This is a genomic window from Pseudomonas sp. GCM10022186 (assembly GCF_042656385.1).
GTDB lineage: Bacteria > Pseudomonadota > Gammaproteobacteria > Pseudomonadales > Pseudomonadaceae > Metapseudomonas.
The window spans coordinates 56,463-153,567 of sequence record NZ_JBHSOU010000009.1 but is presented as its reverse complement, the minus strand read 5'-3'; the positions used below and the strand labels follow the sequence as shown (position 1 = coordinate 153,567).

The 97,105-nt window shown below is 66.3% G+C and carries 87 protein-coding genes and 1 pseudogene; 45 read left to right on the top strand and 43 right to left on the bottom strand.

Annotated features, from left to right (window positions below; translation table 11 throughout):
• Positions 1-126 precede the first annotated feature (126 nt).
• From peaD to peaA, 4 genes are all read right to left on the bottom strand, one after another.
• On the bottom strand, positions 127-1,251 hold the full coding sequence (peaD, locus tag ACFPU0_RS06525; RefSeq protein ID WP_377692003.1) for a quinohemoprotein amine dehydrogenase subunit beta: 1,125 nt from the start codon (positions 1,249-1,251) through the stop codon (positions 127-129).
• Between the two features lie 29 nt (positions 1,252-1,280).
• The gene (gene qhpC / locus ACFPU0_RS06520; protein ID WP_377692002.1) at positions 1,281-1,604 is read right to left on the bottom strand and encodes a quinohemoprotein amine dehydrogenase subunit gamma; all 324 of its coding nucleotides are present in this window, start codon (positions 1,602-1,604) and stop codon (positions 1,281-1,283) included.
• Position 1,605: 1 nt separating this feature from the next.
• Complete coding sequence (gene peaB, locus ACFPU0_RS06515; RefSeq protein ID WP_377692001.1) at positions 1,606-3,036, bottom strand: quinohemoprotein amine dehydrogenase maturation protein; 1,431 nt, start codon at positions 3,034-3,036, stop codon at positions 1,606-1,608.
• 75 nt (positions 3,037-3,111) lie between these two features.
• A complete protein-coding gene (gene peaA, locus ACFPU0_RS06510) occupies positions 3,112-4,629 on the bottom strand; it encodes a quinohemoprotein amine dehydrogenase subunit alpha (protein WP_377692007.1) in 1,518 nt (505 codons plus the stop codon).
• A 454-nt stretch (positions 4,630-5,083) separates the two neighbouring features.
• On the opposite strand from peaA, the gene ACFPU0_RS06505 reads away from it, so the two are divergent.
• A complete protein-coding gene (locus tag ACFPU0_RS06505) occupies positions 5,084-6,577 on the top strand; it encodes an aldehyde dehydrogenase family protein (RefSeq protein ID WP_377692000.1) in 1,494 nt (497 codons plus the stop codon).
• Between the two features lie 496 nt (positions 6,578-7,073).
• Positions 7,074-7,421 (top strand): hypothetical protein, encoded by a 348-nt coding sequence (locus ACFPU0_RS06500; protein ID WP_377691999.1) that lies wholly within the window; start codon positions 7,074-7,076, stop codon positions 7,419-7,421.
• A 38-nt stretch (positions 7,422-7,459) separates the two neighbouring features.
• Here the strand turns inward: ACFPU0_RS06500 and ACFPU0_RS06495 are convergent, their stop codons facing one another.
• The 6 genes from ACFPU0_RS06495 to paaN all read right to left on the bottom strand — a co-directional run bounded on the left by ACFPU0_RS06495 (position 7,460) and on the right by paaN (position 15,267).
• Positions 7,460-8,830 (bottom strand): glutamine synthetase family protein, encoded by a 1,371-nt coding sequence (locus ACFPU0_RS06495; RefSeq protein WP_377691998.1) that lies wholly within the window; start codon positions 8,828-8,830, stop codon positions 7,460-7,462.
• Positions 8,831-9,160: 330 nt separating this feature from the next.
• Positions 9,161-10,651: an aldehyde dehydrogenase family protein gene (locus ACFPU0_RS06490; protein WP_377691997.1), complete on the bottom strand. Its 1,491-nt coding sequence runs from the start codon at positions 10,649-10,651 to the stop codon at positions 9,161-9,163.
• 276 nt (positions 10,652-10,927) lie between these two features.
• On the bottom strand, positions 10,928-11,848 hold the full coding sequence (feaR, locus tag ACFPU0_RS06485; RefSeq protein ID WP_377691996.1) for a transcriptional regulator FeaR: 921 nt from the start codon (positions 11,846-11,848) through the stop codon (positions 10,928-10,930).
• A gap of 93 nt (positions 11,849-11,941) precedes the next feature.
• Positions 11,942-12,865, bottom strand: a complete 924-nt coding sequence (paaX, locus tag ACFPU0_RS06480) for a phenylacetic acid degradation operon negative regulatory protein PaaX (RefSeq protein ID WP_377691995.1) — start codon at positions 12,863-12,865, stop codon at positions 11,942-11,944.
• A 91-nt stretch (positions 12,866-12,956) separates the two neighbouring features.
• Complete coding sequence (gene paaY / locus ACFPU0_RS06475) at positions 12,957-13,556, bottom strand: phenylacetic acid degradation protein PaaY (protein WP_377691994.1); 600 nt, start codon at positions 13,554-13,556, stop codon at positions 12,957-12,959.
• A gap of 25 nt (positions 13,557-13,581) precedes the next feature.
• Complete coding sequence (gene paaN, locus ACFPU0_RS06470) at positions 13,582-15,267, bottom strand: phenylacetic acid degradation protein PaaN (protein ID WP_377691993.1); 1,686 nt, start codon at positions 15,265-15,267, stop codon at positions 13,582-13,584.
• Positions 15,268-15,675: 408 nt separating this feature from the next.
• Between paaN and paaF the strand changes: the two genes are divergently transcribed.
• The 6 genes from paaF to paaK all read left to right on the top strand — a co-directional run bounded on the left by paaF (position 15,676) and on the right by paaK (position 21,860).
• The gene (paaF, locus tag ACFPU0_RS06465) at positions 15,676-16,449 is read left to right on the top strand and encodes a 2,3-dehydroadipyl-CoA hydratase PaaF (RefSeq protein WP_377691992.1); all 774 of its coding nucleotides are present in this window, start codon (positions 15,676-15,678) and stop codon (positions 16,447-16,449) included.
• A gap of 44 nt (positions 16,450-16,493) precedes the next feature.
• Positions 16,494-17,285 (top strand): 2-(1,2-epoxy-1,2-dihydrophenyl)acetyl-CoA isomerase PaaG, encoded by a 792-nt coding sequence (gene paaG, locus ACFPU0_RS06460; protein WP_377691991.1) that lies wholly within the window; start codon positions 16,494-16,496, stop codon positions 17,283-17,285.
• 4 nt (positions 17,286-17,289) lie between these two features.
• Positions 17,290-18,807 (top strand): 3-hydroxyacyl-CoA dehydrogenase PaaH, encoded by a 1,518-nt coding sequence (gene paaH, locus ACFPU0_RS06455; RefSeq protein ID WP_377691990.1) that lies wholly within the window; start codon positions 17,290-17,292, stop codon positions 18,805-18,807.
• Complete coding sequence (gene paaI / locus ACFPU0_RS06450; RefSeq protein WP_377691989.1) at positions 18,800-19,249, top strand: hydroxyphenylacetyl-CoA thioesterase PaaI; 450 nt, start codon at positions 18,800-18,802, stop codon at positions 19,247-19,249. Before paaH ends, paaI begins: the two co-directional genes overlap by 8 nt.
• The gene (gene pcaF / locus ACFPU0_RS06445; protein WP_377691988.1) at positions 19,242-20,447 is read left to right on the top strand and encodes a 3-oxoadipyl-CoA thiolase; all 1,206 of its coding nucleotides are present in this window, start codon (positions 19,242-19,244) and stop codon (positions 20,445-20,447) included. The genes paaI and pcaF overlap by 8 nt, the downstream gene beginning before the upstream one ends.
• Positions 20,448-20,546: 99 nt before the next feature.
• The gene (paaK, locus tag ACFPU0_RS06440; protein WP_377691987.1) at positions 20,547-21,860 is read left to right on the top strand and encodes a phenylacetate--CoA ligase PaaK; all 1,314 of its coding nucleotides are present in this window, start codon (positions 20,547-20,549) and stop codon (positions 21,858-21,860) included.
• Positions 21,861-21,916: 56 nt separating this feature from the next.
• Here paaK and ACFPU0_RS06435 read toward each other — a convergent pair whose 3' ends face one another.
• On the bottom strand, positions 21,917-22,288 hold the full coding sequence (locus ACFPU0_RS06435; RefSeq protein WP_377691986.1) for a helix-turn-helix domain-containing protein: 372 nt from the start codon (positions 22,286-22,288) through the stop codon (positions 21,917-21,919).
• Positions 22,289-22,293: 5 nt separating this feature from the next.
• Positions 22,294-22,596 carry a type II toxin-antitoxin system HigB family toxin gene (locus tag ACFPU0_RS06430; protein WP_377691985.1) on the bottom strand — a complete coding sequence of 101 codons (303 nt, stop codon included), beginning with the start codon at positions 22,594-22,596 and terminating at the stop codon, positions 22,294-22,296.
• A 247-nt stretch (positions 22,597-22,843) separates the two neighbouring features.
• Between ACFPU0_RS06430 and ACFPU0_RS06425 the strand changes: the two genes are divergently transcribed.
• A complete protein-coding gene (locus tag ACFPU0_RS06425; RefSeq protein WP_377691984.1) occupies positions 22,844-23,197 on the top strand; it encodes a DUF1428 domain-containing protein in 354 nt (117 codons plus the stop codon).
• Positions 23,198-23,322: 125 nt separating this feature from the next.
• Here ACFPU0_RS06425 and ACFPU0_RS06420 read toward each other — a convergent pair whose 3' ends face one another.
• The gene (locus ACFPU0_RS06420; RefSeq protein ID WP_377691983.1) at positions 23,323-23,670 is read right to left on the bottom strand and encodes an MTH938/NDUFAF3 family protein; all 348 of its coding nucleotides are present in this window, start codon (positions 23,668-23,670) and stop codon (positions 23,323-23,325) included.
• Between the two features lie 192 nt (positions 23,671-23,862).
• Here ACFPU0_RS06420 and ACFPU0_RS06415 point away from each other — a divergent pair, with 192 nt between their 5' ends.
• The 10 genes from ACFPU0_RS06415 (at position 23,863) to paaZ (ending at position 33,898) form a co-directional block, all read left to right on the top strand.
• Positions 23,863-24,252 carry a hypothetical protein gene (locus ACFPU0_RS06415; RefSeq protein ID WP_377691982.1) on the top strand — a complete coding sequence of 130 codons (390 nt, stop codon included), beginning with the start codon at positions 23,863-23,865 and terminating at the stop codon, positions 24,250-24,252.
• Between the two features lie 419 nt (positions 24,253-24,671).
• Positions 24,672-25,664 carry a 1,2-phenylacetyl-CoA epoxidase subunit PaaA gene (paaA, locus tag ACFPU0_RS06410; RefSeq protein WP_377691981.1) on the top strand — a complete coding sequence of 331 codons (993 nt, stop codon included), beginning with the start codon at positions 24,672-24,674 and terminating at the stop codon, positions 25,662-25,664.
• Between the two features lie 27 nt (positions 25,665-25,691).
• The gene (gene paaB, locus ACFPU0_RS06405; protein ID WP_016493150.1) at positions 25,692-25,973 is read left to right on the top strand and encodes a 1,2-phenylacetyl-CoA epoxidase subunit PaaB; all 282 of its coding nucleotides are present in this window, start codon (positions 25,692-25,694) and stop codon (positions 25,971-25,973) included.
• 10 nt (positions 25,974-25,983) lie between these two features.
• Positions 25,984-26,745, top strand: a complete 762-nt coding sequence (gene paaC / locus ACFPU0_RS06400; protein WP_377691980.1) for a 1,2-phenylacetyl-CoA epoxidase subunit PaaC — start codon at positions 25,984-25,986, stop codon at positions 26,743-26,745.
• Entirely contained in the window at positions 26,732-27,265 is a 534-nt protein-coding gene (gene paaD, locus ACFPU0_RS06395; protein ID WP_377691979.1) for a 1,2-phenylacetyl-CoA epoxidase subunit PaaD, read from the top strand. Before paaC ends, paaD begins: the two co-directional genes overlap by 14 nt.
• Positions 27,266-27,291: 26 nt before the next feature.
• A complete protein-coding gene (gene paaE, locus ACFPU0_RS06390) occupies positions 27,292-28,368 on the top strand; it encodes a 1,2-phenylacetyl-CoA epoxidase subunit PaaE (RefSeq protein ID WP_377691978.1) in 1,077 nt (358 codons plus the stop codon).
• Between the two features lie 111 nt (positions 28,369-28,479).
• Positions 28,480-28,788 (top strand): DUF485 domain-containing protein, encoded by a 309-nt coding sequence (locus ACFPU0_RS06385; protein WP_377691977.1) that lies wholly within the window; start codon positions 28,480-28,482, stop codon positions 28,786-28,788.
• Positions 28,785-30,431, top strand: coding sequence for a cation acetate symporter (locus ACFPU0_RS06380; RefSeq protein WP_377691975.1), 1,647 nt, complete (start codon positions 28,785-28,787; stop codon positions 30,429-30,431). Before ACFPU0_RS06385 ends, ACFPU0_RS06380 begins: the two co-directional genes overlap by 4 nt.
• Positions 30,432-30,464: 33 nt before the next feature.
• Entirely contained in the window at positions 30,465-31,700 is a 1,236-nt protein-coding gene (locus ACFPU0_RS06375) for an OprD family porin (protein WP_377691974.1), read from the top strand.
• A 146-nt stretch (positions 31,701-31,846) separates the two neighbouring features.
• Positions 31,847-33,898, top strand: a complete 2,052-nt coding sequence (gene paaZ, locus ACFPU0_RS06370) for a phenylacetic acid degradation bifunctional protein PaaZ (protein ID WP_377691973.1) — start codon at positions 31,847-31,849, stop codon at positions 33,896-33,898.
• Positions 33,899-34,362: 464 nt separating this feature from the next.
• On the opposite strand, the gene ACFPU0_RS06365 is transcribed toward paaZ, so the two are convergent.
• Complete coding sequence (locus ACFPU0_RS06365) at positions 34,363-35,313, bottom strand: LysR family transcriptional regulator (RefSeq protein WP_377691972.1); 951 nt, start codon at positions 35,311-35,313, stop codon at positions 34,363-34,365.
• A gap of 119 nt (positions 35,314-35,432) precedes the next feature.
• Between ACFPU0_RS06365 and ACFPU0_RS06360 the strand changes: the two genes are divergently transcribed.
• From ACFPU0_RS06360 to ACFPU0_RS06340, 5 genes and pseudogenes are all read left to right on the top strand, one after another.
• Positions 35,433-36,605, top strand: a complete 1,173-nt coding sequence (locus ACFPU0_RS06360) for a M20 aminoacylase family protein (protein WP_377691971.1) — start codon at positions 35,433-35,435, stop codon at positions 36,603-36,605.
• A gap of 26 nt (positions 36,606-36,631) precedes the next feature.
• Positions 36,632-37,945, top strand: a complete 1,314-nt coding sequence (locus ACFPU0_RS06355) for an MFS transporter (RefSeq protein ID WP_377691970.1) — start codon at positions 36,632-36,634, stop codon at positions 37,943-37,945.
• A gap of 260 nt (positions 37,946-38,205) precedes the next feature.
• A complete protein-coding gene (locus ACFPU0_RS06350) occupies positions 38,206-39,531 on the top strand; it encodes a hypothetical protein (RefSeq protein ID WP_377691969.1) in 1,326 nt (441 codons plus the stop codon).
• 2 nt (positions 39,532-39,533) lie between these two features.
• Positions 39,534-39,725 (top strand): annotated as a pseudogene (locus ACFPU0_RS06345) (hypothetical protein); the annotation flags it as partial.
• A 180-nt stretch (positions 39,726-39,905) separates the two neighbouring features.
• Positions 39,906-41,135 (top strand): DUF3422 domain-containing protein, encoded by a 1,230-nt coding sequence (locus ACFPU0_RS06340; protein WP_377691968.1) that lies wholly within the window; start codon positions 39,906-39,908, stop codon positions 41,133-41,135.
• A 488-nt stretch (positions 41,136-41,623) separates the two neighbouring features.
• Here the strand turns inward: ACFPU0_RS06340 and ACFPU0_RS06335 are convergent, their stop codons facing one another.
• From ACFPU0_RS06335 to ACFPU0_RS06295, 9 genes are all read right to left on the bottom strand, one after another.
• Positions 41,624-42,334 (bottom strand): lipoyl protein ligase domain-containing protein, encoded by a 711-nt coding sequence (locus tag ACFPU0_RS06335; RefSeq protein ID WP_377691967.1) that lies wholly within the window; start codon positions 42,332-42,334, stop codon positions 41,624-41,626.
• A 79-nt stretch (positions 42,335-42,413) separates the two neighbouring features.
• Positions 42,414-43,163, bottom strand: a complete 750-nt coding sequence (locus ACFPU0_RS06330) for a class I SAM-dependent methyltransferase (RefSeq protein WP_377691966.1) — start codon at positions 43,161-43,163, stop codon at positions 42,414-42,416.
• A gap of 181 nt (positions 43,164-43,344) precedes the next feature.
• Entirely contained in the window at positions 43,345-44,499 is a 1,155-nt protein-coding gene (locus tag ACFPU0_RS06325; RefSeq protein WP_377691965.1) for a MalM family protein, read from the bottom strand.
• Positions 44,499-46,085 (bottom strand): outer membrane protein transport protein, encoded by a 1,587-nt coding sequence (locus tag ACFPU0_RS06320; RefSeq protein ID WP_377692006.1) that lies wholly within the window; start codon positions 46,083-46,085, stop codon positions 44,499-44,501. The genes ACFPU0_RS06325 and ACFPU0_RS06320 overlap by 1 nt, the downstream gene beginning before the upstream one ends.
• A 24-nt stretch (positions 46,086-46,109) precedes the next feature.
• Complete coding sequence (locus ACFPU0_RS06315; RefSeq protein WP_377691964.1) at positions 46,110-47,114, bottom strand: transporter; 1,005 nt, start codon at positions 47,112-47,114, stop codon at positions 46,110-46,112.
• A gap of 37 nt (positions 47,115-47,151) precedes the next feature.
• Positions 47,152-47,913, bottom strand: a complete 762-nt coding sequence (locus tag ACFPU0_RS06310) for a C39 family peptidase (RefSeq protein ID WP_377691963.1) — start codon at positions 47,911-47,913, stop codon at positions 47,152-47,154.
• A gap of 86 nt (positions 47,914-47,999) precedes the next feature.
• Positions 48,000-48,452, bottom strand: coding sequence for a DUF6160 family protein (locus ACFPU0_RS06305; RefSeq protein ID WP_377691962.1), 453 nt, complete (start codon positions 48,450-48,452; stop codon positions 48,000-48,002).
• Positions 48,453-48,681: 229 nt separating this feature from the next.
• Complete coding sequence (locus ACFPU0_RS06300; protein WP_377691961.1) at positions 48,682-51,393, bottom strand: helix-turn-helix transcriptional regulator; 2,712 nt, start codon at positions 51,391-51,393, stop codon at positions 48,682-48,684.
• Entirely contained in the window at positions 51,390-54,104 is a 2,715-nt protein-coding gene (locus ACFPU0_RS06295) for a LuxR C-terminal-related transcriptional regulator (RefSeq protein ID WP_377691960.1), read from the bottom strand. Before ACFPU0_RS06295 ends, ACFPU0_RS06300 begins: the two co-directional genes overlap by 4 nt.
• A gap of 167 nt (positions 54,105-54,271) precedes the next feature.
• On the opposite strand from ACFPU0_RS06295, the gene pabB reads away from it, so the two are divergent.
• Positions 54,272-55,624, top strand: a complete 1,353-nt coding sequence (gene pabB / locus ACFPU0_RS06290) for an aminodeoxychorismate synthase component I (protein WP_377691959.1) — start codon at positions 54,272-54,274, stop codon at positions 55,622-55,624.
• 205 nt (positions 55,625-55,829) lie between these two features.
• On the opposite strand, the gene thrH is transcribed toward pabB, so the two are convergent.
• Complete coding sequence (gene thrH, locus ACFPU0_RS06285) at positions 55,830-56,447, bottom strand: bifunctional phosphoserine phosphatase/homoserine phosphotransferase ThrH (protein WP_377691958.1); 618 nt, start codon at positions 56,445-56,447, stop codon at positions 55,830-55,832.
• 194 nt (positions 56,448-56,641) lie between these two features.
• On the opposite strand from thrH, the gene ACFPU0_RS06280 reads away from it, so the two are divergent.
• A complete protein-coding gene (locus ACFPU0_RS06280) occupies positions 56,642-57,376 on the top strand; it encodes a phosphoadenylyl-sulfate reductase (protein WP_377691957.1) in 735 nt (244 codons plus the stop codon).
• Positions 57,377-57,380: 4 nt separating this feature from the next.
• Positions 57,381-57,683 carry a hypothetical protein gene (locus ACFPU0_RS06275; protein WP_377691956.1) on the top strand — a complete coding sequence of 101 codons (303 nt, stop codon included), beginning with the start codon at positions 57,381-57,383 and terminating at the stop codon, positions 57,681-57,683.
• A gap of 222 nt (positions 57,684-57,905) precedes the next feature.
• On the opposite strand, the gene cysB is transcribed toward ACFPU0_RS06275, so the two are convergent.
• The 5 genes from cysB to ACFPU0_RS06250 all read right to left on the bottom strand — a co-directional run bounded on the left by cysB (position 57,906) and on the right by ACFPU0_RS06250 (position 61,804).
• Positions 57,906-58,880: an HTH-type transcriptional regulator CysB gene (gene cysB / locus ACFPU0_RS06270; protein WP_377691955.1), complete on the bottom strand. Its 975-nt coding sequence runs from the start codon at positions 58,878-58,880 to the stop codon at positions 57,906-57,908.
• 119 nt (positions 58,881-58,999) lie between these two features.
• Positions 59,000-59,500 carry a universal stress protein gene (locus ACFPU0_RS06265; RefSeq protein WP_377691953.1) on the bottom strand — a complete coding sequence of 167 codons (501 nt, stop codon included), beginning with the start codon at positions 59,498-59,500 and terminating at the stop codon, positions 59,000-59,002.
• Between the two features lie 44 nt (positions 59,501-59,544).
• Positions 59,545-60,450, bottom strand: coding sequence for a 5'-nucleotidase (locus ACFPU0_RS06260; protein WP_377691952.1), 906 nt, complete (start codon positions 60,448-60,450; stop codon positions 59,545-59,547).
• Positions 60,451-60,463: 13 nt separating this feature from the next.
• Positions 60,464-61,417, bottom strand: coding sequence for a putative 2-dehydropantoate 2-reductase (locus ACFPU0_RS06255; RefSeq protein ID WP_377691950.1), 954 nt, complete (start codon positions 61,415-61,417; stop codon positions 60,464-60,466).
• Positions 61,418-61,804 carry a thioredoxin family protein gene (locus tag ACFPU0_RS06250; protein WP_377691949.1) on the bottom strand — a complete coding sequence of 129 codons (387 nt, stop codon included), beginning with the start codon at positions 61,802-61,804 and terminating at the stop codon, positions 61,418-61,420.
• Here ACFPU0_RS06250 and ACFPU0_RS06245 point away from each other — a divergent pair.
• Both ACFPU0_RS06245 and ACFPU0_RS06240 read left to right on the top strand, forming a co-directional pair.
• Positions 61,803-62,213, top strand: a complete 411-nt coding sequence (locus tag ACFPU0_RS06245; RefSeq protein ID WP_377691947.1) for a PilZ domain-containing protein — start codon at positions 61,803-61,805, stop codon at positions 62,211-62,213. The two genes, ACFPU0_RS06250 and ACFPU0_RS06245, sit on opposite strands and share 2 nt — an antisense overlap.
• Positions 62,214-62,380: 167 nt before the next feature.
• Positions 62,381-63,457 carry a 3-deoxy-7-phosphoheptulonate synthase gene (locus ACFPU0_RS06240; RefSeq protein ID WP_377691946.1) on the top strand — a complete coding sequence of 359 codons (1,077 nt, stop codon included), beginning with the start codon at positions 62,381-62,383 and terminating at the stop codon, positions 63,455-63,457.
• Positions 63,458-63,515: 58 nt separating this feature from the next.
• Here the strand turns inward: ACFPU0_RS06240 and ACFPU0_RS06235 are convergent, their stop codons facing one another.
• Positions 63,516-63,800: a GNAT family N-acetyltransferase gene (locus tag ACFPU0_RS06235; protein WP_377691945.1), complete on the bottom strand. Its 285-nt coding sequence runs from the start codon at positions 63,798-63,800 to the stop codon at positions 63,516-63,518.
• 19 nt (positions 63,801-63,819) lie between these two features.
• Positions 63,820-65,091: a hypothetical protein gene (locus ACFPU0_RS06230; protein WP_377691944.1), complete on the bottom strand. Its 1,272-nt coding sequence runs from the start codon at positions 65,089-65,091 to the stop codon at positions 63,820-63,822.
• Positions 65,092-65,548: 457 nt separating this feature from the next.
• Between ACFPU0_RS06230 and oprI the strand changes: the two genes are divergently transcribed.
• Complete coding sequence (gene oprI / locus ACFPU0_RS06225) at positions 65,549-65,800, top strand: outer membrane lipoprotei OprI (RefSeq protein ID WP_011335311.1); 252 nt, start codon at positions 65,549-65,551, stop codon at positions 65,798-65,800.
• 198 nt (positions 65,801-65,998) lie between these two features.
• Here oprI and ACFPU0_RS06220 read toward each other — a convergent pair whose 3' ends face one another.
• From ACFPU0_RS06220 to ACFPU0_RS06210, 3 genes are all read right to left on the bottom strand, one after another.
• Entirely contained in the window at positions 65,999-66,961 is a 963-nt protein-coding gene (locus ACFPU0_RS06220; protein ID WP_377691942.1) for a L,D-transpeptidase family protein, read from the bottom strand.
• A gap of 73 nt (positions 66,962-67,034) precedes the next feature.
• A complete protein-coding gene (locus tag ACFPU0_RS06215; protein WP_377691941.1) occupies positions 67,035-67,316 on the bottom strand; it encodes a hypothetical protein in 282 nt (93 codons plus the stop codon).
• Between the two features lie 56 nt (positions 67,317-67,372).
• The gene (locus ACFPU0_RS06210; protein WP_377691940.1) at positions 67,373-67,978 is read right to left on the bottom strand and encodes an arylesterase; all 606 of its coding nucleotides are present in this window, start codon (positions 67,976-67,978) and stop codon (positions 67,373-67,375) included.
• 10 nt (positions 67,979-67,988) lie between these two features.
• On the opposite strand from ACFPU0_RS06210, the gene ACFPU0_RS06205 reads away from it, so the two are divergent.
• The 3 genes from ACFPU0_RS06205 to greB are packed head-to-tail and all read left to right on the top strand — an operon-like array spanning position 67,989 to position 71,708.
• The gene (locus ACFPU0_RS06205) at positions 67,989-68,672 is read left to right on the top strand and encodes an ABC transporter ATP-binding protein (RefSeq protein ID WP_377691939.1); all 684 of its coding nucleotides are present in this window, start codon (positions 67,989-67,991) and stop codon (positions 68,670-68,672) included.
• The gene (locus ACFPU0_RS06200) at positions 68,672-71,176 is read left to right on the top strand and encodes an ABC transporter permease (RefSeq protein WP_377691938.1); all 2,505 of its coding nucleotides are present in this window, start codon (positions 68,672-68,674) and stop codon (positions 71,174-71,176) included. Before ACFPU0_RS06205 ends, ACFPU0_RS06200 begins: the two co-directional genes overlap by 1 nt.
• A gap of 34 nt (positions 71,177-71,210) precedes the next feature.
• Positions 71,211-71,708: a transcription elongation factor GreB gene (gene greB / locus ACFPU0_RS06195; protein WP_377691937.1), complete on the top strand. Its 498-nt coding sequence runs from the start codon at positions 71,211-71,213 to the stop codon at positions 71,706-71,708.
• A 54-nt stretch (positions 71,709-71,762) separates the two neighbouring features.
• Here greB and ACFPU0_RS06190 read toward each other — a convergent pair whose 3' ends face one another.
• The gene (locus tag ACFPU0_RS06190) at positions 71,763-72,071 is read right to left on the bottom strand and encodes a class I SAM-dependent methyltransferase (protein ID WP_377691936.1); all 309 of its coding nucleotides are present in this window, start codon (positions 72,069-72,071) and stop codon (positions 71,763-71,765) included.
• 197 nt (positions 72,072-72,268) lie between these two features.
• Here ACFPU0_RS06190 and thpR point away from each other — a divergent pair, with 197 nt between their 5' ends.
• From thpR to ACFPU0_RS06175, 3 genes are all read left to right on the top strand, one after another.
• Entirely contained in the window at positions 72,269-72,799 is a 531-nt protein-coding gene (thpR, locus tag ACFPU0_RS06185) for an RNA 2',3'-cyclic phosphodiesterase (protein WP_377691935.1), read from the top strand.
• A gap of 201 nt (positions 72,800-73,000) precedes the next feature.
• Positions 73,001-73,945, top strand: a complete 945-nt coding sequence (locus ACFPU0_RS06180; RefSeq protein ID WP_377691934.1) for a triacylglycerol lipase — start codon at positions 73,001-73,003, stop codon at positions 73,943-73,945.
• Positions 73,946-73,999: 54 nt separating this feature from the next.
• Positions 74,000-75,031 carry a lipase secretion chaperone gene (locus ACFPU0_RS06175; protein ID WP_377691933.1) on the top strand — a complete coding sequence of 344 codons (1,032 nt, stop codon included), beginning with the start codon at positions 74,000-74,002 and terminating at the stop codon, positions 75,029-75,031.
• A gap of 45 nt (positions 75,032-75,076) precedes the next feature.
• On the opposite strand, the gene ACFPU0_RS06170 is transcribed toward ACFPU0_RS06175, so the two are convergent.
• Positions 75,077-75,511, bottom strand: coding sequence for a DoxX family protein (locus tag ACFPU0_RS06170; protein WP_377691932.1), 435 nt, complete (start codon positions 75,509-75,511; stop codon positions 75,077-75,079).
• A 101-nt stretch (positions 75,512-75,612) separates the two neighbouring features.
• Positions 75,613-77,034 carry a transglycosylase SLT domain-containing protein gene (locus ACFPU0_RS06165; protein ID WP_377691930.1) on the bottom strand — a complete coding sequence of 474 codons (1,422 nt, stop codon included), beginning with the start codon at positions 77,032-77,034 and terminating at the stop codon, positions 75,613-75,615.
• A gap of 234 nt (positions 77,035-77,268) precedes the next feature.
• Between ACFPU0_RS06165 and ACFPU0_RS06160 the strand changes: the two genes are divergently transcribed.
• From ACFPU0_RS06160 to ACFPU0_RS06150, 3 genes are all read left to right on the top strand, one after another.
• On the top strand, positions 77,269-78,075 hold the full coding sequence (locus ACFPU0_RS06160) for a TatD family hydrolase (RefSeq protein ID WP_377691929.1): 807 nt from the start codon (positions 77,269-77,271) through the stop codon (positions 78,073-78,075).
• A 103-nt stretch (positions 78,076-78,178) separates the two neighbouring features.
• Positions 78,179-79,660 (top strand): methyl-accepting chemotaxis protein, encoded by a 1,482-nt coding sequence (locus tag ACFPU0_RS06155; protein WP_377691927.1) that lies wholly within the window; start codon positions 78,179-78,181, stop codon positions 79,658-79,660.
• A gap of 88 nt (positions 79,661-79,748) precedes the next feature.
• Positions 79,749-80,105: a terminase gene (locus ACFPU0_RS06150; protein WP_377691925.1), complete on the top strand. Its 357-nt coding sequence runs from the start codon at positions 79,749-79,751 to the stop codon at positions 80,103-80,105.
• A gap of 28 nt (positions 80,106-80,133) precedes the next feature.
• Here the strand turns inward: ACFPU0_RS06150 and ACFPU0_RS06145 are convergent, their stop codons facing one another.
• From ACFPU0_RS06145 to ACFPU0_RS06130, 4 genes are all read right to left on the bottom strand, one after another.
• Positions 80,134-81,423 (bottom strand): NAD(P)/FAD-dependent oxidoreductase, encoded by a 1,290-nt coding sequence (locus tag ACFPU0_RS06145; RefSeq protein WP_377691924.1) that lies wholly within the window; start codon positions 81,421-81,423, stop codon positions 80,134-80,136.
• A complete protein-coding gene (locus ACFPU0_RS06140) occupies positions 81,416-82,090 on the bottom strand; it encodes a peptidase S8 and S53 subtilisin kexin sedolisin (RefSeq protein ID WP_377691923.1) in 675 nt (224 codons plus the stop codon). Before ACFPU0_RS06140 ends, ACFPU0_RS06145 begins: the two co-directional genes overlap by 8 nt.
• Positions 82,080-83,813 carry an ABC transporter ATP-binding protein gene (locus ACFPU0_RS06135; RefSeq protein WP_377691922.1) on the bottom strand — a complete coding sequence of 578 codons (1,734 nt, stop codon included), beginning with the start codon at positions 83,811-83,813 and terminating at the stop codon, positions 82,080-82,082. Before ACFPU0_RS06135 ends, ACFPU0_RS06140 begins: the two co-directional genes overlap by 11 nt.
• 144 nt (positions 83,814-83,957) lie before the next feature.
• Complete coding sequence (locus tag ACFPU0_RS06130) at positions 83,958-85,865, bottom strand: sigma-54-dependent Fis family transcriptional regulator (RefSeq protein ID WP_377691921.1); 1,908 nt, start codon at positions 85,863-85,865, stop codon at positions 83,958-83,960.
• A gap of 222 nt (positions 85,866-86,087) precedes the next feature.
• Here ACFPU0_RS06130 and ACFPU0_RS06125 point away from each other — a divergent pair, with 222 nt between their 5' ends.
• The 6 genes from ACFPU0_RS06125 (at position 86,088) to ACFPU0_RS06100 (ending at position 93,297) form a co-directional block, all read left to right on the top strand.
• Complete coding sequence (locus ACFPU0_RS06125; protein WP_377691919.1) at positions 86,088-86,486, top strand: MerR family transcriptional regulator; 399 nt, start codon at positions 86,088-86,090, stop codon at positions 86,484-86,486.
• Between the two features lie 36 nt (positions 86,487-86,522).
• On the top strand, positions 86,523-87,686 hold the full coding sequence (locus tag ACFPU0_RS06120) for an isovaleryl-CoA dehydrogenase (protein WP_377691918.1): 1,164 nt from the start codon (positions 86,523-86,525) through the stop codon (positions 87,684-87,686).
• 91 nt (positions 87,687-87,777) lie between these two features.
• Positions 87,778-89,385, top strand: coding sequence for a carboxyl transferase domain-containing protein (locus ACFPU0_RS06115; protein WP_377691917.1), 1,608 nt, complete (start codon positions 87,778-87,780; stop codon positions 89,383-89,385).
• A 96-nt stretch (positions 89,386-89,481) separates the two neighbouring features.
• Complete coding sequence (locus tag ACFPU0_RS06110; RefSeq protein ID WP_377691916.1) at positions 89,482-90,282, top strand: gamma-carboxygeranoyl-CoA hydratase; 801 nt, start codon at positions 89,482-89,484, stop codon at positions 90,280-90,282.
• Positions 90,283-90,284: 2 nt separating this feature from the next.
• The gene (locus tag ACFPU0_RS06105) at positions 90,285-92,228 is read left to right on the top strand and encodes an acetyl/propionyl/methylcrotonyl-CoA carboxylase subunit alpha (protein WP_377691915.1); all 1,944 of its coding nucleotides are present in this window, start codon (positions 90,285-90,287) and stop codon (positions 92,226-92,228) included.
• Between the two features lie 163 nt (positions 92,229-92,391).
• Positions 92,392-93,297, top strand: a complete 906-nt coding sequence (locus ACFPU0_RS06100; protein WP_377691914.1) for a hydroxymethylglutaryl-CoA lyase — start codon at positions 92,392-92,394, stop codon at positions 93,295-93,297.
• A 145-nt stretch (positions 93,298-93,442) separates the two neighbouring features.
• Here the strand turns inward: ACFPU0_RS06100 and ACFPU0_RS06095 are convergent, their stop codons facing one another.
• Positions 93,443-94,810, bottom strand: a complete 1,368-nt coding sequence (locus ACFPU0_RS06095) for a DUF1329 domain-containing protein (RefSeq protein WP_377691913.1) — start codon at positions 94,808-94,810, stop codon at positions 93,443-93,445.
• Positions 94,811-94,873: 63 nt separating this feature from the next.
• Positions 94,874-96,943 carry a DUF1302 domain-containing protein gene (locus tag ACFPU0_RS06090; protein WP_377691912.1) on the bottom strand — a complete coding sequence of 690 codons (2,070 nt, stop codon included), beginning with the start codon at positions 96,941-96,943 and terminating at the stop codon, positions 94,874-94,876.
• Positions 96,944-97,105: the final 162 nt, after the last annotated feature.

The window sequence follows — 97,105 nt, the reverse complement described above, 5'->3', positions numbered from 1 at the left end:
GGGGCGAATTCATTCGCCAAGCAGGCCGCAGGTCTGCCCTGCGGCCTTGACAGGGGGCGGCTTCGCCGCCCTTGGCGAATGAATTCGCCCCTACAACAGAGCATTCGCCCCTGCAGATCCCTGCCCCTACCGCACGAACACCTGCGTGGTGGTGATCGCCATGTCACCGCCCGGCAGCTTGATGTTCTTGATCTTCTCCAGGCTGTCCGGATCGAACACCGCGATGTCGTTGAAGGTGCCGGCCAGGTACAGCTTGCTGCCCTTGGCGTTGAAGGCGACGCAATAGTAGGAGTGCTCCAGATTGGCCGCCTTGATCAGCTTCTGCTCCTTGATGTCGTACTTGGCCAGGCGGTTGAGCACGCCGAACATCTGGTTCGGGTCCTTTGGCGAGCGCAGGCCGGTGAAGTACAGCTCGGTGAGCGGGGCGAAGTCCTGCACGGTGGCCTTGCCGGTCTTCAGGTCGATGCTGACGTAGCCATAGATGAAGTCGGCGGTGGCCAGGTCCTGTTTCTCATCCTTGAACCTGGCCGTGGTGTAGAGCATGGAGAACTCGTGGTACGGCGTCTGGTGCGGCCAGAAGTAGAGCACGTCCGGCGCGCTGTAGTTCGGCCGCTGCCAGTTGCGGCCGGGCACCGCAACCTCGTACTTGCCGGTCTTCACGTCCATCTTGTAGATGTCCGGCCCGGCGACGAAGAGGCTGCCATCGTCGGCGGCACGCATCAGGTAGACCTGCCGCGGCATCGGGAAGCTGCGCACCGGCTTGGCGTCGAGGCCGGCGCTGGTGTCATAGACCTCCAGGCGCGGCTGCTTGACCACGTAGTGGTCGCTGCGCATCTCGGTGGGGTTGACCGTGGTGTAGAGCTCCTTGCCATCGGGGCTCAGGGCGAAGGAGAACATCGAGCGCACCTTCTCCCCCGGCTTGTGCGACAGCTTGGCGTGGAACACCGTCTTGCAGTCGTCCAGGTCGACGCCGTAGAGATCGCCGAAGTGGTTGTTGAGGATGAAGGCGGTCTTGTTGTCCGGCGCCATCATCGCCGTGCCGGGGCCGAAGGCGTCGGGCAGGCGGCAGGTCTTGTACAGGCTGTCGGTGGCCAGATCCACCACGTGCAGGTTGTTCGGGTAGTTGGTGGCGATCAGGTATTCATGGCCGGTCTTCAGGGCCGGCCCGGCTTCGCTGACAGCCCAGGCATTGGCGCCCAGGGCGAGGCCGGCGACGGCGGTCGCCAGGCTGGCGATGGCTTTGAGTTTCATGCGGTTATCCCTCTTGTTCTGGTCGCCGGTCATTTGTCTTTCGGGAATACGGTGCCGAGGTTGCGCCAGTCGTCCATGGAGTTGGTCGCCTGGGCGTTCCAGTCCTGGTAGGTGCTCATCATGTCGGGCACCTGGGCCGGCCACCAGCAGGGGTCGGAGCATCCGTAGAGGTCGGCTTCCATCGGCTGGCAGAGGGAGGCCACGCCACCGAAGGCATCCACTTCCCAGCCCGGGTCGGTGGTGGCGGTACAGCCGGCCACCGCGCTCATGGCCATGACGTCCTCGATGCGATCTTCGGCTGCGGCTTTTTCGAGCATTTGCGCTTTGTTGTTGAGCGGCTTCAGATGTTTCATGTCAGTGCGCCTTCCGCGGGGAGATGTAGCTGCTGATGAAGGCCGGGTTGACGGCCATGATGCGGCTGTAGACCTCGATGCCGAAGTCCACCCAGTCGCGCATCAGCTCGCAGTAGTGATAGGTCGGGTGAGTGGGGTCGCCGTAGCGGGCGTAGCTCTCGTGGTAGCAGCCGCCGGAGCACAGGTTGCGGATGCGGCAGCTGTCGCAGCCGGTGCCGGAGCGGTCCAGGCGCTGGGAGAGGAAGTCGTTGAGCTCGACCTGCTTCACCCCGCTGTGCACGTTGCCGAAGGTCGGCAGGCTGGAGCCGGTGAAGCGATGGCAGAGGTTCAGCTCGCCCTTGTGGTCCACCGCCAGCATCTTCAGGCCGGCACCACAGGGCAGCGCCTTCTTGTGGCCCTCGTGGATGTCGGTGATCAGCTGGTGCAGGTTGGAGAAACCGATGTTGCGGTGCTCCAGGGCCGCCGCAAGGTAGCGCCGACCCAGGGCCTTCATGTTGGTGAAGACCTCCACCAGCTCTTCGCTGGTGAGGTTGAAGTCGGCCATGTCGCCGGAGGTGACCGGGGCGAAGCCGACTTCGGCGAAACCCAGTTCGTTGAACAGGTGGTTCCAGATGGTCTCGATATCGGTGATGCCGCGGGTCAGGGTCACCCGTGCGCCCACCGGGCGGCTGCGATAGCGCGACAGCAGCAGGTCGACCTTGCGCCGCACCACGTCGTAGGTGCCCTGCCCGCCCACGGTGATGCGGTTGCGGTCGTGCACCGTCTTCGGCCCGTCGATGCTCACCGACAGCCCGAAGCGATGGGCGTTGAGGTAGTCGATGATCTCTTCGGTGAGCAGCGTGGCGTTGGTGGTCATGATGAACTCCACCTGCTTGCCCTCTTCCGCGAAGCGACGCTCGCAGTAGTCCACCATATGCTCGATCAGCGGCCGGTTGGACAGCGGCTCGCCACCGAAGAACACCACGCTGTAGCGCTCCTCGTCGGGGGACTCGCGCAGCAGCATCTCCACCGAGGCCTCGGCGGTTTCCGCGCCCATCTTCTTGCCGGCGGAAGGCTTGTCCAGGTCTTCCTTGTAGCAGTAGGTGCAGCTCAGGTTGCAGCCGGTGTTGACGTTCAGCACCACGGTGTTGAGCGCGGTGCGCTCCACCTTGGCGATGCCGATTTCCGGCGTCAGCGGCGAGCCGTCGCTGACCACTTCCAGCGCGATCAGCTCGCGCAGGGTCTCATCGATGTCCTGGCCGGCGAAACGCCCGGCCAGGCGCTGCACCAGATCCTCGGACGAGCAGCTCTGCTCACGCAGGGCGTCGATGATGCCGCCGGTGACTTCGTCGGCGGCGAACAGCGAGCTGCTCGGGATATGGAACAGCATGCGGTCGGCATCCACCCGCACTTCATGCAGGTTGCGTTCGACCAGATTCAAGATTGCGCCCATGGCGACCTCCCGGAATTTTTCCCAATCGTCGTTGCGAATCCGGGCGGAGCCCTGCTCCGCCCGAGCCACAGCCGGTTAGGGCAGCGGCGGGTTGTTCCAGCGTTGCACGGTGACGATCAGGTGGCCTTCGCCTTTCTGGCCGCCCTCTTCCAGCTGGGCGATCACCTTCAGGTTGCCGGCGTTGTTGGTCATCATCTTGCGTTCCGGGTTCGGACCGGCGCCGCCGGGCACGAAGATGCCGTCCTTCTGCATCACGCCTGCGAACTTCACGTCCTCGTCTTCCTTGGCGCGCTCGTCGAAGGGCTCCACCGACCACTTCGCCGGCAGGTAGCCGATGCGGTAGGGCTGGCCGTCGGCGCCCTTGCCCCAGGCCTCGGCCTCGAAGCGGCCCTGCACCTTGGGCGTGGAGCCGCCGTTCTCACCGACACGGGCGATGGAAAATTCGGGCACCACCTTCACCTCGGCGATGTCCTTGTACACCGCCAGATCGACACCCTTGAGCGAACCGAGGGACACGGCGCGGATACCGGAGGTGGCTTCGGTGGCGGCCTTGACCTTGACGCGCACCTGCTTGGGCGTGACTTCCAGCACCTTCACCACTTCGACGCCCGGGCCGAAGTCGGGAGTGCCGGACAGGCCGCTGCCCACCAGGGTCAACTCGGCCTCGCTGCCAGCCTTGAGGTAGGCCGGCTGCACGGCCAGCAACTTGGCGTTGCCCTCTTTCGCGGCGCTGAAGTCCAGGCCGCGTTCGTCATGCTCGGCCTCGAACATGCGGCCCTTCATCTCGCCGTTCAGGGCGGCGAAGACCTGGCGCATGTTCTGCTCGCCGATCTTCAGATTGCCGCGCCACTCGTAGCCGTTGTAGAGGACGGCCGAGCCTTCGCCGTTGAAGGGCGTGCCGTCGGCGTACCGGCCCTTGACGCTGACCTTGAAGGTGTCGCCGGCATCGGCAGTCACGCTCATCACACCACGGACGTCTCCCTTGGTGAGCATATGGCCGCTGAAACTCCACTGGCCCGGCAGGCTGTCGGCCTTGGGCTTGGCCTTCTGCCAGTCGGCCCAGGCCTGGTCTTCCAGCGGGAAGCGCTTGGCCAGTTCCGGCACCATTTCCTTGAGGGCGAGATCCAGCCAGTCGCGGTCGCGGGACTGGGCCTGGTACTCGAGGGACGGCCACTGGCCGAGGTGGAAGTTGACCAGGTGCTCCCACTCCTTGGCGGGACGGCGCTGCAGGGCGACACGGGCGCCCGAGTGGCAACGGCCGCACATCTGGCTCAGCTGGTCGTCGAACTTCTCGACCGTATTCAGGCGGCGCTCCATGGCATAGCGCACGCCTTCAGTCTCGCTGGGCGCCAGGCCTTGCTTGTCGGCCAGGTACTTGACCAGGGTACGGCGGTCGGCGTCGCTGATCTGGAGGCCGTGCATCACCTGCATGCGCCCGATGCTCATCAGCCAGCCCTCGGGGGTCTTGCGCTGGTGGCTGATGCGGCTATAGGAATCGTTGCCCTCGGGGATGTGACAACCCATGCACTTGGACTTGAGGAGGGCCGGCCCCTCCTCCGCTGCATGAGCCTGGGCGAACATCAGGGACGCCATGGCCAGTGCCAGGGTGCCCGCATGCTGCCGGAGTCGAGTCGTCTTCAAGGTCAGACCTCCACGGTGTTGTTCTTATGGTTTGCACCCCTTGGCGGAGCGGGTGCAGCTGTCACGGCAAATACATAATGTGTGCCATTCCGATGAAAGTCCTTTTATAACAACGACTTGTCCTTGAAAATCAGGCTTGGCGGGGGTGCTGGCGAAGGGGCCGGGCGTCTAATTTCGCGACGGACTGTTCCAACCTGAGACTCGGCTGCCCGGCAGGCTATAAGGTAGACGCCCCGACTGTTCCAGGCCCGTCTCAGGCAGTCTCAATCTGCAACAGGGGAAAATTCGGCGAGCGTTGGAATCACCAGTGAATTCTTTTGAAAATCAGCCAGTTACTCATCATTCGCAGCCTTGGCATGGGGGTTGCGAAAGCGCCGTACAACTTCAATGAACAGAGGCTTCTCCCATGCTCGTCGACCTGCCCGTCCTGCCCCAGACCAACGCCTTCCTCAACCGCAAGCTGAAGATGCTGATCGGCGCGCAATGGCAGGACGCCGCCAGCGGCAGCACCATGAACTTCCGCAACCCGGCCACGGGGGAGGTCCTCGGTGAAGTCCCCTCGGCCACCGCTGAAGACGTCGACCGCGCCGTGCAGGCCGCCCGCCAGGCCTTCGACGATTCGCCCTGGAGCCGCATGCGCCCGCGCGAGCGGCAGAACCTGCTGTGGCGCCTGGCCGACCTGATGGAGCGCGACGCCCAGGAGCTGGCCGAGCTGGAGTGCCTGAACAACGGCAAGAGCGCCGCCGTGGCCCAGGTCATGGACGTGCAGCTGGCCATCGACTTCCTCCGCTACATGGCCGGCTGGGCCACCAAGATCGAGGGCACCACGGTCGACCCGTCCCTGCCGCTGATGCCGGGCGACCAGTTCCACGGCTACATCCGCCGCGAAGCGGTGGGCGTGGTGGGCGCCATCGTCGCCTGGAACTTCCCCCTGCTGCTGGCCTGCTGGAAGCTCGGCCCGGCGCTGGCCACCGGCTGCACCGTGGTGCTGAAGCCCGCCGACGAAACCCCACTGACCGCCCTCAAGCTGGCCGAGCTGGTGCTGGAAGCCGGCTACCCGGCCGGGGTGTTCAACGTGGTCACCGGCACAGGCCTCAACGCCGGGGCGGCGCTGACCCGCCACCCGGGCGTGGACAAGCTGACCTTCACCGGCTCCACCGAGGTGGGCAAGCAGATCGGCAAGGCGGCCATGGACAACATGACCCGCGTGACCCTGGAACTGGGCGGCAAGTCACCCACCATCGTCATGGCCGACGCCAACCTGCAGGAAGCCGCGGCCGGCGCCGCCAGCGCGATCTTCTTCAACCAGGGCCAGGTGTGCTGCGCCGGCTCGCGCCTCTATGTCCACCGCAAGCACTTCGACAAGGTGATCGCCGACATTGCCGGCATCGCCAACGGCATGAAGCTGGGCAACGGCCTGGACCCGAGCGTGCAGATGGGCCCGCTGATCTCCGCCAAGCAGCAGGACCGCGTCACCGGCTACATCGAACTCGGCCGCGAACTGGGCGCCACCATCGCCTGCGGCGGTGAAGGCTTCGGCCCCGGCTACTTCGTCAAGCCGACGGTGATAGTCGACGTCGACCAGAAGCACCGCCTGGTGCAGGAAGAAATCTTCGGCCCGGTGCTGGTGGCCATGCCCTTCGACGACATAGACGAGGCGGTGCGGCTGGCCAACGACAACCCCTATGGCCTCGGCGCCAGCATCTGGTCCAACGACCTCTCGGCGGTACACCGCATGGTGCCGCGCATCAAGTCCGGGTCGGTCTGGGTCAACTGCCACAGTGCCCTCGACCCGGCCCTGCCCTTCGGCGGCTACAAGCTCTCCGGCGTCGGCCGCGAGATGGGCGCGGCGGCCATCGAGCATTACACCGAGCTGAAGTCGGTGCTGATCAAGCTCTGATCGGCAAGTTAACGACCTGGGTGGACCACGCTGCATCGGCCCACCAGTCGAGGCTCGGCATGGCGACCTTGGTGGATGAAAAAAGCGTCATCCACCCTACGAAACCGGCCGCCTTTGTAGGGTGAACCACGCTTCACCGGTCCACCATTCGGAGCCCCGCCCAACACCGTTGGTGGATGAAAAAAGCGTCATCCACCCTACGAAACCGGCCGCCTCTGTAGGGTGGACCACGCTTCACCGGTCCACCATGCCCCACGCCACAAGATACGAACAAAGGCCCGGCCATCGCTGGCCGGGCCTTTGTCAGACATGGATGGCTCAGGTATCAGCGCTGCGGCTCGTGGGTCCGCTTTACAGGTCAGGATGACTGCAGGCGCGTCATTCGCACCCCGGTCAAAATGACTCCATAACTTCCAACCTACTGATTTCCAAGACTTCCTGCATGGCACGAAAAATGCCCCGTTCCCTTGGCTATACACCTGTCGAGGGATCCGCCATGAAAGTCCCCAGCATCACCCTGTGCCTTGCCCTGCTCTGCTCCCCCGCCGCCTTCGCCGCGGAAGTCCTCTCCGAAACCCCCGACACCACCGTCGGCAAAGCCACCGGCGGCATGACCGGCCTCATGTTCGGCGCCATCGGCGGTCCTGTGGGTGCCGTCGCCGGTGCGGCGATGGGTTACTTCGGCGGTAGTTTCGTGCAGGAATCCACGGGGCTCGGCGAACCCGCCTACCTGGTCAGGACCGACGACGGTTCGGTGCAGCGCTTCCGCTCCCCCGGCAAGCGTTTCAAGCCGGGCGACCAGGTGGAGGTGGACGGCATCCGCCTGCGCCGTCACGAGAATTGAGGGCCCTGGCCGGCCCTCGCCGGGCCGGCCACCCTCAGTCAGTAGCGCTCGAACCCCCGCTGCAGTTCCCAGTCGGTGATGCGCCGGTCGTACTCCTTCTGCTCCCATTCGGCGGTGTGCACGTAGTGGTTCACCACCTCGTCGCCGAAGGCCTTGCGCAGCATCGCCGAGCCCTTGAGGGCGGCGGTGGCGTCGCGCAGGGTCTTGTCCACCTCCGGCAGCTGGTCGTTCAGGTAGGCGTCGCCTTCGAAGGGGGCGCCCAGCTGGAGCTTCTCATCGATGCCCGCCAGGCCAGCGGCGATCAGCGCGGCGAAGGCGAGGTAGGGGTTCAGGTCGGCGCCGCCGATGCGGCATTCGATGCGCACCGACTTGCCGCCCTCGGCGCACAGGCGGAAACCCGCGGTGCGGTTGTCGCGGCTCCACACTGCGCGGGTCGGGGCGAAGGTGCCGGCCTGGAAGCGCTTGTAGGAGTTGATGTAGGGCGCGAGGAAGTAGGTGATCTCGCTGGCGTACTTGAGCTGCCCGGCCACCCAGGCGCGCATCAACTTCGACATGCCGAACTCGTCCTTGGCGTCGAAGAACAGCGGCTTCTTGCCCTTCCTGTCCCAGAGGGAGCTGTGCACGTGGCAACTGGAGCCGGCCAGGTCGTAGCGCCACTTGGCCATGAAGGTGATGGACTTGCCCTGCTGGTGGGCGATCTCCTTGCAGGCGTGCTTGATGATGGCATGGCGGTCGGCCATGGTCAGGGCGTCGGCGTAGCGGACGTTGATCTCCTCCTGTCCCGGCCCCCACTCCCCTTTCGAATTCTCCACCGGCACGCCGCAGGCCTGCAGGTGCTTGCGGATGGCGCGCAGCACCGGTTCCTCGCGGGTGGTCTGGAGGATGCTGTAGTCCTCGATGTAGTTCGAGGCGGTCTTCGGGTGGCTGTAGTTGCGCTTGTGGATGGCCTCGTAGCTCTCGTCGAAGAGGTAGAACTCCAGCTCCGAGGCGAACATGCCGACGTAGCCGCGCTCGGTCAGCCGCGCCACCTGCTTCCTGAGGATGGCCCGCGGGCTGTGGGGCAGGTCTTCGTGGTGATGGTCGAGCACGTCGCACAGCACCAGGGCCGTGCATTCCAGCCAGGGCACCCGGCGCAGGGTGCTCATGTCGGGCTTGAGCACGAAGTCGCCGTAGCCCTTGCTCCAGCTGGCGGCGGCGTAGCCCGGCACCGGCTCCATGTCGATGTCGTCGGCCAGCAGGTAGTTGCAGCAGTGGGTTTCCTCATGGGCGCTGTCGACGAAGAACTCGGCCTGGAAGCGCTTGCCCACCAATCGCCCCTGCATGTCCACCATGCAGGCCAGCACCGTATCGATCTCGCCGCTGGCAACAGCTTGCGTGAGTTCGTCGAAGCTGAGGAGGGGTTCGCTCATGGGGCGGTCCTTCGGTCGGGAACTGCCGAAAGCTTAGCCCAGCAATGGATTCTGCAAGTTTCCCCGCACCGGGATGGGGCGAAGGGTGTGGATGGGGGAATTTGTGGGGTTTTGCAGATTGCTGGGGTTCTGTCGGGGCGCAACCTTTGTAGGGGCGAATTCATTCGCCAAGGGCGGCGCAGCTGCCCCGTTCAAGACCGATGGGCAGGCCTTCGGCCTGCATGGCGAATGAATTCGCCCCTACAGGTTCGTCGATTCACCCCGGATTCTTCCGCCCCACAAAAAAACCGGCAGGCGCAAGGGCACCTGCCGGAAATCGAGGGTTCTGACTCAGTGGGCGATGCACACCGACTTCAGCTCGGTGTAGGCCTCGATCACCGCGCGGCCGAACTCGCGGCCCATGCCGGACTGCTTGACGCCGCCGAAGGGCATGTTCGGGTCCAGCAGCACGTGGGCGTTGACCCAGACGGTGCCGGCCTCGATGCGCGGCACCAGGTTCATCGCCTTGGACAGGTCGTTGGTCCACAGGCTCGCCGCCAGGCCGTAGGGGCTGTCGTTGGCCAGTTCGATCATGGCGTCTTCGTCGGTGAAGGGGATCACCGACAGCACCGGGCCGAACACCTCTTCGCGGGCCACGGTCATCTCGTGGTTCACGTCGGCCAGCACGGTGGGCTGGACGAAGAAGCCGTCGCCTTCCAGGCGCTCGCCGCCGGCCACCACGCGGGCGCCTTCCTCGCGGGCCAGGTCGATGTGCTTCTGCACGTTCTGCTGCTGCTTGCGCGACACCAGCGGGTTGATCGCCGCCTCCTGGTCCATGCCCGGACCGATGGACAGGCCCTTCACCGCCGCGGCCAGGCCCTGCACGAAATCTTCGTAGAGGGACTGGTGCACGTAGAAGCGCGAAGCCGCGGCGCAGACCTGGCCATTGTTCAGCAGGCCGCCGAGCAGCGCGCCCTGGATGGCCTTCTCCACGTCGGCGTCTGCCAGCAGGATCATCGGGTTCTTGCCGCCCAGCTCCAGGGCGAAGCGGGTCATGTTCTCCATGCAGGCCACGCCGACGCTCTTGCCCACGGCGGTGGAGCCGGTGAAGGACACCTTGCTGACCAGCGGGTGCGAGGCCAGGGCGTTGCCCACGGTGCTGCCGCCGCCGGTGATGACGTTGAACACGCCGGCCGGGATGCCCGCCTCGAAGGCCAGCTCGGCCAGGCGCAGGGCGGTCAGCGGGGTCTCGCTGGCGGGCTTGATGACCACGGTGCAGCCGCAGGCCAGCGCCGGCATCAGCTTCCAGGTGGTGATCATCAGCGGGAAGTTCCACGGCACGATGCCGGCCACCACGCCCACCGGCTCACGCCGGGCGAAGGCGGTGAAGCGCGAGCCCGGCGGGATCGGGATGGACAGGTCGAGGGTCTGGCCTTCGATCTTGGTCGCCCAGCCGGACATGTAGCGCATGAACTCGACGGTGGCGCCGACGTCCAGCATGCGCGAGATGTTGATCGACTTGCCCTGGCTGAGGGTTTCCAGCTGGGCCAGCTCCTCGGCGTGCTCCTCCACCAGGGCAGTGAAGCGCAGCAGGATGCGCTCGCGGTCGGCCGGACGCAGGCCGGACCAGACGCGGGATCTGAAGGCCTTGTGGGCGGACTGCACGGCCTGCTCCAGGTACTCCAGCGACACATCCGGCACGGCGGCGATGGCTTCGCCGGTGGCCGGGTTCAAGACCTGCGTGGTCGGGCCTTCCGGCAGCACCCACTGGCCGTCGATGAAGCAGCCGTGGCGACGCTCCAGGAATGCCGCGACCTGCGGCAGGATTTCAACCTTGCTCATGTTCGATCCTCTTCATGGGTGGGCCCGATTCCGCGGCCGCGACGGCGCACGTGGAACCTGGGTCGATGTCCGGATTCTCGGCGCTGATGGGGATCGAAGTTTTTTTGTCCGTGCCAGACGTGTTGGTTGGGCTGCCAGACAACGCGGCCTGGGGAGCGAGGAACACTTGTAGGGGCGAATTCATTCGCCAAGGGCAGCACAGCTGCCCCCTGGAGGTTACCGGGCAGAACTGCGTTCTGCTTGGCGAATGAATTCGCCCCCACAGAAGAGCGTGGCTCAACCCCGGCTGTGCTGCCTGCGGTACTCGCTGGGGGACACGCCGAAGCGCGCCTTGAAGGCGGTGGAGAAGTAGCTGGAGTCGGTGAAGCCCCAGGCGTAGCCGAGGGCCGAGAGCTTCAGCTCGGCGCTGGCGTGGCGCAGGCTTTCGGCGCAGAAGTCGAGGCGGCGGTTCTTGATGTACTGGGCCACCACCAGGCCTTTGCGGGCGAACATGCGATAGAGGCCACGCACCGACACCCCCACCTCGCGGGCGATGGTCTCGGGGCAGAGTTCCTCGGCGCGGATGTGCTCGTCGATGAAGCGCAGGGTCTTGCGGAACATCCGCTCGTGGGCGTCCTGCTCGACCTCGGCGGCACTCAGGGCCGGACGCAGCAGGCTGACCACCGCTTCCAGGGTCGCCTCGCTCTCGGGCAGGCTGAGGCTGTCCTGGCGGGTGGATTCGAGGATCAGCCGGTTGGCCAGCATCGCCACCGGCGAACTGGCCGGGATGCGCTGGGCGCAGCGTACGCCAGAGAAGCGCAGCCCCTGCTCCACCACGTGGCGCGGGAGGATCAGCGACAGCTGGCGGGAGTTCTCGCGGTAGACGAACTCGCTGGGCTGGGTGGAGTCGATCAGGGTGATGTCGCCGGGAGACATCTCGATACTGTTGCCGGCCTGCTCCATGCCCGCATGGCCATTGAGCTGGAGTGCCAGGTAGAAGTGCTTGCCGTCGCTCTGCGCCACCTCCTTCGAGGTGCGGAACAGGCGCGCCTGGGCCACGTCCACGAAGCTCAGCTTGATGGCGCCGGCCTTGTACTCGCGGATGGCACCGGAAAACTCCGAGCCCAGCAGCTTGGCGCCAAAGCGCCCGCAGACCTGGTTGATGCCCTGCAGCCACTCGTCGAAGTGGTCTGCCCTCAGTGCTTGTGCAGTCGTCATGGCTTTCTCAGCCTCACGCTAGGCGTTGTTCTTGTCGTTATCCGGTCAAGCCGGGTTCACCTCGTCCGTGATAACCGCCACCAGGCGGCTTCGTTACCTCAGTCCGCCGAAACGCTGATAGAAACTCTCGCCGGCATCGGGCAGAGGACCATCCGCGGTTTCCAGCGCCGCGTTCAGCCATTCCTCCGCCCTGGCATAGATGAGCCGGTAGATGTTGCGGCACAGCTGGCGCGCCGCGCGCCCCTCCCAATCGCCAGGAAGCAGCTCGTCGGGCAGTTGCGGGTCACGCAGCAGCAGTTTGCGGTATTCGTGGATCAGCAAGGTCCGGGCCAGGAAGCAGTCGGCCGGCTGCAGGTTCTCCTGCTCGCGCAGCGCCTGCCAGAGCGGGCGGAACAGCTGGATGAACTCGCTGTAGTGCGCGCCCAGTTCGTCGATGTTCCAGCTCTCGCGGACCTGCATGCGCAGGGCCTTGGAGGCCAGCACATCCTGGGAGCGGGTCTCGAACAGGATGCTGTCTTCCAGGGCGTCCAGTTCCTGCAGGGTGGCGGTCAGGTCCACCCGGTCGCAGCGCGGATTGGCCAGCACGGTGGGCGAGATCGCACCAAAACCTTGCCACTCCAGCTCTTCGCGCACCTGTTTGCGCTTGTCCTGGGGCAACTGGGAGAGCAGTACCAGGGACCAGGCGCCATCCCAGGCCGGCACGCTGGAGCTGTAGACCCGCTTGAAGGCCTTTTCGAAGCGCCGCCGGCCGGTGCCGGTCAGGCTGTAGTAACTGCGCCGCCCGACCTTCTCGGCACTCAGCCAGCCTTCCTTGGTCAGGCGGAAGATAGAGGTGCGGATCAGCCGCTCGTTGATGCCCATGGGCTCCAGCAACTGGATCAGGCTGCCCAGCCAGACGGTGCCGCCATGGGGTTCGATGGCGTCGCCATAGAGGGTGATGATCAGCGAACTGGCGCGGATCGGCGTCTGCTGCTGGAAGCGGGTGACGAGTTGGTCCAAGGGCACGAGCGAAGTCATGGGCATACTGGAAGCGGAAAAGATGCCGAATATACCCGCAGGCTCCTCGGCATGACTATTGGGGAAAACCCCCGGGTGACGCGGACCCTGCTCATGAAGCAGCATTCCCCTTCGGGCGCAGGCCGCGGTCCTTGATGCGCGGGCGCGTGGCCTCCACCTCGGCCAGCGGCTCGCAGGCCACCATGTTCTGCAGGCAGCGCTGGGCCAGTGCCTGGTACTCGCGGGTGCCGGCCTGCTTCCAGGCCACTTCATCAACGCTGAGGCGGCGCTTGACCTGGGCCGGCGCGCCCATCACCAGGGACTGCTCCTCGCAGCTGAAGCCGGCCTTGACGAAGGCGGTGGCGGAAACGAAGGAGCGCGCGCCGATGCGGGCGTTGTCCATCACCACCGCGTTCATCCCTACCAGGGCGTCCTCGCCGATGCGGCAGCCGTGCAGCACCGCGCCGTGGCCGATATGGCCATTGCGCTCGACCACCGTGTCGCTGTCGGGGAAGCCGTGCATCACGCAGGTGTCCTGGATATTGGCACCCTCCTCCAGGATGATCCGCCCGAAGTCGCCACGCAGGCTGGCCAGGGGGCCGACATAGCAGCCCGGACCGATGATCACATCGCCGATCAGTACGGCGGTCGGGTGCACGAATGCGGTGGGATGCACCACCGGGGTCAGGCCATCGAGGCTGTAGCAGGTCATCGCAGGCTTCCTTCTTCTTATGGGTTCATGCCGCGCCGTGACGGCGGCTCTGCACGGTGACGAAGCGGCGGGCGACGAAGGCACCATCGGTGATCGAAGCGTTGGCCGCCGGGTTGCCGCCGCTGGCATGGAAGTCGCTGAAGGCGGCGGACTGGTTGACGAAGACGCCGCCATCGAAGTTGATCGACAGGGCCACGGCCACCTCCTGGGACAGTTGCTCGGCGCGGTCCAGCACGGCATCAATGGTGGAATACACGCCCAGGGTCAGGGCGCCCTTTTCGGCGATCACCTCGCCCGCCAGGCGCAGGCTGTGCTCGGTGTCGTCGGTGGCGATGACGAAGGCGATGGGGCCGAAGCGTTCTTCGGAATAGGCCGCGCGGTCGGCGGCATCCACCTTCAGCAGCAGCGGCGTATGGATGCGAGCGCCGGGGAACTGCGGATGCTCGCGGGCTTCGCTGTCCAGCAATACCTCGCCCAGGCCGCGGCAGGCCTGGATGCGCTGGGCGGTGGCTTCCGACTGGATGGCGCCGATCACCGCGCAGGCGCGCTCGTTGTCGGCGAGGAAGCTCTTGATGGCGCCCGCCAGGGTCTGGGCGACTTCATCGAAGGACAGTTGCCCGTCGCCGTTGCGGATGCCGCCGCGTGGTACGTAGATGGCCTGGGTGGTGGTGCACATCTGCCCGGAATAGAGGCTGAGGGAGAACGCCAGGTTGCGCGCCACGGCCTTGATGTCACGCACGCTGTCGATGATCACGCTGTTGATGCCGGCCTTCTCGGTGAACACCTGGGCCTGGCGGGCGTTGTCTTCCAGCCAGTTGCCGAAGGCGTTGGAGCCGGTGAAGTCCACCAGCTTCACCCGCGGGTCCAGGGCCAGGCGCTGGCTCACCGGCGCTTCCGGGGTGTCCACCACCAGGCTCACCAGCGCTGGGTCGAAGCCCAGCTCGGCGAGGACCTCCTGGGCCACCTTCACGCTCATGGCCACCGGCAGGATCGCGCCGGGGTGTGCCTTGACCAGCACCGGATTGCCAGTGGCCAGGCTGGCGAACAGGCCCGGGTAGGTGTTCCAGGTGGGGAAGGTGGAGCAGGCGATCACCAGCGACAGGCCGCGCGGCACGATGTGCCAGCGCTTGTCCAGCACCAGCGGGTCCTGCTTGCCCTGGGGCTTGGTCCAGCGCGCCGCCTCCGGCACTTCATTCATGGCGCGCCAGGCGTAGGCCAGCACTTCCAGGCCACGGTCCTGGGCATGGGGGCCGCCGGCCTGGAAGGCCATCATCCAGGCCTGGCCGCTGGTGTGCATCACCGCATGGGCGAGGGTCGGGCTCAGGGCATTGAGGCGCTGGAGGATCTCCAGGCAGGCGCCTACCCGCGCCTGCGGGCCGGCATCGCGCCAGGCCGGCAGCGCGGCCTGCAGGCACGACAGCAGTTGCTCCGCATCGTACTGGTCGTAGCTCACATTCAGATCGAAACCGTAAGGCGAGCGCTCGGCACCGGCGCGGCCCACGGGTTGCGGGCCGGCCAGGGCAAAGTGCTGGCCGAGCAGCGCCTCGAAGGCCGCCTGGGCGCCCTTCACCGCTTCTTCCGGGTACTGCTTGAGGCTTTCCGGGAAGGGCGACCAGTAGCCGCGCTCGCTGATGGCCTGGACGGCGCGTTCGAGGGTGCCTCGATGGTGCTCGAACAGCTCGAGGGCGGCGGCGCGGGCGGTGGTCGACATGGGAAAACTCCTCAGCAAGGCAGGTGGAGCCACAAGGTGGCGCAAAGCGATTCGCTCGATGACGAATTTTGTATCACATCGATCTGGAACATAAAAGCGCCTTCAGCTGTATCGGATGACGACCGGTCATCGGCGTACATGCCAAGCACTACTTGGCGACAAACACCCGATAACCATGGGCCGCAGGCACTACAAGCAGCCGTCAGCCACCTGTCCTCCGGTAGTAAAGAGGCAAAATATGAGACACATAAATCATATATTTAATTCTTGTTTTGTATCGCTTTGTGGGTATACTCCGGCCAAAGTCGCCCCGCACCTCAGCGCGGGCGACACAGGAAGGGGCCCACCCCGAACCAACCAATAAGAGCGGCCGACACGAGGCCGCGCGTGCACCTGAGGACCGTCGACATGCCTCGTACCCTTGCCGTCCTGCCGCCCGAGCAGGGTGTCCGCCTGATCACCCTGCAGCGTCCGGAAGCGCTCAATGCCCTCAACACCGAGTTGCTGGGCGAGCTGGCCGCCGAACTGGATGCCGCCGAACAGGACGCCGAGACCCGCGCCGTGGTCATCACCGGCAGCCGCAAGGCCTTCGCCGCCGGCGCCGACATCAAGGAAATGGCCGAGCGCGACCTGGTGGGCATCCTCAATGACCCGCGCCTGGCCCACTGGCAGCGCATCGCCCGCTTCGGCAAGCCGCTGATCGCCGCCATCAACGGCTTCTGCCTGGGCGGCGGCTGCGAGCTGGCCATGCACGCCGACATCCTCGTCGCCGGCGAAGACGCCCGCTTCGGCCAGCCGGAGATCAACCTCGGGATCATGCCCGGCGCCGGCGGCACCCAGCGCCTGCTGCGCGCCGTGGGCAAGTCCATGGCCATGCAGATGGTGCTCACCGGCGAGGCCATCGACGCCCGCCACGCCCAGCGCGCCGGCCTGGTCAGCGAAGTCACCCAGCCGGAATTCACCGTCGAGCGCGCCATGGCCATCGCCCGCGTCATTGCCCAGAAGGCGCCGCTGGCGGTGCGCCTGGCCAAGGAAGCGCTGCTCAAGGCCGAGGACACCGATCTCGCCAGCGGCCTGCGCTTCGAGCGCCACGCCTTCACCCTGCTGGCCGGCACCCGCGACCGCGAGGAAGGCATCCGCGCCTTCCAGGAAAAGCGCCGCCCCGAATTCACCGGCCAGTGAACGCTGGCCGCCCGCCCCTTCGCACTCCACAGAGCGCCAATGCCATGAACTTCGAGCACATCCTGTTTTCCATCGAGGAAGGCGTCGCCACCCTCAGCCTCAACCGCCCGGAGCAACTGAACAGCTTCAACGCCAAGATGCACGGCGAGGTCCGCGAAGCCCTCAAGCAGGTGCGGCAGGACCCCGAGGTGCGCGTGCTGCTGCTGACCGCCGAAGGCCGCGGCTTCTGCGCGGGCCAGGACCTGGGCGACCGCAACGTCGCTCCGGGCAGCGCCGCCCCTGACCTGGGCGAATCCATCGAGAAGTTCTACAACCCGCTGATCCGCACCCTGCGCGACCTGCCGCTGCCGGTCATCTGCGCGGTGAACGGCGTGGCCGCCGGCGCCGGCGCCAACATCCCGCTGGCCTGCGACCTGGTCCTGGCCGCGCGTTCCGCCAGCTTCATCCAGGCCTTCTGCAAGATCGGCCTGATCCCGGACTCCGGCGGCACCTGGACCCTCCCGCGCCTGGTCGGCATGGCTCGCGCCAAGGCCCTGGCCCTGCTGGGCGAGCGCCTGACCGCCGAGCAGGCCGAGCAGTGGGGCCTGATCTACCGCGTGGTGGACGATGCCGCCCTGCGCGAAGAGGCGCTCAAGCTCGCCCGCCACCTGGCCACCCAGCCCACCTACGGCCTGGCCCTGATCAAGCGCAGCCTCAACGCCAGCCTGAACAACAGCTTCGACGAGCAGTTGGACCTCGAACGCGACCTGCAGCGCCTGGCCGGCCGCAGCGAGGACTACTGCGAAGGCGTCAGCGCCTTCATGGAAAAGCGCACCCCGGCCTTCAAAGGACGCTGAGCCCATGCCCGCACTGAACACTTCCGCCACGGTCGCCGTGATCGGCGCCGGCGCCATGGGCGCCGGCATCGCCCAGGTCGCGGCCCAGGCCGGCCATCCGGTCAAGCTCCATGACAACCGCCCCGGCGCCGCCGCCCAGGCCATCGACGGCATCGACCGCCAACTCGGCCGCCTGGTGGAAAAAGGCAAGCTCGGCGCCGATGAGCGCGCCGCCATCGTCGCCCGCCTGCAACCGGCGGAGGCCATCGAGGCCCTGGCCGATGCCAGCCTGGTGATCGAGGCCATAGTCGAGAACCTGGAGGTCAAGCGCGGCCTGCTGCGCCAGCTGGAAAGCCTGTGCGGTGCCGACTGCATCCTCGCCAGCAACACCTCGTCGCTGTCCATCACCAGCCTGGCCGCCGGCCTCCAGCACCCGGGCCGGATGATCGGCATGCACTTCTTCAACCCGGCGCCGCTGATGGCCCTGGTGGAAATCGTCTCGGGCCTGGCCAGCGACCCGGCCCTGGCCGCAAGCCTGTACGAAACCGCCAAGGCCTGGGGCAAGCAGCCGGTGCATACCCGCTCCACCCCCGGCTTCATCGTCAACCGCGTGGCGCGTCCCTTCTATGCCGAAAGCCTGCGCCTGCTGCAGGAAGGCGCCGCCGATTGCGCCACCCTCGATGCGCTGATGCGCGACGCCGGCGGCTTCCGCATGGGCGCCTTCGAGCTCACCGACCTGATCGGCCATGACGTCAACTACGCCGTCACCTGCTCGGTGTTCGACGCCTACTACGGCGACTTCCGCTTCCAGCCCTCGCTGATCCAGAAGGAACTGGTGGACGCCGGCCGCCTGGGCCGCAAGAGCGGCCATGGCTTCTACAGCTACGCCGAGGGCGCCGAGCGCCCGCAGGTGGCGGAGCTGAGCAGCGCCGCAGCCGTGGAAACCTGCGTGGTGGAAGGCAGCCTGGGCGTGGCCGAGCCGCTGGTGCAGCGCCTGCGTGACGCCGGCGTGAATGTGGTGCGTCGCGACGGCAACGGCCTGCTGCGGGTAGGTGATGCGGTACTCGCCCTCTCCGACGGCCGCCTGGCCAGCCAGCGCGCCCGCGAGGATGGCCTGGCCAACCTGGTGCTGATCGACCTGGCCCTGGATTACGCCAAGGCCACGCGCCTCGGCATCAGTTGCGCCGCCGCCACCAGCGCGGATGCCCGCGACCAGGCCGTGGCCCTGCTGCAGCGGGCCGGCCTCAAGGTCAGCCAACTCGCCGACATTCCCGGCCTCGCCGTGCTGCGCACCGTGGCCATGCTGGCCAACGAAGGCGCCGATGCGGTGCTGCAGGGCGTGGGCAGCGCCGCCGACATCGACCTGGCCATGCGCGCAGGCGTGAATTACCCGCAAGGCCCGCTAGCCTGGGCCGACGCCATCGGCCTGCCGGCGGCACTGCGCACCCTGGACAACCTCCAGGCCGCCTATGGCGAAGAGCGCTACCGCCCTTCCCTGCTGCTACGCCGCCACGTCGCCGAAGGGAGGAACTTCCATGACTAACCACGAAGCCCTGAGTCTCGCCGAAGCCTGCGGCTCCGCCCTGTTCGAGCGCGACGCCGCCAGCCAGGCCATGGGCATGCGCCTGCTCTCCGTGGCGCCCGGCCAGGCCCGCGTCGGCATGACCGTGCGCCAAGACATGGTCCAGGGCCATGGCACCTGCCACGGCGGCTACCTGTTCGCCCTGGCCGACTCGGCCTTCGCCTTCGCCTGCAACAGCTACAACGAAGCCACCGTGGCCATCGGCTGCAGCATCGATTACGTGGCGCCGGCGCGCCTCGGCGACACCCTCACCGCCCAGGCCAGCGAACAGAGCCGCAGCGGCCGCACCGGCAACTACGACGTGCGCATCGAGAACCAGAACGGGCAACTGATCGCCCTCTTCCACGGCAAGTCCTACAAAGTGCGCGGCCCGGTACTCGCGCAGGAGAACCCCGATGAATGACGCCTTGATAATCGACGCCGTGCGCACGCCCATCGGCCGCTACGCCGGGGCCCTGTCCGGCGTGCGTGCCGACGACCTCGGCGCCGTGCCGATCCGCGCCCTGATGGCCCGCCATCCGGAGCTGGACTGGAGCGCCGTCGACGACGTGATCTATGGCTGCGCCAACCAGGCCGGCGAAGACAACCGCAACGTCGCGCGCATGTCTTCCCTGCTCGCCGGCCTGCCGCTGAGCGTCCCCGGCACCACCTTGAACCGCCTCTGCGGCTCCGGCCTGGACGCCGTGGGCAGCGCCGCCCGCGCCCTGCGCTGCGGCGAGGCCGGGCTGATGATCGCCGGCGGCGTGGAATCCATGTCCCGCGCGCCCTTCGTCATGGGCAAGGCGGAAAGTGCCTTCTCCCGCCAGGCGGAAATCTTCGACACCACCATCGGCTGGCGCTTCGTCAACCCGCTGATGAAGGCCGGGCTCGGCATCGACTCCATGCCGGAGACCGCCGAGAACGTCGCCGAGCAGTTCAATATTTCCCGCGAGGATCAGGACGCCTTCGCCCTGCGCAGCCAGCAGCGCGCCGCCGCCGCCCAGGCCAGTGGCCGCCTGGCCAGGGAAATCGTTCCGGTGGAAATTCCCCAGCGCAAGGGCCCGCCGAAACTCGTCGAACAGGATGAACACCCGCGCGGCGACACCACCCTGGAACAGCTGGCCAAGCTCGGCACGCCGTTCCGCCAGGGTGGCAGCGTCACCGCCGGCAACGCCTCGGGTGTCAACGACGGCGCCTGCGCCCTGCTCCTGGCCAGCCCCGAAGCGGCCAAGCGCCACGGCCTCAAGGCCCGCGGCCGGGTGGTCGGCATGGCCACCGCCGGCGTCGAGCCGCGCCTCATGGGCATCGGCCCGGTCCCGGCGACCCGCAAGGTGCTGGAACTGACCGGCCTGTCGCTGGCCGACATGGACGTGATCGAACTCAACGAAGCCTTCGCCGCCCAGGGCCTTGCCGTGCTGCGCGAGCTGGATCTCGCCGACGACGACGCCCGGGTCAACCCCAATGGCGGCGCCATCGCCCTCGGCCACCCGCTGGGCATGAGCGGCGCGCGGCTGGTCACCACCGCCCTGCACGAACTGGAAGAACGCCAGGGCCGCTATGCCCTCTGCACCATGTGCATCGGCGTCGGCCAGGGCATCGCCCTAATCATCGAAAGGCTCTGAAACGCAAGAACCAAGATCGGAAAAACGGGTGAGGAGTATCCTCTTCCTCAGCACTCAGGGGCCTACAGGCCCCCGCACAAAAATAATTTGAGTGAAACCATGAACATGATTGCCAATACCGCCTTGCTTGACCCGATGGAAACCGCCAGCGTCGACCAACTGCGCCAGCACCAGCTGGAACGCCTGCGCTGGAGCCTGAAGCACGCCTACGAGAACGTCCCGCTGTACCGCCAGCGCTTCGATGAGCGAGGCGTGCATCCGGATGACCTGAAGTCCCTGGAAGACCTGGCCAGGTTCCCCTTCACCGGCAAGAACGACCTGCGCGACAACTACCCCTTCGGCATGTTCGCAGTGCCGCAGAGCGAGATCGTGCGCATCCACGCCTCCAGCGGCACCACCGGCAAGCCCACGGTGGTCGGCTACACCCAGAACGACATCGACACCTGGGCCAACGTGGTGGCGCGCTCGATCCGCGCCGCCGGCGGCCGCAAGGGCGACAAGGTGCATGTGTCCTACGGCTACGGCCTGTTCACCGGCGGCCTGGGCGCCCACTACGGCGCCGAGCGCCTGGGCTGCACCGTGATCCCCATGTCCGGCGGCCAGACCGAGAAGCAGGTCCAGCTGATCCGCGACTTCCAGCCGGACATCATCATGGTCACCCCCTCCTACATGCTGAACCTGGCCGACGAGATCGAGCGCCAGGGCATCGACCCGCACAAGCTGGCCCTGCGCCTGGGCATCTTCGGCGCCGAGCCCTGGACCGCCGAACTGCGCCGCGCCATCGAGGAGCGCATGGGCATCACCGCCCTGGACATCTACGGCCTGTCGGAAATCATGGGCCCTGGCGTGGCCATGGAATGCGCCGAGACCAAGGATGGCCCGACCATCTGGGAAGACCACTTCTACCCCGAGATCATCGACCCGGTGACCGGCGAAGTGCTGCCGGACGGCGAAATGGGCGAGTTGGTGTTCACCTCGCTGTCCAAGGAAGCCCTGCCGATGATCCGCTACCGCACCCGCGACCTGACCCGCCTGCTGCCGGGGACCGCGCGGCCGATGCGGCGCATGGACAAGATCACCGGCCGCAGCGACGACATGCTGATCATCCGTGGCGTCAACGTGTTCCCGACGCAGATCGAGGAGCAGGTGCTGAAGGTCAAGCAGTTGTCGGAGAACTACGAGATCCACCTGTTCCGCAACGGCAACCTGGACAGCATCGAAGTCCATGTCGAGCTCAAGCACGAACACGACGGCCTGGGCGAGCAGCAGCAACAGGCGCTGTGCAACGAGCTCTCCAAGTACATCAAGACCTATATCGGCATCAGCTCGCGCATCGTCCTGCGCCCCTGCTTCTCGCTGAAGCGCTCCGAGGGCAAGGCCTGCCACGTTTACGACAACCGCAACAAGGGCTGAGTCCGGCCCAATGAGAAAGCCCCGATCTGGCGGGGCTTTCTTGTGTTCCTGCCGAATCAGGCATGGCTGGAAGGCTTGATGAGGCTCTCTGCCGGAATACCGAACATCTCGTGGAGTTTCCAGATCATCGGCAAGGTCAGCGAACGTTTGCCATTGAGCACCTCATAGACGCGATTCGGACGGCCGATGGCCGGAACCAGATCCGCCACGGTCAAACCCGATTGCTCCATGCGGAACTTGATGGCATCGACCGGATTGGGCAGATCGACGGGAAACTGACGCGCCTCATAGGCCTCGATCAGCGTCAGCATCACCTCGAAGTAATCCCCCTCGGGGCTGCCCGGTTCCGGCTCGTTGTCGAACAGGGCGGACACCTGCTTGAGCGCGGCGCGATAGTCTTCGTCCGTACGAATCGGGTGAATGTTCATGATCTTTACTCCATCTCCACGCTGTCGGCGTCGATCGCGTCGTACTGCTCATGTGTGCCGACGAACTTGATGTAGAGCGCGCCGAAGCGATAGGCGACAGCGACCACCAGACGAAAGTCGTTGCCCTTGATGTTGAATACGACCCGGCGACTCTTGAGGATGCTCGCATTGCGGTACTGGGCCTTGATGTCGGCAGGACTCGCCCAATTCGCCTTCCTGGCCTCATCTATCCACGCCAGCAGCGGCTGCTCCGAATCCGGATACCGTTCCCAGAACGCCTTCAGGTGACTGAGCGCGATGATTCTCATGGCGATGGATACTAGTCCCATAGTGGGACCAGGGCAACCAGCCCCCTCCAGAACCAATGGATCACCAGCCATTGGCGAAAACCCTGCTCAAACGGGGCTCTCTTCCGGGCGCCGGGCCACGACCACCCGTCGGACCGGCCACGACCTTCCCGGAAAACTGTCGAACCGACAGGAATTGCATCGACTCATTGGCATATCGGCATGGAAACGACTGACCGCTCCAACCCACCCACGCAGGAGATCGATCATGACCTATGTAGATGGCTTCGTTGTCCCCGTCCCCACCGCCAACCGCGAGGCCTACCGCAAGGTGGCCGAGATGGCCGCGGGAGTCTTCAAGGAATGCGGCGCCCTGAGCGTCGTCGAGTGCTGGGGTGACGATGTGCCCGAAGGCAAGGTGACGTCTTTCCCGATGGCGGTGAAACGCAAGGAAGATGAGACCGTCGTGTTTTCCTGGATCACCTGGCCCTCGAAGCAGGTGCGGGATGCAGGCATGAAGAAGGCGATGGAAGACCCGCGGATGCAACCCAGTCCGAGCACCATGCCCTTCGATGGCCAGCGGATGATCTATGGCGGGTTCGAGGTGCTGGTAACTGCCTGAGCAGATCCTGCTGGGGCAGCTTCGCCCTCCGGCCTTTCAGGGGCGGCTACGCCACCCTTCGCGAATAAATTCGCCCCCACAGAAAAACCAGCGCCCGGCCGAAGCCATTTCCCGGATTGGACCATCTAGCAGGTGAGATGCAGGATCGCATTGGTGTGCTTCTGCCCCTCCTGCAGCACCACGATGGCCTCCGCGGTCGGCCTCACGATCAGCTCGATGCCGCGGCGCTCGGCCTCGCGCCTGACTTCCGGCATGACCGGCAAGGCCCCGGTGCCGGTACCGACGACAAGCCGCCGGCAATCCCAGGGAATCTCTTCCTCGATCGACAGCGGGGTGTGACCGAAGGCGTCGCGGAACTTCTTCGAGGGCTTCTTCTTGCGTTTGCGGACCTGGCCGTGGGCGATCACCACATCATGGGGATAGGTGACCCCATCGATGGTGATGGAGCCGAAGGAGAATGCATCGAATCGCATATCCACCTCCCCCGCTTGCTGCAGCCGGCGGCGGATCGGTAAGGGAGCGGGTGCTCGACCCGCTAAGTATGGTCCCCGCCGGAGGCGACGCAGGCCTGGAACCATCCCGCCCAAGGCATGATTGGTCAAAAACTATACTGCTTGGTATGGGGGCAATATCCGCGGGGAGGATTTGATTCAGGAGGGTTCGCCATGCGTATCCTCAAGCTTCTACTGGTGCTCTTCGCCTGCCTCGGCGGGGGCCAGGTGATGGCCGAAACACCCTGGACCAGCATTGACACCAGCGGCGCCATGACGCTGGCCGGGGGCGGCCACTTCAAGGGCCACCACCGGCACGGCCACGGCTTCATGAAGCATCACCATGGCTTCAAGAAGTTTCATTCCCATGGGTTCAAGCGCGGCTTCGTCGGCCATTCCCATCGCTTCCATCACAAGCATCACGGGATCTTCGTGGTGAAGGATCCGCGTTTCGTTCGGCATCACCACTTCCATGGCATTCACGAGCGTAGCAACGGGATCGTGATCCGCTTCCATGAGCCGCGCTCGCGGATGTTCATGGGTTCCGATTTCCATAATCACTGAACTCGGCTGCCGAGCAGCGCCAGCTTCGAGTCCGGTCCAGGACGGAGGACCCATTCAGCCTTGGGCGACAGGGAGGTCACTCCCCGTGCCATCCATCAGGTCTGCGACCACAAACAGAACACCAATCAGACAACAAATCACAATACGAGTATCGCTTTACGAACCACCACAAAACACACTCATCAGCCAGCCGCCCCGCCCCTCCGAACATCTCGGCCATCCCCGGCAAAGCCCCTAGGCACAATGGCCTTTGCACGAATTGCCCGTGCCTTGTGACCGGATCCCCTCCCTGCCACTCGTCAATCCGATACAAAAACTCTTACGACACACGTTTTAGTGTTTGATATTTGTTTTTGTATCATTTAAAAATAGCGCCATGGCCAAGCCACCCCACGAACCCTGCATGGCTGGAGAACGGCATGTACGCACAATTGGTTGAGACCGGCGTGAAGCGCGTGAAGGCGCTGGAGGAGATGTCCTCCGAAGAACGCGCCTTCCAGGAAAAGATCGACGCGGAAATCAAGATCGAGGCGAAGAACTGGATGCCGGACGCCTACCGGCAGACGCTGATTCGCCAGATCTCCCAGCACGCCCACTCCGAGATCGTCGGCATGCTGCCGGAAGGCAACTGGGTGACCCGTGCCCCGACCCTCAAGCGCAAGCTGCAGCTGATGGCCAAGATCCAGGACGAGGCCGGCCACGGCCTCTACCTCTACAGCGCCATGGAAACCCTCGGCGCCGACCGCGACGCCGAGATCGCCAAGCTGCACTCCGGCCGCGCCAAGTACTCGAGCATCTTCAACTACCCGACCCTGAACTGGGCCGACATGGGCGCGGTGGGCTGGCTGGTGGATGGCGCCGCCATCGTCAACCAGGTGGTGCTGCAGCGCACCTCCTACGGCCCCTACTCCCGCGCCATGATCCGCATCTGCAAGGAAGAGTCCTTCCACCAGCGCCAGGGCTACGAAATCCTCCTGCACATGATGCGTCACGGTAACCAGGCCCAGAAGGACATGGTCCAGGACGCCATCAACCGCCTCTGGTGGCCGGCGCTGATGATGTTCGGCCCGAGCGACGCCGACTCCCCCAACAGCGCCCAGTCCATGGCCTGGAAGATCAAGCGCCAGAGCAACGACGAGCTGCGCCAGCGCTTCATCGACCAGACCGTGCCGCAACTGGAGCTGCTCGGCTGCACCGCGCCGGACCCGGACCTGAAGTGGAACGAGGCGCGCGGCCACTACGACTTCGGCGAAATCCAGTGGGAAGAGTTCTACGAAGTGCTCAAGGGCAACGGCCCGTGCAATCACGAACGCATCGCCACCCGCCGCAAGGCCATCGAAGACGGTGCCTGGGTCCGCGAAGCCGCGGTGGCCCACGCCCGCAAACAACAACGCAAAGCGGACGCCGCTTGACCTGCCCCTGATCTGGAGATTCCCGCCATGTCCGAATGGACCCTTTTCGAAGTCTTCGTGCGCAGCAAGCACGGCCTCAATCACAAGCACGTCGGCAGCGTGCATGCCGCCGACGCGCGCATGGCCATCGAGAACGCCCGCGAGCTGTACACCCGCCGCAACGAAGGCGTGAGCCTGTGGGTGGTGCCCTCCGCGCTGATCACCGCCTCCTCCCCGGACGAGAAGGAACCGCTGTTCGACCCGTCCCAGGACAAGGTCTACCGCCACGCCAGCTTCTACGAGCTGCCGGCCGAAGTCGGCCACATGTGAGGCGCCTGCCATGAGCCAACGCGAAGACCTCATCCAATACCTGCTGCGCCTGGGCGACAGCGCCCTGATCCAGGGCCAGCGCCTGTGCGAATGGTGCGGCCGCGCCCCGGCGCTGGAAGAAGAACTGGCGCTGATGAACGTCGGCCTCGACCTGGTGGGCCAGGCCCGCAACTGGCTGGACTACGCCGCCGAACTGCTGGGCGACGGCCGTGACGCCGACCACCTGGCCTTCCGCCGCGACGAGCGCGCCTACCGCAACCTGCTGCTGGTGGAGCAGCCCAACGGCGACTATGCCGTGACCATCACCAAGCAGTTCCTCTACGACGCCTGGCACTTCCAGGTGCTGCACGGCCTGACCGCCTCCAGCGACGAGCGCGTGGCCGGCATCGCCGCCAAGGCCCTGAAGGAAGTCACCTACCACCTGCGCCGCTCCGGCGAGTGGGTCGAGCGCCTGGGCGACGGCACCGGGGAAAGCCACGAGCGCATGCTGGCGGCCATCCGCGAGGTCTGGCGCTTCACCGTCGAACTGGTCAACGGCGACGAGGTGGAGCAGCGCCTGGCCGAGGCCGGCATCGCGCCGAACCCGGCGGAAGTCGCCGCGGCCTGGAAGTCCAAGGTGGCCGACATCTTCGCCAGCGCCACCCTGCCGCTGCCGGAACCGGCCAGCCACTTCTACCTGTCCGGCCGCAAGGGCCTGCACACCGAGCACCTCGGTCTGCTGCTGGCCGAAATGCAGTACCTGCAGCGGGCCTACCCCGATGCGTCCTGGTGAGCTGATCGCCAGCGACCGCGGCGCCAGGCCCGGCGCGCCAGAGGACCTGGCGCGCGCCTGGTCGGTGCTGGGCGCGGTGATGGACCCGGAAGTGCCGGTGGTCAGCGTGGTCGACCTCGGCATCGTCCGTGGCCTCGACTGGCAGGACGGCCACCTGCACGTGGTGGTCACCCCGACCTACTCCGGCTGCCCGGCCACCGAGGTGATCGAGCACGACATCGAGCAGGCCCTGGAAGGCGCCGGCTTCGCCGCGCCGAAGCTGGAGCGCCGCCTGACCCCGGCCTGGACCACCGACTGGATCAGCGAGGACGGCCGTGAACGCCTGCGCACCTACGGCATCGCCCCGCCGGCCGGCAGTACCAGCAAGCGCAGCCTGCTGGGCGAGGCCCCGGAAGTGTGCTGCCCGCAGTGCGGCAGCGCCCATACCGAGCGCCTCAGCGAGTTCGGCTCCACCGCCTGCAAGGCCTTGTACCGCTGCCAGGAATGCCTGGAACCGTTCGACTACTTCAAATGCATCTGAGTGGCGCGCCACCGGAGACGACGACAATGAGCAAATTCCATAGCCTGACGATCAAGGAAGTGCGCCCGGAAACCCGCGACGCGGTGTCCATCGCCTTCGACATTCCCGAAGGCCTCGCCGAGACCTTCCGCTTCACCCAGGGCCAGCACCTGGTGATGCGCACCCGGATGGACGGCGAGGAAGTGCGCCGCTCCTACTCCATCTGCACCGGCGTCAACGATGGCGAGCTGCGCGTGGCGATCAAGCGCGTGGCCGGCGGCCGCTTCTCCGCCTACGCCAACGAGAGCCTGAAGGCCGGCCAGAGCCTGGAAGTGATGCCGCCGTCCGGCCACTTCCATGTGGAACTGGACGCCGCGCGCCACGGCAACTACCTGGCGGTGGCCGCCGGCAGCGGCATCACGCCGATCCTGTCGATCATCAAGACCACCCTGGAAACCGAGCCCCACAGCCGCATCACCCTGATCTACGGCAACCGCTCCAGCGCCTCGGCACTGTTCCGCGAGCAGCTGGAAGACCTGAAGAACCGCTACCTGCAGCGCCTCAACCTGATCTTCGTGTTCAGCCGCGAACAGCAGGACGTGGACCTCTACAACGGCCGTATCGACGCCGACAAGTGCGGCCAGCTGTTCGGCCGCTGGATCGACGTCAAGGCCCTGGACGCCGCCTTCATCTGCGGCCCGCAGGCCATGACCGAGACCGTGCGCGACCAGCTCAAGGCCAACGGCATGCCCGCCGAGCGCATCCACTTCGAACTGTTCGCCGCCGCCGGCAGTGGCGCCAAGCGTGAAGCCCGCGAAGCCGCCCGCGCCACCGACGGCGCCACCAGCCAGGTCACCGTGATCAGCGACGGCCGCGAACTCACCTTCGAACTGCCGCGCAACAGCCAGAGCGTGCTCGACGCCGGCAACGCCCAGGGCATGGAGCTGCCCTACTCCTGCAAGGCCGGCGTGTGCTCCACCTGCAAGTGCAAGGTGATCGAAGGCGAGGTGGAGATGGACAGCAACTTCGCCCTGGAGGACTACGAAGTGGCCGCCGGCTACGTGCTGTCCTGCCAGACCTTCCCCATCAGCGAAAAGGTGGTCCTCGACTTCGACCAGCTCTAAGCGACACCCGTAGGAGCAGGGCGATACCCGCAGTACCCCGTTCGACATTCGCAGCCTTGCCGTCGGCCGCCGGACGGGTCGTCTCGACAATCACAAAAAGAGAGAGCAACCATGACCCCGCAAGACCTCGATCGCATCCGGGAGAACCCGGACTTCATCCAGCTGGTCCGTCACAAGCAGCGCCTGACCTGGTCCCTGACCGCCGCCATGCTGGTGATCTACTACGGCTTCGTGCTGCTGGTGGCCTTCGCCCCCGGCGTGCTCGGCCAGTCCCTCAACGGCGGCGTCACCAGCGTCGGCATGCTGGTGGGCGTGGTCATCATCCTGTTCTCCTTCGCCCTCACCGGCATCTACGTCAAGCGCACCAACAGCGTGCTCGACCCGCTGAACGACAAGCTGAAGCAGGAGTGCGGCCAATGAAAGCCATCGCCTCCCTGCTGCTGGCCGCCGGCCTGTTCGCCTCCCAGGGCGCCTTCGCCGCCGACGCCGCCGCGCGTCCGCTGAACTGGAACGCCATCTACATGTTCCTGGCGTTCGTCGTCTTCACCCTCGGCATCACCCGCTGGGCCGCCCTGCGCACCCGCTCGGCCGCCGACTTCTATACCGCCGGCGGCGGCCTCACCGGCTTCCAGAACGGCCTGGCGATCGCCGGCGACATGATCAGCGCGGCGTCCTTCCTCGGCATCTCCGCGATGATGTTCATGAACGGCTACGACGGCCTGCTCTACGCCCTGGGCGTGCTCGCCGGCTGGCCGATCATCCTGTTCCTGATCGCCGAGCGCCTGCGCAACCTCGGCAAGTACACCTTCGCCGACGTGGTCTCCTACCGCCTGCAGCAGAGCCCGATCCGCATCACCGCCGCCTTCGGCACCCTGACCGTGGCGCTGATGTACCTGGTGGCGCAGATGGTCGGCGCCGGCAAGCTGATCGAGCTGCTGTTCGGCCTGTCCTACCTGCAGGCCGTGCTGCTGGTGGGCGTGCTGATGGTCTGCTACGTGACCTTCGGCGGCATGCTGGCCACCACCTGGGTGCAGATCATCAAGGCGATCCTGCTGCTGTCGGGCACCAGCTTCATGGCCTTCATGGTGCTCAAGCACTTCGGTTTCAGCACCGAAGCCATGTTCGCCGCCGCCACCTCGGTGCACGCCAAGGGCACCGCGATCATGGCGCCGGGCGGCCTGCTGTCGAACCCCATCGATGCCATCTCCCTGGGGCTCGGCATGATGTTCGGCACCGCCGGCCTGCCGCATATCCTGATGCGCTTCTTCACCGTCAGCGACGCCAAGGAAGCCCGCAAGTCGGTGTTCTACGCCACCGGTTTCATCGGCTACTTCTACCTGCTGCTGATCGTGGTGGGCTTCGGCTCCATCGTGATGGTCGGCACCAATCCGGAGTTCCGCGACGCGGCCGGCGCCATCATCGGCGGCGGCAACATGGTGGCGGTGCACCTGTCCCATGCGGTGGGCGGCAGCCTGTTCCTCGGCTTCATCTCCGCCGTGGCCTTCGCCACCATCCTCGCGGTGGTCGCCGGCCTGGCGCTGTCCGGGGCTTCGGCGGTATCCCACGACCTCTACGCCTGCGTGGTCCGCAAGGGCAAGGCCAGCGAGCGCGAGGAAATGCGCGTGTCGCGCATCGCCACCCTGTGCATCGGCGTGCTGGCGGTGATCCTCGGCATCCTCTTCGAGTCGCAGAACATCGCCTTCCTCTCCGGCCTGGTGCTGGCCATCGCCGCCTCGGTCAACTTCCCGGTGCTGTTCCTCTCCATGTTCTGGAAGGGCCTGACCACCCGTGGCGCGGTATCCGGCAGCGTGATGGGCCTGCTCTCCGCCATCGTCCTGCTGGTGCTGAGCCCGGCGGTGTGGGTCAACGTGCTGCACCACGACAAGGCACTGTTCCCCTACTCCAACCCGGCGCTGTTCTCCATGGGCCTGGCCTTCTTCAGTGCCTGGCTGTTCTCGGTGACCGACGGTTCCGAGCGCGCCAAGGCTGAACGCGGCCGCTACCTGGCCCAGTTCATCCGCTCCATGACCGGCATCGGCGCCGCCGCTGCCAGCCGCCACTGAGCCCTTACGAACCGGATGATGGATACAAGAACAATGAACCACAGCCGTACCCTTGCGCCGCTCGTCGCGGCGCTCGCCCTGCCCTTCGCCACTTCGGCGCTGGCGGGCTTCATCGAAGACAGCAAGGGCAGCCTGGAGCTGCGCAACCACTACCTCAACCGCGACTTCCGCCAGGATGGCGCGCCCCAGTCCAAGGCCGAGGAATGGGGCCAGGGCTTCACCGCGCGCCTCGAATCGGGCTTCACCGAGGGCAGCGTCGGCGTCGGCCTGGACGCCATCGGCGAGCTCGGCGTGAAGCTGGATTCCAGCCGCGACCGCCGCGGTACCGGCCTGCTGCCCTTCGGCCCCACCAGCAAGGAACCGGTGGACGACTACAGCGAGCTGGGCCTGACCGCCAAGCTGCGCGCTTCGAAGAGCGTGCTGCGCCTGGGCACCCTGCAGCCGTTGCTGCCGGTGGCCACCTACAACGACACCCGGTTGCTCTCCTCCACCTTCCAGGGCGGCATGCTGACCAGCCAGGAGCTGGGCGGCCTGACCTTCAACGGCGGCCGCCTGACCCGGACCAACCTGCGCGACTCCTCCGGCCGCGACGATATCGGCTTCGGCGCCGCCACCAGCGATGCCTTCGACTTCGCCGGCGGCACCTATGCGATCAACCCGCAACTGGCGCTGAGCTACTACTACGGCCTGCTGGACGACATCTACCGCCAGCAGTTCGTCGGCCTGGTGCACACGCAACCACTGCCCGGCGGCTTCAGCCTGAAGAGCGACATCCGCTACTTCGACAGCCGCGGCGATGGCGTCGAGCGTGCCGGGGAAATCGACAACCGCAACTTCAACGGCATGTTCAGCCTGACCAAGGGACCGCACCGCGTCAGCGCGGCCTGGCAGCAGCTGTCGGGCGACAGCGCCTTCCCCTTCCTCAATGGCGGTGACCCTTATGTGGTCAACCTGGTGACCTTCAACACCTTCACCCGCGCCGAGGAAGATTCCTGGCAGCTGCGCTACGACTACGACTTCGCCGCCCTCGGCATCCCGGGCCTGACCTTCATGACCCGCTATGTCGACGGCCGCAACGTCAAAACCGCGACCGGCGACGACGGCGAGGAATGGGAACGCGACAGCGACCTGGCCTACGTGATCCAGAGCGGTGCCCTCAAGGGCCTGAGCCTGCGCTGGCGCAATGTCACCTTCCGTTCCGGCAATGGCCTGACCACCGATCTCGACGAAAACCGCCTGATCCTCGGCTACACCCTGGCCCTCTGGTAAGGCGGGAGAACAACACACCCTGTAGGAGCGAGCTCTGCTCGCGAAACATCGCGCTTCGCGAGCAAGAACTTGGCGTCCCCCTCGCTCCTACGAAACAGAAATCACGCCCGTGCCCATGCACGGGCCCCCTTCACGGAGAATCCCCCATGAGTCACGCCACCACGCTGCAAAGCTTCATCGGCGGCCGCTGGATCGGCCAGCAAGGCGCCCAGGCACTGCGCAGCGCCATCGACGGCAGCACAATCGCCCGCGCCCACGAGGAAGCCCTGGACTTCTCCGAAGCCGTCGAGTTCGGCCGCCAGCGCGGCATCGCCAGCCTCATGGCCCTGGATTTCCAGCAGCGCGCGGCGCGTCTCAAGGCCCTGGCGCTGTACCTCACCGAACACAAGGAACAGCTCTACACCCTGTCCCGCCACAGCGGCGCCACCCGCGCCGACAGCTGGATCGACATCGAGGGTGGCGCCAGCACCCTGTTCAGCTACGCCGGCGTCGGCGCCCGCGAACTGCCGTCGGGCAACATCGTCCATGAAGGCCCGGCCATGCCCCTGGGCAAGCAGGGCACCTTCGCCGGCACCCACATCCTGGTGCCGCGCGGCGGCCTCGCCGTGCATATCAACGCCTTCAACTTCCCGATCTGGGGGATGCTGGAGAAGTTCGCCCCGAGCTTCCTCGCCGGCATGCCCTGCATCGTCAAACCGGCCACCGCCACCAGCTACCTGACCGAAGCCGCCGTGCGCCTGATGCACGCCTCCGGCCTGCTCCCGGAAGGCAGCCTGCAGCTGATCATCGGTGGCACCGGCGACCTGCTGGACCGCCTGCAGGGCCAGGACGTGGTGACCTTCACCGGTTCCGCCGACACCGCCGCCAAGCTGCGGGTGAACGCCAACCTGGTGCGCAACTCCGTCCCCTTCAACGCCGAGGCGGACTCGCTGAACTGCGCCATCCTCGCCCCGGAAATCACCCCGGACGATCCGGAGTTCGACCTCTTCGTCAAGGAAGTGGCCCGCGAGATGACCGTCAAGGCCGGGCAGAAGTGCACCGCCATCCGCCGCGCCATAGTCCCCGCCAAGCACATCGACGCCGTGGCCGAACGCCTGCGCGAGCGCCTGTCCAAGGTGGTCATCGGCGACCCGGCCGTGGAAGGCGTGAAGATGGGCGCCCTCGCCTCCCACGCCCAGCAGGCCGACGTGGCCGAGCGCCTGGACGCCCTGCTGCAGAGCAGCGAACTGCTGTTCGGCGCCCGCGACGGCTTCGCCCCGCGCGGTGAAGGCGTGAACGAGGGCGCCTTCTTCGCCCCCACCCTGCTGCGTTCCCGCGACCCGCACGCCGAGGGCGGCGCCCACGACATCGAGGCGTTCGGCCCGGTGAGCACCCTGATGGCCTACGACGACCTCGACGAGGCCATCGCCCTGGCCGCCCGTGGCAAGGGCAGCCTGGTGGCCAGCCTGGTCACCAAGGACCCGCAGGTAGCCGCCCGCGTGGTGCCGCAAGCCGCCGCCCTGCACGGCCGCCTGCACATCCTCGACCGCGAATCCGCCGCCGAATCCACCGGCCACGGCTCGCCGCTGCCGGTGCTCAAGCACGGCGGCCCCGGCCGCGCCGGTGGTGGCGAAGAGCTGGGCGGCCTGCGCGCCGTCAAGCACTACCTGCAACGCGCCGCCGTCCAGGGCTCGCCCACCATGCTGGCCGCCGTGACCCGAGAGCACGTACGCGGCGCCCAGGTGATCGAAACCGAGGTGCACCCGTTCCGCCGCTACTTCGACGAGCTGCAGATCGGCGAATCCCTGCTGACCCACCGCCGCACCGTCACCGAGGCCGACATCGTCAACTTCGGCTGCCTGTCGGGGGACCACTTCTACATGCACTTCGACGAGCTGGCGGCCAAGGAATCCCAGTTCGGCAAGCGCATCGCCCACGGCTACTTCGTGCTCTCCGCCGCCGCCGGCCTGTTCGTTTCCCCCGGCGTCGGCCCGGTGCTGGCCAACTACGGCCTGGACACCCTGCGCTTCATCACCCCGGTGGGCATCGGCGACACCATCCAGGCGCGCCTGACCTGCAAACGCAAAATCGACCAGGGCAAGAAGAGCCCGAAGGGCGAGCCCCAGGGCGTGGTGGCCTGGGACGTGGAAGTCACCAACCAGAACGGCGAACTGGTGGCCAGCTACGACATCCTCACCCTGGTGCTGAAACGCCCTTGAGCCGTGTGAACCGAGTCGCTGCGTGAGTTTACGACCGGCCTTCGGGCCGGTCTTTTTTTTGCCTTCAGCCCGTGCGCGGAAACGAATTCGGGCGGTTGTCGTGAGGGGTAGCTGTGCTGCCCATTCGCAAGTAAACATCCACCCGGGAGCGGCAGTGGGATTTCCCCGGACTTCATCCGGCTACTGATCACTGGCTGCCGCATAGCCCCTGTAGGATGGGTGGAGCGGAGCGATACCCATGCGGACAAAGCTGATGGGTATCGCAGGCTCCACCCATCCTACAGAAGCTCCGACTTCATCCTGCCAATCGGAGCATTTCGATCGTCACCGGCAGCGCCGATGACTCATGACCACGCCCTGAGGACTGGTTTCCCGAGTTCGAATGAATTCGCTCCCACAGGAATCCCTCGCCTGTAGGAGCGATTTCAATCGCGAAGCAAATCGAAGATTTGCCCTCCACCGCCCTAGAACAGCAGCTCCAGCATGTCCGCCAGGCGCCGGTCGTCGGCGTTGCGCGAGCGTGCGCAGGCTTTCAATGCCTGCTGCAGGCACTGGATGAAGCAGCGCGCCGCCGGGTCCAGGGCCTGGTCGCGCAGGCGGATCAGGCTGATATCGCTATCGGCCAGCGTCTCTTCCAGCTCCAGTGCCCGCACCCGGCCGCGCATGGGCTCGCAGAGGAGCATCGGCTCGGGTGAATAGCCGAGCAGCCCCGCATTGACGATCAGGCTGGTGAGCATGGCGCTGGACTGGGCGCAGACAATGCGCCCCGGGCAAACCTGGTGGCCATGGCGGCCGAAGACTTCCTGCACCACCTGGTCGTAGCCGGCCTGGGTGAAGTTCATCACCCAGTCCTGCTCCAGCAACTCCGCCAGCGACCGGGCCGCCTGCGAGGGGTGGCCTTCGCAGGCGACCACCTTCATGCGGTAGCGGGCCAGGGGCTCGTGGATGAACTCCTGGGCAGGCAGCACGCCCGCCGGCCCCAGGGCGAAATGCATCACCCCGCTGCGCAACAGCGGCAGGCTCACCGCCTGCAGGCCTTCATAGAGTTCCAGGCGCACCGCCGGCATCTCCCGGCGGAAGGCCTGCACGGCCGCCGCCAGCAGGGTCTGCCCGAACCAGGGGGTGACGCCCACGCACAGGCGCGCCGCCACCTCGCCGCGCAGGCTCGCCAGGTCGCGCTGGGCGCTTTCCAGCTGGCTGGCGATCTGCCTGGCGTGGGGCAACAGCACCAGTCCGGCCTCGCTGAGCCGCGCCCCGCCGGCATGGCGCATCAGCAGCGGCAGGCCCTGCTCTTCTTCCAGCTCGCGCAGCGCACGGGTGATGGCGGACTGGGACAGGCCCAGTCCCCGGGCGGCCGCGCGAATGCCGCCGCCATCGGCGACCGCGATCAGGGCCTGTAGCTGGTGCAACTTCATGGAGACCTCCTGCCTGAACACCAAAGCGGGTCACGACAACATTTTTGCGGCTTATGCCGGCCAGACGCGGGCGCTAGGTTAGGCCACCAGATCGACCCAGCCAACCGGACAAGAACGACATGCACACGCACCGCATCCATCCCGGCATCGCCGCCATCACGCCCGCCATGACCGAACTCCGCCGCGCCATACACGCCGAGCCGGAGCTGGGCTTCGAGGAGTTCGCCACCCGCGAGAAGGTCATCCGCCACCTGCGCGACTGGGGCTACGAACTGTACGACCTGGCCGGCACCGCCGTGGTCGCCACCTTGCGCAATGGCGAGGGCCCGACGCTCGGCCTGCGCGCGGAGCTGGACGCCCTGCCCATCCAGGAACAGAGCGGCCGTCCCTGGAGCAGCCAAGTCCCCGGCAAAATGCACGCCTGCGGCCACGACGGGCATACCGCGATGCTGCTGGCGGCGGCCTGCGAACTGGCCCGCGAACGCAACTGGCGCGGCACCCTGCACCTGTTCTTCCAGCCCGCCGAGGAAGGCCATGGCGGCTCCGGCGCCAAGCGCATGCTGGACGAAGGGCTGTTCCGCCTGTTCCCCTGCGACGCCCTGTTCGCCCTGCACAACTTCCCCGGCATGCCGGTCGGCCGCTTCGGCGTCCTCGCCGGCCCCTTCATGGCCTCCTCCGACAGCGCCAGCATCGTCATCCACGCCAGCGGCGGCCATGGCGCCATGCCGGACAAGGCGGTGGACCCGGTGGTGATCGGCGCCTCCCTGGTGATGGCGCTGCAGACCGTGGTGTCGCGCAACGTGCCGCCCAGCGAGACGGCGATCGTCACCACCGGCGCCTTCCTCGCCGGCGACGCGCCCAATGTGATCCCGCAAAGCGCCGAGCTGCGCCTGAGCATCCGCGCACTGAACCCGCAGATCCGCCAGTTGCTCAGGCAGCGCGTCCAGGCCCTGGCGGAAGGCCACGCGGCCAGCTTCGGCGCCAGCGCCGAAGTCAGCTTCGACAACGGCTACCCGGTGCTGATCAACGACCAGGCGGCCAGCCGGTTGGCCACCGAGGTGATCCGCGACTGGCTGGGGGACGAGGGCCTGGCGGCGGACGTGAAGCCCATCTGCGCCAGCGACGACTTCGCCTTCTGGCTGGAGAAGGTGCCCGGCTGCTACCTGCTGATCGGCAACGGCGAGGGCCACGGCAGCTGCGAGGTGCACAACCCCGGTTACGACTTCAACGACCAGGCCCTGCCACTGGGGGCCACCTTCTGGGTCAGGCTGGCGCAACGCTTCCTGGCCTGACACGGACCTTCCCGAGGAACCACACGATGACAACAAGAACAACATCCTTCGACCTCAGCCAGGACCGCCCCCGACCGGCCAACCACAAGGCCATCGCGGCGATCTGCCTGGGCAACGCCCTGGAGTTCTACGACTTCCTGGTCTACAGCATGCTGGCGACGCTCATGGCCCGGCTGTTCTTCCCCTTCGGCGACCACCCGCTGATCCCGCTGCTGCTGTCCCTGGCGGTGTTCGGCACCGGCTTCGTCATGCGCCCGCTGGGCGCGCTGGTCATCGGCCTGTACGCCGACCGCGCCGGGCGCCGTTCCGCCATGCGCCTGACCCTCTGGCTGATGGCGATCGGCTCGCTGCTGTTCGCCGTCGCCCCCACCTACGCCCAAGCGGGCCTGCTCGGCCCGGCGGTGGTGATCCTCGCCCGCCTGCTGCAGGGCTTCGCCCTGGGCGGCCAGATCGGCACCTCCACCACCATGCTGATGGAGTACGCCGACAAGGACACGCGCGGCTACTACTGCAGCTGGCAGGTCTTCAGCCAGAGCCTGGGTATCTTCTTCGGCGGCCTGCTGGTCACGGCGCTGAGCAACCTGCTGACGCCCGAGGCCATGGACAGCTGGGGCTGGCGGCTGATCTTCGCGGTGGGCATCCTCGCCATCCCGGTCAGCGAGTACATCCGCCACCGCCTGGACGAGACCCAAGCGCACCGAGCGGCCAGCACCAAACCGCGGCCGGTGGAGGTCAACCGCCTCGCGCTGCTGCTCGCCCACCCACGCCAGCTGTGCGCCGGCATCCTGCTCGTGATCGGTGCCACCGTGCCCGTCTACATGATCCAGTTCTACCTGGCCAACCACGCCATCGGCGTGCTGGGCATGCCCCTGGGCACCGGCACCTGGGCGGCCATAGTCGCCTGCCTGCCCCAGCTGCTGCTGTCCGCCCACGCTGGCCGCCTGAGCGACCGCATCGGCCGGCGCAAGGCGATCTTCTGGCCCATGCCGATCCTCCTGCTGGCGATCTACCCGGCCTTCCTGGTGATCAACCAGAATCCGGACATCAGCGTGCTGCTGGCGGTGGTGTTCCTGCTCAGCATCCCGCTGACCTACACCATAGTGCCGAACCTGGCGATCCTGCCGGAGCTGTTCCCGGTGGAAATCCGCGCCAGCGGCATGTCCCTCGCCTACTGCATCGGCGTGGCCCTGTTCGGCGGCTTCGCGCAGTTCTTCGCCGCTGGCCTGGTGAGCCTCACCGGCAGCCCCAACGCGCCGGCCTGGTACATCTTCGGCGCCATCCTGCTGGCGCTGGTCGGGCTGAAGCTCGCCCCGGAAACCGCCGGCAAGGAACTCGACTGAGCCTGGGCATCCTCACCCTGTAGGAGCGATTTCAATCGCGAAGCAGGGCGCAGACCTGCCATGCCCTCGCAAGGGCCGGCTGCGCCGTCCAATCGCGAATGAATTCGCTCCTACAGCGCTCTTGCCAATACGGCATCCCGAATCTGGCACGCAGCATCAAGCCCTTGGCAAGCAGGCTCAAGGCCAGCCCCGGGCAACTCCTTAGTATCCGGACGCAGAAACGCAGCCCTGCCAATACCTACAAAAAAGGAAGCCTTGCGATGAAGCGGTCCGCCCTGTTCCGACTGTCCACCCTCGCCCTCCTGGTGAGCAGCGCCACCCAGGTTGGTGCCTACGAACTCTACGCCGACCAGGACACCCACCTGAATGCCGACCTGGAAGCCGTATTCGGCTTCTTCCACAGCCAGGAGAACTACGCCACCACCGGCTCCAGGAGCGAAGGATCGTCGTCCTGGCGCGAGGGCTATGCCAAGTACGGCATCAGCTTCGATCAGGGCCTGGCCGGCGCCGGCACCAGCTATGGCGCCTTCAACCTGCTCAGCTCCGGCACCTGGGGCGATGGCGATGCGGCGGGTTTCACCGACGGTTCCGAGCGCACCACCAAGATCGAGGACGCCTACCTCGGCTGGCGCTCAGGCAGCCTGTTCGAGGCCCTGGGCGAGGATGGCGTGGACTTTTCCTTCGGCCGGCAGAACCTCATGATCGGCGATGGCTTCCTCATCAACGGCGACGCCCTGAACCTCGGCAAGGGCTTCGCCGACGGCGAGTTCAACCGTGGCGGCGCCTACTGGCTGGCCGCGCGCAAGGCCTTCGACCAGACCGCCGTGCTGCGTCTCGGCGGCAAGGACGGCCTGCGTGGCGACCTGATGTGGCTGAAGTCCGACAACCGCGCCCAGGCCAAGCCCGAGCTGCTGGTGGGCAACCTGGAGCATGTCTCCGAAGCCGGTACCCTGGGCCTCACCGCCATCGACATCCGCGACATCGACGAAGAGTTCGCTTCGCCCTTCCAGGCCGAGCGCGATGGCATGAAGACCTGGAGCGTACGCGGCCAAGGCAATGCCGGCGTTCAGAACCTGTTCCTTTCCGGCGAATACGCCTGGCAGGACAAGAAGGAGGTCGACGACGAAAACGCCTGGTACCTGGAGGCCGGCTGGACCTTCGCCGATGTGGCCTGGAGCCCGAACCTCAGCTACCGCTACAGCCGCTTCTCCGAAGGCTTCGATCCGCTGTTCACCGGTTTCAGCCGTGGCTATGGCACCTGGTTCCAGGGCGAGGTGGCGGCCAACTACGCCGGCCCCTTCAACACCAACACCCAGGTCCACCACGTCGCCTTCAAGGTCTCGCCGCTGGAGAACCTCAGCGTCGGCGCGCTCTGGTTCGACTTCGACACCCTGGACCAGGACCTCGGCAACTTCGACGGTCGCGAGCTGGACCTCTATGCCGAATGGGCGGCGACGGACAACCTGATCGTCATGCCCGTGGTCGGCCTCTACAAACCGGAGAAGAGCGCCGCCGAAGGTGGTACCCAGATCGGCGGAGACGACAGCAACCTCTACAGCCAACTGGTGTTCGTCACCACCTTCTGAAAATGAATTTGCAAATTGCCAGTGCCGCCGAGGAGCAAAGCAGCGTCGCAGAAGAGATCAATCGAAATGACGAGGCCATCGGCGACGTCACCGAGTCGCTTTCCGGCCAGGCCGAGCAGTCGGCCCGGGTCAGTCGTCAACTCAATGAACTGGCCAACCATCAGCAAGGGCTGATGCAGCAGTTTCGCGCCTGAGACCCACAAGGTCTCTTCGTGTCCAAGGGCAGCCTTGCTGCCACTCCCCGTCGCCACCGATCTGAAGGGTTACCCGCCCCGACTGGTCGGTGGCACCCCAGCCTTCCCCCACAAAGGTGTGACCGACGCCCGGGCAGGCCGCGTCATCGAAGAAAAACCTCCCTGCTCGCAGAAGTCTCCATGCACACACTCCGCAAAGCCCTGCACAACGAGTTGCACTCGCGCCCATCGATCTATTTCCGTGACCCGGCCCACGTCTACCACCTCGCCTTTGCCGATACGGAGGAGGTTTGCGACGTGCTGGTGGACCGCCTCAACCAGGCCGCCGATGCGCCACTGGCCAGCAACGGTTCCCAGGGCCTGCTGCGCATGGGCGAGAACACCCTGAAATGGGAGCGCCACACCGAATTCTTCACCCTCACCCTGGTGGTACCGCGCACGCCGGGCGGGGAGTACTGGCCGCCCCTGCCCGAGGAGCTGGAGAGCCTGGTGGCCGAGCATCGGCATCTGCTGATCAATGCCGACCAGGTGCTGGTGGAGTCGGAGGCGGACTGGGCCGGCGACACGGCGGCCTATGGATTCAAGGACCCGGCGGGCTCCAACCTGGGTGGAGGAGACGCCGTCGCCTGGTCGGACTTCCGCCTCAGCGAGGAAGGCGTGAACCGCATCCTCCTGGTCAATCGCCGACTCAATGCCTATCGCCTCGGCCGGATGATCCGCCGCCTGCTGGAGATCGAGACCTACCGCATGATGGCCTCCCTCACGCTGCCGGTGGCCCAGGCGGTGAGCCTGCAGTTGCGGGAATACGACAAGGAACTGACCGGCCTTTCCGACCGCAACGCCGAGGGCAAGAGCAGTGCCAAGGCGCTGTCGGCGGATATCGCCTCCCTCTCAGCACGCATCGTGCGCAGCACCGCGCGTACCCGGCAGCGCTTCAGCGCCACCGAGGCCTATGCGCAGATCGTCTTCGAACGGATCAACGAACTGCGCGAGACCCATGTCGGCGACTGCCAGCGCCTGGGCGTGTTCATCGAGCGGCGTTTCCGCCCCACCGTGCGCTACTGCGCCGCCACCGACCAGCGCCTGGTACGCCTGGGCCAGAGCGTGGCCAACCTCGGCGACCTGCTGCAGGCGCGGGTCCAGGTGGAAGTGGAGGAGCAGAACTCCGAGATCCTGCGCAGCCTGAGCGCCCGCGCCGAAACCCAGATCAAGATTCAGAAGGCGGTGGAAGGCCTGTCCATCATCGCCATCAGCTACTACCTGCTGAGCCTGTTCAAGCTGTTCTACGGCGGCCTCCATACCCTCGGGCTGGATGTCTCGGCAAAGACCTCGATCCTGGTGATGACGCCGGTGGCGACGCTCATCCTCGGCGGGATCTTCCTGCGGATCAGGAAGGCGAAGGGGCATTGATCCCCGTGACCCAGCCATGGGGGGATGTCGCTTTTCACATCCACCAACGCGGCCACGCCCGCCACCGATGGTGGATCGGTGAAGCGTGATCCACCCTACAAGGCTGCTGCCCCGCGCGGGCGCCACGTCATGTAGGGGGATGTCGCTTTTCACATCCACCGACGCGGCCAAGCCCGGCACCGATGGTGGATCGGTGAAGCGTGATCCACCCTTGGGCTTGCCAGGTGTGTCGGGGACTTTCACCCCTGAGTGGGCGCGCCCTGCCGGGCGCACAAAAAAAAGACCCGGCAAAGTGCCGGGTCAATAACCGTGATTAGCCTGATGAGGAGATAATCTGATGAGTCCGAATCCGGGCCTGTCAGCTTATCCGGCTGGCCGCGAGGCCAGTGATTGGAATAATAATGATTCTCATTTTATGGTCAAGCGTTTTCTGCTTCCGGATGTGAATCGGTTCCATTCATCAGCCGGCGGCCCATCGCCCTCCCCCTTCACTCCAGCGCCAGTCCGGCTTCCGAAAGGGTGCGCCGATAGCTGTCGCGCAATGCCTCGAGACGGGTCCAGACCTGACCCACGCATTCGTCCAGGGCGATATGGCTGCTGGCCCGCACGCGATCATCGAGGCCGCAGCCCGCGTAGAAGGCGTTGACCACCTCGACCATGGGATCGCGCTGGTTCTCCATCAGCACGGCGCCGTGGGCCAGCACCACATGGCGGCTGTCCTCGCGGCGGCGGCGCCAGCGCTGGGCGGTGCCGACCAGCTTGCGCGCCTTGAGGGTGACGTTGTAGCGACCATCGCAGAAGGCGCCGTCCACCTCCCCCAGCCCGCCGGCCAGGCCCATGCCGGCCAGCCAATCGAGCATCGGCTGGCAAAGGCGCAGGTAGGCGTTCTCGATACGGGTCAGCTCGCTTTCCTTTGCAGGCAAGGCATAGACCAGGGCCACATTCAGGACTGCCGGGGACTGCGGCACCGGCTCGCCACCACTGTCGCGCAGGGCGATGGGCCAGCCCATGCCGGCACAGCTGGCCTCAGCCGTGGCGAAGCCCGCCAGGCGACTCATCCGCTGCGGCATCACCAGCGCCGCCTCGCTCGGGCGCCAGAACAGCAGCCCGCATTCCCGCTCGCCATGCTGGACGCTGTCCAGCAACTGGCGTTCCGCATCCAGGCCCTCGACGACTGCGAAGCGCGATATCTGATGCATGAGTCTTCCTGCACAATGTCAATTTTCCAGCAACTCGGCAGCGCCAGGGCGATTGCCGCGCCAAGTCGTTAAATTTCCTTCAGCTCACCCGCCCCAGGTTCACCGTCAGGGGCCAGCTCACCCGGCGGGTGCTCGCCGGGTCGCCCCAGGCCTGCTGGAACTCATCCCGCAGGGGATCGAGAGGGTCGTTCCCGTGGGCGGCCTTGTAGGTTCCCAGGGCCGACCAGCTTTCCAGGTAACCTAGCAACCGTGCCAGGTCCCACTGGGCGTCCAGGGTGAAGGGCGGCACCTCGATGCGCTCGAAAGGAAATGGCAGGGTGCGGTAGCCCTGCTCCACATGCTTACGCTCTTCGGCCCAGTAGGGGCCGAGGATGTCCTGGTAGAGGTGGTTCACCAGCGCATCGACCTCAGGCGTTATCTGCGAGCAGTTGTAGGAGATCACCGCCAGCAGCGCACCCGGCCGGCTGACCCGGCGCACCTCGGCGTAGAAGCGCTCCAGGTCGAACCAGTGCAGCGCTTGCGCCACCAGGGTCAGGGAGACGCTGCCATCGGCCAGGGAGGTCTGCTCCGCCGGCTCGCAGCGGTAGTCGATGTTGGGCCCGGCTTCGGCCTTGGCCAGTTGCTGGGCGCTCACATCGGTACCCACCACCCGCTGGAAATGCCGAGCGAGGTCCAGGGTGGCCTGGCCGGTACCGCAGCCGCAGTCCCAGGCCAGGGACAGATCCGGCGCCTGATTGCTGAGCCAGGCGATCAGGGCGGGGTCGTAGGTGGGACGGTTGGCGCTATAGGCGTCGGAGTTGCGGGTGAAGAGCTGGCTGGTGTCGGACATGGCGAGGGATCCGCTTCTGCTCGCTGGGGCTGCCAGCATAGCGCGGCCTGGAACTGTAGGGCTGACCTTGTAGGGGCGAATTCATTCGCCAAGGAGGCCGAAGGTCTCCCCTGACACCCTGCATTTCCCACCCGCCCTCACCCCAGCCCTCTCCCAAAGGGAGAGGGAGCAGTCCGTGCCGTTATTTCACGATCGCCAGTTCGAAGGAGCCCTGGTCGCTGTGCTCGTGCACCTGCATCCCCGACTCGCCGAGGGCCAGATCCTGCAGGGGGCGCTTGAAGGGTTTGTTGTCCAGGGTCTGCAGGCTGCGGTCTTCGTTGGTGGTCAGCAGCAGCACATAACGTTCGCCCTGGTTGGCGCGGACCTGCACCGTGCCTTCGATGAAGGCGTAGCGGTACCAGGTTTCGCCGTGCAACTGGTAGACGGCGTCACTGACCAGCCGTGTCGGGCGCTTGGCTTCGTCGAGGAACAGCAGCGAGGGGTAGACCACCTGGCGGTTGGCGAAGCTGCGGATGCGCAGGCCATAGCCGTGTCGGGAACGCGGCAGCCTGAGGGCGCTGTAGTAGCTCCGGCCCATGGGGAAATCGAAGCTGGGCGAGAGCTCGTTCAGCTCCTCGTAGCGCGGCTCTTCGACCGACACCTCGGTGAAGGCGTCATCCGGCAACTGCCCGCAGCACCGGTCCACCAGGCTCTGGTAGAGCGCCTCGCCCTGTTCTTCGCTGCCCTCCAGCAGCGCCTTCATGGCCGCCGTGGGCTGGCCGTCGAGGGACGGCAGCCGTGCGGCCTTGCGCCTGAACTCCAGCTCGCGGGCCTCGGTGTAGGCGACGGGGCCTGGCGCTTCCTCGCCGCGCTCGTCCCTGCCCCGGGCCGGCACCGGCGAGTTGTGGGTACGGCCCTGTTCGTCCACCCAGGTGAAGTAGGCAGGCCCCTGTTCCGGACGGGAGTAGCCGCGTCCTTCGAGCACCTCGGAATCGATGTACTCCGCCGAACGCTGGCCATTGGGCAGGACGAAGTCGCGCTGCCCCGCCCCCGCCTGCCCCGCCGCGTAGAAGCTGTTCTGCAGGTTGCCGCTGGCATCCACCCAGGTGAAATAGCGCCGCTTGCTCTCGCCACTCTTGCCGTTGCCGGGCCAGCGGCTGTCGTCGCTGTCCTTGAGGCGCGCCTGGTCGCTCTGGGCGATGCGCCTGGCCGCCTGGCGCTGCTGCTCGCTGTAGCGGGTGTCGACGAAGGTGTTGTGCACCCGGCCCTGGTCGTCGATCCAGGTCAGGTAGCGGCCGTTGCTCGCCTGGGCAGCGCCGGCGAAGGTCAGGGCGATGAAGAGGATGTTCGCTTTCATCAGAAGGTCGTCTGGTAGGTCAGGGCGAGGATGTAGGCCTTCACCGAGGTCTCGACGTTCTGGCCCGCGTAGGGGTTGTAGACCAGGTTGTCGATGCCGGTGCAGTTGAGGTTGCAGCTGGTATTGGCCTTGGTGCTCTGCTTGCTGGTGAAGTAGTTGAAGCCGATGTCGATGTTGGTGTCCTTGTCCCAGCGGTAGCCCAGGCCCAGGCCGTAGAGGTGGGCGTCGCCGATGGGCGCGAGCACGTCGGCCTTGTCGTCGGGGATGGCCGACGGGCGCCATTCGTAGCCGGCGCGCAGGGCCAGGCGGTCGGTCCACTGGTATTGAACGCCCAGGGCCCAGCTCCAGGTATCGCGGTAGCCGCGGTCGAGGATGATGCTGGTGTCGGTGGCCTTGCCGCCGCCGAAGTTCTTGGCGATGCGCAAGAGGTCCAGCTCACGGTCGAACTCGATCTCGAATTCGTTCCAGTCGCTGTAGCCGCTCCACTTGAGATCCAGGTTGAACTGCCAGCGCTCGAAGGGCTTGAGCTTGATGCCGGTGGAGAAGTTGTCCGGGTAGGTCATGTCGAGGGAGGCGTTGCCCGACTCCTCGTCGATGTTGCCCAGGGGGAACAGCGGGCTCAGCACCTGGCCGAACAGCGAGGACTGCAGGCCGGACCAGAAGCCCTGCCAGTCCTTGCTGTAGTCCACCCGGTACTTGCCCTGCAGGTGCATGCGCGCCTCGCTCTGGTAGGTGGCGCCCCAGGCGAACCAGTCGGTGGGCTCCCAGAGCACGCCGATGTTCCAGGTGGGCGACAGCGACTGCTGCAGGTCCAGGTCCAGGTTGGCCAGGGTGTCGAAGGGGCCGAGCTTGCCGCCGCAGACGTTGATCAGCCCGGAGACCACCTCCCCCATCCCCGGCAGGCAGAGGAACTCGTTGAACAGCCGGGTCAGGCCGGTGAGGAAGCCCGGGTTGCGGAAGTCCTGGTTCAGCGCCATGGCCTGGTGGGAGAAGCCGATCGACAGGCCCACCGCCAGCTCGTCGTTGACCTGGTAGCCCAGCGAGGGCGAGAAGTAGGTGATGCGCTGCAGCGCCACCTCGCGGCCCTGGTAGCGCGCCGGGTCGCTGTCCGAATCCCGCGAGTAGCCCAGCGCCATGGGGGCGTAGACGTTGGTGGCGAAGGTGAACTTGGAACCCGGCGGATTGATCGAGAGCCCGGCCAGCGGCGCGAAGAGCACCGGCACCTCGGTCATGCCCCCCATGCCCGGCAGGTACATGGCCGGGGTCAGGGTGCGGCTGCTGGAGTTCTTCACCGGATCGTCGTCGAAGCCGAGGAAGCCGTAGTCCGGCGGCGCCTCGAACTCGGCGCGGATGTCCATCACCCCGGTGAGGAATTTCACCGTGCTCTGGCGGCCCTTGAGCTTGGTCAGGGCGGCCGGGTTGTAGTGCACGGCATCGATCCCGGAGGAATCGGCGGTGATGGCGTTGGCCATGGCCATGGCCTTGGGGTTGCCGATGGTCAGGTCGTTGGCCAGTTGCGCCTGGGCCAGGCCCGCCCAGCACAGGCCGACCCCCGCGATCGCCCGCGCAAGCGGCGACAGTTGCATGCTCATGAGGTCCTCGCTCGGCGGTTACTGGGCCTTCAGGCCCTTGATGTCGAGGGGGACGGAAAGCCCCAGGAGCACGTCCGGCGAATCCTCGGTCATGCCGAAGCCGGCGTTGACGTTGACGATGTAGTCGGGCGAGGTCCGCAGGCCGAGGGAGAAGTTCATGATCGAACTGGTCTGCTCGCTGCCTTCCAGGTTGACGTCCTGGAACTTGTAGGTGGGCGCCAGGCTGTAGGCCATCTGGTAGGAAGTTGCCAGGGATACGTCGTAGGACAGCGCATAGGCGAAGCCCATGCTGAAGTTGAGGGTGTCGCCCGGCTCCACGTCTTCCAGGAGGCGCCCGCCGCGCACCTGGTGGATGTCGTGCACCGGCAGGTTGTAGGTGTAGCCGACGGAGCCGAACAGCACGACCGGGTCGATCACGTAGGACAGGTTGGCGCCCACGCCCAGGCTGTAGTAGCCGTTGCCGGTGGACAGGTCGTTCTCGGTATTGATGTCGTAGGGGCTGTCGCCGGTGGGCAGGCCGAGGGTGGCGAAGAGCGTGGTGACCGGCCGCCCACGGGTGGAGGACCAGGGCTGCCAGCGCAGGGAGGCGGAGATGTCGCCGAGGCTGTAGACGTTCAGGTCGCGCTCGGTGTCGTACTTGGCGACGAAGGGCAGGCGTACGCTGAAGGTCAGGTTGTCCCACACCCCGTAGTCGAAGGTGAAGGAGTTGGTGAAGGTGTGCTGCGCTTCGCTCTGGCCGACCACGCTGAAGACGTTGTTGCCGGTGCGGATGGTCTCGATCTGGACGTCGCGCACCAGGGAATAGTCGAAGCCGTAGGTGAGCGTGCGCTCGCCCTTCTTCAGCAGCGTGTAGCTCTTCTCGGACGCCTGGAAGACCTCTTCCAGCGCCTTGGCGCTGTCGGCATCGTCTTCCTTCTTGCTCAGTGCATCACGCGCCTCGTCCACCGAGGCTTGCTCGGCGTGCAGCGGCAGACTGGTACAGAGCACCAGCATGGCCAGCCATGCGTATTTCCTTGGTCCCATGGTGCTATCCCCAGGTCTTTCTTGTTATGTGCGGGTGTCACTTGCGGCGGATGTAGCGGATATCGCCCCCCGAGCCGAGCTCATTGATTTCGTTCTCGGTGAACTTGGTGATCTGCGGAAACTGCTGGAACGCCAGCAGGCTGACGATGCGGTCGTCCACCAGGCGCAGGTCGCGCTCGGTCAGGGCCATGGCGTTCCGGGGTTCGTTGCCCGAGGGGAAGATCACGAAGAGGACGTTCTGGTCCCAGATTTCCTCGAAACGGGCGCGGGTGAAGCTGATGTTGCCGAGGGCGGGATCGGCGACGAACACATGCTCGTCGTAGACATCGCGCACCACCACGAAATGCTTGAAGCCGCCATAGTGGATCGGGACGATGGCCGGGTGTTCCAGGGCGTCGAGGTCGGCGAACTCGGCACGGAAACCGCCGCTCTTGTAGCCCAGGGCGCCGACGAAGCGCTTCATGTCCAGCAGCGAGAAGCCGCGCCGCTCGACGATCTTGTCGGCCTCGCCGTAGCGCAGCAGGCCCTCCATCACCTGGCGTTCCTCCAGGTTGCGGCCCAGGTAGTAGTCCAGCATCGTGGTCAGCGCGGCGGAGCCACAGCTGTAGTCATAGGCCTGGCGGATGACGTTGCGGAACTGCAGCTGGCTCATCGGCTCCACCACCGCCGTCTCGCGGTAGGGCCCGTTGGGGGTGAGCGGCTGGCTGATGTTCACCGCGCCTTGCGGTTGCGGCCTGGTATCCACCGCCTGGGTGAAGCCGAACAGACCCAGCAAACTGCCAATCAGGATTTCGATCATTGCCGTTCCGACTACGGGGCTCGCGGGGAAAGGCCCCGCCGGCGCGAACCGGCGGGACTTTCCGGTTTACAGGACGTGCGTGGCTATCAGTGGCCCCAGACCTTGATGGTGGAGCCGGACATGTTCATGTTGTTGACGGCCAGGGAGCCGATGCTGGCGGAACTGGCGTCGCCCACGCGGATGGCGCCGACCGAGAGCTGGCCGGTCATGGAGGGCAGGCTGATCTGCAGCTTGTCGGTGCCGCCCGCACCACCGTCGATGACATCGATCTTCAGCGGGTCGGAATCGAGGATGTCGAAGCCGGTGAAGGAGATGGTCTCCAGGCGCAGGGTGCCGTTGGTGGTGGTGCCCCCGCTGGTTTCGGAGTCGGTGTAGACCACGCTGCCGATGCTGCCGTTGAAGCTGCCGGAGATGCTGATGCCGTCCTGGCCGGTCACGCCGGACAGTGCGGTGTCATCCATGGCCTTGAGGTCGGCCTGGGCCATGAAGGGTGCAGCGAGTACGGCAGCTGCCAGAGCCAGTCGTTTGAAGCTTTTCATTCTTTTTATCTCCAAAGTTCACAGGTGGGTTGCCCCAGGGCCTGCCGCCGACTCCTGTCAACGACAGTCGGACCGGCTCACGCCGATCTCCAGGCCGGCCACTGCTTCCCTAGGCGCATCCGGCGAGGATTCGTGAAGCAGCTTGCTTCCCGACCTGGGAACAAAACTACTGGCCCCCTCCCCCGCTGCCAGCCCATCCAACGGATGGAGGGCAACGGGCCATCCCACCTCAAGCCCCGCTCAAGAGGCCCAGGCTCTTGCCTTTGAGTACCGCCTGGGTGCGGCTGCGCACTCCGAGCTTGGCGAACAGGTTGTGCAGGTGCCACTTGATGGTGGCTTCCGACAGGTGCACGGCCTGGGCGATATCGCGGTTGGACAGCCCGGCGGCCACATAGCGCAGGATTTCCCGCTCGCGATGGCTAACGTCTTGATTTTCATCGAAAGTATCCGGATCCACCGCGAGCCGGCGGCACTGCTCGCGCAGGCTTTCGGCCACCCCCTGCCAGGCACCGGCGCGCTTGGGTTCGGCGGCGCGCCAGGCGTCCCAGAGCGGCAGCAGCCAGAGGGCGTCGTCCTGGAACAGCCGACGGTAGCCGCGGTTCCAGGCTTCTTCCAGGGTGTTCTGGAACAGGGCGAAGGCCTTTTCGCTGTTACCCCTGCGCCAATACGCCACAGAAAGTAACAGGGACAGGCGCAGCCGCCGGTCGCGCTGATGCTCGTCCTGCTGCCGTGCCAGGCAATTCTCCAGGCTGGCCTGGGCGCGCTCGGGGCGCCGCTCGGTCAGCGCCAGGCGTGCCTCGGTCAGGGCCAGCACCGTATGGGCGTCGGCGTAGCGCGCCAGCGGCAGCACGGCCAGGTGCTGCTGCAGTTGCAGGCAGATGCGTTCAGCCTCGTTGGGGCGGCGCAGCCAGAGCAGGAACTGCACCTTGCAGGCCATGCCATGGGCGAACACCCGTTCATAGCCCGCCCCCTGCAGCCCGGCCAACCATTCGTCGAGCTGGACCAGGGCCTGTTCCGGTTCGCCGGCGAAGAAGCGCGCCCGCGCCATCACCAGCTGGCCGCGGCTGATCAGCTCCACCGGCGTCGCCACGTCGCGCCAGGTGGTGGCCAGTGGCAGCTCGGCGAGAACCGCCGCGTGGCGATCCTGTTCGTACAACAGGTCGGCATAGGCCAGGGCCAGGGGCCCGCCCACCCGGCTGCGCCGGCCGAATACCCGTTCGACCCGCGCCCGCGCGGCCTCGGCAATGGCCCGCCCACGCTCCAGGTCGCCGCTTTCCTTGCAGATCAGGGATTCGATCAGGCTGGTCATCACGTGCAGGTATTCGCTGTCCACCAGCTTGAGGTTGTCGCGGGCGACGGCGATGGCCCTGGCCGACTCGCCGAATTCGCCCATCAGCGAATAGGCCGCGGCCTGCACGCAGGCCAAGCTGGCGCGGAACACCGGCTGGCTGTCCGGCACCATGGCGAGCCACTGGCGGGCGACCTTGAGGCAGGCCTCCAGCTTGTCCTGGTAGAGCATCACCAGTGCCTTGAGCACCTGGGAGGCGGCCAGCAGTTCACCGAGACCGAAGTGCATCAGCTTGCCGCGCCCCTGCAACAGGCGCGCGCTGACCTCCTCGATCAGCGCCTCGGCCTCGGCGAAACGCTGCTCGAAGGCCAGTTGCCAGGCATAGAAGATCTGGAACACCGGATGTTCGCGGATCACCTCGGCCGGCACCTCCTTGAGCATGGAGAGGATGCCGTAGACCCGGTTGCCGGCGATCAGCCGCGCCCCCTGGCGCTCCAGCAGCTCGGCGGCGAAGGCGAAGTCACGGCCGCGCAGGGCGTACTTGATGGCGCGGTCCGGCAGGTCATGGCCTTCGCACCAGCGCGCGGCGGCATGCAGCAAGGTCGCCGGGTCGGTCCGGCGCGCGAGGCGTCCCAGGAGGAACTCGGCGAACAGGTGATGGTAGCGGAACCACTCGCCCTGTTCGTCCAGCGGGATCACGAAGAGCTGCTCGCGCTGCAGGCGCATCAGCATGTCGAGGCCGTCACGGCGGCCGGTCAGGGCGTTGCACAGGTCGGCGCAGAATTCATCCAGCACCGAGGTCTGGTCGAGGAACTGCTGCAGCGCCTGCGGCAGGCTGTCGAGCACATCCTCGGTGAGGTAGTCGGCGATGTTGCGCTCGGTGCCGCTCAGGCTGGCGAGAAAGGCGGCGCGGTCGGGGTGCCGCGCCAGGGCCAGCCCTGCCAGGTGCAGGGCGGTGATCCAGCCCTCGGTGCGCCCATGGAGCTGGCGCACCTCGGCATCGGACAACGGCAGCTGGCGCACTTCGCGGAAATAGGCCGCGGTCTCTTCCAGGGTCAGGCGCAGGTCCTCGGCCTTGAGCAACAAGGACTCGGCTTCGCTGAACAGCAGGCGCGGGGTGAAGCGGGTGCTGCTGATCAGGTGCACATTGGCCGGCAGGTTCTCGATCAGGTAACGCGCCCCCTGGTCCAGGGCGACATGGCGGATGTTGTGGAAGTCGTCGAGCATCAGGTAGAGCTCGCCCTCGACGCGCTTGAGGTCGCCGACGAAAGCATCGATCACCGCCTCGATGGGCCAGTTCACGTCGCCCTGCAGCAAACCCACGGTGTTGCCGCCGAAACCCGGGATGGCCGCCTCCACGGCGGCGACCAGGTACTGCAACAGGCGCTTGGGCTCGCTGTCGGCCTCGTCGCAGGACAGCCAGGCGACGTGGGCGCCTTCGCCCTGCAGGCGCTGGCGGAACAGGCTGAGCACCGTGCTCTTGCCGAAGCCGGCCGGGGCACTGAGGACCAGCACCCGACGCCCGCGGGCGCCATGCAGGCGCTCGATCAGGGCGCGGCGCGGCAGCAGGGGACGGCCGCCGGCATCGGCCGGAAACAGCTTGGTGCGCAGCAAGGGGATCTGTTGCGGGAGGGACAGGCAGAGGTCGGTCATGGTTCGAGCAGCCCCAGCTCGCGGGCACGCCGGATCGCCTGGGTCCGGTTACGCACCTTGAGCTTTTCGTAGATGTTGTGCAGGTGCCATTTGACGGTCCCCAGCGCCAGGGCGAGCTGCTGACCTATCTCTTCGTTGGACAGGCCCTTGGCGGCCAGGCAGATCACCTCGCGCTCGCGGTCGGTGAGGCCTTCCTCCGGCGCCTCCAGGGATTTGCGCGCAGCCTGCCCCGGCCAGGCCGCCAGCAGGTCGCGGATGAACCCCTGCAACGCCGGTTGGCGCTCCGCGGACTCCAGCTGCTGGAGCAACTGGCGGATGGCCTCGCCCTCCTCGATGAACAGGCTGCGCACACCTTCGCGCTCGGCACTGAGCAGGCATTGCACCAGCAGGCTCTGGGCCCGCTCCTGGTAACCCAGGCGCTGGTAGCTCAAGGCCGCCAGCAGGTCCAGGCGCAGTCGCTGCAGGCCATGCCAGTTGGGCTGCAGCTTGCCGCGCAGCTGGGTGATCTCGTGCAGGGCTTCGCTGAAGTGACCGCGGGCCTGTTGCAGCCGCACGCGGATCAGCCCCTGCACCCAGAGCGCCGAGTTGGCGCCGTGCTGGCTGCCGCCGCTGGCCAGCTTGTTCCAGTCCACCCCCTTGAAGCGCTGCTCGGCGCGCTTGATGCGGTCGGTACCCGGCTCCTGGAGGATCAGCGAGATCTCGTCGGCCACCGCCTGGGCATAGAAGCGCCAGGACTGGATGCGTGCGGCGAGGTTCTGCATCAGCACCAGGGTGGCCTGGGCTTCCTTGACCTTGTCCTGCATGCGCTGGATGCGCGCGAGGAAGAGCAGGCCCTGGGCGTAGATGTCGATGGGACGGATCACGTCGATATGGTTCAGGGCCGCCGCCAGGCGTTCCTCCATGCCTTCGATACGGCCCTGCTGGTAGGCGATCAGCGACTCGACTATGACCGGCAGCGCCATGGACCTGGACTTCTCGCCCAGCTGCGGCGTGACCTGGGCGCGCATCTGTTCGAACAGCATCCGCGCCTGCTTCACCTGGCCCTGCTCCAGGGCGAGGAGAATTTCCACGTTGGCCAGCTGCATGTCCAGGTAGCGGCCTTCGAGAAAGTGGTTGCGTTGCTGGGCCAGGGCCAGCAGCCGGCGCGCTTGGTCGGGCTGGGCGAGGATCGCCAGGGCCATGGCGCCGATCACCAGGATGGCCACTTCGAGGAATGCCTGGTTGCGCCCGAGCTGGGCCTCGACCCGGCGGGCGATGGCCACGCAGAGTTCCAGGTCGTCCTTCTGCAAGGCGATGGCGGCCTTCACCGCCAGGGTCGCCAGGTACTTGTCGTTCAGTTGGCTCTCCGCACGGGTCCCGCCCCAGCGCGCCAGCAGTTCGTCGAGCATCCGGTTGGCTTCCGGCAGGGCCAGCTCGGTGGCGCGGTTCCACACGTCGGCGAGCACCAGGGTCGGGTAGCGCTCGGCGATGTCGTCCGGGACCTTCTGCCGCCAGCGGTAGATCTTGTTCAGCTGGCCACGGTTGATCAGTTCCAGGCCGCAGCCGTCCACCAGCGCGGCGAGCATTTCCGGATCCTCGGCCAGGCTCGCGTGCTCGATGGCGAGGTTCTGCATGTGGTGGTTGGTGAACCAGAGGCTGGCATTGAAGTGCAGCTGCTTGAATCGCTCCGGATCGCTGGCCTTCAGGCGGCTGCGCAGGAAGTCGGCGAACAGTTGGTGGAAGCGGTACCACTGGCGCTCGCGGTCCAGCGGCAGGAGGAACAGTTGCAGGGTCTCCAGCCGCTCCAGCAGGGCCTGGCCGTCCTGGCGGCCGCTCAGCGCGCTGGCCAGGTCGCCGCTCAACTGGCTGGCGATACCCAGCGCCAGCAGCGCGTCCTGCAGGTCGGCGGGCAGCTGTTCGAAGACGCTGGCCAGCAGGTACTGGCCGACCGTGGCCTGGTCGCTGCCCAGGCGCTCCATCTGTTCGGCGGCCTGGGGCTGGTGCCGGAGCCAGAGGCTCGCCAGCTGCACCCCTATCGCCCACCCTTCGGTATGGCTGTGCAGCGCCGCCAGTGCGGCATCATCCAGTTGCAGGCCGGAGCGGGCCAGGTAGTCGCGGGTCTCCTCGGCGGACAGGCGCAGTTCATCGAGGCCGATCTCCAGCAGCCAACCCTTGGCCCGCAGGGTGGCCAGGTTGAGCGGCGGCAGGGAGCGGCTGCCGACGGCCAGGCTGAAGCCGGTGGGGGCCAGGCGCACCAGGCGGCCGAGGGCGGCGAAAAGCTCCGGGTCCTTGAGCAGGTGCAGGTCGTCCAGCACCAGCAGCAGCGGGCCGCCATGACGGGCGAGATCCACCAGCAGGCTTTCCAGCACGGCGTTGGCCGGTACCTGCATGGTGTTCTGCAGATAGCCACGGGCATGATCGCCGACACCGGGCACGGCTTCGCCAAGGGACTTGATCAGTTGCTGGAAGAAGCGCGCCGGGTCATCGTCCTCGGCCTCCAGGGAGAACCAGGCCACCGCGCTGCCGGCCGCGCGGCGCTGGCCGGCCAGGGCCGCGAGGGCGGTGGTCTTGCCGAATCCGGCAGGCGCCGAGAACAGCAGGAGGCGTGCATGGGGATGTGCGGCCAAGGCCGCCTGGACCTGGGACCTGGGCAGGTAATCGGCGGATGCCTGGGGTGTCACGAGTTTGGCGCGCTGGCGGCTACCGGCTGCGGGGTTGAGAACTGCGTCCACTGCCTGAATCCCTAATCTGTCGTTATCGTTGTGGATCGGAGCTATTTCTCCGTGGGATTGGTACATAAGTATCAGAATGCATTTCCCTCGTAAACTTCAGAAAAGGCTCTAGGATCGACACTGGAGGCAGACTAGAATTCGCCCTTGCACCCTGCTTGCGCGCCCCTATGCCTGACTGCCATCTACACGCCCTTCCCTATCACGAATCCCTCTGTGACCGCTTCGCCCTTGTCCGCCAGGCGCCCGGCGCCGTGTTGCTGGACGCGGGTCGCCCCGGCGCGAGCCGTGGACGCTATGACCTATTCAGCGCCTGGCCATTGGCAGAATTTGCGCCAGCGCCGGGCGAATCGGCCAAGGACTTCACACAACGCCTGCGCCAGGCGCTGGCGGGACTTGGCGAAGCCGACTTGCCTACGGGCATTGAGCTGCCGTTCGTCGGCGGCCTGATCGGCTACCTGGCCTATGACTTCGGTCGTCGCGTCGAACACCTGCCCGAGCAGGCACTCGATGACCTGCACCTGCCGGATGCGCAACTCGGTCTCTACGGTTGGGCACTGGTCAGCGACCACCAGGCGCGAACCAGTCAATTGGTGTTCCACCCGAGCCTGGACGGCGTCCAGCGGCAGCGCCTGATCGACCTGTTCAGCGGCCCTGGCAGCGCTCCCGCCGGACCTTTCCGCCTGCGCGCGCCGTTCCGCGCCAACCTGGCGGAAACTACCTACCGACGGGCGATCGAGCGGGTCCAGGCCTATATCCAGGCTGGCGATTGCTACCAGGTGAATTTCACCCAGCGCTTCCAGGCCCCCTGCGAGGGCGATCCCTGGACCGCGTACCAGGCCCTGCGCGCCGCCTGTCCGACGCCCTTCGCCGGCTACCAGGCCCTGGCCGGCGGCGGCGCCATCCTCAGCCTGTCGCCGGAGCGCTTCATCAAGGTCAGCCAGGGCCAGGTGGAGACCCGCCCGATCAAGGGCACCCGTCCCCGTGGCCACACGCCGGAAGAGGATCGCGCCCAGGCGGAGGAATTGCTGGCCAGCCGCAAGGACCGCGCGGAAAACCTGATGATCGTCGACCTGCTGCGCAATGACCTGGGGCGCAGCTGCGCCACTGGTTCGGTGCGGGTGCCGGAGCTGTTCGCCCTGGAGAGCTACCCCAACGTGCACCATCTGGTCAGCGCCATCACCGGCCGCCTGGCAGCCGACAAGGACGCGCTGGACCTGATCATGGGCAGCTTCCCCGGCGGCTCCATCACCGGCGCGCCGAAGATCCGCGCCATGCAGATCATCGACGAGCTGGAGCCGACCCGCCGTTCGATCTACTGCGGCTCCCTGCTCTACCTGGACGTGCGCGGCGAACTGGACAGCTCCATCGCCATCCGCACCGTCCTGGTGAAGGACGGCCAGGCCAGCTGCTGGGGCGGCGGCGGCATAGTCGCCGACTCCGATTGGCAGGAGGAGTACCGGGAATCCATCACCAAGGTGAAGGTGCTGATGCAGACGCTGGAGGGGTTGGGGGACAGTTGACGCCCGAGGAAGAATTTCCTTGCCGGGGCGAATGCTCCTTGTGGGGGCCAATTCATTCGCCAAGCAGGCCGAAGGTCTGCCTTTCAGCCTCCCAGGGGGCCAGCTGCGCTGGCCTTGGCGAATGAATTCGCCCCTACAGGTTCCGCGCCCCGCTACCAACAAAACGAAAAAGCCCGCTTGCGCGGGCTTTTTCATGGGCGGGAGATCAGAGGCTCAACTGGCGGTTGGAGGCCTTGATGAACTCGCGCTTGAGGTCTTCGTAGGTGTGCACCGCCGGGAACTGCGGGAACTCGCGGATCACGTTCTCCGGGGCATGGAACAGGATGCCGGCGTGGGCTTCGCTGAGCATGGTGGTGTCGTTGTAGGAGTCGCCGGCAGCGATCACGCGGTAGTAGAGGCTCTTGAAGGCGATCACCGACTGGCGCTTGGGGTCCTTCTGGCGCAGTTGGTAGCCCACCACGCGATCGGTCTCGTCGGTGATCAGGCGGTGGCAGAGCAGTGTCGGGAAGCCCAGCTGGCGCATCAACGGCTGGGAGAACTCGTAGAAGGTGTCGGAGAGGATGACCACCTGGAAGCGCTCGCGTAGCCAGTCGACGAACTCGACGGCGCCTTCCAGCGGCTTCAGCGTGGCGATCACGTCCTGGATGTCGGCGAGTTTCAGGCCATGCTCGTCGAGGATGCGCAGGCGCTGCTTCATCAGCACGTCGTAGTCGGGGATATCCCGGGTGGTCGCCTTGAGCGCTTCGATTCCGGTTTTTTCCGCGAAGGCGATCCAGATTTCCGGAACCAGTACACCTTCCAGGTCGAGACAGGCGATTTCCACGAGCAGTTTCCCCGCATGGCTTTTTGATTGGAGGCGGCACTCTAGCCGCTGGGCCAGCAGGGCGCAACGCGTCGCTTATAGCCGAATCTAGCAGTCCACCTTCCTGATGGTTATTTAGGGGCATAACCCGCCCTTTGTTAAGATGCGCGCCATAGAGCGCGCCCAGCGCCATCCCATAAAAGGAAGCCAGCCTGATGAGCCAACCCTTCGATGTCGCCGAACTGGCGACGGCCTACGCCAGCAAATCCCCCCAGGACATCCTCAAGCTCGCCTTCGAGCATTTCGGCGACGAGCTGTGGATCTCCTTCAGCGGCGCCGAGGACGTGGTGCTGGTGGACATGGCCTGGAAGCTGAACAAGAACGTCAAGGTCTTCAGCCTCGACACCGGCCGCCTGCACCCGGAAACCTACCGCTTCATCGACAAGGTGCGCGAGCACTATGGCATCGCCATCGAGGTGCTGTCGCCGGACCCGAAGCTGCTGGAGCCCCTGGTCAAGGAAAAGGGCCTGTTCAGCTTCTACAAGGATGGCCATGGCGAGTGCTGCGGCATCCGCAAGATCGAGCCGCTCAGGCGCAAGCTGTCTACCGTCAAGGCCTGGGCCACCGGCCAGCGCCGTGACCAGAGCCCCGGCACCCGTTCCCAGGTGGCCGTGCTGGAGGTGGACAGCGCCTTCTCCACCCCGGACAAGCCGCTGTACAAGTTCAACCCCCTGGCGCAGATGACCAGCGAGGAAGTCTGGGCCTATATCCGCATGCTGGAGATCCCCTACAACCCGCTGCACGAGCGCGGTTTCGTCAGCATCGGCTGCGAGCCCTGCACCCGCCCGGTACTGCCCAACCAGCACGAGCGCGAGGGGCGCTGGTGGTGGGAAGAAGCCACCCAGAAGGAATGCGGGCTGCACGCCGGCAACCTGATCAGCAAGGCCTGACGCCATGCGCGTCACCCTGGTGAAGAAGGTCCTGGCCGATGGCCAGGACTGCCGCAAGTGCCGGGATGTGATGGAACGGCTGGAACGCGGCGGCCACCTGGCGAAGATCGACCGCATCCTGGTGGCCGACGAGCGCGACCCAGCCAGCGCCGGCTGGATGGCCGCGCAGCACTACGGCATCGACACCGCCCCCTTCTTCGTGGTGCGCCATGACGACGGCCGCGAGCAGGTCTACACCGTCTTCCTCGCCTTCCTCCGCGAGGTGCTGCAACCGTCCTCGCTCCCCTCGACGTCAACGAGCGCGTAGGATGGGTTGAGGTACGAAACCCATGCGGTTCGGGATCGATGGGTATCGCTCCGCTCGCGGAACGCCGCCCGCCCCATCCTGCGGGCTGGGCGCTGTCGTAGGGTGGATCACGCTTTTCCGATCCACCATAGGCGCCCGCTTCAATGCCAATGCTGGACATGTTCGCCGACCCCATGAACGAAAAAGCCCGACGACTCCCGGGCTTCTTCCTGGACGCCGCACTCAGTAAGTGGGCAGCTCCACGTCGTGGAACAGGTCGTCCAGCTCCGCCTTGTTGTGGCACTGCACGGCCTTGGCCAGGACGTCGCGGGTGAGGTGCGGCGCGAACTTCTCGATGAAGTCGCACATGAAGCCGCGCAGGAAGGTGCCGCGACGGAAACCGATCTTGGTCACGCTGGCCTCGAACAGTTCGCTGGCATCCAACACCACCAGGTCGCTGTCGAGCTTGGCGTCCACCGCCATCTTGGCCACGATGCCCACGCCCAATCCCAGGCGCACGTAGGTCTTGATCACGTCGGCGTCGGCGGCGGTGAACACCACCTTGGGCGTAAGGCCGCGGTGGCTGAAGGCCTCGTCCAGCTTGGAACGGCCGGTGAAGCCGAAAACGTAGGTGACGATGGGGTGCTCGGCCAGGGCTTCCAGGGTGAGTTTCGGCAGTTTGGCCAGGGGGTGGCCCTGGGGCACGATGACACAGCGGTTCCAGCGGTAGCAGGGCATCATCACCAGGTCGCCGAACAGCTCCAGAGCCTCGGTGGCAATGGCGAAATCAACGGTGCCGTCGGCCGCCATTTCGGCGATCTGCATGGGCGTGCCCTGGTGCATGTGCAGGGCGACGTCCGGGTATTGCTTGATGAAACCGCCAATCACCGGCGGCAGCGCATAACGCGCCTGGGTGTGGGTAGTGGCGATGGACAGGGTGCCCTTCTTCTCGTTGGAAAATTCCTGGGCGATCTGCTTGATGCTCTCGACCTTGCGCAGGATCTCGCCGGCCGTGGTGATGATGCGTTCCCCAGCGGGCGTTACACGAGTGAGGTGCTTGCCGCTGCGGGCGAAGACCTCGACGCCCAGCTCGTCTTCCAGCAGGCGGATCTGCTTGCTGATGCCCGGCTGCGAGGTGTAGAGACTTTGTGCAGTGGCGGACACGTTCAGGTCGTGGTGCGCCACTTCCCAGATGTAGCGCAATTGCTGGAGCTTCATAGGCAATCCTCAAAGCGAGTACACCGCAGGATGTCGGCGGCGTTTATAACCATATTAATGGTTTGCTGAATAAAACTAGACGTTTTTTTCTGACTTGCACAACGAACGACCAGCGGCGATCAGAAGTCGTTGCGTCCGCGGTGCTGGAGCATGGGGACCAGGTACACCGGCACCTCGGACAACTGCACCAGCCGCGCGGCGGTACGCCCGAGCGGCGTTTCCAGCGAAGTACCGTGGCTGTGGCTCCCCACCACGAGCAGGTCCACCGAGAGTTTCTGCACTTCTTCCAGGATGACCAGCGGCGGGTCGCCCTGGACCACCCGCACGGCACGGATCATGTCCAGGTCCTGGACGGCTTCGCCCATCTCGTCGCGAAAGCCTTCCAGCACCCGTTGCTCGATGCTCGACATCACCGTACCCAGGCCCTTGACCCGCAGTTCCTTCAGGGTGTCGTCATCCAGGTAGGTCTGCAGCACCGACTCGGCGAACAGGCCGAGGGGTTCTACGGCGTGCACCACATAGAGTTGGGCACTGAAGGCCCGGGCGAGGGATAAAGCGTGTTGCAGGACATAGGGGGCATAGAGACCGAGGTCCGTGGCATAGAGAATGGAGCGGATCATGAGGCCTCCTACCGCCCTTCATGGCTGGCCTCACCTGAGCTTAGTCAGAACTGTGGCTCGTTGCTCACACCGTGGGGAACATGCCCGGTGGCCACCACGTCGCGGGCCTTCTCGCAGTGCCCGGCCTGGTCGTCGAAGAACACGTCGGCGCCGAAGGTCTCCAGGATGGCCGCCTTCTCCAGCCCGCCGAGGAAGAAGGACTCGTCCAGGCGGATATCCCATTCCCGCAGGGTGCGGATGACGCGCTCATGGGCCGGCGCCGAACGCGCGGTGACCAGCGCCGTGCGAATCGGGCAGGCATCGGCCGGGAACTCCTGTTGCAACCGATTCAGGGCGGAGAGAAAGGGCTTGAAGGGACCTCCGTCCAGCGGCTCCCGGGCCGAATCGCGCTCATGGGCCTGGAAGGCGGCGAGGCCACCGCTCTGGTAGATGCGTTCCGAATGGTCGGAAAAGACCACCGCATCGCCATCGAAGGCGATGCGCAGCTCGTTGCTCGCCGCCCGGCGCGGTCCCCCGGAGAGGATGGTGGCGGCGGCATAGCCGCTCTGCAGGGCTCCCCGGACGTCCTCGGCGTGGGTGGAGAGAAACAGGTGACAGCCGAACGCGCGCAGGTAGGGTTCCGGACTGCGCCCGCCGACGAAGGCCGCGCGGGAGATGCCCAGGCCATAGTGCTGGATGGAGTTGAAGGCGCGCAGGCCGGTGTCTGCGCTGTTGCGCGAGACCAGGATGACCTCGACCCGCTGTTGCCCCAGCAGCTCGTTGAGCCCGAGGAGCTTTTCCACCAGCGGATAGGCGTCGCCGGGGGCCAGCACCTCGTCCTCGTGGTCGATCTGGTACTGACGGTAGGCTTCTATGCCTTCCGCCTCGTAGACCCTGTGGCTCTCGTCCAGGTCGAACAGCGCCCTCGAGGAAATGGCCAATACCAGCTTGTCGCCCAGACCTGCGCCCATGGCGGTACTCCCGTCAACCCTGGTTGCGTGCGTCGATGAAGCGTAGCGCCTGGTAGAGGGCGCGCACGCGGGGCATCTCGAATCCGGCGGCGGAAGCGGCGGCCAGCGGCGCTTCGTAGATGGCGCCGAGCTCCAGCGGGCGCTTCTGTGCCGCATCGTGGTACATGCTCGGCAGGTAGTCGGGCATGCGATCGGTGGAAGCCAGCAGCTTGGCGGCGAAATTCTCCGGGATGCGGTGGCCGCAGGCAGTGGCGCCATCCACCACCTCCTGCATGAGGGCCTGGATCAGTGCGCGGCTGTCGGGGTTGCCCATGAGCGCCGTGGTGCCGGCGTCGAGCAGCACCGACAAACCGTTGTAGGGCACATTCCACACCAGTTTCTGCCAGCGCGCCTGGTCAAGGTTGGCCACCGCGGCCGAGTCGATGCCGGCGGCCTTGAACAGGGCCGAGCCCTCCTCCGCCAGCGCCAGGCGCTCGACCTCGTCACGGGCGGGGCCGGAGTGGTAGCCGAGGTTCACCGCCCCCAGGGACTGGTGCTCGATCACCCCCGGTGCGGAACGGTGCACGCAGATGTAGCAGAGGCCGCCGAGAAGATGCAGGGATTCGGGCAGCAGCGGACGCAACTCGTCCTCGACCGCCAGGCCGTTCTGCAACAGCACCACCTTGGCGCCCGCTGCTGCCGCCTGGGCGATGACCGGTGCGAGGGCGGCGTTGCTGGTGGTCTTGGCCCCCACCAGGAGCCAGTCGCAGGGCGGCATTTCGCCGGCATCGCGATAGGCCTGTACCGGGAACAGCGCCTGGGCGCCATGGACCACGCTGTTCAACTGCAGGCCACGGGCGGCCACGGCGTCATATTCGCTGCGCAGCAGGAAATGTACGTCGAAGCCGGCACGGGCCAGCATCACGCCATAAAAGCCACCAATGGCGCCGGTACCGATGATGCCGATGCGCGGATTGCTTGAACTCATCTAGGGAAGCTCCTCTGCCGGCCGGACAAGGGCCCGGTCCAGGGCTTGAATCAGATCGTCGCGCCGCAGGGTAGAGTGCAGCGCGCCATGGAAACGGCCATTTCTGACCACGAACAGTGCTGGCAGGTGAAATACCTCATAACGCTGGACCAGCCCACCATTATTGCCGGCATCTATCCAGCACAATCGCTCCACCGGCAGCGCGGCGCGCGGCAGGTGCTGCCGAGCCCAGCGGCAACTGGCACACCCCGCGCCGGTGAATACCACCAGGGACGTACCGGGCAGGTCGAGCAGCCGGCGATCGGCATCGAGGTCGGTCATTTCGGCCTCGGGCACTATAGTGTCTGGTGCGATGCCGAGTTCAGGGCATCGGGAGTTCTCGACCATGCGTCAATTCCTGCGTCATCCCACGGAAATGCCCGTGGAACTGGTAGCGCGCAAGCGCAAGCACCTGCCCTTGCAGCGGCTGCACGATATCAGCCTGGGTGGGGTGGCGTGCAACTCCATGCGCGCTTTTCGCCGGGGTACGGCGATCGAGCTGTGCATTCCGCTATTGGGCGAACAGGCCTGCTTTTCCGGCATAGTCGCCTGGTGCCGCAAGCAGATCGAGGACTACCTGATCGGCATCTCCTTCCTGGACGAAGAGAACAGCTTTCGCGCGCGCATGGTGGAACAGATCTGCCTGATCGAGCAGTACCGCAGGCAGCGCGAGGAGGCCCTTGGCCAGCCCCTGGCTCCGGAAGCGGTGGCGCAGGAGTGGATCGCAATGCACGCGGCGGACTTCGCCCCCGTCTGAAATCGTGCAAATTCCCCGCCCAGCCCATGCATTCGCCATTGTCGAGGCCGCGTGGAAAGCGTTAAGGTTCCCCACCCCGCGCGTTTTTACTGCTGTGCACTCCGCCAGACGGGGTTCCCTGGCGACCGGCACCCGTGACCTGACGACCCTGAAAAATGAAAAGCACGATGGCTGATTTACAGATCGACGACCTTAACGTTGCCTCCAACGAGACCCTGATCACGCCGGAGCAGTTGAAGCGCGAGATTCCTCTGACCGACGAAGCCCGGCGCACCGTCACCAACGGCCGCCAGGTGGTTCGCAATATCCTCGATGGCAAGGACCATCGCCTGTTCGTGGTAGTGGGCCCCTGCTCGATCCACGACATCAAGGCCGCCCACGAATACGCCGACCGCCTCAAGGGCCTGGCCGCGGAACTGTCCGACACCCTGTTCCTGGTCATGCGCGTCTACTTCGAGAAACCGCGTACCACCGTCGGCTGGAAAGGCCTGATCAACGACCCCTACCTGGACGACTCCTTCAAGATCCAGGACGGCCTGCACATCGGTCGCCAGTTGCTGCGCGACCTGGCCGAGAAAGGCCTGCCCACCGCCACCGAAGCGCTGGACCCGATCTCCCCGCAGTACCTGCAGGACCTGATCAGCTGGTCGGCCATCGGCGCCCGTACCACCGAATCCCAGACCCACCGCGAAATGGCCTCCGGCCTGTCCTCCGCGGTCGGCTTCAAGAATGGCACCGACGGCAGCCTGACCGTGGCGATCAACGCCCTGCAATCGGTTTCCAGCCCGCACCGCTTCCTCGGCATCAACCAGGAAGGTGGCGTCTCCATCGTCACCACCAAGGGCAACGCCTATGGCCACGTGGTGCTGCGCGGCGGCAACGGCAAGCCGAACTACGACTCGGTCAGCGTCGCCATCTGCGAACAGGAACTGAGCAAGGCCGGCATCAGCCCGAACATCATGGTCGACTGCAGCCATGCCAACTCCAACAAGGACCCGGCGCTGCAGCCGCTGGTGATGGACAACGTCGCCAACCAGATTCTGGAAGGCAACAACTCCATAGTCGGCCTGATGGTGGAAAGCCACCTGGGCTGGGGCAACCAATCGATTCCGAAGGACCTCGACCAGCTCAAGTACGGCGTCTCCGTCACCGACGCCTGCATCGACTGGGACACCACCGAGAAGGCCCTGCGCAGCATGCACGCCAAGCTCAAGGACGTGCTGCCCAAGCGCCAGCGCGGCTGATCGCGACGCGGAAACGAAAACGCCGGGCAGTGCCCGGCGTTTTTCATTGCACGTCAGCTCAGCTGCTGTGCTGCGCCTGACGCTGGCGACGCTCGATGTAGCGCTCCACATAGGAGCAGGACGGGATCACGGTATAGCCGTGGTCCTCGGCATATTCCAGCGCGGTTTCAGTCAGGGCCGCGGCGATCCCGCGACCGCGCAGGACGTTCGGCACGAAGGTACGATAAATGTCCAGCGTCTGTTTACCCAGATCCATATAGGCCAGATACGCACGATGACCGTCCACGGTGGTCTCGAACTGATGACCTGCCTGGTCATGGTGGATGGACAATGCCTCGCTCATCACTACTCCTCTGAGGGGTCTAAAACCGTACCCGTACCTTATCTATCTTTTCCAGCCGAAGGAACATCTCAGCCGTACCCGAACCGAATTGGACGCTGAGATAGGCCTTCCCGTTCTCCACCTTGTGTAATACACCCTGGTAATAGGCGCCATCGAAGGTGATGAACTGCAGCCGCTTGCCGGCGTAACCCGGCAGGTCGGCAACACTGACGAACTCGTACTGCTGTACGGCACGTTCCGTGTCGCCATTCTCCTTTACCACGCTGATCTTCTCCAGCGCCGCCGGCTCGTTGCGCGCGGTCGGATCGACCCAGGCGAATTCGACCGGCCGCACCGCTTCCTGGTTCACCAGCACCGCCGGACGCAACATGCCCACCACATCCTTGGCGTCGAAGAACTGCAGGCCATCCCACGCCATGCCCTCACTGGGCGTCAGCTCCACCCGCAGCGACTGCGGGTCCTTCAAGTAACGCCCGTAGGCGTCCAGCAGCGCCTGCCCGAGGGCGATCCTCTGGCTGCGCAGCACGGTGTCCAGCTGCTGCACCGCCGTCGCCTGATAGGCCTCGGCGGACTGACCGAGCTTGCCGGCGCAGAATTGCTGGACCTTGCGCTGGTACTGATTGTCGTTCAGTTCGAAGATCACGCTGGACAGATGCGGCGGATTGACCCTCAGGTCTCCCGGCTTCTCGGACATGTTAGACAAGGACAGGCTGAGGCGCACTTCACCCATGTCGCGCGTGTCGGACGTCAGGTTGAAGCTCAGTTTCTGCGCGCCCGGCTGGAACAGGTAGGAGAACTCCGCATCCGTTTCCAGTGTTCGGTAGCCCATCTCCAGCAACTCGCCGGTGCCGATATTGCGTACCGAGCCGCAGGCCACTTCGCTCATTGCGGTAAAGACGCTGCGTTCGGCGGGAGTGTTGTAGAGCTGCTGCATGAAGGGCCCATGCACTTCCAGTGCAACTCCCTTCAGACTGACCGCCATCTGCTCGGGAAACTTGCCCTCGGCCAAACGTTCCTTGAAGCGCAGCAGCTCGCCCAGGCTCCTGAACTTCAGTTCAGCCTGCTTCACCTGCAGGCTGTCGCCCAGGGCCGGAACACGAAGTTGCAGGCTCTCGAGGCCGACACGGCCATCAAGGGAAGAAGTTATCCCCCCGTAGGTGATATCCATCATCGGCGACAACTTGCTGATCGCATCGTCCATGATGGATCTGACCGACCACCAGAGCGACAACTTGATGATCAGCCCTACTGCCAGAATCGACAGCACTCCCCACTTGAGAATCTTCGACATTGTGACGTCCTTGAAGTCTGCGCTTCGCCATGGAGTTCGGAAGCGGGGCAAGCTTATCAGCGCCCTGCTGGCACAACCATGGCCGCTCTTTGTATAGCCGAAGATATTTCTCGGTTCTCTGCAGAAAGTTCCACTTTCGGAACCCGTTTCGGGTACATGGCAATATCCCGACTCGGTATCCGCGAGTACGCTTGTCCGAATATGGCGCCGAAGCCGACCCGAGCCATGGGCCGGGCCTACACTTGCAATTTCGACTGATCAAAGAACAATCAGACTGGCTGTTTTTTGACCAGCGACCTCGTTATTTGCTCGTGAACTAGCCGGCAGGCTGAAAAAAATGTGCTTGCCTTGCGCGTGGTCAGTTTACTTACTACAAGTTATGGGTAGTATGTACGCCGGCTAATTTCCCAAGCTCGGGGAATTGCTTTATGGAAATGTCCACCTTAAGGGGAACACGATGAACAACGTTCTGAAATTCTCTGCTCTGGCTCTGGCCGCAGTTCTGGCCACCGGTTGCAGCAGCGCATCCAAAGAAACCGAAGCTCGTCTGACTGCTACTGAAGACGCAGCTGCTCGCGCTCAGGCTCGTGCTGACGAAGCCTATCGCAAGGCTGACGAAGCTCTGGCCGCCGCTCAGAAAGCCCAGCAGACCGCTGACGAGGCTAACGAGCGCGCCCTGCGCATGCTGGAAAAAGCCAGCCGCAAGTAATAGCCTTCCGGCTATTGAAAGCCGACCCGGTTCGCCGGGTCGGCTTTTTTCATGCCCACGATTTTCTGCAACCCCTTCGCTCGCGGGGCCGGGTTACCGGCACGCAACCTGCTTGAATCGCAACGAAACGCCAGATCGCAGGCAAAAGAAAAGCCCGCCTGCGCATCGCGCAGCGGGCTTTCCTGAAGCGGGGCTCGCTTAGAGTTCGGTATTGGGGATGGTGGCCGCCACCGCCGAATCTGGCTCGGCGATTTCCACCGGCAGGCCATCTTCGGCCGCCACCACTTCACGCACCACATCCCAGTCCAGGCGAATGCTGCCGGCCAGTTCCTCACGCTTGAGCAACGCATTGATCACGGCAGTGTGCTTGTCCACCACCGAGGGATCGCCATGGTCATCCAGAGGCGCATGGGCCTCCAGGTAGACCTTGCCGCCACTCATGCCGAACTTGTAGGGCTCGTTCAGAATGCGCACGGGCGTGCCCACCGGGGCCATGGCCGCCAAAGCCAGCACGTTGTTGTTGAGCATGCGGAAGCAGCCATGGCTGACGCGCATGCCGATACCGAATTTCTTGTTGGAACCATGGATCAGGTAGCCCGGCACGCCCAGGTTGAACTTGAACGGGCCCAGGGGGTTGTCCGGTCCCGGCGGTACCACGGCGGGCAGCGGATCGCCATCGGCGGCGTGCTCTTCACGGATCGACTTGGGCGGATACCAGGCCGGATTGGAAGTCTTGGCCGTGATGGTGGTGTGGGCGATGGGCGAACCCCAGCCTTCACGACCGATGCCCAGCGGATAGGTGTGCACTACGTTCTGCCCTTTCGGGTAGTAGTACATGCGGTACTCGGCAAGGTTGATCACGATGCCTTCGCGCGGCCCCGGCGGCAGGATGTAGCGGGTCGGCAGGATGACCTCGGTGCCCGCCCCCGGCAACCAGGGATCGACACCCGGGTTGGCGGCGACCATTTCCAGGTAGCCCAGGTCATTGGCGACGCCAATGTCGGCGAAAGTGTCTTCGTACTTGGCCTTGATCACCTGGACCTGGCCGACGATGTCTTCGCCGGGCGGAGGCAGGGGCAGCTCCAGGGCTGCGACGGGGCCCGCCACCAGCAGGGACGCTAATGACAGGGAGCGGGCGACGGCTGGAAAGCGCGGCAACATCCGGGAATCCTTGGCAAATTGACTGAATAAAAGACGCGAAATTCTACACCGGTGCGCGCGCCACCGGGAGCCCTCAGACCGGCGACCAGACCGAGTGCAGCCCCTGCCGCTGGGCCTCGAGGGTGGAGCGGCAGTTGGCGCACAGGCGGCGGTCGCGCAACAAGCCCGTTTCCAGATTACTCCAGCGTGGCTGCGCTGGCAGCAGGCCGCCGCAGAGGGTCCGGTCAGCGAAACCACCCAGCTCGAGCTGTCTCGCAACCAGGTGCAGGCGCACTTCGCGGCAAGCGAACAGGTCGAGTTGCTCGTCAGGCTCTATCACTTTGTAGCCAAACAGGGACCAGGCGGGGCGCGGCATGGAGGACTCCAGGGAGGGTGCGCAACATTAGCCGAAAGCGGCCCTTTGGAAAAGCATCAGAGCATGGGTTCCAGGGTCGGCCAGAGGTTGTCCAGCAGCCGCGGCTGGGCTTTGGCCTGGGGATGGATGCCGTCGGACTGCATCATGTCCGCGACGCCACCCACGCCTTCCAGGAAGAAAGGCACGAGCGGCACCTGTTTCTCTGCCGCCAGGGTGCTGTAGACGTTGGCGAAAGCCGTGGTGTATCGCACCCCGTAATTGGGTGGCAGGCGCATGCCGAGCAACAGCACCGACGCCCCTTGTGCCCTGGCAGTGTCGATCATGCCGGCAAGATTCTGTTGCAATTGGGCGGGTGGCTGGCCGCGCAGGCCATCGTTCCCGCCAAGCTCGATTATCACCAGTTCCGGCCGGTGCTCGGCGAGCAGTGCGGGAAGCCGCGCGAGCCCGCCGGCACTGGTGTCGCCACTGATCGAGGCGTTCACCACCCGCTGCTCGTAACCCCGTTCGGCAAGGCGCTTTTCCAGCAGCGAGACCCACCCCTGGCTGGTTTCCAGCCCGAGAGCGGCGCTGATACTATCGCCGACGACCAGCACGGTCCCCGCCATGGCCTCCTGTGCCAGCAGCAACAGGGACAGGCAGCCGCCCAACAACCAGGCACGCATTGGATTCTCCATGAGCGCAAGCATTCTCGATGCGCGGAACCTTAGCAAAGTGGTTCCCAGCGCGGAAGGCGAGCTGACCATCCTTCACGACCTCAGCCTGAGCCTCGGCAAAGGCGACAGCCTGGCGATAGTCGGCAGCTCCGGCTCCGGCAAATCCACCCTCCTCGGCCTGCTCGCCGGGCTCGACCTGCCCAGCGGCGGCGACGTACGCCTGGCCGGCCGCTCGCTGTCTGCCCTGGACGAAGACCAGCGCGCACGGGTTCGCGCCGAGCACGTGGGTTTCGTCTTCCAGTCCTTCCAGTTGCTGGACAACCTCAACGCCCTGGAAAACGTCATGCTGCCCCTGGAGCTGGAAGGACACCGGGACGCCCGCAGCCGCGCCCACCAGTTGCTGGCGCGGGTGGGCCTCGGCCAGCGCCTCAGCCACTATCCGCGCCAGCTCTCGGGCGGCGAACAACAACGTGTCGCCATCGCCCGCGCCTTTGCCGCCGAGCCCGATGTGCTCTTCGCCGATGAACCCACCGGCAACCTCGACAGCCATACGGGCGAACGCATCAGCGACCTGCTCTTCCAGCTGAACCAGGAACGCGGCACCACCCTGGTACTGGTGACCCACGACGAACGCCTGGCCCACCGCTGCCGCCGCCTGATCCGCCTGGAAGCCGGGCGCCTGGTCGAGCAGGTGGAACCCTGATGGGCCGCCTGCCCTTCACTCGCCTGCTGGCCATGGCGGCGCGCCAGTTGCGGCGCGACGCCCACGGCGGCGAACTGAGGGTGCTGTTCTTCTCCTTGCTGGTGGCGGTCGCCGCCAGCAGCGCCATCGGCTACTTCAGCGCCCGGCTCAACGCCGCCATGCTCCTGCGCGCGACTGAATTCCTCGGCGCCGACCTGCTGCTCAGCGGCTCCTCGCCGGCCAGCGCCGAACAGATCGATGGCGGCATCCGGCTCGGACTGAAGCATGCCCGGGCTGTGGAGTTCTCCAGCGTCATCGCCACCGACAACGGCATCCAGCTGGCCAGTGTGAAGGCCGTCGACGGCGCCTATCCACTGCGCGGCGAGCTCAGGAGCGCCGCCCAGCCGCATGCGCAGGAAACCACCGGCAGCGGTCCGAAACCCGGCGAGGCCTGGGCCGAGGCCCGGCTGTTCGCCACCCTGGACCTCAGGCCCGGCGACAGCATCGACGTGGGCCAGAAGACCCTGCGCCTTACCCGCGTACTGACCTACGAGCCGGATCGCGCCGGCGACTTCTACAGCCTGACGCCAAGGGTGCTGATCAGCCTTGACGACCTGGAGTCCACGGGCGTCGTGCAGCCCGGCAGCCGGGTGCGCTACCGCGAACTCTGGAGTGGCCCGAACCAGCTCCTGACCCGCTACCGCGCGACGGTGGAACCGGGTCTTGCGCCCAACCAGCGGCTGGAGGATGCCCGCCAGGGCAATCGGCAGATCGGCGGCGCCCTTGGCCGTGCCGAGCGCTACCTGAACCTGGCCAGCCTTGCTGCCGTGCTGCTGGCCGGCGTGGCCGTGGCCCTCTCCGCCGCCCGCTTCGCCGCTCGACGCTACGACGCCAGCGCCCTGCTGCGCTGCCTCGGCCTCTCCCGCCGCGAAGCCCTGCTGCTGTTCGGCCTGCAACTGGCACTGCTGGGCCTGCTGGCGAGTCTCCTCGGCGCCCTGCTCGGCTGGCTGGCACAAGCGGTGCTGTTCAAGCTGCTCGGCGGCCTGCTGCCAGCGGTGATTCCCACCGGCGGCGTGGTGCCAGCACTGGCCGGCATAGCCACGGGCCTGCTCGCCCTCGCCGGCTTCGCGATGCCGCCGCTGGCCGCCCTGGGCCGGGTGCCGCCGCTGCGCGTCCTGCGCCGCGACCTGCTGCCGCTGCCCCCCAGCGCCTGGCTCATCTACGGCGCCGCGCTGCTGGCCCTCGGCCTGATCATGTGGCGCCTGAGCCTCGACCTGAAACTCACCCTCGCCCTGCTCGGCGGCGGCCTGATCGCTGCGCTGCTGCTGGGCGGCCTCCTGCTGGCCGGCCTCAAGGCACTGCGCGGGCTGCTGGCCAGCGCTGCCCTGCCCTGGCGCCTGGGCCTCGGCCAGCTGCTGCGCCACCCGCTGGCGGCCGCCGGACAATCCCTGGCCTTCGGCCTGATCCTGCTGGCCATGGCACTGATCGCCCTGCTCCGCGGCGAGCTGCTGGACACCTGGCAGAACCAGTTGCCGGAAAACGCGCCCAACCATTTCGCCCTCAACGTGCTGCCCGCCGAGAAGGACGCCTTCGCCCAGCGCCTGGCCGGCCTGTCGCCGCACCCCGCGCCGCTCTACCCGGTGGTGCCAGGACGCCTCATTGCCATCAATGGCGAAGCGGTGCGCCAGTTGGTCAGCAAGGACTCCCAGGGCGAACGCGCGGTGCAGCGCGACCTCAGCCTGACCTGGTCGGCCCAGCTGCCCAGCGACAACCGCCTGCTGGCGGGCCACTGGTGGAGCGACCTGCCAGATGCCGGGCTGCCCGGGGTTTCGGTGGAAGCCAAGCTCGCCCAGAGCCTCGGCCTCAAGCTCGGCGACCGTCTCAGTTTCAGCGTCGGCGGCCTGCAACGCGACGCCCGGGTGACCAGCCTGCGCGAGGTGGACTGGGACAGTTTCCAGCCGAACTTCTACATGATCTTCGCCCCGGATACGCTGGCCGACCTGCCCGTCACCTACCTCACCAGCTTCTACCTGCCACCGCGCCATGACCGTGAACTGGTGGAGCTGTCCCGTGCCTTCCCGGCCGTCACCCTGCTGCAGGTGGAGGCCATCCTGGCCCAGCTGCGCAGCATCCTCGCCCAGGTCACCCTGGCGGTGGAATTCGTCCTGCTCTTCGTGCTCGCCGCGGGGCTGGCGGTGCTCTTCGCCGGCCTGCAGTCGACACTGGACGAACGCATCCGCCAGGGTGCACTGCTACGCGCGCTGGGAGCGGAACGCCAGTTGCTGCTCAAGGCGCGGCGCGCGGAATTCGCCCTGCTCGGCGCCAGCAGCGGCCTGCTCGCCGCGCTCGGCTGCGAACTGGTCAGCGCCCTGCTCTACCGCTTCGCCTTCGACCTGCACTGGCAGCCCCATCCCTGGCTGCTCCTGCTGCCGCTCCTGGGGGCGCTGCTGGTGGGGGCCGCCGGCCTGGTGGGCACTCGGCGGGCACTCAACGCCAGCCCGCTGACGGTCCTGCGCGAAGCTTGATAGGCTTGGCCTCCCGAACCTCCGCAGGACCGCCATGAGCCGCTACCGCCCGCCCCGCACCGCCGGAACCCCCTTGATCACCCCGGAAGGCGAAGCCCGCCTGCGCGCCGAGCTCCACGAGCTGTGGCACGTTCGACGCCCGAAGGTCACCCAGGCGGTGAGCGAGGCCGCGGCCCAGGGCGATCGTTCGGAAAACGCCGAGTACACCTATGGCAAGAAGATGCTGCGGGAAATCGACAGCCGCGTACGCTTCCTCACCAAGCGGCTGGAGAACCTCAAGGTGGTGCGCGATCGCCCTGCCGATCCGGGCAAGGTCTATTTCGGTGCCTGGGTGACGCTGGAGGACGACGATGGCGAGCAGGCCCGTTACCGCATAGTCGGGCCGGACGAATTCGACCTGAAGGCGAACCTGATCAGCATCGACTCCCCCCTGGCCCGCGCCCTGGTGGGCAAGGCCCTGGACGCCGAGGTCCGGGTCAGCACCCCCACCGGGGAGAAGACCTGGTATGTGATCGAGATCGACTATCCCTAGGCAGCGCCGGCCGGAGCTGAACGCGCTGAAGCCGGACGCCCCCGATGCCCGGGATCAGCGGCGGGTGATCAGGCCCTGGCGCGCCACTCTCACCAGCTGGGCGACCACCTCGGGAAGGTGCTCCGCCGAGGGCGCCTGGATCACCGCCATATCGAAGCCATTGCTGGCGAAGCGGGCCAGTGACTCACCTTCGCTGGCGAACTGGATGAGGAAGTTGCGCGGGCGGTCCCAGCGCTTGGGCCAGCCTTCGAGATAGCGCAGGAGCGTCGGCTGGTGGGAGCCGCCAAGCAGGATTCGGAGATTGCGCAGCACCAGCCCGCTGGTGATCGGGGCTAGTCGGAGCAGGGGTTGGGGACAGGTCATGGTGTCATGTCTCCGCCTCGTGGGATCCCGCTGGGCAGCGGTGAGAGGCGACACCGAACCAGCGTTTTAGCGGTATTTCGAAGCCTCTGAAGACTTCCGCGCCCCGCAAGTAGCTGACTAAATCGGCGCATGGGGCGACATCCTAGAGAAGGCCGCGCAATACTGTCAAGGCGACCACCACGCCTGCGAGGCTCCCCATGAGCACCCCGCCGCTGCGCCTTTTCTTCGCCATTCCCTGTTGCCCGCAATTGGCCCGCGATATCGCCGACTGGCGGGTCCGGAACCCCATCGACGGCAAACCCGTGGCAACCGAGAACCTGCATCTGACCCTCGCCTTCCTTGGCAGCCAGCCCCGCGGCCAGGTCGAGCCCCTGGCGGCACTGGCCGCGAGCCTGACGCCCGCCGCCTTCACCCTGCACCTGGATCGCCTGGCCCGCTGGAAGAACGGCCTGCTTCACCTGGCGCCGAGCAAGGTGCCGGCCGCCCTGGTCGACCTCGAGCGCGAGCTGCGTGAACGGCTGCTGGCAGCCGGCTTCAGCGTGGAGACCCGGCCTTTCAAGCCGCACCTGACCCTCGCCCGCCACTGCCCCAGGCTACCCGCCTCGCCCACCCCAACCTTCGATTGGCCGGCCACCGAATTCGCCCTCTTCGCCTCGGAAAACACCATCAAGGGCACCTGTTATCACGCCCTCGCCCAGTGGCCATTGCGGCCTTCGACCCCAGCCTGACGTTTCTCGGCGTAACAGGAAACTGGCAGCCATTTTCCAGTGAACGGTTGTAAACATCCGCGAAAAGCCCGAACCAGAGCGCTCACCCGGAATTAATCGGCAATGGCATGCTTCCTGCCCTCCGCCCTCCCTGCGGCGTACGCCCGGAAAGGGCGTGTCCGCGCCACGGAATGTACCCAGGCCCAACAGTCGAGAGCGCACATGAAGAAAAACAAGACCCTGATCGCCCTCTGCATCGCCACCGGACTCGCCGCCTCCGAACAGGCCCAGGCATTCTGGTTCGGTTCCAGCGGTTATACCCAGACCCGCTACCCCATCGTCCTCACCCACGGCATGCTCGGTTTCGACAACCTCCTCGGCGTCGACTACTGGTACGGCATCCCCTCCGCCCTGCGTCGCGATGGCGCCAGCGTCTACGTCACCGAAGTGAGCCAACTGAACACCACCGAAGCCCGTGGCGAAGAACTGCTGGAACAGGTGGAGGAAATCGTCGCCATCAGCGGCAGCCCCAAGGTCAACCTGATCGGCCACAGCCACGGCGGCCCGACCATCCGCTACGTGGCCGCGGTGCGCCCGGACCTGGTCGCCTCCGCCACCAGCGTTGGCGCTCCGCACAAGGGCTCGGCCACTGCCGACTTCATCCGCCAGGTGCCTCCCGGTTCCGCCGGCGAAACCCTGCTGGCCGGGATAGTCAACGGCCTGGGTGCACTCATCAATTTCCTGTCGGGCAGCGGCAGCGACCTGGAACAGAACGCCCTCGGCTCCCTGGAATCCCTCAATAGCGAGGGTGCGGCAGCCTTCAACGCGCGCTTCCCCCAGGGGCTGCCCACCACGGCCTGCGGCGAGGGGGCCTACCAGGTCAACGGCGTGCGCTACTACTCCTGGAGCGGCACCAGCCCGCTGACCAACGTACTGGATGTCAGCGACCTCATGCTCGGCGCCAGCTCGCTGCCCTTCAACGGCGAAGCCAACGATGGCCTGGTGGGACGCTGCAGCTCGCATCTGGGCAAGGTCATCCGCGACGACTATCGGATGAATCACCTGGACGAGGTCAACCAGACCCTGGGGCTGACCAGCCTGTTCGAAACCGACCCGGTCAGCGTCTACCGTCAACAGGCCAACCGCCTGAAGAACGACGGGCTCTGAGTCCCGCACGCGGGGCCTGCGGGTCCCGCTTTCCCAGCCTGCCAAGGGGCTCCAGTGAAAAGACTCCTGCTGCTGTTCCCCATTGCCTTCGCCACGGCCCTGGCCATCCTCCTCCACCTGGGTGGGACCCCGGCCCCGGCAGCCACGTCAGGCAGCGCCCCCGCCAGGGCCCGCGACACCCCGAATCCCGAAAACCTCGCCCTGGTGCAGCCGGCCACGGCCCCGGAACCAGTCGCCGACCGGACGACAGCGCCACCCCGCTCACTCGCCGGCACCCAGGTGGATGGCCGCTTTCACGTCGACGCTTCCGGGAACCTGCTGATCAGCGAGGATATCCGGCGCATCTTCGACTACTTCCTCAGCACCCAGGGTGAAGAATCCCTGGCCAGCAGCATCCAGCGCCTGCGCAGCCATATCGCCGGGCAACTGGACGCGCCGGCCGAAGGCCAGGCCCTGGCCCTGCTCGAGCAATACCTCGACTACAAGCGCCAGCTGGTGCTGCTGGAACGCGATCTGCCACTGCTCGCCGACCTCGCCGCCCTGCGTCAGCGCGAAGCGGCGGTGCAGGCACTGCGGGCACGGATCTTCAGCGCCGAAACGCACCGGGCGTTCTTTGCCAGCGAAGAGGCCTACAACGACTTCACCCTGCAGCGCCTGGCCATCCAGCGCGACGCGAGCCTGGACCCGGCCGCCAAGGCCGCCGCCATCGATCAGTTGCGCTACGCCCTGCCGGAAGAACTCCAGGGCCTGGTCGCCAGCCAGTTGCAGGCCGAACTCAGGACCCAGCTCAGCGCACTGCGGGCCGCCGGCGGCAACCCGGAGCAGGTCCGTCAGTTGCGCCAGCAACTGGTGGGTGCCGAAGCCACGGTCAGGCTGGAGGCGCTGGACCATCAGCGTCGGCAGTGGCAGCAGCGGTTGCAGGTCTACCTGAAGGAGAAGGCACGCATCGAGGCCAGCGACGGCCTGAGCGACAGCGACAAGGCGACGGCCATCAGCCGCCTGGAAGAGGAAGGCTTCAGCCCGCAGGAACGCCTGCGCCTGCAGGCCGCGTCCGAACTGGCGGCCGCCCGCAGGAAGCAGCCCTGAAAAGCGAAGGGCCCGCCGGAGCGGGCCCTTCGATGGAGCGGCGGATCAGCTGGCGATGTTGCGATCCAGCGAGAACTTGCCGGCGCCTTCGATCAGCAGGGTGGCGCTGATCAGCGCAAGGGTCATCGCATATTCGAAGCCATTGGCCTGGATGAAGAAGCCGTTGGCCCAGTGCACGCTGAACACCGCCACCACCATCGCCACCACCAGGGCCGCCGCAGCCGGGCGGACCAGCAGGCCGATCACCAGGGCCAGGCCGCCGAAGAATTCGGCGCTACCGGCCATCAGGGCCATGAGGTATCCGGGGGCCAGGCCGATGCTTTCCATCCACTGCCCGGTGCCCGCCAGGCCGTATCCGCCGAACATGCCGAAGAGCTTCTGCGAGCCGTGGGCCATGAAGGTCAGGCCAGCGATGATTCGCAGCAGGGTGATTCCGTAGCCGGCGTTGGTGGCGAGAATGGATTTGATCGGGTTGCTCATCGAGGTGTTCCTTGTATTGGGGGAGTCGATAAGCAAAAGTTTAGTAGAAATTCTCGATATGAAAATCGCAAAATTCGCAATCCAATGATCGATCAAGTCGATCATTTATACGCCTTGCCGGTCTTTTTCGTGGATTCCAGTAGATAACGCTCGCGGTCATAGGCCAGGTAGTACTTGTTCACGCTGTTGACGTAGCTGACCACTCCCATGCCCGCCTGTTCGGCGGCGATGCGCTCCACCTGGAAAAACCATTTGTTGGGGTCGAGGCCGCGCCGCCTGGCCTCCGCGCGCATGCCCTGGACCCGCTGGGGGCCGAGATTGTACGCGGCGAGGACGAAGGCCATGCGCTCACGCTCGGCGAGCTGGGCGCTGGAGAAGAAGTTTCGCCGCAACATGGCCAGATACTTGGCCGATGCCTGCACATTGTTGTCGAGCTTCTGGATGTTGCCCACGCCGACACTGCGCGCCGCGCCGGGCGTGATCTGCATCAACCCGGTAGCGCCGCCGGCCCCCTTGGCCACCGGGTTGAGGCTTGACTCCTTGTAGGCGAGCGCCGCGAGGCTGAGCCAATCGAAGCGATGCTGCTCGGCGTAGCGCTGCAGCACCGGGCGCACCCGCTCCAGACGCTGGCGCTCGGTGCGCGCCAGGGGATTGTGCACCCTGTAGAGGCGGCGGTAGAGGCGCTGGAAAGCGGCGTCCTGATCGTCCGGAGCGCGGAAGTCGGCGAGAAAGCGATCGACGCTGGCACGCAGCATGGGCGCATCACGACGCACGAACCAGGTCATGTCGCCCTGGCGATCCAGCACCAGGTGCCGATCCAGGCGCAGCTTGGGCATCACCTTGGCCCAGCGCTCGGCGATCGGCTGCTCCACCGCCGTCAACGGGAATATTCCCGCCTGGACCATCTCCAGCACATCCTCCACCGCCAGGGACGGATCGACCCACTCGATGACGATGGGCGCCTGTTTGCGCACGGCCAGTCTTTCGTTGACCTTGCGCAGCGCATCATAGGCGGCGCTGCCCGCCGGCAGCGCGATGCTGCGGCCGGACAGCTGCTCCAGGCGCTGGTAGCGGCGCTGCCCCTGGCGACTGACCAGCAGCAGCGGCACGTCCTTGCGCAACGGCGCGCTGGCACTGACGTTGCTGCCGAAGCCCTGGTTGACCAGCTCGCCCGGGGCCACCAGGTCGGCTTCGCCGCGCTGTAGCGCGACCAGCAACTGATCCTTGGCCCTGGGGATGATCTTCAGCCTGATTTCACGCCCATCGCGGGCGTTGCGGTTGAGGTACTGCTCGAAGGCGCGGATACGATGGTACTCGACGCCGATGGATTCGCCCTTGACCTCCCCGGAACTGTTGCGGCTCTGGTTCACCAGCACCTTGAGCACGCCGCTGCGGCGGATCTGCGCCAGGTCGCGCGCTTCGGCCGGCTGCTGCCAGACTTCCGGCTGGCCCGCCAGCCGCGCGCTGGCCGGGAACGGCAGCAACGCCAGCAGGCAGAGCAGCAAGAGCAGAGGTCGCGTCATCGGTTCTCCAGGGACTGGGCGTGGCGTCAGCGCGCGCCCGGACGTGTAGAACTGCTGCGCCGCGTATCCTTGCCTGGCGAGCGAAGGGCGCGGAGAGTGTCACAGCTTCGCGCCCGATGCCAGTCAAAGCGTGGTATCGACTTCAACATGTGCTGCCAAGTTCCTGTAAATTCAGGTTTTTTTGAATTATTTCGAGCTTTGTTATGCTGCCCTGCCCCAATCCGAGGTAGCACCATGCAACTCATCGACATCGGCGTCAATCTGACCCACCCCAGCCTCGCCAACGACGCCCGCGGCCTGCTGGAACGTGCCCAGGCCGCCGGCGTGTGCCAACTGGTGCTGACCGGGACCAGTCTGGAAGACAGCGAGAAGGCCCTGCTGGCTGCCGAGCAGCTGGACGAAAGCGGGCTGCGGTTGTTCAGTACCGCCGGCGTTCACCCACACGACGCGAGCAACTGGAACAGCGACGGCCAGCGCCAGCTGCGCGACCTGCTGGGTGAAGCGCGGGTGCGTGCCGTTGGTGAATGCGGGCTGGACTTCAATCGCGATTTTTCGCCGCGCCCGCTGCAGGAAAAGGCCCTGGAAGAGCAACTGGCCCTGGCGGTCGAACTGGGCAAACCGGTGTTCCTCCACGAGCGCGACGCCGACGAACGCCTGCTGGCCATAGTGCGGGAGTTCCGCGACCGGTTGCCCGCCGCCGTGGTGCATTGCTTCACCGGGGAGAAACGCGCGCTTTATGGCTACCTGGACCTCGACCTGCACATCGGCATCACCGGCTGGATCTGCGACGAACGCCGCGGCACCCACCTGCACGCCCTGGTGCGGGACATCCCCCGAGGCCGCCTGATGCTGGAAAGCGACGCCCCCTACCTGCTGCCACGCAGTTTGCGTCCCAAGCCGAAACACGGGCGCAACGAACCGGCCTTCCTCACCGAAGTGCTGAAGGAAGTGGCCCTGCATCGCGGCGAAAGCCAGGAACAACTCGCCCGCCATACCACGGCTTGCGCCCGCACCTTCTTCGGCCTGCCGGCCATCGGCTGAACCGGCGGATGCGGTGCCTCTTGATTCGGATCAAATCCCGTAGGAAATTTCCCCCGGAGAATAGTGGCACCTTGCCAATACCGATCGAGTGCACAAGAAGAACATGGGTACCTGGATTCGCGATATCTCCCTGAAATACAAGTTCTGGGCTGTCAACGCGGTGGCCTTCCTTACCATCCTGCTGCTGGTCCTGCATGCGCTGTACCTGGAGCAGCAGGGTCGCGCCGAGGGCGCTCGCAGCGCCGCCGAGGCGCAGGCGCAACTGCTCAGGGCCTGGCCCGCCGACCAGCCCCTGCCCTCCTCGCCACGGATCATCGCCTTGCGCACCGGCAATGCGCCTCAGCCGCCCGGCGGCGAAGCCCTGGCCAAGGCCAATGGCTGGGTGGACCTGGCCCATGACCGCCTGTTCGGTCGCGATCCGCTGATCGGCGCCCAGGTGTTCGCGCGCACCGACGGCCAGCGTGTCGCCGTGCTGGCCAGCAGCCCGAGCCTGGTCCAGCTGGTCGGCACCCGCGCCCTGGAATACGCGGTCTCCGTGTTCCTGCTGATGGTCGCCCTGCTGGCGGCATCGCAACTGCTGATCCGCTTCCTGCTCAGCCACCTCAATACCCTCAAGGACGTGATGCTCCACGTCGAACGCAGCGGCGACCTCTCCGCCCGCGTGCCACTGGACAGCCGCGACGAGGTGGGCCAGATGGCCAGCGCCTTCAACGCCATGCAGGCCGGCTACCAGCGCGTGGTGGGCACCGTGGCCCAGGCCGTCGCCCGCCTCGACGAGGGCGCCGCACGGCTGGCCGGCAGCATGGGCGAGGTGCGCCAGGGCATGCTCGGCCAGCAGAGCGAGACCGACCAGGCCGCCACCGCCATCAACGAGATGTCCGCCACCGTCCACCATATCGCCCAGCACGCCGCGGATACCCGTGACCAGTCGCGGAACGCCGACCAGTTGGCCGGTGCCGGACAACTGGTGGTGGAACGCGTCGAGCAGTCCATCGCCGGGCTTTCCTCCGGCGTGCAACAGACCGCCGAGATGATCCAGCGCCTCGCCGAGGACAGCCAGAAGATCAGCGGCGTGGTCAATGTCATCCACGGCATCGCCGAGCAGACCAATCTGCTGGCCCTGAACGCCGCCATCGAAGCCGCCCGCGCCGGTGAGATGGGCCGTGGCTTCGCCGTGGTGGCGGACGAGGTGCGCAACCTGGCCAAACGGGTGCAGGACTCCACCGACGAGATCACCGGCATGATCACCGCCCTGCAGGCCGGTACCCGCGATGCCGTGGAGTTCATGCGGGAGAGCTCGATCAAGGCCGACGACTGCGTGCGAGCCGCCCATGAAGCCGGCGCGGCCCTGGCCGCCATCACCGGCGCCGTGGCGCAGATGCGCGAGAGCAATACCCAGATCGCCGTGGCTGCCGAGCAGCAGAGCCAGGTGGCCGAAGAGATGACCCGCGCCGTGGTGGGGATTCGCGATGTCACCGAACTGACCGTCAACCAGACGGTGGAGTCCGCCGCCACCAGCAGCGAACTGGCCGGCCTCGCCAGCGAGTTGTCCCAGGCCATCCGCCAACTCAAGCTGCGTGCCTGACGACGCCTATGCGCTCCATAGGGAGATGCCATTCGCCGGCCCGCAAGGGCCGGACTAGACTGCCGGCATTCCCTCCAAGGAGCCGACCATGGCTAAACGACTTCCCAATCTCCACGCCTGGCAGTGGCGGACCTATTCCGACAACCACCGGCATCCCGCCAACCTGATCCTGCACGTGATCGCCGTGCCGCTGTTCATCCTGGCGGCGCTCAGCCTGGTCTATGGGCTGTTCAGCCTGAGTTTCCGGCCACTGGTGCTGGGGGTGATCGGCGTGGTCGCGTCCCTGGCCCTGCAAGGCCGGGGGCACAAGCTCGAAGCGCTGCCGCCGGTCCCCTTCAGCGACCGCAAGGACGCCATTAGCCGGCTGCTGGTGGAGCAGTTCATCACCTTCCCGCGCTTCCTTCTCAGCGGCCAGTGGTGGCGCAACTGGCGCAAGAAGCACTGACGGCGACGCCTGCCGCCCCTGGCTGGCGTCAGGGCCTGAACCCCTGCGCCAGCAACCAGCCCTGGACCATCCGCCGCTGGCCTTCCGGCAACGCCCCCAGGGCACGCTCCAGCTCCCCCCGCCTCAAGGCCGTGATGATGGGCGCCAGCTCGATGCCCTGCAGGTGCCAGATCCCCAGCGGCTGATCCGCCGTCACCACCACCTCGGCTTCTTCGATCAGATCCCCCTGGATCACCGGCGCCCACTCCACCCGCAGCCGACTGAAATCCGCCGGCGCATGCATCGGCTCGGCATCCGGCCAGGCGCGCCGTTCGCGCCAGAAGGCCTGTTCCGGCCAGCACTGCTCCAGGGCGTAGAAGTCCCGCCCGGTACGGGCGAAGCGCAGGAAGAGGTGTTCCACCCGCTGCTGGTGGAAGCGCCGGGCCAGGTCCGCGCGCTCCGGGCGTTGCAGCAGGGTGTTGATCACCGCCGGCGCCTGCAGGGCCGAGGACAGGGACTGGAAGATGCCGTTGCCGGAGAGCGGGTCCACGGCCATGGCGGCATCCCCTACCCGCAGCCAGTTGGGGCCGCTGGCTTCATGGAAGAGGATCGCCGTGCTGCTGCGGGCATGCAGATTGGCGGGTTGCAGCGCGGCCTCACCGAACAGCTCGCGGACCAGGGCGGATCGGCTGCGGCGCTGGGCGCAGTAGTCGGGGAGTTGGTCCCTGGGGGGCAGGTCGCGGGCGTCCAGGGTGATCTGCCAGTAGCTGCGGCCATCCTCCAGCCGCGCCATCCAGGCCCAGCCGTCGGCCAGGCTTTCCACCGCCGAGCCGGGGCGGCCCGGCGCCTCCCGCCACTGGTTGAGCAGGCTGAGGGTTTCCGGCCCGCGCAGGCGGCCGCCGGCGAGCGGTGCCTGGCGGCCACGGGCTTCGACGAGGAAGTCGGCGCGCAGGGGGGCGCCCGGTTCGAGATGGATGAGATGGCCGTCATCGGCGCTTTCCACTTTCAGCACGCGGGCTTCCAGCACCTCGATGCCGGCGCTGCCCAGGTCTTCGCGGATGGCCGCGTCGAACCCTGGGCGGTCCAGCAGGCATTCCTGGTTGATGGCCTGGCCATCGCCATTCCACAGCACGCGCCGGGGCGATGGCGCGGCGGCACAGGCCAGGGCGTTGGTCAGCCCAGCCTGGCGCAGGCCGTCCAGCACCCGCTGGGAGACGCCCTCCACCGCCGCGAAACGCCGCCATTCGCTGACCACGCGCACGCCATAGCCCAGGCGCTTCAGCCCCAGGGCCACCGCCGCACCGGCCGGGCCGGCACCGAGAACGAGGATTTCAGGCATGGCCACGGCGCTCCGGCCCGATAAAGGCGGCGCCTTCCCGCAGCCAGGCCAGCACAGCCTCGCGACCGGCGCCGGGGTTGGCCCGCAGGTGGGCGGCGATAATGCCGGACAAGGCCGCGCAGCCCACGCTGGAGCCGGCCACGCCATTGGCGGCGGATACGTGGGCGCCGAAATCGGCCTGGGCGCTGTTCAGCCAGGACCACTGCCCCGGCGCGCAGCGGGCATCGCCGGTCACGCGGATCACCCCCGGATAAGCCGCCGGGTACACCGGCTCGCCCTGGGCCGGGCTGGAGGCGCAGAGCAGGATGCCGGAAGCCTGGGCCAGCACGCAGGCCTCGCGCAGCACCGGGCGGTCGTTGCGCAGGCCGAGGCTCATGCTGACCAGGGCTACATCCTGCTCGATCAGCCAGTGCAAGGCGGCGGCGATCTGCAGCGGGCTGGTCTGCCAACGCTCGGCGAACACCTGGGCGATGCAGAGGCGCAGCGGGCCGCTCTGTCGAGTCAGGGTGTCCAGCACCAGGCTGCCGTGGCCGAGGGCGTCGGGCAGTGCATCACCCTCCCGCAGCTCGCCGCCTTCCAGCCAGAAGCGCTGTGCCAGGGCGACGCGGCCGCCCTGCTCCGGCGCGAAGCCGCTGTCGATGATACCGATGGCGAGATCAGCGGCCATGGCTCACCTGCTCGGACTTGAGGCTGTGCAGCTGGCCCTGCTCCAGGCGGAAGGCGATGTCGGCCTGGGCCAGGGTGGAGGGCCGGTGACTGATGAGGATGCGCGTGCGCCCGGCGAAGAGCTGGTCGATGGCGGCGATCACTTCGCGCTCGGTGGCTTCGTCCACCGCCGAGGTGGCTTCGTCCAGCACCAGGATCAGCGGGTCCTGCAGCAACGCGCGGGCGATGGCGATACGTTGCTTCTGGCCGCCGGAAAGCTGCTGGCCGCGCTCGCCCAGGGGGCTGTCCAGGCCCAGCGGCAGGGATTCGACCAGGCCGTCCAGGCGGGCCAGGCGCGCCACCTGTTCCAGGGCTTCGCGGCTAGCGTCCGGGGCGCTGTAGGCGAGGTTTTCCGCCAGGGTGCCGCGGAACAGCACGATGTCCTGGCTGACCACGGCGATGCGCCGGCGCAAGGCGAAGAGGTCCAGCTCGCGCAGGTCGGCGCCGTCCAGCAGGACGCGGCCCTGATCCGGGTCGTAGAAGCGTTGCAGCAAGTCGATCAGGGTGGATTTGCCGACGCCCGAGGCGCCGCTGATAGCCACCTTGAGGCCGGCGGGAATCAGCGCGTCCACCCCGCGCAGCACGGCGTCGGCACGCTGCTCGTGGGCGAAGTGCACGCCCTCCAGGCGCAGCTCTCCCCTGCCCTCCGGCATGGGCTGCGGCGCCTCCGGCTGGCGCACCGGCACCGGTTCCTGCTGCAGTTCCATCACCCGGCCAAGGCTGACGGTCATCCGCTGCAGGGCGACGTAGAGGCCGAGCAGGCTCTGCACCGGGCCCACGGCCATGCCCAGGTAGGTGGAGAAGGCGATCAGCGCGCCCAGTTGCCAGGTGCCCTGGATCACCCAGTAGCCGCCGATCAGGAAGGCGCAGGCGCGGGACAGCGAAGTGAGGGTGCCGGGCACGGCATGGGTGAAGAACTCGGTGACCTGCAGCCTGAGCAGTTGGCTCATATAGCCCTGTCCCAGCCCTTCCAGGCGGCGGGATTCGCGCTGCTGCGCTCCGGCGGCCTGGATGAATTTCATCGCCGGCAGGGTTTCCACCAGGAAGGACGAGACGTCCGCCGAGCGCTCGCGCAGGCTGCGCACCTCGCGCTCCACCTTGCGCCGCATCCAGCGCAGCCAGAGCACTTCGATGGGGATCAGCAGCGCCAGCAGCAAGGACAACTGCCAGGAGAGCATGAGCATCAGGGTCACCGCGCCGACCAGGCCGATGACGCTGGAGACGGCGGAGAACAGCGAATCCACGGCGAAGCGCTGGATCTCCGCCACATCGCCGTCCAGCCGGGAGAGGATGTCGCCGATGCGCTTGCGCCCGTAGAAGGCCGGCGAAAGCTGCTGCAGGTGGCGGTAGAGGTCGTCGCGCAGGGCGAAGAGGATGCGCCCGGAGAGCCGGGTGTGCAGGTAGCGGTTGATGCCCGACAACGCGGTGCCGAGGATGCCGACGGCAATCATCGCCAGCGCCACCTGTACCAGCAGCCCGAAGTCCCTGGCCAGCAGGCCGTCGTCGATCAGGGTCTTGGTCAGCCAGGGCTGGGCCAGCACCAGCAGGGAGGCGCCGAGGGAGAGGCCGAGCAGCAGGCCGATGGCGCGCCAGTGCGGACGCACGAAGCCGTAGAGCCAGGCCAGGGCCCGGCTCAGCAGGTCGGGGTCGCTGGATTCCACCAGCTTGAGGAAGAGGCGGGTCATGGAATCACTGTCGGGAAAAACCGGAACACTGTAGGGGTGAATTCATTCGCCAAGCAGGCCCCCGTGGATGTCCGGGGCAACTGCGTTGCCCTTTGCGAATGAATTCGCCCCTACAAGGACAATTCGTCCTCTCGCGGAACAGGCTCATCCCCGCAACTGCTTCAGCTTGCGGTACAGGGTGGCGCGGCTGATGCCGAGGGCGTCGGCGGCGGCGGAAACGTTGCCCTGGTGGCGGTCCAGCGCGCCGCGGATCAGCTCCAGCTCGTTCTCGCGGATGCTGCCCGGCTGGCGGCAGCTGGCGGTGAGCTCATCCAGCAGGCTGTCGGTGAGGTGGTCGAGGCCGAGCACACGCTCGCCCTCCTCGCGCATGGCCAGGGCCGAGCGCAGGACCATTTCCAGCTGGCGGATATTGCCCGGCCAGTCGTAGCCGGCGAACAGCTCGGTGAGGTCCTTGTCCAGGCTCACGTCGGCGGCGCCGAACTTGTGCAGCACGCTGCCGATCATCCCGGCCAGGTCGTCGCGCTCGCGCAGGGCCGGCAGGCGCAGGCTGACGCCGTTGATGCGGTAGTAGAGGTCTTCGCGGAAGTGCTTCTCCTGCACCAGGCGCTTGAGGTCGCGGTGGGTGGCGCAGATCACCGAAACGTCGATGTCCTGCTCCTCGCCCGCGCCCAGCGGCGCCACCCGGCGCTCCTGCAGCACGCGCAGCAGGCGCGCCTGCAGGCTCAGGGGCATGTCGCCGATTTCGTCGAGGAACAGGGTGCCGCCATGGGCCTGCATCAGCCGGCCGACCATGCCGCCTCGACGGGAACCAGTGAAGGCGCCTTCGCGGTAGCCGAAGAGTTCGGATTCGATCAGGCCTTCGGGGATGGCCGCGCAGTTCACCGCCACGAAGGGTTTTTCGGCGCGCGGGCTGGACTGGTGCAGCGCACGAGCCACCACTTCCTTGCCGGTGCCGGTCTCGCCCAGCAGCAGCACCGGCAAGTCGTTGGCCAGGCCCTGGCGGGCCATGCGCAGGGAGCGGGCGAAGCGGCTGTCGCGGCCGGCCAGCTCTTCCAGCAGCTGGGGTTTCTGCGGCGCAGACGCCTTGGCCACCGGGGCGACGCCGCCGAGGCTGGTATGGCGCGGCACCTGCAGCGCGCGGAAGAAGAATTCGCCCTTGGCGGTCTGCACGCTGCTCACCCCGCCCTGCAGCAGGCGGGCGATGAACTGCGGCGAGCGCTCGCCGATCAGGTCGCTGCTGCGCCGCCCCACCAGCGCTTCGCGGCGCACCTGCAACAGGTCGCAGGCGCGCTCGTTGGCGGCCAGCACCTCGCCGTCCAGGCTCAGGGCCAACAGCCCGTGCCAGGCGCTGCCGAGGTACTGCGGGCGGTTGTGGAAGGCCAGCACCAGATGGTCCGGGTAGCACAGGCCGAACATGCGGCTCTCGATGTTGCCGGCGGCCAGCATCAGGGTGGCGAGGTTGTCCTGGGGCTGGGCCATGACGCCCTGGCGGGTCAGGTCGATAACGCCGACCACCCGACCCTGGGGATCGCGCAGGGGCACCGAGGTACAGGAGAAGGGACTCAGGCGGTCCAGGTAGTGTTCGCCGCAGTTGATCAGGGTCGGGCGGCCTTCGACCATGGCGGTGCCGATGGCATTGGTGCCGCGCAGGGATTCGCTCCAGCAGCTGCCGGGCTTGAGGTCGCGCAGGCCGAAGTGCTTGAGGAATTCGGTCTGGCCCTCGATGGCCAGGACGTTGGCCTGGGCATCGCCGAGGATGATCAGCCCGCCCTTGCCCTGCTGGCTGACCAAGTATTCCAGTTCCGGGGTGGCGGCGTCGATCAGCAGGCGGTTGTTGTCCAGCAGCAGTTGCAGGTCGTGTTTCTGCGCAAGATCCACCTGCTCGCCTTCCAGGCAGTTGAGGCCATGGCCCAGGCTGCGCCGCCAGGAAGCGTCGATCTCGTCCCGCAGCACGCCCTGGGGCAGCTCGCCGTCGCTGACCAGCTTCAGGCGGGCCTGCCGCGATTCGTGCAAGGGATCGCTAGCGTTTTTTATTCGAATGTCCTGCGCCATCGCTCGCTCCAACGTGCGCCCCGGCAGTGGCCGGCGGTCAAGTCGCACGCCTTGAATGTCTACACCCCCGGCCCACGTCCGTAAAGAGCGGGCCAACCGCCCCGCAGGCAGCAAGTATCGGGCCATTCCGGCCGTCGCCCGCCCCTGTGCGGCGCAGTTGACAGTCAGGTTGGCACAGGTTTACGTTAACGTAAAGGTAAACGCCACGACGAGCTTCCGACCATGCCCATCACCTACAGCATTTCCGACCTGGCCCGCGAACTGGACGTGACCACCCGCGCCATCCGCTTCTACGAGGAGCAAGGCATGCTCAGCCCCGAGCGCCGTGGCCAGGAACGCATCTACAGCCCGAAGGACCTGGTGGCGCTGAAGCTCATCCTGCGTGGCAAGCGCATCGGCTTCTCCCTGGCCGAGTGCAAGGAGCTGATCGACCTCTACGACCCCAGCAGCGGCAACCGCAAGCAGCTGCAGACCTTCATGGACAAGATCGCCGCGCGCCGCGCACAGCTTGAACAGCAACTGCTGGACATCCAGCAGATGCAACTGGAACTGGATACGGCCGAGGAACGCTGCCTGGCGGCGCTGGCCGAAACCGAACGCAAACAGGGCGTCAACGCCTGATTCCCTCCCCCGACAACGACAAGCACAGGTGGAACCATGAGCTATCCCACTCTCAACTTCGGTCTCGGCGAGACCATCGACATGCTGCGTGATTCCGTCCATCAGTTCGCCCAGGCCGAACTGGCCCCGCGTGCGGCGCAGATCGACCGCGATAACGAGTTCCCCATGGACATGTGGCGCAAGTTCGGCGACATGGGCCTGCTGGGCATGACCGTGGAAGAGGAGTACGGCGGCACCAACATGGGCTACCTGGCTCACGTGGTGGCGATGGAAGAGATCAGCCGCGCGTCCGCCTCGGTCGGCCTGTCCTACGGCGCCCACTCCAACCTGTGCGTCAACCAGATTCGCAAGAACGGCACTCACGAGCAGAAGCAGAAGTATCTGCCCAAGCTGTGCTCCGGCGAACACGTCGGCGCCCTGGCCATGAGCGAGCCCAATGCCGGCTCGGACGTGGTGTCGATGAAGCTGCGCGCCGACAAGAAGGGCGACCGCTACGTGCTCAACGGCAACAAGATGTGGATCACCAACGGCCCGGACGCCAACACCTACGTGATCTACGCCAAGACCGACGTCCACGCCGGCTCGCGCGGCATGACCGCCTTCATCGTCGAGCGCGACTTCAAGGGCTTCTCCCGCCACCAGAAGCTGGACAAGCTGGGCATGCGCGGCTCCAACACCTGCGAGCTGGTGTTCGAAGACGTCGAGGTGCCGGAGGAAAACATCCTCGGTGCCGAAGGCCGTGGCGTGGCCGTGCTGATGAGCGGCCTGGACTATGAACGTACCGTGCTCTCGGGCGGCCCGACCGGGATCATGAGCGCCTGCATGGACGTGGTGCTGCCCTACGTGCACGAGCGCCAACAGTTCAAGCAGTCCATCGGTGAGTTCCAGCTGGTGCAGGGCAAGCTGGCCGACATGTACGCCGGCATGAACGCCTCCAAGTCCTACCTGTATACCGTGGCCAAGGCCTGCGACCGCGGCGAGGAATCGCGCAAGGACGCCGCCGCGGTGATCCTCTACACCGCCGAGATGGCCACCAGGATGGCCCTGGACACCATCCAGCTGCTCGGCGGCAACGGCTACACCAACGAGTACCCGGCCGGCCGCCTGCTGCGCGACGCCAAGCTCTACGAGATCGGCGCCGGCACCAGCGAAATCCGCCGCATGCTGATCGGCCGCGAGCTGTTCAACGAAACGAAGTAAACAAAAGCTGGAAGCTTGAAGCCGGAAGCTGGACGCACGCCCTGCCCTCTTCCAGCTTCAAGCTTCGGGCTTCAAGCTCGCGGAGCACCCAATGACCATTCTTACGACTCAGTTGAACCCGCGTTCCCCCGAATTCGCCCGCAACAGCGCGGCGATGCTCGAACAGGTCGGCGCCCTGCACACGTTGCTCGGCCGCATCCACGAAGGCGGCGGCGCCAAGGCCCAGGAACGCCACACCTCGCGCGGCAAGCTGCTGCCCCGCGAGCGCATCAATCGCCTGCTGGACGTCGGTTCGCCCTTCCTCGAGATCGGCCAGCTGGCCGCCCATGAGGTCTATGGCGAAGACGTTCCCGCCGCTGGCGTGGTGGCCGGCATCGGCCGCGTGGAAGGCGTGGAATGCATGATCGTGGCCAACGACGCCACGGTGAAGGGCGGCTCCTACTACCCGCTGACCGTGAAGAAGCACCTGCGCGCCCAGGCCATCGCCCGAGAGAACCGCCTGCCCTGCATCTATTTGGTGGACTCCGGCGGCGCCAACCTGCCGCGCCAGGAAGACGTGTTCCCCGACCGCGAGCACTTCGGCCGGATCTTCTTCAACCAGGCCAACATGAGCGCCATGGGCATCCCGCAGATCGCCGTAGTCATGGGCTCCTGCACCGCCGGCGGCGCCTATGTGCCGGCGATGTCCGACGAAACCATCATGGTGCGCAACCAGGCCACCATCTTCCTCGCCGGCCCGCCGCTGGTGAAGGCCGCCACCGGTGAGGTGGTGACCGCCGAAGAGCTGGGCGGCGCCGACGTGCACTGCAAGACCTCGGGCGTGGCCGACCACTACGCCGAAAGCGACGAACACGCCCTGGCCCTGGCGCGCCGCAGCATCGCCAACCTGAACTGGCGCAAGGCCGGCGAGCTGAACCTGCGCGCCCCCCTCGCCCCGCGCTACGCCGCCGACGAGCTGTACGGCGTGATCCCGGCCGACGCCAAGCAGCCCTTCGACGTCCGCGAAGTCATCGCCCGCCTGGTGGACGATTCCGAATTCGATGAGTTCAAGGCGCTGTTCGGCACCACCCTGGTGTGCGGCTTCGCCTTTCTTCACGGCTACCCCATCGCCATCCTCGCCAACAACGGCATCCTCTTCGCCGAGGCCGCGCAGAAAGGCGCGCACTTCATCGAACTGGCCTGCCAGCGCGGCATCCCGCTGCTGTTCCTGCAGAACATCACCGGCTTCATGGTGGGCAAGAAGTACGAGGAAGGCGGCATCGCCAAGCACGGCGCCAAGCTGGTGACGGCGGTGGCCTGCGCCAAGGTACCGAAGTTCACCGTGATCATCGGCGGCAGCTTCGGCGCCGGTAACTACGGCATGTGCGGCCGCGCCTACGACCCGCGCTTCCTGTGGATGTGGCCGAACGCGCGGATCGGCGTGATGGGCGCCGAGCAGGCCGCCGGCGTGCTCACCCAGGTCAAGCGCGAGCAGAGCGAACGCGCCGGCCACAGCCTCAGCGCCGAGGACGAAGCACGCATCAAGCAGCCGATCCTCGAGCAGTACGAGCGCCAGGCGCATGCGTATTACTCCAGTGCACGGCTCTGGGACGACGGCGTGATCGACCCGGCGCAGACCCGCGACGTGCTCGGCCTGGCCCTCTCCGCCAGCCTCAACGCCCCGATCGAGCGGACCAGCTTCGGTGTGTTCCGCATGTAATGAAAAAACGATAACGGCGCTGGAGGCTAGAGGCTTGACGTCCAGCCTTCAGCCTCAAGCCAAGGGCCGCAGGCCTTCGCCTGCAGGAAGTCGAATATGAACACGCCCCCATTTCAGACCATCGAACTTGAATGCTCCGCCCGAGGTGTCGCCACCCTCTGGCTCAACCGTCCGGAAAAGAACAACGCCTTCAACGCCGGGATGATCCGCGAACTCATCCTCGCCCTGGATGCCGTCAAGGCCGCCGCCGACGTGCGTTTCCTCATCCTGCGCGGCCGTGGCTGGCACTTCTCCGCCGGCGCGGATCTGGCCTGGATGCAGGAATCCGCCCAGCTCGACTACAACGCCAACCTCGACGACGCCCGCGAGCTGGCCGAGCTGATGTACAACCTCTACCACCTCAAGGTGCCGACCCTGGCGGTCGTCCAGGGCGCGGCCTTCGGCGGTGCGCTTGGCCTGATCAGCTGCTGTGACATCGCCATCGGCGCCGTCGACGCGCAGTTCTCCCTCTCCGAGGTGCGCATCGGCCTGGCCCCGGCGGTGATCAGCCCCTTCGTGGTCCAAGCCATCGGCGAGCGCGCCGCGCGCCGCTATGCCCTGACCGCCGAGCGCTTCAGCGGCGAGCGTGCCCGCGAACTGGGCCTGCTCGCCGAGTGCTACCCGGCCGAGGAACTGGACGAAGCGCTCAACGACTGGACCGCCAACCTGCTGCAGAACAGCCCGCAGGCCATGAGCGCCACCAAGGACCTGCTGCGCGAAGTCGGCAGCGGCGCCCTCTCGCCCAACCTGCGCCGCTACACCGAAAGCGCCATCGCCCGTATCCGCGTGAGCCCCGAAGGCCAGGAGGGCCTGCGCGCCTTCCTGGAAAAACGCAAACCGTCCTGGCAGGAGCAATAACAATGATCACCACCCTGCTGATCGCCAACCGCGGCGAAATCGCCTGCCGCGTGATGCGCACCGCCAAGGCCCTGGGTATCCGCACCGTGGCCGTGCACAGCGCCATCGACCGCAACGCCCGCCACGTGCGCGAGGCGGACATCGCCGTCGACCTGGGCGGCGCCAAGCCGGCGGAAAGCTACCTGCTGGTGGACAAGCTGATCGCCGCCGCCAAGGCCAGCGGCGCCCAGGCCATCCACCCCGGTTATGGCTTCCTCTCGGAGAACGCCGGCTTCGCCCGCGCCATCGCCGACGCGGGACTGATCTTCCTCGGCCCGCCGGCCAGCGCCATCGATGCCATGGGCAGCAAGTCCGCCGCCAAGGCGCTGATGGAAGCCGCCGGCGTACCCCTGGTGCCCGGCTATCACGGCGAGGACCAGGACCTGGAAACCTTCCGTGAAGCCGCCCAGCGCATCGGCTACCCGGTGCTGCTGAAAGCCGCCGCCGGCGGTGGCGGCAAGGGCATGAAGGTGGTGGAGCGCGAAAGCGAACTGGCCGAAGCCCTGGCCTCCGCCCAGCGTGAAGCCCAGTCCGCCTTCGGCGACTCGCGGATGCTGGTGGAGAAGTACGTTCTCAAGCCGCGCCACGTGGAAATCCAGGTGTTCGCCGACAGCCACGGCAACTGCCTGTACCTCAACGAGCGCGACTGCTCGATCCAGCGCCGCCACCAGAAAGTGGTGGAAGAAGCCCCCGCCCCCGGCCTCTCGGCGGAACTGCGCCGTGCCATGGGCGAGGCCGCCGTGCGCGCCGCCCAGGCCATCGGCTACGTGGGCGCCGGCACCGTGGAATTCCTGCTGGACGAGCGCGGCGACTTCTTCTTCATGGAGATGAACACCCGCCTGCAGGTGGAGCACCCGGTCACCGAAGCCATCACCGGCCTCGACCTGGTGGCCTGGCAGATCCGCGTCGCCCGTGGCGAGGTCCTGCCGATCACCCAGGAACAGGTGCCGCTGAACGGCCACGCCATCGAAGTGCGCCTCTACGCCGAAGACCCGGACCAGGACTTCCTGCCCGCCAGCGGTCGCCTGGCCCTCTACCGCGAAGCTTCCGCCGGTCCGGGCCGCCGGGTGGACAGCGGGGTTGCCGAAGGTGACGAGGTATCGCCCTTCTACGACCCCATGCTGGCCAAGCTGATCGCCTGGGGCGAGAACCGCGAGGAAGCCCGCCAGCGCCTGCTGGCCATGCTCGACGAAACCGCCGTGGGCGGCTTCAAGACCAACCTGGCGTTCCTGCGCCGCGTGCTGGCCCACCCGGCCTTCGCCGACGCCGAACTGGACACCGGCTTCATCGCCCGCCACCAGGAGCAGTTGCTGCCCGCCCCGGCCGCCCTGCCCCAGGCCTTCTGGCAGGTGGCCGGCGAAGCCTTCCGCCAGAGCGACGCCGGGCGCGTGCGCGGCGACGACCCGCACTCGCCCTGGAGCGCCAGCAGCGGCTGGCGCGCCGGCCTGCCGAGCGAAACCGACCTGCACCTGACCTGCGGCGACGAACGCCAGGTGGTGCGCCTGCGTGGCGCCGCCGCCAGCCCGATCCAGCTCAAGGGCGAGCAGGTCACCCTGGAACAGGACGGCCTGCGCCGCCAGCACCTGGCGATCCGCCGCGGCGAAACCCTCTACCTGGAATGGGACGGCGAGCTACGCAGCGTCGGCCGCGTCGACCCCATCGAGGAGGTGGAAGCCAGCCACGCCCACCACGGCGGGCTGACGGCGCCCATGAACGGCAGTATCGTGCGCATCCTGGTGGAAGCCGGGCAGCAGGTCGAAGCCGGCACCGCCCTGGTGGTGCTGGAAGCCATGAAGATGGAACACAGCATCCGCGCGCCCCACGACGGCGTGGTCAAGGCGCTGTACTGCGGCGAAGGCGAACTGGTCAACGAAGGCACCGCCCTCGTCGAACTGGAAGAAGCCTGAAGTGCTGGCACCATCGTAGGATGGGTGGAGCGAAGCGATACCCATCAACCCCGCGATGGGTATCGCGGGGCTCCACCCATCCTACATTTGCCACAGCCCGCCCGACTTCCGTAGGTTGGCGCCGAGGAACGAGGCCCAACATCCCGAATCGAGAGATGACGCAATGACTATTCCCAGCAAGGTCCGCCTGGTCGAAGTCGGCCCCCGCGACGGCCTGCAGAACGAGAAGCAACCCATCAGCGTCGCCGACAAGGTGCGCCTGGTGGACGACCTCACCGCCGCCGGCCTCGGCTATATCGAGGTGGGCAGCTTCGTGTCGCCCAAATGGGTGCCGCAGATGGCAGGTTCCGCCGAGGTCTTCGCGCAGATCCAGCGCAAGCCGGGCGTGACCTACTCCGCCCTGGCACCGAACCTCAAGGGCTTCGAAGCCGCCCTGCAAGCCGGGGTGAAGGAAGTGGCGGTGTTCGCCGCCGCTTCCGAGGCCTTCTCGCAGAAGAACATCAACTGCTCCATCGCCGAGAGCCTGGCGCGCTTCGTGCCAGTGGTGGAAGCGGCCAAGGCCCGGGGCATCAGCGTGCGCGGTTACGTTTCCTGCGTGCTGGGCTGCCCCTATGACGGCGAGGTACCCGCCGAGCAGGTCGCCGCCGTCGCCGCCGAGCTGTATGCCATGGGCTGCTACGAAGTGTCCCTGGGCGACACCATCGGCACCGGCACCGCCGGCGCCACCCGCCACCTGATCAACGTGGTGGGCACCCGCGTGCCGCGTGACCGCCTCGCCGGCCACTTCCACGACACCTTCGGCCAGGCCGTGGCCAACATCCACGCCAGCCTGCTGGAAGGCATCGCCGTGTTCGACAGCTCGGTCGCCGGCCTCGGCGGTTGCCCCTATGCCAAGGGCGCCACCGGCAACGTCGCCACCGAGGACGTGCTCTACCTGCTCAACGGCCTGGGCATCGAGACCGGCATCGACATGGACAGGCTGGTGGACGCCGGCCAACGCATCTGTGCAGTGCTCGGCAAGGAAAATGGCTCGCGGGTGGCGCGGGCGATTCTGGCGAAGCGGGGCTGAGACTTAGCCGCTTCCCCGGGCCGGGGGTGAGGGAGCAGCCGGCTGCACAGGGTCAATCAGGGGCGATCACGCAATCTTGCCACTCCAGTTTCGAACAAAGAAAAAGGCCGCTACGAGTAGCGGCCTTTTTCATGGAGCGGCGGGATCAGCGGGTACCGCGACGACGCAGGGCGGACGGCTTGAAGTAGCCATCGTCCGGCAGGGCCTGGGCGAACTCGATGGTGTTCGGCTCTTCGTTGTCCAGGTTCTGCACGTGGTAGCGGCGGGACTGCAGGTCGTGGAACACGTCCAGCGCGGACCAGGTGGTGGGCAGGTCGTAGTAGTTCTTCAGGTAGGCCACCGACACGCGCCACAGCTCGCCACGGCCGTCGTACTGGTCGACCACTGCGGCTTGCCAGCTGTCCTCGTCGAGGAACAGGGTGCGCTTGGAGTAGATGTGGCGGGCGCCCTGCTTCAGGGTGCCTTCCACGACCCACACGCGATGCAGCTCGTTGCGGGTGACGGCCGGGTTCAGGTGGCCCGGCTGCAGCAGGTCCTTGTACTTGACCTCGGGGCTGGAGACCTTGTAGTTGTTGTACGGGATGTAGATTTCCTTCTTGCCCACCAGCTTCCAGTCGTAGCGGTCGGGCGCACCGTTGAACATGTCGGTGTCGTCGGCGGTACGCAGGCCGTCGGCGGCCGCGATGGGGGTGTCGTAGGCGAGGTTCGGCGCACGGCGAACGCGACGCTGGCCGGCGTTGTAGCCCCAGGCCTGGCGCGGCTCCTGGACCTGATCCAGGGTCTCGTGGACCAGGGTCGCACCACCGGCCAGGCGCGCCGGGCTCTTGGTGAAGGACAGGTAATAGAAGAGGACGTTGTTCAGGTCGGCGTACGAACCTTTCGGGTTGTAGTACTTGAACAGGGCTTCCTGCTGCGAGGTCACCAGGGAGTAGTCGCCGTTGCGCTGCACCGCCACTTCGGAAGCACGGCGCACGACGTAGGAGCCGCGATAGCGGGTGATGTGGTTCCACAGGGCTTCCACGCCGTTCTGCGGAATCGGGAACGGGATGCCGCCGTAGGCGTCGGCGAAGCCGTTGCCGCCGTCCAGCAGCTTGGCGCTGGTGGCGTTCCTGGCGGTGTTGTCATACACCCACTGCGGCGCGGAGCCGGAGCGGCGGGTCTGGTACACCGGCATCTGGAAGCTGTCCGGATAGGCATTGAACAGGGCGATCTGACCCGGGGTCAGGTTGGCCTTGTACTGGTCCAGGTTGGCCTTGGTGATGGTGAACAGCGGCTTGTCTTCCGGGAACGGATCCAGGTGGTGCATGCCGGACTTGTAGCCGGCGGGTGCCTGGGTGATGCCGCCGGTCCAGGCGGGGATGGTGCCGGCGGCGTTGCCGCCCTTCTCGGCACCGAAGGGGGTCAGGCTGGCGCCGAGTTTGGCGGCGTCCTGAGCAGTGACTTGCGCCAGTGCGCTGCTGGCGGAAAGCGCCAGGGCGACTGCGGCGCCGATCAGCGAAAGCTTTTTCAGCATGTGGGTTCTCCGTGATGAGTCCGTATCGGGCGCCCGTGGACGCCCGTCTTGTTGTTGTCGTGTTTAGAAGGAGTACTTGACGTTGACGCCGACGTTGTCGCGATCGCGTACCGAGTTGTTCTGGCCGCCGCCGTAGAACTCGGTGTATTGCAATTCGGCTTCCAGGCTGTTCAGGTAGCTGGCCTTGAGACCGAGGGTATAGGCCTTGCGGCCTTCGATGAAGTTGCCGGTCTGGTAGGAGTTGCCCTCGAAGTCGTCCTTGTAGACGACGAAGGGCGAGATGTTCACGCCGGCGTAGACGTCGTTCCAGGTACCGGACAGCAGCAGGGTGTAGCCGTAGGCGTTCTTGTTGACCTGGTCGTCGCGATCGCCGCCGGACACGTAGGAGCTGTTGCCGCGACCGGAGTAGTAGCGGTTCTGGCCGTTGAACGAGGTGTACTGCAGGTCGCTGCCGCGCAGATGCTCGGAGGCCAGCTCGGCGACGCCGATCAGGGAGTCGAAGGACAGCGATGGGCCGAAGTTGTAGATGGTGCCCAGGGACGCGTTGTAGGCCTCGACACGCTCGGAGTTGTGGATCTCGTCGCCCAGGCGCACGTTCTGGCCACCGATATTGACGGTGCGGCCGGATGCCAGGGCCGGCGCCTGGAGCAGCAGGTCCCCCAGCAGGTCGTTGGTGGTGGCGATGCCGATCGGCAGGTTCGGGCGGTAGGCCAGTTCACCGAAGACCGAAGCGTCGCCCACTGTGGTGTTGAAGCTGAAGCCATACATGCGGATGTCTTCGGCGTATTCGCGACGGGCGTCGACCTGGTTGGCCACGTCGATGGTCGCGATGCCGCCGACCGCCTGGGACAGCTGGGAAGTCGGATCGGCAAGGCCGGCGCTGACCTGGTTGCGAATGTTCGCCAGCGCGCCGCCGATGATGGCGTCAGCCCGGGCGCTGCCGGTAGAGCCGCCCGCGGCGACCTGGGCGATCTGCTGGGGCGTGAAGCCTCCCTGGACCAGGGCCTGGGTTGTCTGCGCGGTAACGATACCCTGGGCGATCTGCTGCAGGTTCAGGCCCCGGTAGCTGCCCAGGTCCGCCTCGATGGTCGGCTCCTTGGCGTGGTAGTTGACGAAGTAGAAGCCGAACTCGGTGCTATTCAGCTCTTCCGCGATATAACGGAAGGCGACGCCGAACTGGCCATCGTTCTTGGCGTTGATGTCCGGCTGGATGGACGCCACCTTGATGTTGCCGTTGGCATCCACGGTGCGGCCGCCCTGCAGGCCGCCGACACCCAGGCTGCTCAGGGTGCTGTATGCCCCGGCCAGCGGAGTCAGGCGCGGCTGGGTCGAATAGGCGGTGTTGCCACCTTCAGCGAACAGGTCGGTCTCGGAGTAGTAGGTGCCCACCGGGTCGATGGCCGATTCCTTCCAGTTCCACTGGTAGAAGGTTTCCATCGACAGGTTCTCGGTCAGGCCGACGTTGAAGCTCAGGGCTTCCACCGGCACCAGCACTTCCTTCAGCTCGGAACCCGGCAGGCGGAACTTGGCGGCGTCCACCGGGTTGGTGGTGTTGACGCCACCGCGATAGAAGATGCCCTCGCCCCAGTTGAACACCTGGCGGCCGACGCGGCCGGTGACCGGCATGTCGGCCACGTCCCAGTTGCCATAGAGGTAGGCGTCGAGGATCTGCGCATCACGACCGGCCTTGTGGCGGGTGTCGTGGGTGAAGCTGTCATCCTTCGGGAAGTTCTGGCTCGGCTGGATCGGGTCGTTGTTGTCCAGGTAGTCGTTGCGCTTGTCCATGATCTGGGTGTCATAGAAAGCGGTGCCACGGACGAACATGCCGTAGTTCTTGTAGGTCGCTTCCAGGTCGGAGGTGATCTTGTAGACCTCGGAGACCAGGCCGGTATCGAAGTTGCGGTTGCCGTCGTTGGTATTGATGTCGTCGTTGGTCTTGTCCCGACCCTGCACGCGCCACAGCTGGCCGTAGGAAATGGTGGTGTCGAGGGAACCGGAAATTTCGTCGTTGGCGAAGCTGAACTCCACCGCCTGGGCCTGGGCGGCTACCAGCAACGGCAGGATGCCGGCAAAGGCGAAACCTGCCTTGGCCGGTGCGAAACGCAACATGGGCTTACGGGACTTGAGCTCCATCGAGTCTTACTCCGTGGACTGATCACTTTGTTATTGGCGGCCCATCGGGCGGGGCCGTTTGTGTGGCCGCTCTTGGCGACCTTTTTTGCTTCGGCAGGAAATCCCCCAGCGCAGAGCGCACCCCGTTGCAGACGCACCGAAACGGGGCCAAATCGGCAGGCG

Coding starts and splice junctions, on each gene's coding strand:
- peaD (WP_377692003.1), bottom strand. CDS start 1,251: ATGAAACTCAAAGCCATCGCCAGCCTGGCGACCGCCGTCGCCGGCCTC.
- qhpC (WP_377692002.1), bottom strand. CDS start 1,604: ATGAAACATCTGAAGCCGCTCAACAACAAAGCGCAAATGCTCGAAAAA.
- peaB (WP_377692001.1), bottom strand. CDS start 3,036: ATGGGCGCAATCTTGAATCTGGTCGAACGCAACCTGCATGAAGTGCGG.
- peaA (WP_377692007.1), bottom strand. CDS start 4,629: ATGGCGTCCCTGATGTTCGCCCAGGCTCATGCAGCGGAGGAGGGGCCG.
- ACFPU0_RS06505 (WP_377692000.1), top strand. CDS start 5,084: ATGCTCGTCGACCTGCCCGTCCTGCCCCAGACCAACGCCTTCCTCAAC.
- ACFPU0_RS06500 (WP_377691999.1), top strand. CDS start 7,074: ATGAAAGTCCCCAGCATCACCCTGTGCCTTGCCCTGCTCTGCTCCCCC.
- ACFPU0_RS06495 (WP_377691998.1), bottom strand. CDS start 8,830: ATGAGCGAACCCCTCCTCAGCTTCGACGAACTCACGCAAGCTGTTGCC.
- ACFPU0_RS06490 (WP_377691997.1), bottom strand. CDS start 10,651: ATGAGCAAGGTTGAAATCCTGCCGCAGGTCGCGGCATTCCTGGAGCGT.
- feaR (WP_377691996.1), bottom strand. CDS start 11,848: ATGACGACTGCACAAGCACTGAGGGCAGACCACTTCGACGAGTGGCTG.
- paaX (WP_377691995.1), bottom strand. CDS start 12,865: ATGACTTCGCTCGTGCCCTTGGACCAACTCGTCACCCGCTTCCAGCAG.
- paaY (WP_377691994.1), bottom strand. CDS start 13,556: ATGACCTGCTACAGCCTCGATGGCCTGACCCCGGTGGTGCATCCCACC.
- paaN (WP_377691993.1), bottom strand. CDS start 15,267: ATGTCGACCACCGCCCGCGCCGCCGCCCTCGAGCTGTTCGAGCACCAT.
- paaF (WP_377691992.1), top strand. CDS start 15,676: ATGCCTCGTACCCTTGCCGTCCTGCCGCCCGAGCAGGGTGTCCGCCTG.
- paaG (WP_377691991.1), top strand. CDS start 16,494: ATGAACTTCGAGCACATCCTGTTTTCCATCGAGGAAGGCGTCGCCACC.
- paaH (WP_377691990.1), top strand. CDS start 17,290: ATGCCCGCACTGAACACTTCCGCCACGGTCGCCGTGATCGGCGCCGGC.
- paaI (WP_377691989.1), top strand. CDS start 18,800: ATGACTAACCACGAAGCCCTGAGTCTCGCCGAAGCCTGCGGCTCCGCC.
- pcaF (WP_377691988.1), top strand. CDS start 19,242: ATGAATGACGCCTTGATAATCGACGCCGTGCGCACGCCCATCGGCCGC.
- paaK (WP_377691987.1), top strand. CDS start 20,547: ATGAACATGATTGCCAATACCGCCTTGCTTGACCCGATGGAAACCGCC.
- ACFPU0_RS06435 (WP_377691986.1), bottom strand. CDS start 22,288: ATGAACATTCACCCGATTCGTACGGACGAAGACTATCGCGCCGCGCTC.
- ACFPU0_RS06430 (WP_377691985.1), bottom strand. CDS start 22,596: ATGAGAATCATCGCGCTCAGTCACCTGAAGGCGTTCTGGGAACGGTAT.
- ACFPU0_RS06425 (WP_377691984.1), top strand. CDS start 22,844: ATGACCTATGTAGATGGCTTCGTTGTCCCCGTCCCCACCGCCAACCGC.
- ACFPU0_RS06420 (WP_377691983.1), bottom strand. CDS start 23,670: ATGCGATTCGATGCATTCTCCTTCGGCTCCATCACCATCGATGGGGTC.
- ACFPU0_RS06415 (WP_377691982.1), top strand. CDS start 23,863: ATGCGTATCCTCAAGCTTCTACTGGTGCTCTTCGCCTGCCTCGGCGGG.
- paaA (WP_377691981.1), top strand. CDS start 24,672: ATGTACGCACAATTGGTTGAGACCGGCGTGAAGCGCGTGAAGGCGCTG.
- paaB (WP_016493150.1), top strand. CDS start 25,692: ATGTCCGAATGGACCCTTTTCGAAGTCTTCGTGCGCAGCAAGCACGGC.
- paaC (WP_377691980.1), top strand. CDS start 25,984: ATGAGCCAACGCGAAGACCTCATCCAATACCTGCTGCGCCTGGGCGAC.
- paaD (WP_377691979.1), top strand. CDS start 26,732: ATGCGTCCTGGTGAGCTGATCGCCAGCGACCGCGGCGCCAGGCCCGGC.
- paaE (WP_377691978.1), top strand. CDS start 27,292: ATGAGCAAATTCCATAGCCTGACGATCAAGGAAGTGCGCCCGGAAACC.
- ACFPU0_RS06385 (WP_377691977.1), top strand. CDS start 28,480: ATGACCCCGCAAGACCTCGATCGCATCCGGGAGAACCCGGACTTCATC.
- ACFPU0_RS06380 (WP_377691975.1), top strand. CDS start 28,785: ATGAAAGCCATCGCCTCCCTGCTGCTGGCCGCCGGCCTGTTCGCCTCC.
- ACFPU0_RS06375 (WP_377691974.1), top strand. CDS start 30,465: ATGAACCACAGCCGTACCCTTGCGCCGCTCGTCGCGGCGCTCGCCCTG.
- paaZ (WP_377691973.1), top strand. CDS start 31,847: ATGAGTCACGCCACCACGCTGCAAAGCTTCATCGGCGGCCGCTGGATC.
- ACFPU0_RS06365 (WP_377691972.1), bottom strand. CDS start 35,313: ATGAAGTTGCACCAGCTACAGGCCCTGATCGCGGTCGCCGATGGCGGC.
- ACFPU0_RS06360 (WP_377691971.1), top strand. CDS start 35,433: ATGCACACGCACCGCATCCATCCCGGCATCGCCGCCATCACGCCCGCC.
- ACFPU0_RS06355 (WP_377691970.1), top strand. CDS start 36,632: ATGACAACAAGAACAACATCCTTCGACCTCAGCCAGGACCGCCCCCGA.
- ACFPU0_RS06350 (WP_377691969.1), top strand. CDS start 38,206: ATGAAGCGGTCCGCCCTGTTCCGACTGTCCACCCTCGCCCTCCTGGTG.
- ACFPU0_RS06340 (WP_377691968.1), top strand. CDS start 39,906: ATGCACACACTCCGCAAAGCCCTGCACAACGAGTTGCACTCGCGCCCA.
- ACFPU0_RS06335 (WP_377691967.1), bottom strand. CDS start 42,334: ATGCATCAGATATCGCGCTTCGCAGTCGTCGAGGGCCTGGATGCGGAA.
- ACFPU0_RS06330 (WP_377691966.1), bottom strand. CDS start 43,163: ATGTCCGACACCAGCCAGCTCTTCACCCGCAACTCCGACGCCTATAGC.
- ACFPU0_RS06325 (WP_377691965.1), bottom strand. CDS start 44,499: ATGAAAGCGAACATCCTCTTCATCGCCCTGACCTTCGCCGGCGCTGCC.
- ACFPU0_RS06320 (WP_377692006.1), bottom strand. CDS start 46,085: ATGCAACTGTCGCCGCTTGCGCGGGCGATCGCGGGGGTCGGCCTGTGC.
- ACFPU0_RS06315 (WP_377691964.1), bottom strand. CDS start 47,114: ATGGGACCAAGGAAATACGCATGGCTGGCCATGCTGGTGCTCTGTACC.
- ACFPU0_RS06310 (WP_377691963.1), bottom strand. CDS start 47,913: ATGATCGAAATCCTGATTGGCAGTTTGCTGGGTCTGTTCGGCTTCACC.
- ACFPU0_RS06305 (WP_377691962.1), bottom strand. CDS start 48,452: ATGAAAAGCTTCAAACGACTGGCTCTGGCAGCTGCCGTACTCGCTGCA.
- ACFPU0_RS06300 (WP_377691961.1), bottom strand. CDS start 51,393: ATGACCGACCTCTGCCTGTCCCTCCCGCAACAGATCCCCTTGCTGCGC.
- pabB (WP_377691959.1), top strand. CDS start 54,272: ATGCCTGACTGCCATCTACACGCCCTTCCCTATCACGAATCCCTCTGT.
- ACFPU0_RS06280 (WP_377691957.1), top strand. CDS start 56,642: ATGAGCCAACCCTTCGATGTCGCCGAACTGGCGACGGCCTACGCCAGC.
- ACFPU0_RS06275 (WP_377691956.1), top strand. CDS start 57,381: ATGCGCGTCACCCTGGTGAAGAAGGTCCTGGCCGATGGCCAGGACTGC.
- cysB (WP_377691955.1), bottom strand. CDS start 58,880: ATGAAGCTCCAGCAATTGCGCTACATCTGGGAAGTGGCGCACCACGAC.
- ACFPU0_RS06265 (WP_377691953.1), bottom strand. CDS start 59,500: ATGATCCGCTCCATTCTCTATGCCACGGACCTCGGTCTCTATGCCCCC.
- ACFPU0_RS06260 (WP_377691952.1), bottom strand. CDS start 60,450: ATGGGCGCAGGTCTGGGCGACAAGCTGGTATTGGCCATTTCCTCGAGG.
- ACFPU0_RS06255 (WP_377691950.1), bottom strand. CDS start 61,417: ATGAGTTCAAGCAATCCGCGCATCGGCATCATCGGTACCGGCGCCATT.
- ACFPU0_RS06245 (WP_377691947.1), top strand. CDS start 61,803: ATGCGTCAATTCCTGCGTCATCCCACGGAAATGCCCGTGGAACTGGTA.
- ACFPU0_RS06250 (WP_377691949.1), bottom strand. CDS start 61,804: ATGGTCGAGAACTCCCGATGCCCTGAACTCGGCATCGCACCAGACACT.
- ACFPU0_RS06240 (WP_377691946.1), top strand. CDS start 62,381: ATGGCTGATTTACAGATCGACGACCTTAACGTTGCCTCCAACGAGACC.
- ACFPU0_RS06235 (WP_377691945.1), bottom strand. CDS start 63,800: ATGAGCGAGGCATTGTCCATCCACCATGACCAGGCAGGTCATCAGTTC.
- ACFPU0_RS06230 (WP_377691944.1), bottom strand. CDS start 65,091: ATGTCGAAGATTCTCAAGTGGGGAGTGCTGTCGATTCTGGCAGTAGGG.
- oprI (WP_011335311.1), top strand. CDS start 65,549: ATGAACAACGTTCTGAAATTCTCTGCTCTGGCTCTGGCCGCAGTTCTG.
- ACFPU0_RS06220 (WP_377691942.1), bottom strand. CDS start 66,961: ATGTTGCCGCGCTTTCCAGCCGTCGCCCGCTCCCTGTCATTAGCGTCC.
- ACFPU0_RS06215 (WP_377691941.1), bottom strand. CDS start 67,316: ATGCCGCGCCCCGCCTGGTCCCTGTTTGGCTACAAAGTGATAGAGCCT.
- ACFPU0_RS06210 (WP_377691940.1), bottom strand. CDS start 67,978: ATGCGTGCCTGGTTGTTGGGCGGCTGCCTGTCCCTGTTGCTGCTGGCA.
- ACFPU0_RS06205 (WP_377691939.1), top strand. CDS start 67,989: ATGAGCGCAAGCATTCTCGATGCGCGGAACCTTAGCAAAGTGGTTCCC.
- ACFPU0_RS06200 (WP_377691938.1), top strand. CDS start 68,672: ATGGGCCGCCTGCCCTTCACTCGCCTGCTGGCCATGGCGGCGCGCCAG.
- greB (WP_377691937.1), top strand. CDS start 71,211: ATGAGCCGCTACCGCCCGCCCCGCACCGCCGGAACCCCCTTGATCACC.
- ACFPU0_RS06190 (WP_377691936.1), bottom strand. CDS start 72,071: ATGACCTGTCCCCAACCCCTGCTCCGACTAGCCCCGATCACCAGCGGG.
- thpR (WP_377691935.1), top strand. CDS start 72,269: ATGAGCACCCCGCCGCTGCGCCTTTTCTTCGCCATTCCCTGTTGCCCG.
- ACFPU0_RS06180 (WP_377691934.1), top strand. CDS start 73,001: ATGAAGAAAAACAAGACCCTGATCGCCCTCTGCATCGCCACCGGACTC.
- ACFPU0_RS06170 (WP_377691932.1), bottom strand. CDS start 75,511: ATGAGCAACCCGATCAAATCCATTCTCGCCACCAACGCCGGCTACGGA.
- ACFPU0_RS06165 (WP_377691930.1), bottom strand. CDS start 77,034: ATGACGCGACCTCTGCTCTTGCTGCTCTGCCTGCTGGCGTTGCTGCCG.
- ACFPU0_RS06160 (WP_377691929.1), top strand. CDS start 77,269: ATGCAACTCATCGACATCGGCGTCAATCTGACCCACCCCAGCCTCGCC.
- ACFPU0_RS06155 (WP_377691927.1), top strand. CDS start 78,179: ATGGGTACCTGGATTCGCGATATCTCCCTGAAATACAAGTTCTGGGCT.
- ACFPU0_RS06150 (WP_377691925.1), top strand. CDS start 79,749: ATGGCTAAACGACTTCCCAATCTCCACGCCTGGCAGTGGCGGACCTAT.
- ACFPU0_RS06145 (WP_377691924.1), bottom strand. CDS start 81,423: ATGCCTGAAATCCTCGTTCTCGGTGCCGGCCCGGCCGGTGCGGCGGTG.
- ACFPU0_RS06140 (WP_377691923.1), bottom strand. CDS start 82,090: ATGGCCGCTGATCTCGCCATCGGTATCATCGACAGCGGCTTCGCGCCG.
- ACFPU0_RS06135 (WP_377691922.1), bottom strand. CDS start 83,813: ATGACCCGCCTCTTCCTCAAGCTGGTGGAATCCAGCGACCCCGACCTG.
- ACFPU0_RS06130 (WP_377691921.1), bottom strand. CDS start 85,865: ATGGCGCAGGACATTCGAATAAAAAACGCTAGCGATCCCTTGCACGAA.
- ACFPU0_RS06125 (WP_377691919.1), top strand. CDS start 86,088: ATGCCCATCACCTACAGCATTTCCGACCTGGCCCGCGAACTGGACGTG.
- ACFPU0_RS06120 (WP_377691918.1), top strand. CDS start 86,523: ATGAGCTATCCCACTCTCAACTTCGGTCTCGGCGAGACCATCGACATG.
- ACFPU0_RS06115 (WP_377691917.1), top strand. CDS start 87,778: ATGACCATTCTTACGACTCAGTTGAACCCGCGTTCCCCCGAATTCGCC.
- ACFPU0_RS06110 (WP_377691916.1), top strand. CDS start 89,482: ATGAACACGCCCCCATTTCAGACCATCGAACTTGAATGCTCCGCCCGA.
- ACFPU0_RS06105 (WP_377691915.1), top strand. CDS start 90,285: ATGATCACCACCCTGCTGATCGCCAACCGCGGCGAAATCGCCTGCCGC.
- ACFPU0_RS06100 (WP_377691914.1), top strand. CDS start 92,392: ATGACTATTCCCAGCAAGGTCCGCCTGGTCGAAGTCGGCCCCCGCGAC.
- ACFPU0_RS06095 (WP_377691913.1), bottom strand. CDS start 94,810: ATGCTGAAAAAGCTTTCGCTGATCGGCGCCGCAGTCGCCCTGGCGCTT.
- ACFPU0_RS06090 (WP_377691912.1), bottom strand. CDS start 96,943: ATGGAGCTCAAGTCCCGTAAGCCCATGTTGCGTTTCGCACCGGCCAAG.